The organism is Burkholderia sp. KL41, from assembly GCF_057005415.2.
Genome location: NZ_CM174447.1, coordinates 3539937 through 3655279 on the forward strand (window position 1 = coordinate 3539937; position 115343 = coordinate 3655279).

The 115343-nt window shown below is 64.2% G+C and carries 97 protein-coding genes and 7 pseudogenes (2 of these 104 cut by a window edge); 44 read left to right on the forward strand and 60 right to left on the reverse strand.

What is annotated here, in order from left to right; translation table 11 throughout:
• The 5 genes from PQB87_RS33405 to PQB87_RS33425 form a co-directional block, all read right to left on the reverse strand.
• A protein-coding gene (locus PQB87_RS33405; RefSeq protein WP_181522965.1) for a DUF2806 domain-containing protein crosses the window boundary here: on the reverse strand, positions 1-363 show its start. Its footprint begins 666 nt before the window's first position; only the first 363 of its 1029 coding nucleotides appear in the window; the start codon lies at positions 361-363; the stop codon falls past the left edge of the window.
• A 317-nt stretch (positions 364-680) separates the two neighbouring features.
• Positions 681-1724 carry a Swt1 family HEPN domain-containing protein gene (locus PQB87_RS33410; RefSeq protein ID WP_228395682.1) on the reverse strand — a complete coding sequence of 348 codons (1044 nt, stop codon included), beginning with the start codon at positions 1722-1724 and terminating at the stop codon, positions 681-683.
• 643 nt (positions 1725-2367) lie between these two features.
• The gene (locus PQB87_RS33415) at positions 2368-3129 is read right to left on the reverse strand and encodes a hypothetical protein (RefSeq protein WP_111938622.1); all 762 of its coding nucleotides are present in this window, start codon (positions 3127-3129) and stop codon (positions 2368-2370) included.
• Between the two features lie 64 nt (positions 3130-3193).
• Positions 3194-3730, reverse strand: coding sequence for a hypothetical protein (locus PQB87_RS33420; RefSeq protein WP_111938623.1), 537 nt, complete (start codon positions 3728-3730; stop codon positions 3194-3196).
• Between the two features lie 26 nt (positions 3731-3756).
• Complete coding sequence (locus PQB87_RS33425) at positions 3757-4197, reverse strand: hypothetical protein (RefSeq protein WP_181522966.1); 441 nt, start codon at positions 4195-4197, stop codon at positions 3757-3759.
• A 489-nt stretch (positions 4198-4686) separates the two neighbouring features.
• On the opposite strand from PQB87_RS33425, the gene PQB87_RS33430 reads away from it, so the two are divergent.
• Complete coding sequence (locus tag PQB87_RS33430; protein WP_146756241.1) at positions 4687-5031, forward strand: hypothetical protein; 345 nt, start codon at positions 4687-4689, stop codon at positions 5029-5031.
• 250 nt (positions 5032-5281) lie between these two features.
• Here the strand turns inward: PQB87_RS33430 and PQB87_RS33435 are convergent, their stop codons facing one another.
• Entirely contained in the window at positions 5282-6154 is an 873-nt protein-coding gene (locus PQB87_RS33435) for a DUF5677 domain-containing protein (RefSeq protein ID WP_146756242.1), read from the reverse strand.
• A 223-nt stretch (positions 6155-6377) separates the two neighbouring features.
• Positions 6378-6866: a hypothetical protein gene (locus tag PQB87_RS33440; RefSeq protein WP_146756243.1), complete on the reverse strand. Its 489-nt coding sequence runs from the start codon at positions 6864-6866 to the stop codon at positions 6378-6380.
• An 837-nt stretch (positions 6867-7703) separates the two neighbouring features.
• Between PQB87_RS33440 and tssI (PQB87_RS33445) the strand changes: the two genes are divergently transcribed.
• The 5 genes from tssI (PQB87_RS33445) (at position 7704) to PQB87_RS33465 (ending at position 20922) form a co-directional block, all read left to right on the forward strand.
• A complete protein-coding gene (gene tssI / locus PQB87_RS33445; RefSeq protein ID WP_489243373.1) occupies positions 7704-13664 on the forward strand; it encodes a type VI secretion system tip protein TssI/VgrG in 5961 nt (1986 codons plus the stop codon).
• A gap of 7 nt (positions 13665-13671) precedes the next feature.
• On the forward strand, positions 13672-14076 hold the full coding sequence (locus PQB87_RS33450) for a hypothetical protein (RefSeq protein ID WP_134255930.1): 405 nt from the start codon (positions 13672-13674) through the stop codon (positions 14074-14076).
• Between the two features lie 114 nt (positions 14077-14190).
• Complete coding sequence (gene tssI, locus PQB87_RS33455; protein WP_111938627.1) at positions 14191-20181, forward strand: type VI secretion system tip protein TssI/VgrG; 5991 nt, start codon at positions 14191-14193, stop codon at positions 20179-20181.
• Positions 20182-20225: 44 nt separating this feature from the next.
• Complete coding sequence (locus PQB87_RS33460) at positions 20226-20651, forward strand: hypothetical protein (RefSeq protein ID WP_111938628.1); 426 nt, start codon at positions 20226-20228, stop codon at positions 20649-20651.
• Between the two features lie 7 nt (positions 20652-20658).
• On the forward strand, positions 20659-20922 hold the full coding sequence (locus PQB87_RS33465) for a PAAR domain-containing protein (protein WP_081076319.1): 264 nt from the start codon (positions 20659-20661) through the stop codon (positions 20920-20922).
• Between the two features lie 124 nt (positions 20923-21046).
• Here the strand turns inward: PQB87_RS33465 and PQB87_RS33470 are convergent.
• Positions 21047-21430 (reverse strand): annotated as a pseudogene (locus PQB87_RS33470) (integrase core domain-containing protein); the annotation flags it as partial.
• Here PQB87_RS33470 and PQB87_RS33475 point away from each other — a divergent pair.
• Positions 21427-21699: pseudogene (locus PQB87_RS33475) on the forward strand (alkaline phosphatase family protein); the annotation flags it as partial. The pseudogenes PQB87_RS33470 and PQB87_RS33475 sit on opposite strands and share 4 nt — an antisense overlap.
• Positions 21700-21743: 44 nt before the next feature.
• Here PQB87_RS33475 and tnpC read toward each other — a convergent pair.
• The 3 genes from tnpC to PQB87_RS33490 all read right to left on the reverse strand — a co-directional run bounded on the left by tnpC (position 21744) and on the right by PQB87_RS33490 (position 24060).
• Complete coding sequence (tnpC, locus tag PQB87_RS33480) at positions 21744-23276, reverse strand: IS66 family transposase (RefSeq protein WP_034195837.1); 1533 nt, start codon at positions 23274-23276, stop codon at positions 21744-21746.
• A 65-nt stretch (positions 23277-23341) separates the two neighbouring features.
• Positions 23342-23686 (reverse strand): IS66 family insertion sequence element accessory protein TnpB, encoded by a 345-nt coding sequence (gene tnpB / locus PQB87_RS33485; protein WP_133372528.1) that lies wholly within the window; start codon positions 23684-23686, stop codon positions 23342-23344.
• On the reverse strand, positions 23674-24060 hold the full coding sequence (locus PQB87_RS33490) for a transposase (protein ID WP_226129905.1): 387 nt from the start codon (positions 24058-24060) through the stop codon (positions 23674-23676). Before PQB87_RS33490 ends, tnpB begins: the two co-directional genes overlap by 13 nt.
• A 90-nt stretch (positions 24061-24150) precedes the next feature.
• Here PQB87_RS33490 and PQB87_RS33495 point away from each other — a divergent pair.
• Together PQB87_RS33495 and PQB87_RS33500 are read left to right on the forward strand one after the other, a co-directional pair.
• Positions 24151-24510 (forward strand): annotated as a pseudogene (locus PQB87_RS33495) (alkaline phosphatase family protein); the annotation flags it as partial.
• Positions 24511-24631: 121 nt separating this feature from the next.
• Complete coding sequence (locus PQB87_RS33500) at positions 24632-25273, forward strand: DNA topoisomerase (protein ID WP_060083164.1); 642 nt, start codon at positions 24632-24634, stop codon at positions 25271-25273.
• Positions 25274-25577: 304 nt separating this feature from the next.
• Here PQB87_RS33500 and PQB87_RS33505 read toward each other — a convergent pair whose 3' ends face one another.
• Together PQB87_RS33505 and PQB87_RS33510 are read right to left on the reverse strand one after the other, a co-directional pair.
• Positions 25578-27419 carry a DEAD/DEAH box helicase gene (locus PQB87_RS33505; RefSeq protein WP_181522974.1) on the reverse strand — a complete coding sequence of 614 codons (1842 nt, stop codon included), beginning with the start codon at positions 27417-27419 and terminating at the stop codon, positions 25578-25580.
• A 415-nt stretch (positions 27420-27834) separates the two neighbouring features.
• Positions 27835-28035: pseudogene (locus tag PQB87_RS33510) on the reverse strand (IS66 family transposase); the annotation flags it as partial.
• A gap of 491 nt (positions 28036-28526) precedes the next feature.
• On the opposite strand from PQB87_RS33510, the gene PQB87_RS33515 reads away from it, so the two are divergent.
• Positions 28527-29144 carry a LysE family translocator gene (locus PQB87_RS33515; RefSeq protein WP_048021269.1) on the forward strand — a complete coding sequence of 206 codons (618 nt, stop codon included), beginning with the start codon at positions 28527-28529 and terminating at the stop codon, positions 29142-29144.
• Positions 29145-29251: 107 nt separating this feature from the next.
• The gene (locus tag PQB87_RS33520; RefSeq protein WP_027790093.1) at positions 29252-29500 is read left to right on the forward strand and encodes a hypothetical protein; all 249 of its coding nucleotides are present in this window, start codon (positions 29252-29254) and stop codon (positions 29498-29500) included.
• Positions 29501-29559: 59 nt separating this feature from the next.
• Here the strand turns inward: PQB87_RS33520 and PQB87_RS33525 are convergent, their stop codons facing one another.
• The 7 genes from PQB87_RS33525 to pobA all read right to left on the reverse strand — a co-directional run bounded on the left by PQB87_RS33525 (position 29560) and on the right by pobA (position 36631).
• Positions 29560-30918 (reverse strand): MFS transporter, encoded by a 1359-nt coding sequence (locus PQB87_RS33525; protein ID WP_059684818.1) that lies wholly within the window; start codon positions 30916-30918, stop codon positions 29560-29562.
• Positions 30919-31217: 299 nt separating this feature from the next.
• Complete coding sequence (gene pcaC / locus PQB87_RS33530; RefSeq protein ID WP_021157590.1) at positions 31218-31604, reverse strand: 4-carboxymuconolactone decarboxylase; 387 nt, start codon at positions 31602-31604, stop codon at positions 31218-31220.
• 10 nt (positions 31605-31614) lie between these two features.
• A complete protein-coding gene (pcaD, locus tag PQB87_RS33535) occupies positions 31615-32400 on the reverse strand; it encodes a 3-oxoadipate enol-lactonase (RefSeq protein ID WP_111938630.1) in 786 nt (261 codons plus the stop codon).
• 14 nt (positions 32401-32414) lie between these two features.
• Positions 32415-33773: a 3-carboxy-cis,cis-muconate cycloisomerase gene (locus PQB87_RS33540; RefSeq protein ID WP_111938631.1), complete on the reverse strand. Its 1359-nt coding sequence runs from the start codon at positions 33771-33773 to the stop codon at positions 32415-32417.
• Positions 33774-33861: 88 nt separating this feature from the next.
• A complete protein-coding gene (locus PQB87_RS33545) occupies positions 33862-34518 on the reverse strand; it encodes a CoA transferase subunit B (RefSeq protein ID WP_489243374.1) in 657 nt (218 codons plus the stop codon).
• Positions 34519-34531: 13 nt separating this feature from the next.
• A complete protein-coding gene (locus PQB87_RS33550; RefSeq protein ID WP_021157587.1) occupies positions 34532-35248 on the reverse strand; it encodes a 3-oxoacid CoA-transferase subunit A in 717 nt (238 codons plus the stop codon).
• A 150-nt stretch (positions 35249-35398) separates the two neighbouring features.
• A complete protein-coding gene (pobA, locus tag PQB87_RS33555; protein WP_489243375.1) occupies positions 35399-36631 on the reverse strand; it encodes a 4-hydroxybenzoate 3-monooxygenase in 1233 nt (410 codons plus the stop codon).
• A 116-nt stretch (positions 36632-36747) separates the two neighbouring features.
• Between pobA and PQB87_RS33560 the strand changes: the two genes are divergently transcribed.
• The 3 genes from PQB87_RS33560 to PQB87_RS33570 all read left to right on the forward strand — a co-directional run bounded on the left by PQB87_RS33560 (position 36748) and on the right by PQB87_RS33570 (position 39199).
• Entirely contained in the window at positions 36748-37674 is a 927-nt protein-coding gene (locus tag PQB87_RS33560) for a LysR family transcriptional regulator (RefSeq protein WP_059489708.1), read from the forward strand.
• 89 nt (positions 37675-37763) lie between these two features.
• Positions 37764-38396 (forward strand): GTP cyclohydrolase I FolE, encoded by a 633-nt coding sequence (gene folE / locus PQB87_RS33565; protein WP_021157584.1) that lies wholly within the window; start codon positions 37764-37766, stop codon positions 38394-38396.
• The gene (locus PQB87_RS33570; protein ID WP_048021261.1) at positions 38396-39199 is read left to right on the forward strand and encodes an SDR family oxidoreductase; all 804 of its coding nucleotides are present in this window, start codon (positions 38396-38398) and stop codon (positions 39197-39199) included. The genes folE and PQB87_RS33570 overlap by 1 nt, the downstream gene beginning before the upstream one ends.
• Positions 39200-39241: 42 nt before the next feature.
• On the opposite strand, the gene epsC is transcribed toward PQB87_RS33570, so the two are convergent.
• Positions 39242-40162 carry a serine O-acetyltransferase EpsC gene (gene epsC, locus PQB87_RS33575; RefSeq protein ID WP_021157582.1) on the reverse strand — a complete coding sequence of 307 codons (921 nt, stop codon included), beginning with the start codon at positions 40160-40162 and terminating at the stop codon, positions 39242-39244.
• Positions 40163-40299: 137 nt separating this feature from the next.
• Positions 40300-40533 (reverse strand): hypothetical protein, encoded by a 234-nt coding sequence (locus PQB87_RS33580; protein WP_011356723.1) that lies wholly within the window; start codon positions 40531-40533, stop codon positions 40300-40302.
• Between the two features lie 278 nt (positions 40534-40811).
• Here PQB87_RS33580 and PQB87_RS33585 point away from each other — a divergent pair, with 278 nt between their 5' ends.
• From PQB87_RS33585 to fnr, 3 genes are all read left to right on the forward strand, one after another.
• Positions 40812-41222, forward strand: coding sequence for a DUF3005 domain-containing protein (locus PQB87_RS33585; RefSeq protein WP_059684808.1), 411 nt, complete (start codon positions 40812-40814; stop codon positions 41220-41222).
• A 583-nt stretch (positions 41223-41805) separates the two neighbouring features.
• Positions 41806-42273 carry a universal stress protein gene (locus PQB87_RS33590; RefSeq protein WP_059684805.1) on the forward strand — a complete coding sequence of 156 codons (468 nt, stop codon included), beginning with the start codon at positions 41806-41808 and terminating at the stop codon, positions 42271-42273.
• Between the two features lie 103 nt (positions 42274-42376).
• Positions 42377-43123, forward strand: a complete 747-nt coding sequence (gene fnr, locus PQB87_RS33595; RefSeq protein ID WP_059523493.1) for a fumarate/nitrate reduction transcriptional regulator Fnr — start codon at positions 42377-42379, stop codon at positions 43121-43123.
• Between the two features lie 56 nt (positions 43124-43179).
• Here fnr and PQB87_RS33600 read toward each other — a convergent pair whose 3' ends face one another.
• Positions 43180-44073 carry a LysR family transcriptional regulator ArgP gene (locus PQB87_RS33600; protein ID WP_039344521.1) on the reverse strand — a complete coding sequence of 298 codons (894 nt, stop codon included), beginning with the start codon at positions 44071-44073 and terminating at the stop codon, positions 43180-43182.
• A 110-nt stretch (positions 44074-44183) separates the two neighbouring features.
• Here PQB87_RS33600 and PQB87_RS33605 point away from each other — a divergent pair, with 110 nt between their 5' ends.
• Entirely contained in the window at positions 44184-44804 is a 621-nt protein-coding gene (locus PQB87_RS33605; protein ID WP_021157577.1) for a LysE/ArgO family amino acid transporter, read from the forward strand.
• Positions 44805-44867: 63 nt separating this feature from the next.
• Here the strand turns inward: PQB87_RS33605 and PQB87_RS33610 are convergent, their stop codons facing one another.
• The 4 genes from PQB87_RS33610 to PQB87_RS33625 form a co-directional block, all read right to left on the reverse strand.
• Positions 44868-46592, reverse strand: a complete 1725-nt coding sequence (locus PQB87_RS33610; protein WP_153490305.1) for a T6SS phospholipase effector Tle1-like catalytic domain-containing protein — start codon at positions 46590-46592, stop codon at positions 44868-44870.
• 36 nt (positions 46593-46628) lie between these two features.
• Complete coding sequence (locus tag PQB87_RS33615) at positions 46629-47315, reverse strand: DUF3304 domain-containing protein (protein ID WP_489243376.1); 687 nt, start codon at positions 47313-47315, stop codon at positions 46629-46631.
• Between the two features lie 79 nt (positions 47316-47394).
• Positions 47395-48198: a DUF4123 domain-containing protein gene (locus PQB87_RS33620; protein ID WP_267131056.1), complete on the reverse strand. Its 804-nt coding sequence runs from the start codon at positions 48196-48198 to the stop codon at positions 47395-47397.
• A 112-nt stretch (positions 48199-48310) separates the two neighbouring features.
• Positions 48311-50761 (reverse strand): type VI secretion system Vgr family protein, encoded by a 2451-nt coding sequence (locus PQB87_RS33625; RefSeq protein WP_228395683.1) that lies wholly within the window; start codon positions 50759-50761, stop codon positions 48311-48313.
• Positions 50762-51170: 409 nt separating this feature from the next.
• Here PQB87_RS33625 and PQB87_RS33630 point away from each other — a divergent pair, with 409 nt between their 5' ends.
• From PQB87_RS33630 to PQB87_RS33645, 4 genes are all read left to right on the forward strand, one after another.
• The gene (locus tag PQB87_RS33630; RefSeq protein WP_060068211.1) at positions 51171-52118 is read left to right on the forward strand and encodes an aldo/keto reductase; all 948 of its coding nucleotides are present in this window, start codon (positions 51171-51173) and stop codon (positions 52116-52118) included.
• A 220-nt stretch (positions 52119-52338) separates the two neighbouring features.
• Complete coding sequence (locus PQB87_RS33635; protein ID WP_489243377.1) at positions 52339-53127, forward strand: hypothetical protein; 789 nt, start codon at positions 52339-52341, stop codon at positions 53125-53127.
• Positions 53128-53330: 203 nt separating this feature from the next.
• Positions 53331-54311 (forward strand): helix-turn-helix domain-containing protein, encoded by a 981-nt coding sequence (locus PQB87_RS33640; RefSeq protein WP_059684795.1) that lies wholly within the window; start codon positions 53331-53333, stop codon positions 54309-54311.
• A 145-nt stretch (positions 54312-54456) separates the two neighbouring features.
• Positions 54457-56022 (forward strand): GMC family oxidoreductase, encoded by a 1566-nt coding sequence (locus PQB87_RS33645; RefSeq protein ID WP_489243378.1) that lies wholly within the window; start codon positions 54457-54459, stop codon positions 56020-56022.
• Positions 56023-56110: 88 nt separating this feature from the next.
• Here the strand turns inward: PQB87_RS33645 and PQB87_RS33650 are convergent, their stop codons facing one another.
• The gene (locus PQB87_RS33650; protein ID WP_021157569.1) at positions 56111-57091 is read right to left on the reverse strand and encodes a helix-turn-helix domain-containing protein; all 981 of its coding nucleotides are present in this window, start codon (positions 57089-57091) and stop codon (positions 56111-56113) included.
• Between the two features lie 184 nt (positions 57092-57275).
• Here PQB87_RS33650 and PQB87_RS33655 point away from each other — a divergent pair, with 184 nt between their 5' ends.
• The 6 genes from PQB87_RS33655 to PQB87_RS33680 all read left to right on the forward strand — a co-directional run bounded on the left by PQB87_RS33655 (position 57276) and on the right by PQB87_RS33680 (position 63145).
• The gene (locus tag PQB87_RS33655; protein ID WP_021157568.1) at positions 57276-57809 is read left to right on the forward strand and encodes a 2,4'-dihydroxyacetophenone dioxygenase family protein; all 534 of its coding nucleotides are present in this window, start codon (positions 57276-57278) and stop codon (positions 57807-57809) included.
• An 18-nt stretch (positions 57810-57827) separates the two neighbouring features.
• Positions 57828-59132, forward strand: a complete 1305-nt coding sequence (locus PQB87_RS33660; protein ID WP_027790114.1) for an MFS transporter — start codon at positions 57828-57830, stop codon at positions 59130-59132.
• A gap of 1 nt (position 59133) precedes the next feature.
• Positions 59134-60255 (forward strand): 2,3-butanediol dehydrogenase, encoded by a 1122-nt coding sequence (locus tag PQB87_RS33665; RefSeq protein WP_489243379.1) that lies wholly within the window; start codon positions 59134-59136, stop codon positions 60253-60255.
• Positions 60233-60955, forward strand: a complete 723-nt coding sequence (locus PQB87_RS33670) for an SDR family NAD(P)-dependent oxidoreductase (RefSeq protein WP_489243380.1) — start codon at positions 60233-60235, stop codon at positions 60953-60955. The genes PQB87_RS33665 and PQB87_RS33670 overlap by 23 nt, the downstream gene beginning before the upstream one ends.
• A gap of 186 nt (positions 60956-61141) precedes the next feature.
• On the forward strand, positions 61142-62233 hold the full coding sequence (locus tag PQB87_RS33675) for a porin (RefSeq protein ID WP_489243381.1): 1092 nt from the start codon (positions 61142-61144) through the stop codon (positions 62231-62233).
• A gap of 372 nt (positions 62234-62605) precedes the next feature.
• Positions 62606-63145 (forward strand): cytochrome b, encoded by a 540-nt coding sequence (locus PQB87_RS33680; protein ID WP_175831962.1) that lies wholly within the window; start codon positions 62606-62608, stop codon positions 63143-63145.
• Positions 63146-63194: 49 nt separating this feature from the next.
• Here PQB87_RS33680 and ansP read toward each other — a convergent pair whose 3' ends face one another.
• The 4 genes and pseudogenes from ansP to PQB87_RS33700 all read right to left on the reverse strand — a co-directional run bounded on the left by ansP (position 63195) and on the right by PQB87_RS33700 (position 69414).
• Positions 63195-64685, reverse strand: a complete 1491-nt coding sequence (ansP, locus tag PQB87_RS33685; protein ID WP_027790119.1) for an L-asparagine permease — start codon at positions 64683-64685, stop codon at positions 63195-63197.
• Between the two features lie 346 nt (positions 64686-65031).
• Positions 65032-65703, reverse strand: a pseudogene (locus tag PQB87_RS33690) (YcaO-like family protein).
• Positions 65630-68416, reverse strand: a pseudogene (locus tag PQB87_RS33695) (TOMM system kinase/cyclase fusion protein); the annotation flags it as partial. The pseudogenes PQB87_RS33690 and PQB87_RS33695, both read right to left, overlap by 74 nt.
• Positions 68413-69414 (reverse strand): FHA domain-containing protein, encoded by a 1002-nt coding sequence (locus PQB87_RS33700; protein ID WP_489243382.1) that lies wholly within the window; start codon positions 69412-69414, stop codon positions 68413-68415. The pseudogene PQB87_RS33695 and the gene PQB87_RS33700, both read right to left, overlap by 4 nt.
• Positions 69415-70493: 1079 nt before the next feature.
• Here PQB87_RS33700 and PQB87_RS33705 point away from each other — a divergent pair.
• Positions 70494-72005, forward strand: coding sequence for a DNA-3-methyladenine glycosylase 2 family protein (locus tag PQB87_RS33705; protein ID WP_301861932.1), 1512 nt, complete (start codon positions 70494-70496; stop codon positions 72003-72005).
• Between the two features lie 68 nt (positions 72006-72073).
• Positions 72074-72724 carry an alpha-ketoglutarate-dependent dioxygenase AlkB gene (locus PQB87_RS33710; protein WP_489243383.1) on the forward strand — a complete coding sequence of 217 codons (651 nt, stop codon included), beginning with the start codon at positions 72074-72076 and terminating at the stop codon, positions 72722-72724.
• Between the two features lie 381 nt (positions 72725-73105).
• Here PQB87_RS33710 and PQB87_RS33715 read toward each other — a convergent pair whose 3' ends face one another.
• The gene (locus tag PQB87_RS33715) at positions 73106-73504 is read right to left on the reverse strand and encodes a nuclear transport factor 2 family protein (RefSeq protein WP_174413315.1); all 399 of its coding nucleotides are present in this window, start codon (positions 73502-73504) and stop codon (positions 73106-73108) included.
• An 82-nt stretch (positions 73505-73586) separates the two neighbouring features.
• On the opposite strand from PQB87_RS33715, the gene PQB87_RS33720 reads away from it, so the two are divergent.
• A complete protein-coding gene (locus tag PQB87_RS33720; RefSeq protein WP_489243384.1) occupies positions 73587-74528 on the forward strand; it encodes a LysR substrate-binding domain-containing protein in 942 nt (313 codons plus the stop codon).
• Positions 74529-74682: 154 nt separating this feature from the next.
• Here PQB87_RS33720 and PQB87_RS33725 read toward each other — a convergent pair whose 3' ends face one another.
• From PQB87_RS33725 to PQB87_RS33780, 12 genes are all read right to left on the reverse strand, one after another.
• Positions 74683-75120 (reverse strand): Lrp/AsnC family transcriptional regulator, encoded by a 438-nt coding sequence (locus tag PQB87_RS33725; protein WP_111938646.1) that lies wholly within the window; start codon positions 75118-75120, stop codon positions 74683-74685.
• Complete coding sequence (locus PQB87_RS33730; protein WP_059684766.1) at positions 75117-76046, reverse strand: homocysteine S-methyltransferase family protein; 930 nt, start codon at positions 76044-76046, stop codon at positions 75117-75119. The genes PQB87_RS33725 and PQB87_RS33730 overlap by 4 nt, the downstream gene beginning before the upstream one ends.
• A 104-nt stretch (positions 76047-76150) precedes the next feature.
• Positions 76151-77320 carry a trans-sulfuration enzyme family protein gene (locus PQB87_RS33735; RefSeq protein WP_059684764.1) on the reverse strand — a complete coding sequence of 390 codons (1170 nt, stop codon included), beginning with the start codon at positions 77318-77320 and terminating at the stop codon, positions 76151-76153.
• A gap of 44 nt (positions 77321-77364) precedes the next feature.
• Positions 77365-78060, reverse strand: coding sequence for an ABC transporter permease (locus PQB87_RS33740; RefSeq protein ID WP_489243385.1), 696 nt, complete (start codon positions 78058-78060; stop codon positions 77365-77367).
• A gap of 12 nt (positions 78061-78072) precedes the next feature.
• Positions 78073-78750 carry an ABC transporter permease gene (locus PQB87_RS33745; RefSeq protein ID WP_059684760.1) on the reverse strand — a complete coding sequence of 226 codons (678 nt, stop codon included), beginning with the start codon at positions 78748-78750 and terminating at the stop codon, positions 78073-78075.
• A gap of 71 nt (positions 78751-78821) precedes the next feature.
• Entirely contained in the window at positions 78822-79601 is a 780-nt protein-coding gene (locus tag PQB87_RS33750; protein WP_174413320.1) for an ABC transporter substrate-binding protein, read from the reverse strand.
• A 31-nt stretch (positions 79602-79632) separates the two neighbouring features.
• The gene (locus PQB87_RS33755; protein ID WP_489243386.1) at positions 79633-80430 is read right to left on the reverse strand and encodes an ABC transporter ATP-binding protein; all 798 of its coding nucleotides are present in this window, start codon (positions 80428-80430) and stop codon (positions 79633-79635) included.
• Between the two features lie 83 nt (positions 80431-80513).
• Positions 80514-81944 (reverse strand): aldehyde dehydrogenase family protein, encoded by a 1431-nt coding sequence (locus tag PQB87_RS33760; RefSeq protein ID WP_301861922.1) that lies wholly within the window; start codon positions 81942-81944, stop codon positions 80514-80516.
• Positions 81941-83020 carry a homoserine dehydrogenase gene (locus tag PQB87_RS33765; RefSeq protein ID WP_222153588.1) on the reverse strand — a complete coding sequence of 360 codons (1080 nt, stop codon included), beginning with the start codon at positions 83018-83020 and terminating at the stop codon, positions 81941-81943. Before PQB87_RS33765 ends, PQB87_RS33760 begins: the two co-directional genes overlap by 4 nt.
• Before the next feature lie 151 nt (positions 83021-83171).
• Positions 83172-83669: an Lrp/AsnC family transcriptional regulator gene (locus tag PQB87_RS33770; RefSeq protein WP_059684755.1), complete on the reverse strand. Its 498-nt coding sequence runs from the start codon at positions 83667-83669 to the stop codon at positions 83172-83174.
• A 31-nt stretch (positions 83670-83700) separates the two neighbouring features.
• Positions 83701-84381 carry a hypothetical protein gene (locus tag PQB87_RS33775; protein WP_489243387.1) on the reverse strand — a complete coding sequence of 227 codons (681 nt, stop codon included), beginning with the start codon at positions 84379-84381 and terminating at the stop codon, positions 83701-83703.
• Between the two features lie 227 nt (positions 84382-84608).
• Entirely contained in the window at positions 84609-85529 is a 921-nt protein-coding gene (locus PQB87_RS33780; protein WP_059684751.1) for a LysR family transcriptional regulator, read from the reverse strand.
• A gap of 132 nt (positions 85530-85661) precedes the next feature.
• Between PQB87_RS33780 and PQB87_RS33785 the strand changes: the two genes are divergently transcribed.
• The 11 genes and pseudogenes from PQB87_RS33785 to dctA all read left to right on the forward strand — a co-directional run bounded on the left by PQB87_RS33785 (position 85662) and on the right by dctA (position 95602).
• Positions 85662-86612, forward strand: coding sequence for a ketopantoate reductase family protein (locus PQB87_RS33785; protein WP_027790148.1), 951 nt, complete (start codon positions 85662-85664; stop codon positions 86610-86612).
• Positions 86609-87001: a VOC family protein gene (locus tag PQB87_RS33790; protein WP_059553860.1), complete on the forward strand. Its 393-nt coding sequence runs from the start codon at positions 86609-86611 to the stop codon at positions 86999-87001. Before PQB87_RS33785 ends, PQB87_RS33790 begins: the two co-directional genes overlap by 4 nt.
• Before the next feature lie 2 nt (positions 87002-87003).
• Entirely contained in the window at positions 87004-87462 is a 459-nt protein-coding gene (locus PQB87_RS33795; protein WP_021157528.1) for a MaoC family dehydratase, read from the forward strand.
• Positions 87462-88682, forward strand: a complete 1221-nt coding sequence (locus PQB87_RS33800) for a CaiB/BaiF CoA transferase family protein (RefSeq protein WP_021157527.1) — start codon at positions 87462-87464, stop codon at positions 88680-88682. Before PQB87_RS33795 ends, PQB87_RS33800 begins: the two co-directional genes overlap by 1 nt.
• Positions 88682-89515, forward strand: a complete 834-nt coding sequence (aroE, locus tag PQB87_RS33805) for a shikimate dehydrogenase (protein ID WP_489243388.1) — start codon at positions 88682-88684, stop codon at positions 89513-89515. Before PQB87_RS33800 ends, aroE begins: the two co-directional genes overlap by 1 nt.
• 19 nt (positions 89516-89534) lie before the next feature.
• On the forward strand, positions 89535-89978 hold the full coding sequence (gene aroQ, locus PQB87_RS33810; protein ID WP_027790151.1) for a type II 3-dehydroquinate dehydratase: 444 nt from the start codon (positions 89535-89537) through the stop codon (positions 89976-89978).
• A 206-nt stretch (positions 89979-90184) separates the two neighbouring features.
• Positions 90185-91612 carry an MFS transporter gene (locus PQB87_RS33815; RefSeq protein WP_489243389.1) on the forward strand — a complete coding sequence of 476 codons (1428 nt, stop codon included), beginning with the start codon at positions 90185-90187 and terminating at the stop codon, positions 91610-91612.
• A 144-nt stretch (positions 91613-91756) separates the two neighbouring features.
• The gene (locus PQB87_RS33820; protein WP_111999580.1) at positions 91757-92959 is read left to right on the forward strand and encodes an MFS transporter; all 1203 of its coding nucleotides are present in this window, start codon (positions 91757-91759) and stop codon (positions 92957-92959) included.
• Positions 92960-93011: 52 nt separating this feature from the next.
• Positions 93012-93299, forward strand: a pseudogene (locus PQB87_RS33825) (helix-turn-helix domain-containing protein); the annotation flags it as partial.
• A 17-nt stretch (positions 93300-93316) separates the two neighbouring features.
• A complete protein-coding gene (locus PQB87_RS33830) occupies positions 93317-94240 on the forward strand; it encodes a LysR family transcriptional regulator (RefSeq protein ID WP_027790154.1) in 924 nt (307 codons plus the stop codon).
• 33 nt (positions 94241-94273) lie between these two features.
• Positions 94274-95602: a C4-dicarboxylate transporter DctA gene (gene dctA, locus PQB87_RS33835; RefSeq protein WP_059684742.1), complete on the forward strand. Its 1329-nt coding sequence runs from the start codon at positions 94274-94276 to the stop codon at positions 95600-95602.
• A gap of 24 nt (positions 95603-95626) precedes the next feature.
• Here dctA and PQB87_RS33840 read toward each other — a convergent pair whose 3' ends face one another.
• The 3 genes from PQB87_RS33840 to PQB87_RS33850 all read right to left on the reverse strand — a co-directional run bounded on the left by PQB87_RS33840 (position 95627) and on the right by PQB87_RS33850 (position 98630).
• A complete protein-coding gene (locus PQB87_RS33840) occupies positions 95627-96409 on the reverse strand; it encodes a substrate-binding domain-containing protein (RefSeq protein ID WP_489244329.1) in 783 nt (260 codons plus the stop codon).
• A 54-nt stretch (positions 96410-96463) separates the two neighbouring features.
• Complete coding sequence (locus PQB87_RS33845) at positions 96464-97759, reverse strand: MFS transporter (protein ID WP_027790157.1); 1296 nt, start codon at positions 97757-97759, stop codon at positions 96464-96466.
• A 337-nt stretch (positions 97760-98096) separates the two neighbouring features.
• Entirely contained in the window at positions 98097-98630 is a 534-nt protein-coding gene (locus PQB87_RS33850; RefSeq protein ID WP_059684739.1) for a winged helix-turn-helix transcriptional regulator, read from the reverse strand.
• A gap of 230 nt (positions 98631-98860) precedes the next feature.
• Here PQB87_RS33850 and PQB87_RS33855 point away from each other — a divergent pair, with 230 nt between their 5' ends.
• Positions 98861-99955 carry an NmrA family NAD(P)-binding protein gene (locus PQB87_RS33855; protein ID WP_489243390.1) on the forward strand — a complete coding sequence of 365 codons (1095 nt, stop codon included), beginning with the start codon at positions 98861-98863 and terminating at the stop codon, positions 99953-99955.
• A gap of 69 nt (positions 99956-100024) precedes the next feature.
• Positions 100025-100543 carry a hypothetical protein gene (locus PQB87_RS33860; protein WP_489243391.1) on the forward strand — a complete coding sequence of 173 codons (519 nt, stop codon included), beginning with the start codon at positions 100025-100027 and terminating at the stop codon, positions 100541-100543.
• A gap of 178 nt (positions 100544-100721) precedes the next feature.
• On the opposite strand, the gene PQB87_RS33865 is transcribed toward PQB87_RS33860, so the two are convergent.
• The 12 genes from PQB87_RS33865 to PQB87_RS33920 form a co-directional block, all read right to left on the reverse strand.
• On the reverse strand, positions 100722-102011 hold the full coding sequence (locus PQB87_RS33865) for an acyl-CoA dehydrogenase family protein (protein ID WP_113044799.1): 1290 nt from the start codon (positions 102009-102011) through the stop codon (positions 100722-100724).
• A 173-nt stretch (positions 102012-102184) separates the two neighbouring features.
• Positions 102185-102859 (reverse strand): TetR/AcrR family transcriptional regulator, encoded by a 675-nt coding sequence (locus PQB87_RS33870; RefSeq protein ID WP_489243392.1) that lies wholly within the window; start codon positions 102857-102859, stop codon positions 102185-102187.
• 164 nt (positions 102860-103023) lie between these two features.
• A complete protein-coding gene (locus PQB87_RS33875) occupies positions 103024-104508 on the reverse strand; it encodes an NAD(P)/FAD-dependent oxidoreductase (RefSeq protein WP_489243393.1) in 1485 nt (494 codons plus the stop codon).
• 11 nt (positions 104509-104519) lie between these two features.
• Positions 104520-105761 carry a thiolase family protein gene (locus tag PQB87_RS33880; protein WP_113044802.1) on the reverse strand — a complete coding sequence of 414 codons (1242 nt, stop codon included), beginning with the start codon at positions 105759-105761 and terminating at the stop codon, positions 104520-104522.
• A 25-nt stretch (positions 105762-105786) separates the two neighbouring features.
• Entirely contained in the window at positions 105787-107340 is a 1554-nt protein-coding gene (locus PQB87_RS33885; RefSeq protein ID WP_489243394.1) for a class I adenylate-forming enzyme family protein, read from the reverse strand.
• A 42-nt stretch (positions 107341-107382) separates the two neighbouring features.
• Positions 107383-108513 carry a saccharopine dehydrogenase family protein gene (locus PQB87_RS33890; protein WP_489243395.1) on the reverse strand — a complete coding sequence of 377 codons (1131 nt, stop codon included), beginning with the start codon at positions 108511-108513 and terminating at the stop codon, positions 107383-107385.
• A 173-nt stretch (positions 108514-108686) separates the two neighbouring features.
• A complete protein-coding gene (locus PQB87_RS33895; protein WP_489243396.1) occupies positions 108687-109358 on the reverse strand; it encodes a c-type cytochrome in 672 nt (223 codons plus the stop codon).
• Positions 109359-110840: a flavin monoamine oxidase family protein gene (locus PQB87_RS33900; RefSeq protein WP_174413331.1), complete on the reverse strand. Its 1482-nt coding sequence runs from the start codon at positions 110838-110840 to the stop codon at positions 109359-109361.
• A gap of 36 nt (positions 110841-110876) precedes the next feature.
• A complete protein-coding gene (locus PQB87_RS33905; RefSeq protein ID WP_113044806.1) occupies positions 110877-111845 on the reverse strand; it encodes a WD40/YVTN/BNR-like repeat-containing protein in 969 nt (322 codons plus the stop codon).
• A gap of 31 nt (positions 111846-111876) precedes the next feature.
• Complete coding sequence (locus PQB87_RS33910) at positions 111877-112161, reverse strand: hypothetical protein (protein ID WP_027790170.1); 285 nt, start codon at positions 112159-112161, stop codon at positions 111877-111879.
• A gap of 31 nt (positions 112162-112192) precedes the next feature.
• Positions 112193-114553, reverse strand: a complete 2361-nt coding sequence (locus PQB87_RS33915) for an efflux RND transporter permease subunit (RefSeq protein WP_489243397.1) — start codon at positions 114551-114553, stop codon at positions 112193-112195.
• Between the two features lie 56 nt (positions 114554-114609).
• On the reverse strand, positions 114610-115343 hold the 3' end of the coding sequence (locus tag PQB87_RS33920; RefSeq protein ID WP_489243398.1) for a DUF1302 domain-containing protein. The gene runs 1111 nt beyond the window's last position; the window shows 734 of its 1845 coding nt (coding positions 1112-1845); the start codon falls outside the window, past its right edge; its stop codon occupies positions 114610-114612.

The window sequence follows — 115343 nt, forward strand, 5'->3', positions numbered from 1 at the left end:
TTTCAGGATCGTTTTCGCGACGTTGATCTCTTCCTGCAGCAGGTTTATCACCTGGCGTTGATAGGCATTGTCGAGCATAGCCGGCAAAGAGAGTACGGGCTCCACCCGTCCATCGACCAACTCTGAATTGGCCGGCAACAATCGCACCGTGCCTTGATTCTGGACGACCGTCTTTCGGCCGGCACGAATATCTTCGACATCATGTTCGGCCTGAGCGATGATCAGTAGCTCGCGCTCGCGCCCCTCAACTCGCGCGCGGTCTTCCCGTCGAATTTGCCAAGGCCTGAGCAGGGCACTTATGCCCTTGTCGAGGGTTTCGAGGAGCCGGGTCAACAGTTTCTCACCAGGCACTGGGTGGTCCATCGTCCTCTCCAGGAAAGTTATCAACTCAGGATGGGGGCCGGCTGCCGATGTCGCTCGACACATCATGCGGCCGATCGCGCCACAGCAACAGCATTTGTCCGTCTGGCGCTTCGGATGCGTCCGAATGGTTTGCCTTTACCACCGGCCACGATGGGTCTGCGGCACGGACATCCCTGCCAGCCTCCGCTCCGAGCTCATCCCGCCGATGTATACGTCCCCACTCAGGGCTCAGTACATCGGATGAGAACAACACGCCCGGGGCGATCTGAATAAGCTGAGCCATTGACTTGTATTCCTTTCGAAAATACGGCAGTCCGTCACGCAGAAAATATGCTCGCCCCCGCCATGCTGGGGCCCAAAGTCGCCCAAGGTGTACCGGCATGCACCCGCGGATCCACATTCGCAAAGCGGCGCGCCCAGGCATCAGGATCTTCGTCGCACGGTGTAAAACGTTGGTTCTCGAGCGCGGCCACAAAGCAGTGGCCGATCACGTCGCTAACGTGTTGCGGATCTTCGACTGCGGAAAACGAGAGCTCAAGGCTTGATGAGGAGGCCGCGCACGCCAACATGACGAGCTCCTTGTCATCTTCGATGTCCTGCCAGAATTGCGCGAGATCAAAGAATCGACCGCCCCTGAAATACCAACAGGCATGCCAAACATAACCTGGTCGCGGGCCAATCTGCTGTTCACCTGGAGCCATAGGCTTTGCCCACGGACGGCGCGAAACCAGGAGCCTGAAGGAAGTTTGGTATTGTCCGGCTCCATGCGCAATCAACGACGCATCGGCATGGCTTCCGTGAATCCAGTCCTGAACCAGGACATCCGACCATTGCGGACTGGCCGGGGAACGGTCATTAAACGACGACATGGCCCGAAAGGCCCCACCCTCAAGATCTTTGAGCGTCTGCTCGAGGCGATTGAGATCGTCCTCATGGGGCCGGCGACAATGACCAATGCGATTTCGAATCTCCCGGAGCTCCTCGATTCGACCTGCCCAGATCTTTTGGGCAGGCAGAGACGAACCAAACAGCGACCATTGATCGTGAGTCAGCTGCAGAAGGGGCGCGGCATCCAGATACGCAAGTTGGTCCTGCGCATCGGGCGTTTGCATGTAGTGGTACGCTGCGCCGCGTTGCTGGCGATCGGCAGAGGTTGACGGCAATCCGTCCGCCCATGCACCGCCCTTTTCGCTGCGCAGTTCCACATAGACCAGCGAGCGCAACCACGTTTCCAGCTGCCACCAGCGGCTATACAGCGCCGACGCCGCGGTGGGCACTCCACCGGTGTTCCACCCCGCCGACAATGCGCGTTGAACCTGTGCGGGCAAAGTTTGCCAAGCTGAACCGTCTGAAGGGCCCATGTTTTCCCCGATGGTGTGATCGATTCCTGCTAAACAGTACCTTACCAGCGCCCGACCTCCACTGCGACTTCCGCCCAGGCGCCGCTCCGAAAACGACATAGCCAGACTCGAGGAACAAAGAGCAACTAAATAGTTCTTCGCAAGCCGATTGGTATTTCGCTACGATCGTTTGTATCTAACGCCAGGAGGTGCAGATGAACACGTATCAGGTTGTCATTGACGAAATCAGAAAATCGCACGGGAAGACCGTAAAGCCGTGCTGGATCGCTGACACGAAGGAAAGAAATGGCATCGTTCTTCGGACGAACCGCACGTCCCCTAGAAAGGTCGCTTGCCCGCCGAAGTGGCGTCCGGTCATTGAGGCTGTGCTGCGAAAGCTCGGGCTTATCGTGTGATGCACGAGCATGTCTGGCAACGACTAACGCCGTGTTCCAAAACGCTCCGCCACAATTGAATTTCCCTCCTCTCAAAACTTGGATCGCTTGCCCGCGACTGTCTCCCCCCGCTCATTCCTGACGCGCAACGATGCTGCTCGATGGTGAGCGCGATCGCGACTGGATCGAGCATTTCGAATTTCGAGCGTGCGGTCATATTGTCAGCCAACCCTGATAAGTGACTACGCAGTCACGGGTAGAGGCAAGAATCATGCGTCGTACTCACCTTTCTCGCTAACCGGCTCGCTCGCATGAGAATTTCTGGTCTTCCGATTAATCATCTCCGAGATCGCGTTGGGATCTGGCATCCACTTCAGAACGAGGTTGAACGCAGGAAGGAAAAGTCCTTCAACGAGGTAGCGATGATTCTCTCGGACATTGGGTACGTACGCGTGCGTATCGCGATTCCGTATCGAACTACGCAGCACGTCATACGCTGCGTAAATGATGTCGGCTTCCGATTCTAGCGCGTGGCGCTCGGCCGAGTTCTTCGGAAGACTTCCATACTTCCTAGTCCACATCGCTTTCCACGGTGCATTCATCGCGTCACCGAGGCTTCCGTAGTCTGCTCGTGCCCATGACTTGAACACCGCTGCATCTTGCTTCCTCACCAACTTCGCCCGGGCCGCCAAGGTCGAAAGTTGCTGGGGACTTGGTTGCAGCGTCATCGCGGCGGTATTCAATTCACGAGACCCATCGAGATCGTGCGCCAGAAGAAGACCTTTGATGAGATATTCAGCCCCGTTACTGAAGGTGTTCCAGAACACCACGCGGCCGAAGTGCGGGTCAAAGCGCTGCCACGCCTGCTCGAATTTTTCGTCCGGTATGCCAGTGACAGGATCGATGCCCGGCATCCTGAAGCAGTTCTTCTTACCATCCCAAAACAGTAGTCGCGAGGCCTTGATGAGACCCACTCCGGCAATGAAGTTATATTCGCCGTCTTCCACGCGCGAACGGTTAAATTTAGTCATGATCTCGCTCTGTCGATGTCAAGTTGTAGTGCTCGTGCCAAGCGTGCGGCGACTTAGCGTGCTCCTAGAGCGTTGACGGGATCTTAAAGAGGCGCTGGAGCATTTCGTCGAGACCCACGAGCCTCTCGAACGCGCCTTTTGGGAGCACACGCTGATTCGCCCTTGCGGCCTTGATGCCTTGTGCATTGGCACGCGTATGACGCGCAATCGCGTGATCGGTGATGGCCGGTAAGGGACGACCCGGCTCCGCGCCGAACCAACGATACTCCTTGATTTCGAGATCTTCCGTGACCCCGAGCCAAACCACGCACCCACTTGGCGCGCGGGCCAACTGTTGGTTGATGGCCACCTGCGCTCGTGTGCCGTCGACCAACGACACTTTGAACTGGACGTGTCGCATAACGCTGTCGCAGCACATGACGAGGTCGTACCCGCTCGCGTCGAACTCCGCACGCAGGATCTCGACGTTCACGACGCCGAGCTGCCAGAGGCGCCGCATGGTCTCGCCGACGAAGACGTGTTCGACGATCCGCTCGCGCAACACAGAATGTGCGGCGTGCCTCGCCCTGGCATCGGCAACACCAGTCACTTTAGTCCCCATGTTTGGCCCCGCTGGATTGTTAGCTATTAGGTCGGTGGTACTTCTTGGTATGCGGCGTGACGCTCGATCAGCGTCGCGTGATACCACGCGCCAAATGCTGCTGAACGCGGAACCTCCAGTCCGAGTTGGTGAGCGTTCTCGCAAGCTCGTTCGAGCATCCAGCGAGCCGTCTCTTCGAGATCCGCGGTGAATTCGGGTTCGTCTACGTCACCGAAGTGCTTGAGCGCATTTCGGACACGATTTAGCTCGTCAGCGGCCGCTTTGCGATCCCGTGGTGCGTAACCATTGAGGCGCCGATCGCGGGCGACCAGCCGGCCGCGCCTGCCCACCTCTTTGCCCAAAACCTCCTCGGCCGCACCGGCGAGGGTGATCGCCGCGGCAAAGGCGCGGTACTCGAGAAACAGCCTAAGCGCCGCATCGAGTTGTGCGAGTGCAAGATCGATGCGGTGGTACGTTTGAGCAGGCACGACTCCACCTCAGTCTTGATTAGGGCGTGTTCGGCAGGTGCGTAGACGAGCGATGTCCTTCTCAGGCGCCGCGAAAAACTCGCCCTGCTCAATCACGTTGCGCTCCATTTCATCCGGCGTTCCTCCTGGGACAGGCATCGGCTCTTCGGCGGATACCGGCAACCCAATGACCCCGAGGACATCGCCGATAATCTAGCCCCTGCCATAGGTTGTCTCCGCTAGCAGCTCACGGCCGCCATCACCGTCATCGCAGTCCTTCAAGATCACCGGACGGCGTTCAATCTCGCCTACGAAAATGGTCTGCCACATCGCGCTCAATTTGTCGCAGTAAACTGGCAACCGGCCGGGCATCGGGCGCCGTGTACAGGTTCGCTCGACGTTATCACCGGACGGCGGAACACGTCGCGATCATGGACTATCATACATAAGGTTCGCATCCTCGCGAGGAGGCAAAGATGTTGAGCAAGAGCGAACAGGCCCTGGTGGCTCATGAATTTCCTGAGCATCTGGCCAGGATGCGGGGCTGCCTCCAACAAGCTGGCCGCCATGCGTCCGACAGTGATATTGCGCTCGCGTAGAGGCTATCCGGATAGCCTCTACGCGAGCTGGCTGTCGCCGCCGAGCAACGACGCCATCCTGGCGCAGATCCTACTGTCGCAATTGCCACCAACAAGTGCCACCGAGGACGGGCTGCTTCGTCTCACACTGAAGGAAGCAAACGAGGAGAATGGTGGAGCCATACTCGCGTTGCCACTCGCATGGCTGGACCGACTGGGCTGGGTAATCGGTGATACCTTGCTGGTCCATGAGGAGCTACCGGGACAAATAACTTGAGCAATGAGATGCTCCCTCCACCGGATGACGGCGTCGATACCGGAAACAAGGGTACATCCGTTTGGATCGCCTACGCCTCAGTTGCGAAATCTTGCATCGTCAACCTCAGTGCGGAGATAGCGAAGCGTGCTTTCCAGCTTCGGACAGCCGGCGGTTGTCGGGCAACACCTCTCTTTGGCTAGCCGCTTCGGGGCGGACTCCGACGTGCGAAATCTGCGATCAGACGCCCCTGTTCACCTGAAAGACGGACCTACGCGGCGTTAGGTATTCCCGCGGCTGGGCCAATCTTCACGATTTCTTGCACGATGCGTGTTTGATGCGCATCAAGGGACGGGATCGTGCCACCGAAGGCCTGAGCGCATGCCATGGCTGCATCGAGGAAAAACAGGCTGGAGAACATCGTCATCATTCGGGAGTAGGCCCATGCCTCTCTCCCCATGCGTACTTGTACGTCTTGCGGCATCTGCTGAGAAATGAGGTAGATGATTGTATCCTCGCCTGTTAGATGACATGCACCACTGAGGCGGTGGTAGCACTCAAAGTAGGCCTCCTCGCGACCCAAAGCCTGAAATCGCTGGAGCAATTGCTTCGGCCAAGGTGAGTTAGATCGCTCCGCGGCCAACCCGCAGTGGTTTTCGGCACCTTCAAGGTACGTGGTTAGCTCTCCAAGCAAGCTCTGACGGATGTCGATGCGATCAAGCACTTTACGAGGAGCTCGATCTGCGATTAGTTGCCTCCAGTCGGTGAGCTTCTTGTTGTGCTCAGATACCCACGAATGAAGAAAGTTGAGCAGCATTCCTGGATTCCCTCTCGCAGCAAGGTAGGTCACATTGATGGCGCCTTCAATGACGGTCCGTCCCAGAACTTCTGAGCTAGCAGGTGACCCCGTTACACTGGCGACTAGCATTGCCTGTGCGTGCTCGTATGTACGGGAGAGCAGATTGAGCAGTGTCTGCGCACGAAAACCCACCGCGGGCGTATCCCAGTCAATGCCGCAAACCACCTCGTACGCCTCCCCCTGAGCGTCGTATATTGCTTCAATCAACGGTGCGGCTTCACTGAGATTGAGAGTCTTGTCGATTTTGAAGGCTTTGCGAAATGTGGTGATGTGATTGGTCATCATGCTAGACATCCTGCTAAGTCAGGGCGATACAGTCCGGCGAAGAGAGTAGCGCAACCCAAAGTCCAGCACGGACTCTCCGACAACAAGCATGTCCGGTACCTTGCTGCTCCTTTGCGAGTGATGCCGTGCTACAGGAGCTCACGCATCTCTCTTCAGACAAAATTATTTCAATGAATCAAGCCCCAGAGCCTCGTGTCACTACCGTGACCTGAGGATCGCCAAGCTACGTCAACGTGTCGTCAAGCACCCGAAGGTACCGCACAGTCGATTTTTCGTAGTCCTCTAGGAGCCGAGATTCAAAGTTCTCTTGTCTGCTATGCTCTTGAATGGAGCTCATGATGCTATCGTCGGTCTTGTGCGTAATTCCGTCATCGATAACATCTTGCGTGACAGCTGCCATGCGTGTCGTGCACTCTGTGACATACGCCAGCTTGGCAATGTCGAGATCACCTTTTCCACCAGAAGGCATACATGGATTAGGAGATGAAAGGTTGCTCACCGGATGAAGATCAATCTCATCGACGTGAATCAGGTCGTCAGCCATATGCTTCCCGAAATATCGGATCAGCTTGAAGTGTTCAACGATCAGTTGTTCACGCCAGCGCCGGTGGAATGCCATATAGTCTGCCCAAGACGACGCCGAAAACTCCTTCCAGCCCTTGTTGTGTGAGGCAATGGTCATTTTGGCTAGTTCATTGTAGCCATCGTTCAACAATCGACTTGTCTCCTGCGCGGTAGCCTGTGCACCATCGATAAAACGCACGCGCTCAGCATGCGCTTCCTGACGACTCAGTTACCAACCTATCCCCCCAACGTCAGGGTAGAGGTGATAAGTGCAGCCGCGACCGGGCCTGCAAAATTCTGCCAATACGAAGCATCGTTACTCATTTCAAATGGTCCTAGACGAGGTGGAAGATATACCCCTTGAAGTTTGCCATGCAAGTTAATACGATTATTTTGCCCTGATACTCAGGGTTCCACCACAACGAGCGATGACCATGGCAACGGGAAAGAAAGCCGCATCTGACGCGGGCAAGATCTTGCGTGATCCGAAGTCGACAAAGAAGGAAAAGGAGGTCGCAGCATCTGACCTAGCACAGCGCAAGGGTCCCGCATCGAACAAGTCCAAACCAAAGAAATAAGCCGCCACGGCACGCCGTGTTGATTGAGGTCCATCCGCACGCTGCGCTGTTTTTCTCTCTCGCAGATTCCCAACCTACACGGCAATCGTAGGTGGCATCCTCCGATCTCCGCTAGCTACCAACCAGCTCTTCAGGATTCGCAATCCGATTCATATGCGCCATGAGATTCGCATATCGGAGAAGCTTATTCGATAGTTAGCAACCTACAGCCCGACCAACGCGTACGGCATAAAGGTAGTCGTCAAATCCTTCTGGACACCATCGATAATTCGCAGGCAGTTTTCAGTTATACAAAAGTAATATATTTGTATGTTTATTTTAATAAATCAAACCTCAACATGATCTCCCTTTTTCGCGAGCCTTGCGGTACGATCTGCGCAAACGATTAACCATATCCAGGGCCGCAGATGTCTTCGTTCTCCTTCGCCGAGATTGCGAAGCAGTTTCTCGCACTTCAAAATAACCGACTGTTCACGATTTCAACGCCTCTCTCCGGCCGCTCAGATCTCGTATTGACCGAGTTCGACTGCAACGAGGGGCTTGGACAGCTGTTTGAAATCAAACTAAAGCTCGCGTCTCAAGACCCAAACATCGAGCTCAAAAAGTTGATCGGCAAACCGATCACGGTCACGCTGCAACTGACCGATGCAATGGCCAGCTCGGAAGAACGTTACTTTCACGGCTATGTCACGGATTTCGAGCATACGGGTACGGACGGCGCTCTCGCGACTTATGAGGCTATCGCTCGCCCCTGGATTGCCTTCATGGATCGTCGGAAGGACATTCGCATCTTCCAGGAAAGGACCGTCGAGGAAATTCTTGACGACGTGCTACAGCGGTATCGGAAATTTGGCGACGTCGAGTTTCGGTTGCGCCAAGCGAGTTTCAAGCGGAGCTACTGCACGCAATACAAGGAAACGGATCTGGCGTTCGTGTTACGCCTCATGCAGGAGGAAGGGCTGTTCTTCTACTTCGAGCACAAGAAGGACGGCCATAAGCTCGTCATCACCGACACATCGACAAACGCCTCGCCGATTTCCGGGCGCAGCCCGATGCTACGCTACTCTACCGACGAGATATTCTCGGACGAACAAGTCGTCACGTCGTTCGTCGCACATCGGCAACTGACGTCAGGCAGCACCACGCTGAAAACCAACGACTACAAGGCGCCAGGCGCGCAGCGCCTCGTCGATGGCATCACCGGCATCAATCAGGGTGACGTCGACAATTATGAAATCTACGACTATCTCGGGGCACACGGGTTTCCGGACAGTAACCGTGGCGAGCAGCTCGCGCGCTTTCGTTCAGAGGCGCTGGCCGCCCACAGCAAGTACTTTTCCGGTGTCAGCGACTGCCGACGCATTGAGCCCGCTCGATATGTCCAGATCGAGGCGCACTACGACCATGAACGAGCACAGCCCGAGGAGCGCCAGTTTCTGGTGACATGGGTCCGACATCGCGGCACAAACAACTATCAAGCACAACCCGGTGTCGCGACCTACACGAACGAATTTCGCTGCATTCGCAAGAAGATTCCGTATCGGCCGCTTTTGACGATCCGCCGTCCGACCATCGTCGGCATTCAGACCGCAATAGTCGTCGGCCCCCCGGGCATGGAAATTTATACAGACGAGCTCGGCCGTGTGAAGGTGCAGTTTCCCTGGGACCGTCTCGGCAATAATGATGAAGGCAGTTCGTGTTGGGTGCGGGTTGCCCAGCCATGGGCGAGCGGCGGCTTCGGAATGATCCAGTTGCCGAGAATCGGTGACGAGGTGGTCGTGGTCTTCGGCGATGGCAATCCTGATCGTCCCCTGATTCTCTCCTCCGTCTACAACGCGCGGAACATGCCGCCCTGGAGCTTGCCAGCGAATGCGACGCAAAGCGGGATTCTGACGCGCTCGAGTACGGGCGGTGACACCAATACGGCGAACGCGCTACGATTTGAAGACAAAAAGGGGCAAGAAGAGGTCTGGCTGCACGCGGAGAAGGATCAGCGCATCGAGGTAGAGAACGACGAGTCGCATTCAGTCGGTGTCAATCGACATAAAACAGTGGGGCACGACGAGAAAGCGGAGATCGGCCGGAACTGGACGCTATCGACGGGCGGCATCAAGTTCGAGACGGTCGGCCTCGCGTCGGTGCAAAGCGTCGGGCTTGGCAAGATGCTCAACGTCGGGCTCGCCTACAACGTGAACGTCGGTGGCTTGCTCCTGCGCAACGTCGCCCTGCAGCTGGCAAGTACGGTCGGGATGAGCCGCACGGATCGCGTGGTACAAGACTGGACCGCGCACGTGGGTCATACCTATGCGGTCACGGTACGCGGCAAGGCGGTGGGAGATGCTGTAAAAAAGGACCAGGAGACGCCCCTGGCCATCACGCCCGACTTCAGCCCGCAGATCCCCGAGCCTGTCGAGAGCGCAGACAGCAACCAGATTCGGATTACGGACAAGGGACAGGCGAGCCTGTCAGGCGCGTCGATCACCCAGTTGATCGGCCCGGGCGGTACCGTTACGATCGACGCATCCGGCATCCACCTCAAGGGCAAGGGCATCTACCTCGAAGGACCGGTCACGCAAAGCGGCGGCAGCGCGACAGGACTGGCGCCCGTGACTGAGGCGGACTGCGCCGAGTGTGCAAAGAAGACGCAATCAGCGCACCCGGTCGACGTAGTGACTGGCCAGAAGCTCTTGAACCTAACGGACTTCACCCTGCCCGGGCGCATACCTATTCAATGGAGCCGCCGATACCGCAGCGCAGATCAACGTACCGGCAGCCTTGGCGTCGCGTGGAAACTGCAATATGCGACCGAAGTTCAACGACAAACGATCGCTGCCGTATCGAAGCTTGTCTATATCGACTTCGACGGGCGACAACTGCATTTTCCGATGCTCGAACCGGGCGACGCACATTTCCATTCGATCGAGAAGTACACGCTTGCGCGGCTCGATGACGGCGAAAACGGACCACGTTATGCAGTTCGCTTTCCGAATGGGATTGTCGAGACCTACGAGCGCCACCCGGTTGATCCATCGCGCTGGCAGCTCCACTTGTACGAGACGCGAGATGGCCAGGCACTCACGCTTTCCTACTCGCCGACCGGTAGCCTGCGTGAAATCCGAAACAACGTCCATACAGTCGCGTGCCGGCACGATGAATTCGGCCGTATCATAGAAGTGCATTGGCTCGATGAGCACGGTGATTCAAAGCGCAAACTCGCCACGTATAGCTACGACGACCGCGGCGATATGATCCAGGCGGTCGATCATGGCAACATGATCTGGCGGTACTCATACCATGAGCACCTGCTCTCGAGCTACGAAACACCGACCGGCGCAACGTTCGTGTCCGAATGGGACGGCGTTACCCCGCAGTCGCGTTGCATACGTACCTACGCCTTCACGCGCGACGACAACGGCAAGCCGCTGATCACACGCGACACGCGATTCGACTATCAAGCTCGGCTGCAGATGACACGCGTGACCAACATGCTCGGAAATACCACGATATACCGGTACAACGGATTGTGGGCGGTGGACCATGTCACGCATCCTGACGGCAGCACCGAGACCACCGAGTTCGACGAAACCGGAAATGTCGTAGGCCGCACCGATGCTCTTGGCCGCACACCCAAATCGGTGTGTGATGCGCAAGGCAATCCGGTTGCCATTCGAGATGCCGCCGGTCACCTGACACGCATCGAGTACAACGAACACAACCTGCCGACGCGAATCACTGATCCCGCCGGTCAGATCTGGCAGCGCGAATACGACGCGAACGGAAATCTGATCAAGGAAGTCGATCCGCTCGGCAACGTGAGCGAAACGGCCTACGAAAACGGCTTGCCGAGCATGCATACAGACGCGCTCGGCAACGTTACGCATCTGCAGTTCAATAATGCAGGCCAGCTGATTGCCCACACCGATTGTTCCGGTTACATCACCCGGTATGCGTATGATGAGTTCGGCCAATTGACTAGTCAAACGACAGCGGTAGGGCAAACAGAAAATCTCCATAACAACGCTGCCGGCAAGCCTACTGCGGTCCAACCAGCTGGGCTTGGCATTTGGAAAACCGAATACAACCAGGCTGGGCGGCCAATCGCGCACATCGATCCGCTCGGCCGAACGACACACGTCACATGGGATGCATACGGCGAACCTGTCGGTGTCCTCGATCCGATGGGTAGCGAGACGAAGTTTGAATACGATGAGCTTGGTCGACTGACCAGTCTAATCAACGCGAAAGACGAACGCTGCACGTTCACCTACGATGCGTCAGGGCGCATCGTTGAGCAGATTGGTTTCGACGGACGTCGCCAGCAGGTCATGTATAACTCCGCAGGCGAGCCGGTTGAGCAAATCGATCACGGTCAGGAAGGCCAACTGCGCATATCAATGCTGTACGACAGTCTCGGCCGCCTGATCGAGCGGCGGCTCGGAGACGGTACGCGTACTACATTGGTTTACGACGAAAGAGGTTTGCTTACGCAGCTGCGTCATCAACCGGCAAACGGCTCTGAGTCACAAGTCACCTACGAGTATGACGCGGCGAGAAGACGAACCGGGGAAGTGCAAGCGCACCACGGTCGGGTCTGGCGGCTCCAGCATCAACTCGACGCTGCCGGCAACCGCAGCGAGACTCTGCTACCCGGCATGGGCATGCTCACCTGGCAGCGCTATGGCACTGGGCATATCCACGGACTGCTGCTGAACGGCGAGCCACTGGCGAACTTCGAGCGCGACGCGCTGCATCGCACGGTCACGACCACCCAAGGCCCGATCGCACAGCTGTTCGATTACACCGACGCCGGCTATCTGAAATCACAACGTCTACAGGACCTCGATGAACGTGGTCAGCCGCGCACGGATCCGCGGCCGTGGCGTACGTGGAAATACGACCCCTCTGGTCAACTGACGCAGCAGGCCGATGCATGGCGCGGTATGCGCCATTATCGATATGATCAGCTTGCTCGATTAACAGGCGTCACTCGCACGCCTGGCGAGGCGAAACTTCGAGTTTCGAGCGAAACGTTCCACTACGATTCGACCGGAAATCTGTTTGCACGTGTCGCTGATGAAATCGAAGGCGACAATCCGACAGTTGAACACTTCACGCACGGAAATCGGTTGTCTCAGTTCGTAGACACCAACGGCGATAAGCGTTCGCAGCTCGCATTCGCATACGATGGGCACGGAAATCGGGTCAGCCAATCGATACAGCAAATCCGCGAGAGCGTTACGCCTGCACCACCACTCAAACTACTTGATCGAGTGTTGTCGAGACAGAGTGAAACTCAATCCATCCGTACCGCCGAAACGACAGCAGCGATGACAACACGCTACCGATACGATGGTGCACATCAGCTCGCAAGCATCGAGCACGCGGACGGCAGTCAAACCGAATACCACTACGACGCAATCGGACGGCGCATTGCAAAGATCCACAAGCCGGCGCGCGAAACGCCGCGTACAACGCTTTTTGTTTGGGACGGCGACTGGATGCTACAGGAGATCCGCGCGGGTGCGTCACCACGCGAGGATGTTGCCATCACTTACATCGCACACCCTGACCATTCCGGTCCATTAGCGAAACTGGAGGGTGGCAAGCGCTATCATTTCCTCAGTGATCATCTGGGCACACCGCAAGAACTGGTAGATGACGATCGGAAAGTTGTGTGGGCGGTGGATCTGAATGCCTACGGCGGTGCACCTACACATATCGTAGATGAAATCGACAATCCGATCCGGTTGCCCGGGCAGTATCACGATCTGGAATCGGGGCTGTACTACAACCGTCACCGATACTTTGATCCGCAGATTGGACGGTACGTTAACCAAGATCCGATCGGAATTTACGGCGGGGTCAATTTCTACGCATATGCTGCGGGAAATCCGCTGAGCTATACAGACCCGCGCGGCCTCGACAACCCGGGCATGGGGCCCTATAGCGTGCGTCCGAATCAATATGGTGCTTATCCAGATAAGAACGGAATTTATCCTCTCGCCCCAACAGGCAGCAAATGCGTCCAGAATTTCTTGCGCGCCAACTACGGATCGACCGGAGCGTGGGTAGCGAATGCAGGCAACATCCAACAGTACATCCCAAGCATGAATGAAGGATACGTTGAATCGCTTAAGACTGCGGGTGAAGTTGGTGCAGAAAAGCTAACCCTTACGAAAGGACCCGGCCTTGTTGGAAGGGCCATAAGTGGCATTTTCCCAGCGACTGCTGGCGTCTTAGGTACAGTCTCGTCATTTCTTTCCGGAGCAGCTGAGTTGGCCGGCGCGGTCTTCACTCCGTTTGGCACGGCTGCAATGGATCAGGCTCAGCACGCTTGCACGTGTCCCAATTCAGCATTCAAGAAATGAGAAACCAATGCCATTGATTACCATGCAACGAAGCCGATATTTCCCGGATGCCATGGGTTTGCTTGTCCTCATGATCCTTGTGGCGATCCTGTCGACTTTTGTATCGGCCTCCGAAATTTCCCGCCCCTTGTGGGTTCCCATCTATGCCGCTTGGGCTGCGAGCGCGATTTTTGTCTGGCGTAAGGTTGAACCGGAAACGAAACCTTGGCTCATGATCGGATTGTGTTCGATAGGTGGCGCTCTTCTATGGTACGTCGTGAGCCGAACTGCCAGTCACTGGATATTTGGGGCCACGGAATCCGAGCTTTCCAAAGTCTTCGACCTACTGGTTGCACTGATACTTTCCCCCGGTCTGACGTTTGTTGCGATTGCTGGTTGGGTTCGTGCGGTTATACGGCGGAAACAAGGTTGATCTCGCTCAATGTGCAACTTGTTCACCCGGCCCGCCCAAGGAGCCTATTTGACGGGTGGTCGGATCGGTATGAGATCAATTCACACTTGAACCAATAAGACAGGGCGCCATCGCATGCCACCGCTCTCCATTGCTGAGATCGCGAAGCAATTCTTTGCGTTACAGAACAACCGGTTGTTCACGATCAAGACGCCGCTGTCGGGCCGGTCCGAACTCGTGCTCACGGAATTCACGTGCGAGGAAGGCTTGGGTAAACTGTTCGAGACCTGGCTCACACTGGCCTCGCAGGATCCGAACATCGAACTCAAGAAGCTGATCGGTAAGCCCGTCACGATCACCCTGCAGCTTACCGACGCACTCGCCAGCAGCGACGAGCGATACTTTCACGGCTATATCACGGACTTCGAGCACATCGGCACGGATGGCGGCCTCGCCCGATACAAGGCAATCGCCCGTCCTTGGATCACGTTCATGGACCGTCGGCAGGACATACGGATCTTCCAGGAACAGACGGTCACCGACATCCTCGGTGCAGTACTGCAGCCCTATCGGAAATTCGGCGACGTGGAGTTTCGCCTGCAGAAACCGACTGTCAATCGCAGTTACTGCATTCAGTACAAGGAAACAGACCTGACGTTTGTACTGCGGCTGATGCAGGAGGAAGGACTGTTCTTCTACTTCGAGCACGCGAAGGATGCCCACAAGCTGATCATCAGCGACACATCCGTCGATGCGAAGCCGATTGCCGGACGCAGCGCGAGCTTGCGCTACTCGACAGACGAAATTCTCGACGACGAACAGGTGATCACCGCATTCGCGGCACGTCGACAATTGACCTCCGGAAGTACGACGCTCAAGACCGTCGACTACAAAGCCCCAGCAGCGCAACGGCAGGTTCAAGACGACACCGGTATCAATCAGGGTGACGTAGAAAATTACGAAGTCTACGACTACCTTGGCGCACATGGCTTCCCTGACAGTAGCAGAGGCGAGCAACTCGCCCGCTTTCGGAGCGAGGCACTCGCTGCGCATAGCAAGATTTTTGTCGGCAAAAGCTACTGCCGTCGCCTCACACTCGGCCATTACATCCAGGTCGAAGACCACTACGATCACGAACGAGTCCAGCCCGAAGACCGGCAGTTTCTTCTAACCTGGATTCGACACCACGGCACAAACAACTATCAGGCTAAACCTGGAGTTGCGACTTACACGAACGAATTTCGGTGCATCCGTAAGAAGATCGCATTTCGGCCGTTGCAAACGATCCCGCACCCGGTCATTCATGGCATCCAGACTGCTGTCGTGGTCGGCCCTAAGGGGGACGAAATCTACACGGACGAACTCGGCCGAGTAAAAGTCCAGTTCCATTGGGACAGACTGGGTAAGAAAAACCAGGCAAGTTCTTGTTGGATTCGCGTTGCCCAACCATGGGCAAGCGGCGGTTTCGGGATGATTCAGTTGCCCAGAATCGGCGACGAAGTGGTCATTGTATTCGGTGACGGAAATCCCGATCGGCCTCTGATCATCTCGTCCGTCTATAACGCGCAAAACATGCCGCCGTGGCAACTTCCGGCAAACGCGACACAAAGCGGGATTTTGACCAGATCTACCACGGGTGGAAGCTCCGACACCGCGAACGCACTGCGCTTCGAGGATAAAAAGGGGCAAGAAGAAGTCTGGTTACATGCCGAGAAAGATCAGCGCATCGAAGTCGAAAACGACGAATCGCACACGGTTGGTAACGATCGCGGCAAATCGATCGGCAACGACGAGAACGCGACGATAGGTCGAAACTGGACACTTTCTACGGGTGGCGTCAAATTCGAGACGGTCGGCCTCGCGTCCGTGCAAAGTGTCGGACTCGGGAAAATGCTCAACGTCGGGCTCGCCTATAACGTCAACGTTGGTGGCCTGTACCTGCGCAATGTCGCGCTGCAGATGGCCAGCACCGTCGGACTGAGCCGAGTCGATCGAGTGGTGCAGGATTGGACTGCGCACGTCGGGCACACATACACAGTGACTGTGCGCGGTAAAGCAGTCGGAGATGCAGTAAAACAAGATCAGGCAAACCCGCTCGATATCTCGCCCGACTTCAACCCCGAGATTCCAGGCCCGGTTCAAAGCTCAGACAGCAATCAGATAACGATTACCGACAAGGGACAGGCAAGCCTTTCCGGATCGTCGACTGCACAGCTAATTGGCCCTGGTGGAACGGTCACGATCGATGCAGCGGGTATCCATCTAAAAGGCAAAGGCATATATCTCGAGGGTCCAGTTACGCAAAGCGGCGGCAACGCAAGGAGCCTCGCAGCCGTCACCGAAGCGGACTGTGCGGAGTGCGCAAAAAAAACGACCAGTGCGCACCCGGTTGATGTAGCAACTGGCCAGAAGCTGCTCACACACGACGATTTTGTGCTGCCAGGACGAGTACCGATCCGATGGAACCGGCGTTACCGTAGTGCGGACCAGAGGACAGGAAGTCTAGGCATCGCATGGAAGTTGAGCTATGCAACGGAAGTGCGTCGCGTGACTATCGCCGACACGCTGAAGCTTGTTTACATTGACTTCGATGGTCGGCAACTGCAGTTCCCTCTGCTTGAAGTCGATCAGGATCATTTTCATCCGATCGAGAAATTCACTCTCTCGAGACTGCCCGATCACGACGATCGAGAAGTCTACAGCGTGCGATTCCCGAACGGAACCATCGACTCATACGAAGCACATCCGCAAGAGCACGATCGGTGGCTGCTACGACAGCGTGAGACACGCGATAAACAATTTCTCGCCTTTACATACACGCAGACCGGCAGCCTGAGCGAGATTCGCAACAACTGCCATACCGTAGTAGCCCGCCACGACGAACGTGGACGGATCGTTGAAGTTCACTTGGCCGACGAGCACGGTAATTCCGAGCGGAAGCTGGCCACATATCAGTACGACGAACACGGCGATCTAATCAAGGCGGTTGACCGCGGCAACGAAGTCTGGCGATATCAATATCACCATCATCTGCTGACAAGATACGACACACCAGCCGGAGCTACGTTTATCGCCGAGTGGGATGGCGATACTCCACAAGCGCGCTGCATACGCACTTACGCATACGCACCGGACCGGGATGGAAACAAGGTCGTCTCTCACGATACGCGTTTCGACTACCAACCTGTCACCCGCATGACACGTCTTACGGACGCACTCGGAAATGTCACGACCTATCGACATAACGGCCTCTGGGCCGTCGATCAAGTCGTACACCCCGACGGGAACATCGAGGCCACCGAATTCGACGAGACCGGCAATATTGCGGCCAGAACTGATGCGTTGGGACGACGTACGGAAACGATCAGCGATGCCACCGGAAATCCGATCGCGATCCGTGACGCTGCTGGCAATTTGACTCGAATCGAATATAACGAGCAAAACCTGCCGATCCGCATCACCGACCCGGCTGGCCAGATTTGGCAGCGCGAATACAGTGCTGACGGCCTCCTGATCAAGGAAATTGATCCGTTAGGAAACACGTCCAGCACGGAATATCAAAACGGCCTGCCTGTGACGCGTACAGACGCGCTCGGAAACATAACCCGGACGCAGTGGAACAACGCAGGTCAACTGATCGCAAGCACCGACTGCTCGGGGCACACGACTCTCTATGGCTACGATGAACTGGGCCGACAAACGAGTCAGACGAACGCGCTCGGACAAACCAGCAAGTTCTACGGCAACGCCGCAGGCAAACCAACGTCCGTGCAACCCGCCGGACTGGGCACCTGGAAAACTGAATACGATGCCGCCGGCAATGCGAAAGCTTACATCGATCCATTGGGCCAAACAACGCGCGTATCGTGGAATGCCTTTGGGCAGCAGACCGGGGTCGTTGATCCGGTCGGAGGCACCTACGTTTTCGAATACGACACTCTCGGTCGAGTGATCTCGCTAACGAATGCCAAGGGCGAACGCGCACTGCTCCGTTACGATGCGCGTAACCGCGTCAGCGAGCAGATTGGGTTTGACGGTCGTCGCCAGCAATACCAATACAACAGCGGCGGTGAGTTGGCTGAGCAAATCGATCATGGGCGCGATGGTCAATTGCGCACGACACTACTCTACGACGCCCTCGGACAAGTCATCCAGCGTCGATTGAGCGATGGGACGCGCTCCAGCTTTGTCTACGACTCCCGGGGCTTGCTAACGCAGGTTCACCACAAACCTGCGATTGGCGAACCATCGCAGATCACATACGAGTACGACGCAGCCGGGCGTCGTACTGCTGAGGTTCAATCCCACCACGGTCGCGTATGGCGATTGCAGCACCGCCTGGATCCGTCCGGGAATCGAAGCGAAACCCTATTGCCAAGCATCGGAACGCTTACGTGGCAACGATACGGAAGCGGTCACATTCACGGGATGCTGCTCAACGGTGAGCCGCTCGCGAGTTTCGAACGGGATGCGTTGCATCGAACGACCCAGGTAATTCAAGGACCTGTTGCGCAACTGTTCCAGTTCAACGAAGCAGGACTCACCGTCGCGCAGCATCTTCTGGATCTCGACGAGCACGGTCGATCGCATACGGAACCGCGTCCTTGGCGCTCATGGCAATACGATGCAGCAGGGCAGCTCACTCACGTCTCCGACGCATGGCGCGGGGAACGACACTATCACTATGATCCACTCACACGACTAACCGGCGTCACATGCCAATCGGGCGACACCCAGCGGGCAGCAATAAGTGAATCGTATCGTTACGATCCGGCAGGGAACCTGCTCGAGCAGACGCGTGCGGATGGTACACAGGTTGCAGTAGAGGACTCCGCAAGCTCTCCCGCAGCAATCGGTGATCGCCTTGCCAGGTTCATCGCTACCAATGGGATCTCTCGATCGCAGCTCGACTTTTCCTATGATGGACACGGGAATCGTGTTGAACGGACGACACGAGACGTGCGGGAAAAGGTGGAAGCTCCGCCCACGCCCAGATTGCTTGGCAAACTGCTGTCTCGCAGCGATGATCCTGTTCCAGTCGCGGCAGCAAACTCCGCGGCAACACGTTACCGTTACGACAGCGCTCACCAACTCATCAGCATCGAGCATGCTGATGGCGGTAAAACCGAGTATCGCTACGATGCGCTCGGTCGCCGTATAGCAAAGATAGATACGCCTGCGGGACAGACATCGAGCACGACACTGTTCGCTTGGGATGGCGATTGGATGCTGCAGGAGATTCACGCGGGATCAGTTTCGCGCGACGACACGCTCGTTACATATGTTGCACATCCTGATCACGGGGGGCCGCTGGCACGCATTGCGCAAGGCAAGCGGTATTACTATATGAACGACCATCTCGGCACACCGCAAGAACTGTACGACGACACCCGCAAGGTTGTATGGGCAGTTGACTTTGACGCATATGGTCGGGCTCGTGAGCACATTGCAAGTGAGGTCGACAATCCAATACGCTTTCCAGGCCAATTCCGCGACAAGGAATCTGGGCTGTACTACAACCGGTATCGGTACTACGATCCGGAAATTGGACGGTACATCACACCAGATCCCATTGGCCTTCGAGGCGGCGGCAATGTCTACGCGTACGTAAACGGAAAGCCGACGCAGCGAATTGATCCGCTGGGCCTCAACGGCACACTAGGCGTGACCTGGGGCGGAATCGGTCAGGCAGCAGCAGCTGAAGAAGTGTTGGGCGGTGGTCCAGAGGATCCGATAGCAGATATCGTGGCCGGTGTGACGATCATCGGCGGCGCTGCAATCATTGGGGGCGGTGCGCTCTACAATGCCATAACTGGCAGCAGCTCGCAGAGCCAAGCGAAAGCAAAACCGGCTACAGATGCAGCGCCTTGTCCGAACGATCCATGCAAGCAGTTGAACGACGAGGTGAACCGCGCAAAAGATGTCGTCGGCAAACTCGGCGGGTGTACACCGGCTATGAGAGGTTACGACTTGACGGTCCGTTACAACGCTTGGCTTGGTCTTGCGAAGGCGAGGTCACAACGCGAGCAACGGTGTTGGAACGGTGGAGACCAAGGCCACCAACAAGCAATGGCAGATGCATGGGCGATGGTAGGAAAATGCAAACAGCTGATGACGGGCGTTTAGTGATGGAACGTATTAGACAAGCTTTTTCCGAAAGGAAGAGGCCGATGTCGGTCGTTCCAACAGTCTCACCGGACACGAACGACTACTACGACGCATTACACTTCTCAAACCTGCTCTGGGACGAGACGACTGCTTACGACTGGACAAAGTACTCGGATGCTATCTACAGATTTACTCCCGAAGCGTTCTGCTACTTTTTGCCCGGTATCATGCGCGTCTCGATCGAAGACAATCAGGTCACGTTGACGGTCATCGAGAGTTTGATGGGGTCGCTGGACAGGTCGCCGGTTGTGGAATACTGGGATGACTATTTTCTGCAGCGCTGGCCCAAGCTGACAGACATCGAGTGTGATGCGGTGATCGAATGGCTTCTGTGGCTCAACGAACATCCGCTATCGCCATTCTCGGAAGATACGATCCTTCGAGCGTGCGAAACTTTGGAACTGGTAAAGAAGCATCGGACGGAGTAGCAGTCACATGAAGGCTATTGTTCGCAAGGGCGATTTGACGGACCACGGCGGTGTTGTTCTAGAGGGCTTCTCTGGTGCCGACTTTAGTGGCAGACCTGCCGCCGGACTCGGCCATATGGTGTCCTGCCCAAAGTGCGGCGGTATATATCCCATCGTCCAAGGCTCAAATCAGTATTCGATCGAAATGAGGCCTGTCGCGCTGGACGATATGAAGACGGCGTGCGGCGCCGCATTAATTGCCAGTCAACAGCAATTTTTGGCGAGTGAGTGATAAGGGTACCTATCAACAGTCGATTGATGATGTGTATTAGCCGGAACTCGATCTGACAGGTAGTCGGGCCGTTAGAGAAGAAGCGGTCAATGAGGAATGAGTTTCTCCTGGCGAGTTCCAGTGAATCGAGGACGGTGCGCATCGGCGTCTTGCCGTAACACCATCGCCCCTGATGCTCGCGTTCATTGTTGTACTGATCGAGCCGCGCATCAAGATCGGTCTGCAAGGCATCAACCGATTTGTAGATCTTCTTGCGGAAGGCGACACGATAGAACTCGTTGAGCATGGTCTTGTGCAGTCGCCCGACGATCCCGTTGGCCTGCGGCGACTTGGCCTTCGTGCGAGTGTGATCGATGTCTTCCACGGCCAGATACAGCTCGTATTCGTGATGCTCGGGGTTGCCGCAGTATTCAGTGCCGCGATCCGTCAGCACGCGCAGCAGCGGAATGCCGAAGCTGTCGAAGAATGGGACGACACGATCGTTCAGCAGGTCGGCCGCCGGCACCGGAGCCGGCAAATCATCAGTACGACTCCGATGATTTCTTCACTGCCGTGAAGGCAGGGAATTTCCCGTCGGTCAGCTTCTTGAAGGCACCAGCGGCACAGGACGGTCATGCAGGCTATTCCGCCCCGCTCGACGAGCAGGCGTTCGTGACGAAGGTCGTCAACTTCCTGTAGCAGCAGCCCGACTGGCCAAACACCGCGATGATCGTCACCTATGACGACTCGGACGGCTGGTGCGACCACGCCTATGCGAGCCCGATCCGCGCGTCGTTCGTAAGCCCCCGGTAAAGGCACCGAGGCTCGTGAGGTACCGCTGATCAAGCCGCGGCGAGCGACCAGCGATGCGGAAGCAGCGACGCGATGTCGTCGGCACGATGCGTGGGCAGTCGGGTGAGCACGTCTTTCAGGTAGGCGTACGGATCATGGCCGTTAAGCTGCGCCGACCGGATCAGGCTCATGATCGCGGCTGCACGTTGCCCCGCGCGCAGTGAGCCGGCGAACAGCCAGTTCGAGCGGCCAGTCGCCCATGGTCGAATCTGGTTCTCCAGCCAGTTATTGTCGATGGGCACGTGCCCGTCATCGAGATAGCGCGTGAGCGCTTCCCAACGCTTCAGGCTGTAGTCGAGCGCCTTCGCGATCGCCGATCCTTCGGCAACGAGCTTGCGCTGGGTCACCATCCAGGCGTGCAACGCATCGGCAACGGGCCTGGATCGCTGCTGGCGGATGGCCTGTCTTCGATCAGGCTTCAGTTCGGCGACGTCACGCTCGACGTCGTAGAGTGCGCCGAAGTATTTCAGCGCCTGCTCGGCGATCTGGCTCTGGTGGTTGACGTGCAGCTCGTAGAATTTCCGGCGCGCGTGAGCGACACATCCGATTTCCGTGATGCCCAGTTCGAATCCAGCCTTGTAGCCGCCATAGTCATCGCACATGAGCTTGCCACGCCACACACCCATGAACTTTCGGGCATGTTCGCCGGCACGGCTGCCGGCGAAGTCGTAGACCACGGCCTTCAGATCGGCGAATGGCGTCGTGCTGTACGCCCACAGGTAAGCCCGATGCGTCTTGCCCTTGCCGGGCGACAGCATCTGCACCGGCGTCTCGTCGGCGTGCAGCACGTCGCGCTGCAGGAGCGCTTCGCGAAGCGCATCGACCAGCGGTTGCAGCCGTACGCCGCAGATGCCGACCCACGCGCCGAGCGTCGATTGCGGGATCGCCAGGCCCGCGCGAGCAAAGATGCGTTCCTGCCGATACAGCGGCAGGTGGTCGCCATATTTGGCAACCAGCACCTGCGCCAACAGCCCGGTGGTCGGGATACCCTTGTCGATGACGTGAGGCGGGACCGGTGCCTGGATCAGGGTCCCGCAGTGCCGACAGGCCCACTTGCCGCGGATATGCCGCTCGACTGTGAACACGCCTGGCGCATAGTCCAGCTTCTCGCTGATGTCTTCGCCCACGCGCTCCCGCTGGCAACCGCACTGGCACGTGGTGTCTTCCGGCTCGTGATGGATGTCCGTACGCGGCAGTTTCGATGGCAAGGGCACACGCTTCGGCTGTTGCCCAGGCCCAGCGGCACGCGTGGCCGGTTGAAGCTGTTCGAGCTCGGCTTCCAGTGCCGCCAGGTCTGCATCGATCGCCTCGTCGAGCAGGCTCATCTGTTCGGTATCAAGCTGCTCGCTGCGTTTGCCGAACTGCAGGCGCTTGAGCACGGAGAGTTCGTGCGTCAGTTGATCGATACGCGTTTGACGGTAGTGCAGTTCACGCTGCGTCTCGCCGACCTGGGTCATCAACTGAGCGGCCAGTGTGCGCAGTTGCTCCGGGCTAAGGGCATCGAGGTCGGCGGGCAGGTTCATACGGCCCAGTCTGCCAGAGCCGGCACCGCCACGGAAGCGAAACTGTTTACGGCACCGACGACGCGTTACACCACGCAGATGACGTGATCGTGCGTCAGGGTCTGCCACGGCAGCCCCGTCACGAGCGCCCGCAACTGTTCGGGATTCAACGCGACGGCGATTGCTTCGTGGCCGTTCGTCCAGACGAACCGGCCCTTGTTCAGACGACGCGCAGCCAGCCAGATTCCGAAGCCGTCATAGACGAGTACCTTCATGCGCGTCGAATGCTTGTTGGCGAACAGGTAAGCATGGTGAGGGCGCGCTGCGCCGAACACCTTCACCACACGCGCCAGAATCGTATCGGCGCCGGCACGCATATCCAGCGGTTCGGTCGCCAGCCATATCGCGTCGATGCGGATCACCGCAGCCATCCCTGCAACCAGAGCGCACAATCACTGGCCGACGATAACGGCCAACGCACGGTCACCGTCGCCGCACCCCGACGTACCTCGATCTGGATCTCCGTCGCCCCAGATGCAGCCCCGCACGTCTCAAGCTGTAACGGCACAAACTCTGCCGATGGCGCGCTCATCGACTTGCGGGCAGCTTCGGCCGCATCCCGTTCTTCCTGGGCGGCCACCCAGCTTCGCAGCATGTTGGCATTCAGGCGGTAGTGCAGCGCTACCGCCGCGATCGACACGTTTGGCTGCATCGCCGCACGGATCACCTGTGCCTTGAACTCCTTGCTGTGCCGCCGACGTCGCGTCGGTTGCACAACCTCCTGCATCACCTCGGTCTCATCCATCGTGTACATCTGTCCATTAAAAATTTAGATGGACACGATCCTCGCCTTCGCGCCTAACGCGATCAAGATGACTTCCCCGGGTGCTTACCGTCGTTCGACGCCGTCGGCCAACTGAACGGCAACGGCAAGTGCGGCGCGGGCAAGGCCAGCGCTGGCGTGAACGGCAGTCCGGTGAACGGGCGCTGTGGCCCGGGCGTGCGGATTCCGTTCGTCGTGATCTCGCCGTACGCGAAGCAGAACTATGTCGACCACACGATGCTCGACCAATCGTCCGTCGTGCGCTTCATCGAGGACAACTGGTTCGGCGGCCAACGCATCGGCGGCGGTTCGTTCGACGCGACCGCAGGCGACTTGCGCGGGTTGTTCGACTTCACGTCGAAGCCGAACACGACGCCGCTATACCTAGATCCAATGCTCGGCACCGCGCTGAGCTCGGTGCCGATGAACTAATCGCCAGCGTCTCTAGGCCGGCGCACGATGCACCGGCTGTCCCGTTTTCACGTCTCGCGCACGTCCACACTTGCCCCTTGCACGACAACGAGGCACTCCACGTTTTCTTGCCCTCCCGCACATGACGCCGACGCTGCCCCAGCTTCACGAAGACCAAGCCGTCGGCGTCAACGATGCGAAAGCCAATCAGGGCCGCACGTCGTCGCCGCCACGCTTCACTCAAGGTTCGCTACTCGACGCCATGCGGCACGTTCACCGACTGGTCGATGATCCGGAGGAAAAGAAGAAGCTCCGCGTGCTGGACGGCATCGGACGCAGTGCGACGCGCGCAGCGATCATCGAAACGCTGCTCAAGCGCGGCTCCATCGTGCAGAACGGCAAGACTATCACGGCCTCGGCGCTGGGGCAGATCCTGGTCGACGCGCAACCCCAGACGCTTACCGACGACGGACTAACGCCGTGTTGGGAAAAGCTGCTCGACGGCATCGCCGAGGGCCGCGTGCCACTGCCGGTCTTCGAGGCGAAGATGGTGGAAACGCTGCGCAAGCTGGTCGACACGGCCAAGGCCGCCAAGCTGCCGCTTCCTCCACCCGGGTGCGAAGCGAAACCGCGGGCATCGGACAAGCCGGTGCCGAAGAGCGCGAAGCCGTGCCCGAAGTGCGGCAAGGGGCACATGGTTCAGAAAACCTCCAAGGCCAGCGGCAAAACGTTCATGACATGCACGGCCTGGCCGGCGTGCGATCACCAGGAGTGGAAAAAGTGATCACACAACCCGGTGGCAACAGCGGTCTCTAGATCTTCCCTGATTTCGTGGGAATGCTCGGCAGTTCCTGAGGCGGATTAGAGCCGCAAACTACTTGCATCGAGATACAAACTTGCTGCCATGCCCGACGCCGTTCGGGATCTCGCTCTCGGTGAAAAGGACAATCCTGCTCTCGACCACAACTGACGAGCGGGCAGTTCCACAACGGGCAAGTGGTCGTCGCCGTGGCATTGGGGGGAAGCTTCGCCATATGGTTACATCCGTTGTTGGTTACTATTCATCCAGAACTTTCTCGCCCGCAGCATTAGCCGCGCGCGTGTCGCGCCGAGGCCGAAGCTGTATCGGGAAACAGCCGCTGCATGAACAAGGAATCCCCACTGCCCGTTACCACGAGTTGGTTGGTCGACCGCGTGGCAGCGATGTAGAACAAACGGGCTTCCTGTTCCAGGTCGTCCTCCGCCGCCGACAATAGCCCCACGCCCGGGATAGCGACGAACGGGTATTCCAGACCTTTGCTGGCGTGCATGGTGAGGACGGTTACCATGTCGGCTGTTGGCGAGTACGCCTTCTTGTTTTGCTGCTGCCACTGGTAGGGAATCTTCGCTCTTTCCAGCGCGTCGACGCAGACTTGGCCAACCGACTTGGTTCGATGCACAACTGCCATGTCCTGCCACGCGACACCTTGCTGATACGCCTGAGCCAGACGTCGAGCGATTTCGGAGGCCTCGTCCCGAAGCGACGGCAACTTGATCAGCAACGGTCGAGGCCCTTCCCGTCCGCAACTGACCGGACGGATCAACGGTACCCCATCGTCGTCGGTCACCTTCGGGTCGAGGATGTCTTTCGCGATCAGCGCGGCCAGTTCGAGGATCTGCCGCGTATTGCGGTAGTTGATCTTCAGGATCGTCGTTCGCCCCTGGGCCTGAACGCCAACGCTCTTAAAACTAAATCCGCGATGGCTCGATCGGTTGAAGATCGACTGCGCATCGTCGTACAGCACCAGCAAATGGTTGCTGTCCGGCGACACCATTTGCACCACGAGTTTGAACCAGGCCGGTTCGAAGTCGTGCCCCTCGTCGATCAGAATCGCGCCGTACTGCGCCGCCGGAATGTGGCCGCGATCGACGCATTCGATGACACGTTGAACCAGTGCTGGAAAGAAATCGGCGCCCTGTTCCGCTGGCAGGGACTGGTGATACGTGATCAACTGGTTTCGGCACCAGCCATGAAAACTACGGGCGTCGACCTTTCCGTTCAACCCCTTCGCATCCATCCAGCTCTTCAGCCGCTTGGACAGCGGTTCGCTGAAGCAGAGGATCAGGATAGGCTTTTCCGAGCGGCTCGCCAAATACTCGGCCCGGTATCCAAGGATCATCGTCTTGCCTGAGCCCGCGACACCGTGAATCACACGGTGACCGTCCCCCAGACTGCGCGCAAGCTGTTCCTGCTGAAGATCCATCACCGCCATGATGTCCGGGAGTTCTGGTTTCTGCTCGAATAACGTCTGCTGCTGGGGTGTTATTCGAATTTCGGGGAATAGGATCCACCGAATGCGATCGATTTGCGGTACCGTCAGCTTTTCGCGGAACTGATACTTGAACATCTGCCACAGTCGCTGCTGAAATTGTTCCGTGTCGACCGCTTCGGTCATTTCATCGGAGCAGATCACGCGGCTCGGATCGATCGCATGATCGAGCCCACCGTCCATGAACTGCTTGCGAGTCATGTTCGGCAGCACCACGCCATACGTCCAAGGGAAACGCAGTTTCCCTTGATGGGAATGTCCCGTCGGATGTACGAGCTGCGGATCCCGCTGAAGCGCGTCGATGATTTCCAGCGTGTAACCCCTGGCTTGTTCAAGTGGGTTGGCGACCGCTTTCGGGCCGTGTTCCCCCAAGATCTGCCACTCGCTGGGATCGACCTTCAAAATCGTGGACGGTTTCCAGTCCTTTACCTCAAGGACCAGCAACCCGCGCTGCGGATGCAAAATCACAAAATCCGGGTAGGACTGCATCGACCCGACACGCACGTCGTACCAGATCAGGTAATCGCTCTCCAGTTTCTGTTCAAGTCGCTCAGCAAGTCGTCGTTCCCCAGCTTGCATTTTCCCCACGCACGAGGAAAACGACGGGACGATTGTGGCCATACTCGGAATAATCGATTTATTGGAATACTGCCAATCTACCACGCTCTGATCTACTGCGATGGCCGAATATAACCCGCCTACCATTCCGGCATTTTCTTCGAAGGCACATTGGCACAGGCCTGCGCCTGCACCAATGATGTGATCGATATCGGCGGCAAGCAACGACTATGTCCGCCACCCAGTACCGGACGCAATGCACGTTCCGGAAGTCTATTGATTCGACAATGGCACCGCCGACCTTGATCGGCGACTCCAATACTCAGAATACTGCGCGGAAGAGCCAATGGAGCCCTGCAGCCAGAACAATCGATGCGGGCAGTGTCAGTACCCATGCCAAAAGCAGGCTGCGTACCGTATTCCATTGCCGGCCCAAGCCATTGGCCGCCATGGTGCTGGACGCCGCCGCCGTTGCGCAACGCGCCTGCTCTGGAATCACTTCGAGTTGTTTGCTCGCCTCGACGCCGATCGCCACGAGGGCATGGCCGTCGTGCGCGCAGAATCGTTCAGACTTGGGTAGCTCGTGCCGCACGACCTCGCGTGGCAGGTTTAGATCGAGCGGTTTGCGCCCACGCTTGCCGCGCGTGTGAGCCGCGACCGATGTGCCTGAAACGTCCTCGCGCGTGGCCAATATGTGGCTCATGCCATCGCAGGCATGTCACTTACGACGAACGCAGCTGGAAGGAGACCTGGCCGAGCTACGTCCTGCGTAGCTTAGCGTTAGCCGTTCGCGCTCCCCGCCCCTCTCTCTGCCGATAAGCGCTCGAAGTGAAGTGGCGGTTGCGTGTCCTCAGTGCGGCAACAACGACGCGATGATGTCGATCTAACATTGCGTCAAAATCCCACACTGCCAAATATTGACCCGCCGATTCCCGCAGAGCGAGTCAGATCTCATCCCCAACGCGTGGGACGCCGCCTTTTATTCAAAGACAACCTATTGAGACTGCGGACATCTTTTTTGAGAAACAACAACAACAAGCCGTGGCGCTACCGAGCACGCTCACAAGGCCCCCGTACCGGCAATCGTCAACCAAACTGTACCGGTACTGTACAGAAAACCGTCGCTAAACTGACCTCCATCCCAGTCCAGAACAGAATGGAGAATCCGCGATGGAATTCCTCACCCTGAGCGCGCTGCCCGCCGGCATGCTGTTTGCGCTCGTCACGTCGATCACGCCTGGCCCGAACAACACGATGCTGCTCGCATCCGGCGTCAATTTCGGTTTCCGCCGCACCGTGCCGCACCTGTTCGGCATCAGCACCGGCGTCGCGATCCTGATGCTCTGTGTCGGCTTCGGCCTCGGCGAAGCATTCAAGCGCCTGCCGCTGCTCTATACGATCCTCGAAGTCGCGAGCGTCGCGTACCTGCTGTACCTCGCGTGGCGCATCGGCACGTCGGGCGAAGTGAAGGCACACGGCGGCAAGCCGCGGCCGATGACGTTCATCGAAGCCGCCGCTTTCCAGTGGATCAATCCGAAGGCATGGATGATGGTGCTGACCGCCGCGACGACGGTCCGCCTGTCCGGCGACTACGGGATGAACGCCGCGTGGATGGCCGTCGTATTCATTCTGATCGGCTTTCCGTGCATCAGCCTGTGGGCCGCGTTCGGGCTCGGCCTGCGCCGCTTCCTGTCGAATCCCCGCGCGCTGCGCCTCTTCAACGTGACGATGGCCGTACTGCTGATCCTGTCGCTGTACCCCCTGATCGCGCACCTGCTGCCGCAGTGAGCGCTCACGGCGCGCCCGTTGAGATTCGTGCCATGCAGGCGTACCCTTTTGGTACGGGCGCGCGCAACCGCTTCGCCGGTTGCGCCGCTGCTGCCGGGAGAGTGCCGATGAAGCCACTGCTGAGGGCGGGTGAACACATCGAGGGGATGCACTGGATCGCCGAGTATCGCCCGCTCACGCACGAGATTCGTGTGTTGCGCGAAGACATCGAGATCGGCATCTATTGCGCGCCACCGACGATGTTCGGCGAAGAGGAAGACATGGGCGCCGCGAACCTCTCCGATCATCGCAGCCGGGAGGCTGCGCTGCGCGCGTATCTGCGCAACTTCGTGAAGGAACACGACGCGGAAGAATAACCGGCGGCCCGACGGCCGCCGTTCGGCGGGCCGGCGCATCGCACCGGCCCGCGCGTCGCTCAATGCCCGAGCGATTCGATCTTGCCTGCCGGCTGCGTCACGCCATGCGGCCGCGCCATCTGCTTGATCAGCAGCGCGACACACGCGAGCAAGCCCGCGACGGCGATCGTCGCGAACACGCCCGCAAACGAGACATGCCGGCGCGTCAGCTCGGCGACAAGGAACGATCCCGCAATCCCGCCGAAGCGGCCGACGCCGAGCATCCACGCAACACCCGTGCCGCGCCCCTCGGTCGGATAGAACGCGGCGGCGAGCGCCGGCATCGACGATTGCGCGGTGTTCATCAGCACGCCGGCCACGAACACGACCAGCACGAGCAGCCCGACGTTGCCGGCCGCCTGCCCGATCGCATACACGCTGACGGCCGTCAGCGCGTAGCACACGGCGATCACGCGGTTCGCGTTGAAGCGGTCCATCAGCACGCCACAGAGCACGGCACCCACACCGCCGAGCGGGAACAGCGCGGAGATCAGCGTCGCGCTCTTCGGCGTCAGCCCGGCATCCTTCAGCAGGATCGGCATCCAGTTGATCGACGCGTAGAAGATCACGAGCCCCATGAAGTACGCGAGCCACAGCATCACCGAGCCGACGATGTACGAGCGCGACAGCACGACGCCGAGGCCCTTGCTGCCGGTCTGCGGCGCGGCTTCGGTCATCGCGAACGAACCGGCCTTCAGCGCTTCGCGCGAGATGCGCGCCAGCGTTGCGCGGATCTTGTCGACATGCTGGCCGCTCGCGACCATGAAGCGCACCGATTCCGGCATCTTCAGCAGCAACAGCACGCCGAGCAGCAGCGGCGTCACGCCGCCGAGGATCAGCACGCTGCGCCAGCCGAAATGCGGAATCATCCACGCGGCCAGGAAACCGCCGAACGCGGCGCCGAGCGGGAAGCCGCAGAACATCAGGTTGATCACGGTCGCGCGGCGCTTGTCCGGGCAGAACTCGCCCATCATCGTGACCGCGTTCGGCATCGCCGCGCCCAGCCCGACGCCGGTGATGAAACGCAGGATCGTCAGGTGTCCGATGGTCGTCGAGAATGCGGACATCAGGCATGCGACGCCGAACAGGAATACCGAGCCGAGCAGCAGCGAACGGCGGCCGAGCCGGTCGGACAGCGGGCCCGACACGAGCGCGCCGCACGCGAGGCCGAACAGCGCGGCGCTGAGTACCGGTGCGAGATCGGGCTTGGTGAGGTTCCATTCGCCGAGCAGCGACGGCGCGATGAAGCCGATCGCGGCCGTATCGAAGCCGTCGAGCAGCACGATCACGAAACACATGAGGAACACGAGCCATTGAAAGCCACCGAACGGCTGCTCGTTGATGAAGGTCTGGACATCGACCACGGGTGCGCGATTCATCGCTAGTCTCCTGTGTCGATCCAAGCTGGCGCCTTGGCGCCTACGTGGATCCCATGCGTCGTGGTCGACCGGCGTTGGCGTGTCAGCGCTTACTCCGGTCCCATGCAACGCTAATAATGTATGAGCAATACGGCATGGCAGCCGCGCCCTTCCTTTGTTCGTCCACCAATCATCCGGTGTGCCGTGCGCCGATGCTCTGCCGGCGCGTTCATCGATTCCGTCGTCGAAGGCCCGCTCGCGACAGCGGGCCACGCGATCGGTTGCGGCCGCCCTCAGCCGGCCGCGCCTGACCGACCGTCTTACGCGGCCGCGTCCTGTTCCTTGAAGATCTTGTCCGCGAGATGGAACGCGGAATTCGCGGCCGGCACGCCGCAATAGATCGCGGTCTGCAGCAGCACTTCCTTGATCTCGTCGCGGGTCACGCCGTTGTTGCGCGCGGCGCGCAGATGGAGCGCAAGCTCCTCGCCGCGATTGAGCGCCACCATCATCGCGATGGTCAGCAGGCTGCGCGTATGGCGCGGCAGGCCGTCGCGCGTCCAGATCTCGCCCCATGCATAACGCGTGATCAGGTTCTGGAATTCGTCGGTCACCTCGGTACGGTTCTCGATCGAACGATCGACGTGTGCGTCGCCGAGCACCGCGCGACGCACCGTCATCCCTGCTTCGTAACGTTCCTGGTCGTTCATCGCCGGTGCCTCACGCGGTCAGGAAATCGAGCAGCGCGCGGTTGAAGCCGTCGGTGCACTCGATGTTCGAAATATGCGCGGCGTCGAATTCGACGTGCTGCGCACCCGGAATCGCGGCGGCGAGCGCGCGGCCCTGGTCGGGCGGCGTCGACATGTCCTTCGCGCCGGTCACGACGAGCACCGGCAGCGCGATGCCTTTCACCTCTTCGCGCAGGTCGGCGGCATTCAGCGCGTCGCAGTTCGCCGCATAACCGTCCTTGTCGGTATGCACGAAGGTGTCGCGGATCGCATCGAACAGGCGCGGCTCACGCTCGACGAATGCGTCGGTGAACCAGCGCGGCAGCACGGCGTCGGCGAGCGCGGCCATCCCTTCGGCGCGTGCCTTTTGCGCGCGCGGCGCCCACACTTCCGGCGAACCGATCTTTGCCGCGGTGTTCGACAGCACCGCGCGCACGATGCGCGACGGGAAGCGCGCGGCCAGCGCCGCGCCCGTCAGCCCGCCCATCGAGATCCCGCAGAAATGCGCGCGATCGATGCCGACGTGGTCGAGCAGGCCGATCACGTCGCCGGCGAGCTGCTCGATCGTGTACGAACCGGCCGGTGCATCGGAATGGCCGTGGCCGCGCGTGTCGTAGCGCAGGATGTTGAAGTGCTGCGTGAGCGGACGGATCTGCGGTGCCCACATCTGCAGGTCGGCGCCGAGCGAATTCGAGAAGACGAGCCACGGCGCGTCGGCGCGCGCGGCACGGTCGATCCGGTAATGCAGTTTCACGCCGTTGACAGTGGCGAAAGGCATCGAGGTTCTCCTGGTTATTGCGTGCCCGCGTGCAGCGCGAGCACGGCGTCGACGCAGGCCTGCGCCTCGCCGACGTAATGAGCGGGATCAAGCAGCCGCGCGAGCGCGTCGCGCGACAGGTGCGCCGACACGGTCGCATCGGCGGCGAGCACATCGAACAGCGTCGAGCCCGTGCGCACGGCTTCCTTCGACGCATGCTCGACGACGTGATGCGCGTCGAGCCGGCCGATCTTGTCGCCGAGCGCGAGCATCACCGCTTCGCCGAGAATCAGCCCGCGCGTCAGGTCGAGGTTCGCGGCAAGGCGCTCGGTGTTCACGTCGAGGCCCGCGACGATCTGGGCGATCTGCGCAAGCGCGCCGCCGGTCAGGCGCGCGAGATCGGGCAGCGCGTCCCATTCGGCCTGCCAGCCGCCGAGCGCACGTTCATGTTCCTGAACCATGCCCGCAAACACCGTCGCGACGAGGTTCGGTGCGCGCACCGCGGCGGTGAGCACCGCCGCGCAACCGACCGGGTTGCGCTTGTGCGGCATCGTCGACGAGCCGCCCTTGCCGGCGGCGGCCGGTTCGCCAAGCTCGCCGACTTCGGTCTGCATCTGCAGCGACACGTCGCGCGCGATCTTGCCGAGCGTACCCGTCAGCATCCCGAAGCAGGACGCGGCTTCCGCGATGCGGTCGCGCTGCGTGTGCCACGGCACGGCCGGTGCGGCGAGCTTCAGGTCCGCCGCCAGCGCGGCCGTGACGCCGGCCGCGTGCTCGCGCAGGCTCGCGAGCGTGCCGGCCGCGCCGCCGAACTGCAGCACGAGCGCGCGTTCGCGCAATTCGGCGAAACGCGCGCGATGGCGCAGCAGCGCGTCGAGCCATTGCGCGAATTTCAGGCCAAGCGTGATCGGCAGCGCCTGCTGCAGCCACGTGCGGCCGATCATCGGCGTCGCGCGATGCGTGCGCGCGAGCGCCGCGAGCGACGCGCACGCTTCGTCGAGCATCGGCTCGAGCACGTCGAGCGTGTCGCGCAGCTGCAGCACGGTGGCGGTATCGATGATGTCCTGGCTCGTCGCGCCCCAGTGCACGAACTTCGCGGCCTCGGGGTCGTCGGCCTTCACCTGCGCGGTGAGCTGCTTGACGAGCGGAATCGCGAGATTGCCGCCGAGCGCCGCGCCGTGCACGAGCGCGTCGGCGTCGAGCCGGCTTGCGTCGCACGCGCGCTCGATCGGCGCGACCGCGGCGGCGGGAATCACCTGCTGCGCGGCGAGCGCGCGCGTGAGCGCGGCCTCGACGTCGAGCATCCGCTGGATCGTCGCGCGGGGCGACCAGATCCGGTTGAGCGGCTCGGTGCCGCAGATGAGGGAGGTCAGGCGGGCGCTGTCTTCGAGCATGGCATCAGATTGGGGAAACGGCGTGCGCCTATTGTCCACCCAAGCGTGCCGGCATGCGCGCAAGCGCACGCGCCGGCACGCCTGCGGTTCAGGCAGCCGCCTTTTGCGTCGCGTCGATCAGCGGCACGCCGGTCAGCTTCTGCAGTTCGTCGAACGACAGGTCGGTGAAGATCTCGCTCACGGCCAGCCCGTCGGCCGTCACGTCGAGCACGGCGAGATCCGTATAGATACGGCTCACGCATTGCACGCCGGTGACCGGATACGAGCACTGCGCGACGATCTTGCTCTCGCCCTGCTTCGTCAGGTGCTCCATCATCACGAACACCTGCTTCGCGCCGATCGCGAGGTCCATCGCGCCGCCGACCGCCGGAATCGCATCGGGTGCGCCCGTATGCCAGTTCGCGAGGTCGCCGTTCGCCGATACCTGGAACGCGCCGAGCACGCAGTAATCGAGGTGGCCGCCGCGCATCATCGCGAACGAATCCGAATGGTGGAAATACGCGCCGCCGGTGAGCAGCGTCACGTGCTGCTTGCCGGCGTTGATCAGTTCGTCGTCTTCCTCGCCGGGCGCGGGCGCGGGGCCCATGCCGAGCAGGCCGTTCTCGCTGTGCAGGAAGATCTCCTTGGTCGGGTCGAGGTGGTTCGCCACCAGCGTCGGCACGCCGATGCCGAGGTTCACGTACGCGCCTTCGGGGATGTCCTGGGCGACGCGCTTGGCCATTTCATCGCGGGTCAGTCGTTTCATCTGAATATCTCCCTCAAGCGGCTTGCGATGCAGCATGTTCGGCAGCCAGCTCGGCCGCATGCGCGGCCTGCGGCACCTCGACGACGCGCTGGACGAAAATGCCCGGCGTCACGATGTGTTCCGGGTTCAGCGCGCCGAGCGGCACGACTTCCGACACCTGCACGATCGCGACCTTCGCGGCGCTGGCCATGATCGGCCCGAAGTTGCGCGCGGTCTTGCGATATACGAGATTGCCCCAGCGATCGCCCTTGTACGCCTTCACGAGCGCGAAATCGGCGTGGATCGGCGTCTCGAACACATACGGCTTGCCGTCGATCACGCGCGTTTCCTTGCCTTCCGCGAGCTTGGTGCCGTAACCCGTCGGCGTGAAGAAGCCGCCGATGCCGGCGCCCGCCGCGCGGATACGCTCCGCGAGGTTGCCCTGCGGCACGAGTTCCAGCTCGATCTCGCCGGCGCGGTACAACCCGTCGAACACCTGCGAATCGCTCTGGCGCGGGAACGAGCAGATGATCTTGCGCACCTGCTTCGCCTTCAGCAGCGCCGCGAGGCCCGTCTCGCCGTTGCCCGCGTTGTTGTTGACGATCGTCAGGTCGCGCGCGCCCTGCTCGATCAGCGCGTCGATCAGCTCGGACGGCATGCCGGCCGTGCCGAAGCCGCCGATCATGATTGTCGCGCCGTCGTGGATGTCGGCCACTGCCGACTGAAGCGATTCGAAAATCTTGTTGACCATGTCTCTTCCTGATACGAACCCGCGGCTCGATGCGCGGCCTGTCGAGGGGACACGCGCGTGCCGCGTGCCGCGTGTCGCGCCGGGGCCGATCTCGATCCCGGTATTTGTTCGCTAATCGAACCTAGATTCGATTAGCGAACGATGGGCCGATCATAGAGTCGCGCACAGCGCGTTGTCAAGGCGGGTTCCCTCGGGGGCCGTCGCGTCGTCGAACGGCAGCCCGACGTAGTTTTCGGCGAGCGACTGCGCGGCGGCCCGCGAGCGCGTCACGTATTTCAGCTCGGCAAACTTCAGGCGATTGACGAACGGCGAATCCTCCGGCGACGAGTGCAGCATGTTCGTCATGAAGTACGAGAAGTGCTCGGCCCGCCACACGCGTTCGAGGCAGGTCGCCGAATACGTGTCGAGCAGCGTCGCGTCGCCGTTGCGGTAGCGCGCGCCGAGCGCGCGGGACAGCGCGCGAACGTCCGCCACCGCGAGGTTCATCCCCTTCGCGCCGGTCGGCGGCACGATGTGCGCGGCGTCGCCGGCGAGGAAGATGCGCCCGTGCTGCATCGTCTCCGACACGAAGCTGCGCATCGGCGTCACGCTTTTCTGCGTGATCCGGCCCTCGGTCGGCGTCCAGCCCGTGTCGTTCGAGAAGCGCGTGTGCAGTTCGTCCCAGATCCGCGCATCGGACCATTCGGTGAGGTCCTCGTCGGGCTTGCACTGCAGGTACAGGCGCGTGACCGTCGGCGAGCGCATCGAGAAGAGGGCGAAACCGTTGTCGTGATGCGCGTAGACGAGCTCGTCGAGCGACGGCGCCGCGTCGGCGAGGATGCCGAGCCATGCGAACGGATACACGCGTTCAAACGTGTTCAGCCGCTCGGCCGGGATCGTCTGGCGCGCGATGCCGTGGAAGCCGTCGCAGCCGGCGATGTAGTCGCAGTCGATGCGGTCTTCGCGGCCGTCGGCATGCTTGAACGTGACGAACGGGTGTTCGCCTTCGACGTCGTGCAGCGCGACGTCGCTGACTTCGAAATGCATCTGGTGGCCATGTTCGACGCCCGCCGCGATCAGGTCGCGCACGACTTCATGCTGGCTGTAGACGGTGATCGCGCGCCCGCCGGTCAATTCGGACAGGTCGATGCGATGGCGCTGCCCGGAGAACAGCAGCTCGATGCCGTGATGCTCGAGCCCCTCGCGGCGCATCCGGTCGCCGAGGCCGGCGTCGTTCAGCGTATCGACCGTGCCCTGCTCCAGCACGCCGGCGCGGATGCGGTTCTCGCAGTATTCGCGCGAACGCGCTTCGACGAGGATGGAATCGACGCCTTGCAGGCGCAGCAGATGGGAAAGCAAAAGGCCGGACGGGCCGGCGCCGATGATGGCGACCTGGGTGCGCATTGTTCGTCTCCTGAACATTAATTCGAATCGTCGAACACATTTGAGCGCTTTCCCGACTATGCGGCAACGCGATTCAGGAGATATGTTGTATACGTTTTCAAGATACTGGCCTGGCGATGGAAGCGCTCGATCTGAACCTCATTCCCTACCTCGTCGCGCTCGACGACACGCGCAACGTGAGCCGTGCCGGCGACCTGCTCGGCGTAAGCCAGCCGCGCGTGAGCACGGCGCTCGGCCGGCTGCGCGAGTACTTCGGCGATCCGCTGTTCGTGCGCACGTCGCGCGGGATGGAACCGACGCCGCGCGCGCTCGCGCTGCTGCCGGCCGCCCGCGACGCGCTCGCGCAGATCGAGCGCGGCCTCGTCGCGCCGCACGACTTCGACCCGGCCGCGAGCACGCATACGTTCTCGATCGCGCTGTCGGACGTGGGCGAGATCGTGTTCCTGCCGAAGCTGCTGCAGGCGTTCGCGATGCGTGCACCGCACGCGAACCTGCGCTCGGTCTCGCTCGCGCACGACGAAGTCGGTCGCGGCCTCGAAGCCGGGTCGATCGATCTCGCGGTCGGCTACTTCCCCGATCTCGACGGCAACAACTTCTTCCAGCAGCGGTTGTTCACGCACCGGTTCGTCTGCCTGATGCGGCGCGGCCACCCGTTCGAACAGGCGCCGCCGTTCACGGTCGAACAGTTCCTCACCTGCGGGCACGCGGTGGTGCGTGCCGAAGGGCGCAGCCAGGAGGTCCTCGAGAAATATCTCGCGAAGCAGCGCATGCAGCGCCGCGCGGTGCTCGAGACGCCGCATTTCATGAGCCTGCCGTTCATCCTGAGCCGCACCGACCTGATCGCGACGGTGCCGCATGCGATCGGCTATGCGTATGCAGCCGAGCACGCGTTCATCGTGCCCGTCGAGCCGCCGCTCGCCCTGCCGCGCTTCGACCTGAAGCAGCACTGGCATCGCAAGTACCACAACGATCCGCGCACCGCGTGGCTGCGCGGCGTGGTCGCGTCGCTGTTCAACGACGAGCAGGACGAGTGGCCGAAGTGAGCGACAGGCCGCGCACGCGACCTGCGAAAGCATGAAACAATGCCCGGATTCCGCGCCGCCCCGGCGGCGGCATTCGATGGAGCAGATAGATGGCTAAAAAGAAGTCCGCGCGGCCCGAGCCGGCCGCATCCCGTCCGAGCCGTGAAGAAGCGGAAGACGCCGTTCGCGTGCTGTTGCGCTGGGCCGGCGACGATCCCGCACGCGAAGGCCTGATCGACACGCCCGCGCGCGTCGTGCGCGCCTACGAGCAGTTCTTCGCCGGTTACGCGCTGGAGCCGCGCGACATCCTCGCGCGCACGTTCAGCGAAGTCGACGGCTACGACGAAATGATCGTGCTGAAGGACATCCGCTTCGAGAGCTACTGCGAGCACCACATGGTGCCGATCATCGGCCGCGCGCACGTCGCGTATCTGCCGAACCATCGCGTGGTCGGCATCTCGAAACTCGCGCGCCTCGTCGACGCGTTCGCGAAGCGCCTGCAGATCCAGGAAAAGATGACCGTGCAGATCGCCGACACGCTGTTCGACGTGCTGCAGCCGAAGGGCGTCGGCGTGATCCTCGAAGCCGCGCACCAGTGCATCTCGACGCGCGGCGTGCACAAGCCGGGCGTCGAGATGGTGACGTCGCGCATGCTCGGCACGTTCCGCACCGATCCGTCGACGCGGCGCGAATTCCTGTCGATCGTCGCGAATCCTTCTTCAGTCAACCTGACGAATACGTAATGGAGTCGACGAAGCAAACGGCGCACGCGCCCGTCGTGCTCGTGACCGGCGCCGCGCGCCGGGCCGGGCGCGCGTTCGCCGAGTATTTCGCCGCGCACGGCTATCGCACCGCGGTGCACTACGACCGTTCGGCCGATGCGGCGCAGGCCGCGGCCCGCGCGATCGCCGAACGCGGGCACGATTCGGTTGCGTTGCAGGCCGACCTGTCGGATGCCGAACAGATCACCGCGCTGATCGACCAGGTGTATGCGCGCTTCGGGCGCCTCGACGTGCTCGTCAACAACGCGTCGGTATTCTGGCAGGACCATTTCCCGAGCTTCGACCTCGCGGCGTTCGACCAGGCGTGGGCCGTCAACTGCCGCGCGCCGATCCTGCTCACGCGCGCGTTCTACGAACGGGCCCGCGCGGCCGGCACGCAGGGTGTCGTCGTGAACGTGGTCGACCAGAAGATCAAGGAAAACTTTCACCGCGACCATTTCAGCTATACGGTCGCGAAGGCCGCGCTCGGCAACCTCACGCAGATGCTCGCGCTGTCGTCCGCGCCGGTGCTGCGCGTGAACGCGGTGTTCCCCGGGCTGATGCTGCCGAGCGACGACCAGACGCCGGCCGACTTCGAACACGCGAGCCGCGCATCGACGCCGCTCGCGCGCATCGCGGGCCCCGACGACGTCGCGAGCGCGATCCTGATGCTGACGGGCAACGCGTACAACGGCGTGGATTTCGTCGTCGATGCGGGGCAGAACCTGATCCGCGTCGACCAGGACGTGCTGTACAAGCACCGCGCGCCCGACAGCAAGCACTGACCGACGCGCGCGGCGGCGGGCGCCCGGCGCCCGCGCGCCGCGTTACGGCTTCTCGGTGCTCCCGCCTTCGCGAACCTTGCCCTGCGCGACGCTCGTGCCGGGCGGCACGCTGTGCGTGAGCCACACATTGCCGCCGATCACCGAACCGCGCCCGATCGTCACGCGGCCGAGAATCGTCGCGCCCGCGTAGATCACCACGTCGTCCTCGACGATCGGGTGCCGTGCGTTGCCCTTGACCAGCGCACCGTCGCCATCGGCCGGGAAGCTTTTCGCGCCGAGCGTGACGGCCTGGTACACGCGCACGCGCTCGCCGATGATCGCCGTCTCGCCGATCACGACACCCGTGCCGTGGTCGATGAAGAAGCTCGGGCCGATCTGCGCACCCGGGTGGATGTCGATGCCGGTGGCCGAGTGGGCGATTTCATTGATGAATCGCGCAAGCAGCGGTACGCCAAGCTGGTGCAGCGCGTGTGCGAGCCGGTGGTGCATCATCGCCAGCACGCCGGGGTAGCACAGCAGGATCTCGGTGATGTGCTGCGCGGCCGGATCGCCCGCATAGGCGGCCTGGATATCGCTGACGAGCAGCGCGCGGACCGCCGGCAACTGCCGGCCGAATTCGCGCGCGATCTCGAACGCGCGTTCGTCGAGCTCGGCGAACGGCGTATCGGCATGCTCGGGCAGGAACGGCAGCGCGCGGCGAATCTGTTCGGACAGGATGCGCAGCGTGCTTTCGAGCGTGTGGCCGACGTAAAAATCGACGCTTTCGTCGGTCAGGTCCGGGGCGCCGTAGTGCGTCGGAAACATCGACGCGCGCAGGCCGGTCACAATCTTGCAGATCGCATCGCGTGACGGCAGTTCGCGGATGCCGCGCGGATGGCGCGTGCGATGGAGTTCCTCGCGCGACTCACGCAAGCCGGCGACGATTTCTTCCAGGCCCCACTGACGGGCGGGTGATGTCGACATATATCAATGCAGGCGGCCGCGCTCGGTCGCACGGCCGCTAATAAAGTGACGGGTTCCGCAAGATTACCGCGTTTTGTGCCCGCCAGCGGCACGCCGGGGATCGGCCGGACGGCCGAGGGCACCGAATCGCGGCGACGTCAGATCGTGATGCTGCTGGCGTCGATCCATCGCACGGCCCAGTCGCGCGCGTGCGCGATGGCGTCGCCTTCGTCGTTGAACTGGAGCTCGATCGGGAAAAAGCGGTTCGCGACGAGCTCCCCGTCGCTCGATCGGGAGATCACGACGTAGGGCTTGAACGAACCGTCGCTGGCACGCGCGGGCGCGCAGTTCAACAGATAACCGCGGTGCGTGAAGGCAGTAGTCGCTTGCATGAATCCGCCACCTCTAGTCCCTTGCTTTGTTGTTCACTGCCCGTCTTTAAGGGTGCTGCGGCGCCCCGGCGCGGGCAGAGGCGGCGCGACTCAATCCCCTGTCGCCGCTTCGCAGGAAAAGAATCATACTCTGTAGAAAACGCGTCTTCTAGCTGAAATAAATCACGACAAATCAGTGCGCGTCGCGCGACCGCGGCGATCGCCCGCGCGCCTTTTCCCGTCATGCCCGGAACGGGATTTGCTTCGATCCGGAACGCTTCGCCGCGAGGAGAGCCGCGATGGAATCATCCGGTCAAACCGAGCGCTTGCGCCCACGCAGCATCGAGCTCGACAACGACGACACGCACGACAGCACGGTCGACACCGACGGCAAGAACCGCGAGGCGTCGCGTCTCGCCGGCGGCGGGCCGATCTCGCCCGACCAGATCACGCGCAGCAACGCGTCGCTCGTCAATGCGATGCCGGAAGCCGGCGACGGCTTCGCCGGGTTCGACAGCCGCCCCGGCGGCAACCATCCGGCGTTCGCGCTGCGTGCCGGATACATGGTGATCGAGAAAGGCTTCGACGCGCCGCCGGCGATGAGCGATGCGCCGTTCGGCCCCGTCCACCGGATGTACGGCAGCACGTACTGGCCCGGCCACCAGCGGCGGCCGGAGCGCGTATTCGAGCTGACCGCCGTCCCGAGATAGCCGGCGCGGCGTTTGAATCGATCGTTCGTTTGCCAACCGGTATCGGCCGACAGCCGATGGCCGAGGATCGGCGCACGCGACAGTGCGCCGACCGTGGGCCGGCAACCGCGCGATGCAGGAGCGAACGATTCCGCGCGACGGCGCCGGCGGTCTCATGCACGCCGTGAATCGCACCGATGCAGATGCGTTGATCGAGGTCATGTCGAAACGGCGCGATTGCGATTGAATGGCGATGCGGGCGATGCATCCGCGTGACCGTCGCGCGGTGTCGCTTCGATCGGCGCGCGCGGCAATGCACGTGCATGCGCATGTGCCGCGCGCGACAACGCTGCCCGCGCATGCGTTTCCACCGACGATGCGGACGACGGCGGCGGCCACGCCGCACGACACGTCCCGCACGTCACTGCATGCACCCTGTGCATGGCGTGCGCCGCAAAATCGGAGGCGGCACCGCCGCGCGGCACGACCGGCACCTCGCTGCAAAGTCCCGGCCATTGGTTTACCCTGCCTCGCAGCATCTCGCATCGCCCAGCCCGATCGGCCATCCGGCCGACTTCGTTTCAACCCGCCACTCGGAGACACTATGTACAAGCGTATTCTGGTTGCCGTCGACGGCAGCGACACGTCCCGCCATGCGTTCGATGCGGCGCTGGCGCTCGCGAAATCGCACGGCGCCGAGCTGCAACCGTTCTACGTCGTCGAGAACGCCGCGATCTACTACAACGTACCCGGCTACGATCCGTCCGTGCTGCGCGACCAGCTCGTCGCGCAGGGCGACGCGCTCGCGAAGGATTTCACGGCGCTGATGCAGGCAGCGGGCGTGAAGGGCGAGACGCGGCGGAGCGAAGCGACGTCGCTCAACGACGTATCGTCGCTGATCCTGGACGGCGCGAAAGCGTTCGGCGCCGATCTGCTGGTGCTCGGCACGCACGGCCGCCGCGGGTTCCGCCGTCTCGTGCTCGGCAGCATCGCCGAGCAATGCGTGCGCCACGCGACGCTGCCCGTGCTGCTGATCCCGGCGGCCGCCAACGTCGACGAGCCGGCCGCGTGAACGGCGTTCGGCATACGCGGCCGGTCGCGACGTTTTGTCACCCGACAGCGGCAAGTTGCGGTGGGACAATGATTCCGTCGATTCAACGCCGGAGTAAACGATCATGCTGACGCCCGTCGCCACACGTCCCGCCGCCACGCCTCATGCCGGTAGCTGGGCGCCTCGCCAGGCCGCCCACTGCTCGACGTGCGCGATGCGGCACCTGTGCATGCCGCAGGGGCTGGCGCCCGAAGCGCTCAGTCGCCTCGAATCGGTCATCTGCGCGGCGCGCCCCGTCAAGCGCGGCGAAGCGCTGTTCCGCGAAGGCGACGCATTCGACAACCTGTACGCGGTGCGCTCGGGTTCGCTGAAAACCGTCGCGACGCGCCACGATGGCCGCGAGCAGGTCACCGGCCTGCATCTCGCCGGCGAAGCGCTCGGCCTCGACGGCATCTGCGACGACACGCATCCGCGCACCGCGGTCGCGCTGGAAGACAGCTCCGTCTGCGTGATTCCGTACAGCGCGCTCAAGGCATTGTGCTCGGAAGCCGGTTCGATGCAGTTGCGCATGCACAAGCTGATGAGCGAACAGATCGTGCGCGAAACGTCGCAAACGATGCTGCTCGGCTCGCTGAATGCCGAAGAGCGCGTCGCCGCGTTCCTGCTCGACGTATCGTCGCGTTACCTGAAGCGCGGCTACTCGCCGTCGGAATTCAACCTGCGGATGACGCGCGAAGACATCGGCAGCTACCTCGGCATGACGCTCGAAACGGTCAGCCGCACGCTGTCGAAATTCCAGAAGCGCGGCCTGATCGAAATGCAGGGCCGCCACGTCCAGATCGTCGATTTCGACGGCCTGCACCACGTCTGACGTGATGCCGCACGGCGCGCATCTCGCGCGCCGCGCCGCCCGCGTCACGCGATCGGTCAATCGAGGAACAGCGCGGCGCGCGCCTTCAGCGCCGCGCTGAAATCGTCGAGCCAGCCGATCGACAAACGCCAGCTCTGCCAGTAAAGGTCGATATCGATCGTTCGCCCGCGCGACATGTCGACCAGTTCACCCGCCGCCAGCTGGCGATCGACCATCCGGTCCGGACACATCCCCCATCCCAATCCCGTCTCGCATGCGCGCAGATAGCCCGCGACGTGCGGTATCCAGTGCTGCGGCGGATCGAGATCCGCGCGCGTCACGCGCCGGATGAAACGCGCCTGCAGCCCGTCCTTCGGATTGAACATCACACACGGCGCGCGACGCAGCGCATCGCGGGTAATGCCCGCGCCGAAGTAGCGTTCGTAAAACGCCGGCGAGCATACCGCGCGATAGCGGATCCGCCCGAGCCGCTCCGACCGGCACCCCTGGATCGGTTCGGCCTGCGCGGTCACGGCGCCCTGCACGCTGCCGTCGCGAATACGCGAAGCCGTGTAATCCTGATCGTCGATCACGAGATCGAGCAACGTTTCGCGCTCCGTGCAGAACGGCCCGACCGCGTCGATGAACCACGTCGCGACGCTGTCGTCGTTGACGGCCACGCGCAACGTCGGCCACGCGCTCGCGATCTGGCCCGGCAGTGCCGGCATCCGTCCGCCCAGCTCGGCCTCGAGCAGTTGCACACGCTCGGTGTGACGGCACAGCAGCGCACCCGACGTCGTCGCGACGCACGGCTGCCCGCGCTTGACGAGCACGCTGCCGACCCGCTCCTCCAGCAATTTCACGCGCTGCGACACGGCCGACGGCGTGACATTCAGCTCCTTGGCCGCACGCTCGAACGAACCGTGCCGGATCACCGCCGCGAGGGCATCGAGCAACGCGTAGTCGAGCATTAGATTTCCTTAATCTGCATTAGGTGATTTAGCTTCTCTTATTTTCATGCTGACCGCAGACTAGCGCTACCCGATTCATCCGTCTACTGCTTCTCCTGCTGTCATCCATCATGAACTGGCTCGCTTTTTCCCACGGCGCCGCACTCTGCGGGTCGCTCATCGTCACCATCGGCGCGCAGAACGCATTCGTGCTGCGGCAGGGCATCATGCGCTCGCATGTCGGCAAGATCGTGCTGCTGTGCGCACTGTCCGACATGATCCTGATCGGCGCAGGCGTCGGCGGCGCATCGGCGCTCGTCGAACGCTATCCGACCTTCGTCCATGCGGTGCTGTATGTGGGCCTCGCCTATCTCGCGTGGTTCGGCATCAACGCGCTGCGCCGCGCGTTCAAGCCGGGCCACGAAACGCTCGACGTGCGCGGCGATGCGGTCGCCCCGCCGCCGCAGAGCGGGCTTGCGATCGTGCTGATGACGCTCGCGTTCACGTGGCTCAACCCGCACGTGTATCTCGACACGTTCCTGCTGATCGGCACGGCCGGCGCGCGTGAACCGGAAGGCGCGCGGCTCGCGTTCGCGATCGGCGCGATGTCGGTCAGCGTCGTGTGGTTCCTCGGGCTCGGCTACGGGGCACGATTGCTGGCGCCGTGGTTCCGCAAGGCCGTTGCGTGGCGCGTGCTGGACGGCGCGATCGGCAGCATGGTGCTGTTTCTCGCGGCCGTGCAGTTGCGGTAGGGAAAGGAGGGTCGCGGCAGATGCGGTCTGCCGCGACGTGAGGTCAGCCGGTCGCGATCGGCGTCAGGCCGTCGATGTCGTGTCGGGCAGCGTGCCGCCGATGGGCGGGTTGCCGGCCAGTTGGGGTTCGTCGGCGGCCATCGGATCCTGCTGCTTGGCCGGATCGGCCTTGGCGAGTTGCGTGGCGGCCTGCTCGGCCTTGTCGCCCTCGTAGCGCCAGTACAGGAACTTCTTGCCGCGCTTGCCCATGAAGTACTGGCGGTTGACCGTCCAGCGGCTCAATTCCGCAGCGCCGACGTAGCCGTCTTCCATCTGCTTCTTGAAACCTGCAATCGAATCGTGCACATAGTGGTCGAAGAACTTGTCGAACGTCGCGCGCGTCGCTGGATCGAGGCTACCCAGCCAGTTGCCGGCAACCCGGACGGCCGCGTCGATGGCTTTTTCCTGTTCCGAAACAGAGACAGTCAGGTATCCGCCGTTTGCATGACGCAAGCGATCCGTATCTTCATTCCACTCGCGATCGGTAATGGCCATATGATCGTCCACGCCACCGGGTGGCTTCAGACGGCCGTCCTTCAGGCGTCGGCTTCTGCTGGCGCGCCACTGATAATAGCGGTTCATGTGCCAGATGACCTGCGCCTCGAGCCTGTCGCTGTTCGGCGCCGCGCCCGCACTTTTGCTGCCCCCCTGGCCCATGTAGACATTCCATGCGGCCTCCAGCTCCCTGGAAATCTCGAACTGTTGCCCAGCGTCCGCAAGCAGTTCCTTTGGTGAACGAAACGGGACGCCGGCCTTCCATGCTTCGATATAGAGATTGTTCAGCGCGACGTTGGCCAACTCGTTGGTTCGACCTTCCTGGTAGTTGTGCTCGTAACCACCGCCCACGTCCGAGTGCATGCCAGGGTAGTACACCTCGCGGCAGTTCGCGGGAATCTTCTGGTCTTCCCGCACCGAGTCACCGGGGAATTTTTCCCGCACCTCCTGCGATGCCACATAGTGAACACATTGCCGCACGTAGCCCGGAATGCGAATATCGTTCGCCCATTCCGCGTGACCGCCTTTGTCGATGTAGTAGAGGTAACCGCCGGCGAGCGGTCCGAAAAAAATGGTAGCGATGGCCGGTCCCGCAGCCTCGACGCGGCTGCCGCCGAAGCCCGTTGACGAAACCGTATCAAGAATTCCAAGGAAATAAACGACCACTTCGGGGCGATGCCCCTTCATGTTCTTCTTGTTCCACCAAAGCCTCCCGCCGATATTCTCGGCGAGTTGCTCGGTCAGCATGCGAACGAAGGCACGCGCTTCCGTCGCGCCCCGCGAGAAACCGAATACGGCCAGGTTGATCTGGCTCACAGCGGGCATGTGGCCGGTGACATGCTTGTCGAGTTCGTTGAGCATCCATCGGATGCGCAACTCGCCTTTTCTCGCGGCAGCCATGCCGAGTGCGTTGTCGAGACCCTTTCCGGTATCTCCTACTTTGTCGCACGGCGTGCCGACACCTTCGACATAGCGTGCAACAGTCCGGGGGAACGCGTTGTCTTCAGCATGCGCAAACCGCCAGAGCTTCGCGATATTGCTGTACTTGGTCAGCTTGACATCCTTCAGACCACGGCCGTCCAGGTCGAAGTTGTTGCCCGTTCCGTCGAAGAATGCCGTGAACCACACGGGCTTCGGACACTCCTTGCATTGCTCGATCCGCAGCGGATCGAGAATTTCTCGCTGGGCACTGCGGATGGCGTCCTCGGCGGGGGTGAGATCCGAGATGCGTCTGACAATGGGGGGATTGCTCACGGCAGTTTCGCTCCTGTTTCGGCAATGTGCCCAGCGTCAGTTCCATTGGGCCGGCTTCTTGCGGCCATAGAACGGATTGGGAATTTCCTTCAGGCAGGCACGACCGGTCAGCTTGCGCTGCTCGTCGCGCATTGAAAGCGCCACCTTCGGATCCGGGCCATCGACCTGGAAATTCATGTCGCCTTCCACATGGCCATCGGGGAAGAAGTGCAACACAATGCCGCCGCTCTTGCCCTTGACGGGCGAACGCGTGATCGTGATCTCGCCTTCACACCATGCCATCCCGGGCCGGGTTTCGCGATGCGTGTATTCGTCGTAATCCGGAGACGACGCTTCCAATGCGCGCTTGTCGACCACCCGCTCCCACCACACCTTGAACTTGCGGGGCGTGGTCCATCGAAGATCCCACGCGAGGCTCGGTCTCTGCCCGCCGCCGCCCGTCCAGCGTGTCGCGTTCCGCGGCGTGGCACTTGCTCCGTCCGCGCTTGCCGCATCGTCGAGGCTGTTCTTGTCCGGCGGCAGGAGATAAACGCCGTAGATATCGTAGTCCGTATAGTTGAACGACCCCGCCGTAATAACGTCGTAGTTCGGGTCACTCCACTTGTTCGCTTCGCCGGGTGCCAGGCTTTCCTTTTCGGCATCGCCCGAGGCCTTGCTGCATGCGGCCGTGGAAAAAACCATCACGGCCAGCAAGGTGATCCAGCAGCGGTTCATGTTGAACATCCTTCTTCCCAATCGATTTCATTCAGGGGTCGGTCACGTCCAACCAACCCGACAAAGGCAACGCGCCGCGCCTGCGCCGCTAACCCGCCGCTTCCCGCATCTCCCGCCAGCCTTCCACCGGCACGAGCCCCAGCGCCTCCGGAAAGTCCTGCCCTTGCGCCACCGCATCGAAAACGGCGACCATCGCCGGATGCTCGTCGAAGCGCGGGCCGTACCGCAACGCCAGTTCGCAGTAGATCAGCAGCGACACCGCGCTTTCCGCGCCATGCGCCTGGCACCGCGCCAGCTGATCGCGCACGAAACCGTAGTGCTGCGCGGCCGGCAACGACGCCAGCAACGCGGGCTTCTCGGCGCGCAGCCGCTCGATCATGGTGTACGGATAACAGGCAGCCAGCAGGTCGTCCTCCTGTACCTGGGACAACTGCAGCGGAAACTCGGCAACCTGCTTGACGTTGGCAGGCGCTGTGATTTCCGTCGCCTGGATCGTCAGTTCCGTATCCAGATGAAGCCAGCGCCGCACGCCTTGCGCCAGATACGCACGATGCGCCGCAGGCAGCATGTCGAGCCAGAACGGCAGCACGCGTGGATCGAAGAAACGCATCAGCATCGCGCTCTCCATCTGCTCGAGCTGAACATCCACCATCGGCACGAGATGCGCAGCCAGTTGCGCGAGCGTCAGTGGTGAAACAAGCACGCTCGCCGCCGACCATGGAATGTCACGCGGATCAGCCTCGTCCGCTGCGTCGGCGCTGCCGTCGGCAGGCTGCCATTCGAACAGAAGCGGCCCGACGATCCTCGCATCGTCATCGGCGTTGTCGAGCAGCGATGCGGCGACAAACGCCGGCCACGACGCCCTTTCTTCATCCGGCAACGTCGCCAGCAACGCACCGTCGATCAGGACGTAAGCGCGCAGCCCGTCCTGCGACGACAATGCGGCCTGAAGCACGTCGACAGCCTGCGCGGCGTTCAGCTCGTTCGTCATTCGTTACCCTGCCTCACGCCTTGGCCGCGAACGGCGACGCCATCGACGCCGCGTTGACCATGCACGGCGCGCACGCCGTGCCCGGGAACGCGCGCGCGGGCACCGGCAGGCTGTCCGGCCCCGTGAACGTATGCGACGCGGCATGCGCGGTCCACTCGCCCTTCGTCCCGTGGACAATGCCGCTACCATTCCAGCGCGTGTAGCTGGTTCCGCCATTGATCAGGACTTCTTCCTTTGCGGTAATGGTGATGCGGTTCGCATCGACCTTGACGTCCAGCTTGGCCAGCACGTTGATGCTGTCCTTCAGCGCCTGGATGTCGATGTCGGCGGCGGCGGCCACGAGCCGAATGCCCTTCTCGAACGCGGCGACGCGCACGGCCTCCTGCGCGCTGACCAGCATGCTCTTGCCCGCGCCGATGCTCGTATGGGCTCCGCTCGTCAACGCGACGTGCTGGTCGCTCGCGATGTGGGTCGATCCTGTCGTCGTGGCAAGGATGCCCGCCGGGCTGGCGAGCGCGAGAAACGGCTGCGCGAACTCCGGAAACTCGCCTTGCTGAGGGTTGCCGCCGGTGCCTCTCAGGCCGTCGTTCTGCGTGCGGAGCGCCTGATGGACGGCATCCTGGTCGCCGGACTCCTGCGCCTTCACGTCATGCGCGGAACCCGACAACGATTCGTGCAGGTCGTGCGCCTTGTCGAGGCGCGCGACGGTTTCGCCGATATCGGTCGCGTGCGCACGCGCGTCGTAGCGCGCCTCGCTGGTGACGAGCAGGCCCTTGGCCGCCCGCACCGCGCCGTGCGCGTCGGTCCGCAACTCGAAACCGCGGGCGCGCTGGTCGGTGCGCCCCTGTGTCGCGTCGATGCGGACGTTGTGCCCGAGCGTCAGTTCGCTCGCGTCGGTATCGCTGCGCAGCTTCAGTTGGAGCTGCTGCGGCGTGTCGTCGAGCAGCACGTGATTCGAGCGTCCGCCCGCCGCGTTGCCGCTGTCGCCCGACAGTTCGCGGCTGCGCAGGCCGGTCAGCACGTGCTGGTCGGGTAGCGCCCACGGCGGCATCCGTTCCGCGTTGTACGTGGTGCCCGACACGACGGGCCGGTCGGGATTGCCGTCGAGGCACATCACGAGCACCTCGCTGCCCACGCGCGGATGCGCGATCATGCCCTTCTCGCCGCCCGCCCAGCCGGCGGCCACGCGAATCCGCGCGCTGGTCTGCGCCGCACGGTCCCAGTGATAGACGATGCAGACGCGACCGTATTCGTCGACGTCGACGCTGCCGGCCCCCTTCGCGCCCGCGACGGTCGCGGTTTGCGGCGCCAGCACGCGCACGGGCTCGCTGTTGAAGCCACGGCCCGGGCGCCAGGGCGTATGCCGATGGCCCGCGACGAAGCGGTTGCGATACTCGGGCTTGCCGTCCGCCTGCAGGTAGTTGTTCGCTGCTTCGTGACGGGCTTCGAGAATCAGGTACTCGTGATCCTGCGGGCTGCCCGACGCCGCGCTGAAGTGATCGGCCAGCTGGAACCAGCGTCCGGGCAGGATGCCGTGATGGTTGCCGGCCGCGTCGAAACGCGTCGCGGTCGCCTCGATCTCCTCCATCCGCACGCGTGCGAGCGCATCGCCGGCGCGCGTCTGTTTCGCGAAACCGTAGTGCCCCACGTATTCGTGATGCTCGACCTGCGGCGCGACGCCCGGCGGATGCAGCGTCGGAATCTGCGCATTGGCCGCATGCGGCGCCTTGAAATCGAACGCGGTCGCGCTGTAACTGCCGGCGGACAGCAACCGCACCGCGGACCATTGCGAAATGGCGTCGGCGGCCATCGGACCGTCGTGCGTCTGGAAACGGATCACGGGCGAGCGACCGTCGACGGCCGGGCACTGCACCGTGCTGTCGTCGCCGACGATCAGCTTCAGGCCTTTCTCGTCGTGCTCCCACCAGTACAGGCACCCGACGGCTTCCAGATGGCGGACGATGTAGTTCCAGTCGCTTTCGCCGAGCCCGCCGCCCTGGACGTTCATCGTGCGCGCGGGATCGTCGCCGCGCACGCGCCACTCCCACGACGGCGCGAGCCCCTGGTAATCGGCGAGCAGCGTGCCGATCTGCTGCTGAAGCGATTGGCCGAGGAACAGGCGGTTGTTCACGCGGGTCCGCAGGAAATGGCTCCACGGGCTCAGCACCGCGCGATATTCCGCAACCGAATCGTCGTTGCGGACCAGCGAAAACTCGGTGCAGTAACCGGTGAAATGACGCAGGCCGCCGTCGGGGCGCACCATCGACACCGCGAGCAGCTTGCCCAGCATGTCGTCCAGCGTGACGCCCGCCTCGCCGGACAGCAGCGTCAGTTCGAACGTGAAGTCGATCCCGAGCCCCTCGTGCGCGACGAGCCGCTCGGCGACCAGCCGCGCCGGACGATGCCGGCCGTACGAGTCGGTGACCGAGGGTGCGTCGTCGTGGGGGAAAGACAGCGTGAGCAAGCGCTTGTCTTGCAGGAAAAACGGAGGGCGAATAAATGCTGCAAGGTCAGCCATGACCGCCTCAGAATGATCTTTCGTTCGAATGGCAGCGGCGCGCTGCCTCCCTATTTTTGGGATGAAAGGATATCGTAGAGCGCGACCAGCGACAACGCTGACACGACCCGGCAATTTCTTCGCCTCTCGCAAGAAATCGGTAACAAATACAGTATCTTGCGGTGTGCCGGGCGACGCTCGAACGGACGGCGCATCCATGATGATGCCGCTTGATCCGGCATCCCGACACACGGCCTCCGAACACGTCGGTTTGCGTGCTGCAGGAGGAACCTCGTGCTGCGCTTCGCCGTCTCAACGCGACCGGCTTCATCTCCCGCAGTCCAATCCCCTAATCCCGCAGCACCCGGAGAGAAACATGGCACACCGCCCCCTCGGCACATCGAACATCCAGGTTTCGCCGCTCGCGTTCGGCGGCAACGTCTTCGGCTGGACCGTCGACGAGAACACGTCGTTTGCGCTGCTCGACGCGCTCGCCGACACCGGCATCAACTTCATCGACACGGCCGATGTCTACTCGGCCTGGGCCCCCGGCAACAGCGGCGGCGAGTCGGAAACGATCATCGGCAAGTGGCTCAAGCGTTCCGGCAAGCGCGAACAGGTCGTGATCTCGACCAAGGTCGGCCTGCTGGCCGCGCGCGCGGGGCTGACGAAAGACAACATCCTGAAAGCCGCCGACGATTCGCTGCGCCGCCTGCAGACCGACTACATCGACCTGTATTTCTCGCACAGCGATCTCGCCGATACGGCCCCGCTCGAGGAAACGCTCGGCGCCTATCAAACGCTGATCGAAGCGGGCAAGGTGCGCATCATCGGCGCGTCGAACTACAGCGGCGCACGCCTGCGCGAAGCCGCCGCGATCAGCGCGCGCGACGGGCTGCCCGCGTACCAGGTCATCCAGCCCGAATACAACCTGCTCGACCGCGCCGACTACGAACGCGATCTCGAACCGGTCGTGCGCGACCTGAAGCTCGGTGTCGTCAATTACTACGCGCTCGCGAGCGGCTTCCTGTCGGGCAAGTACCGCAGCGAGGCCGACCTGAAGAAGAGCGTGCGCGGCGACCGCGTCGCCGGCTACCTGAATGAACGCGGGCTGCGCATCCTCGCGGCACTCGATGCGGTAGCCGCGAAACACGGCACGCAGCCGGCCGCGATCGCGCTCGCCTGGCAGATCGCGCGGCCGACAATCACCGCGCCGATCGCGAGCGCGACGTCGCTCGCGCAGCTGGAATCGCTCGGCGACGCGATCCGCGTCACGCTCGATCAGGACGACATCCGCCGGATCGACGAGGCCAGCGCGGCCTGAAGTCGTCGGCAGCGGGCCGGCCGACCGGATCGCGCGGCCCGCGCGGTTCCGCGACCGGCCCGTGTCGCGTGCGCGCCCTTGTCACCGCATGCGCGGAGGCGGGGCATTCGGGTGGGGCGGATGGATACAATGGCGGCGCACGGGCGGCCCGTCGCACGGCTCGACACGGCCGGACCGATATCCGTGACGCCCGGACCCACACGTCGCACAAAAAACGCCCATGCCCCGGAACACCCGTCGCGCCCGCTACGCCTCCCCGTTCGCCGCCATGCTCGCCGTGCCGTTCGCCTGCGCGCCGGCCGCGTCTTATGCAGGCTGGTACGAAGTCGTCAACTACACCGGCACGATCGGCACCGCGCCGGTCCACGTATCGCTGCAGACCTACGACGCAATCAACCGCAACGACGCGGGCCGCTGGCGCGTCGACGGCAGCTACTACTACGACGCGCATCGCAAGCCGATCCCGTTGCAGGGCCGCCGTGAGCCCGATGGCCGCATGACGCTGTGCGAAGCATCGCCGCCGGCATCGAACGCCGACTCGCCGGTCGTGCCGGCCGCGTCGCCGTCGCGGCCGAAGCCCTGCCCGATCGCGCTGAACGTCACCGGGAAAACGGCAACCGGCACGTGGGACGACGGCCGCAAGACGCTGCCGATCACGCTGAACGAAGTCGGTCGGCTGAACGACACCGACGACCAACATCCGCAGCTGGACGGCAACGTCGATATCCCGATGTGGTATCGCACGAAGACGCACATGCTGGTCGGCGTCTACGCGCTGTCCGACAAGTGCGGCGTGGCGATGCAGTCGCTGCGGGCCGTGAACATCGCGACGGGCCGCATCGACCGCACGATCGCGCTCGACTGCGACGCCGGAATGGTGATGACGTCGATCTACGCGAACGTCACCGACGCGCGGCGGGCCGGCTACGTCAGTGTCGAGTACCGCGGCGGCAAGATGGGCTACGAGCAGGACGTGTCGCTCGGGCTGCCGTCGTCTTCGACGAAGTAACCCGGCACGACTTAACCCGAAATCGCACACGTGTCTTGACTCACACGGCCGCCTCCCTTGACTCGGCCGGACATCGATCGCGCCTGCGCCCGCCATGCCCCGCCGCAAGCGCGTCACGCGCGTGCCCCGGGTCTTTCACGGATTGACCACGCGCTCCGACGTGCCCGAGACTGCGCCGCTCAGGCGGTCATCGGGAGAACGTCATGCCGGACACCAGCACGGAGATCGCCACGATCTCGACGCGCGCCGTGCGCGGCCACGAACGCGTCGACTTCTGGGTCGACCATGTCGCTCGCACGCTCGTGCGGATCGAATGCAGCGGCAAGTCGTCCGAAGGCATCGACGCGACGCTGCGCAAGCGCGATCTCGGGCTGTTCGGCGCCTGCGACATCGTCGCGAACCGGCACGCGGTCGTGCGCACGCCGCACAACATCCACGCGGACCAGCGCGATGCCGTGTTCATCTGCCTGATGCACGCAGGGCAAGGCTACACGTTTCAGGACGTCGACTGCATGCAGCACGGGCCCGGCGACCTCGTGCTCTACGACACGTCGATGCCGTACGGGCACGGTTTTCCCGCCGACATGGCGATGACCGTGCTCGACGTGCCGCGCGACGTGTTCGAGGCGCGCGTCGGCCCGTGGCGCTACCGCAGCCTCGTCAAGATCGACCGTGACGACGGCGTCGCATCGTGGGCCGTGCGGCAGGTGTATGCGCTGCTCGCCGCGCCGCAGGAGCCGACGCCCGGTGCGCGCGAACGGCGCGCCGCCGCGATCCTCGATCTCGTGCAGTCGATGCTGCGGCTGCGCGACGGCGACGCGTCGCCGACCAAGTCGACCGTCCACACGCTGTCGCGCGCAAAAGCGTTCATCGACAGCCATCTCGCCGACGACGATCTCGACAGCCAGTCGGTGAGCCGCGCGATCAACCTGTCGCCGCGCCAGCTCGCGCGCGTCTTCGAGATCGAAGGAACGCCGCTCACGCGCTACATCCTTGCGCGGCGGCTCGAACGCTGCCGCGCCGACTTGCGCGACCGGTCGCTGAAGCACCTGACGGTCAGCGAAATCGCGTTCCGCTGGGGCTTCAACAACAGCGCGCACTTCAGCCGCAGCTATCGCGCGCGCTTCGGCGAGACGCCGAGCGAGTCGCGCGCGTCGGCAACGGCGCCGGCCGACGCGCGGTAGCCCGCCGCCGTCCACCCGCCGCCGTGTCCCGGCGAGGCAAACACCCCGTCCGTCCCGGTCAAACGGGGCCGCATGGCGGTCGCTAAGCTGGCTTCCTGCGCGGCGGCACTCGTTTCGCCGCCCGACAGCAAGGAGAAGAAGCGGGATGGAGACGTACGACCATATCGTCGTCGGCGGCGGCTCGGCCGGCTGCACGGTCGCGCACCGGCTGGTGAAGGCCGGCAGGCGCGTGCTGCTGCTCGAGGACGGCCCGAAGGACGACAGCCTGTTCATCCGGATACCGGCGACGTTCATCCGCGTACTCGGCACGCGCCGCACGGTCACGTTCGAGAGCGAGCCGCAAGCCGGTGCGGCGGGCCGCAGGACCTACGTGCCGCAGGGCCGCACGCTCGGGGGCGGCAGTTCGGTCAACGCGATGCTGTACGTGCGCGGCACGCGCGACGACTACGACGACTGGGCCGCGCTCGGCTGCACGGGCTGGGGCTGGGACGACGTGCTGCCCGTGTTCAGGCGCGCCGAATCGCACCTGCGGCTCTCCGAGCCGTTTCACGGCACCGACGGGCCGCTGAAGGTCGGCGACGCGCGCTTCAGGCATCCGCTGAGCCTCGCGTTCGTGAAAGCCGCGCAGGAAACCGGCATCGCCTACAACGACGATTTCAACGGCGCCGCGCAACATGGCGTCGGGTTCTACCACACGACGATCTTCGACGGCCGGCGCGGCAGTACCGCGGCCACCTATCTCGCCGACGCGCTGCGGCATCCGAACCTGCGCGTGCTGACCGGCTGCCGCGTGACGCGCATCCTGTTCGACGGCCGGCGTGCGACCGGCGTCGAATGGCGGACGGCAAGCGGCGCGACGGGTTCGGCCGCCGCGCGCGCCGACATCGTGCTCGCAGCCGGTGCGCTGAGCACGCCGAAGCTGCTGATGCTGTCGGGCATCGGGCCCGGCACGCACCTGCACGCGCACGGCATCGACGTGCGGCACGACAGCCGCGACGTCGGCGCGAATTACCAGGATCATCTCGAAGTCTCGATCTACGGCCGCAGCCACGCACCCGTGAGCCTGCTGGGCGAGGATCGCGGGCTGAAGGCGTTGCGGCACGGGCTGCAGTGGATGCTGTGCCGCACGGGCCTGCTGACGTCGAACGTCGTCGAATCCGGCGCGTTCGTCGACACGACCGGCAGCGGCCGCCCGGACATCCAGTTCCACGTGCTGCCGACGCTCGTCGGCGACGTCGATCGCGAGCCGCTGCCCGGCCACGGCCTGTCGATCAACCCGTGCCTGCTCAGGCCGCGCTCGCGCGGCTCGGTGCAACTGCGCGGCAACGATCCGGCCGCGCCGATCCTGTTCGACAGCGGCGCGCTGTCCGACCCGGCCGATGTCGACGGTCTCGTGCGCGGCGTCGCGCTCGCGCGGCGGATCATCCGCGCGCCGTCGCTCGCGCGCATCGTGCGCGAAGCCGAGACGCTGACCGAGACGGCACTCGCCGACTACGTGCGGCGCCGCGCGAAAACCGTCTATCACCCGGCCGGCACCTGCCGCATGGGCAACGACGAACACGCGGTCGTGACGCCGCGCCTCTCGGTGCAGGGCGTCGACGGCTTGCGGATCTGCGATGCGTCGGTGATGCCGCGGATCGTGTCCGGCAACACGAACGCGCCGACGATCATGATCGCGGAGCGCTGCGCCGAATTCATGCTGGCGGAATGACGCGGCGCACCTGCGCCGTCTTTCGCTGCACCCAAAAAAACGGCGCGTGGGACACGCGCCGCCGCTCCATCCGCATCGACCGCCGGTATCAGCGGCCGGCCGCGTGCGCCGCATCGCGCAACGCCATCGGCGACGCGCCGTAGCGCTCGCGAATCGCCCGGCTGAAGTGCGCCTGGCTCGAGAAACCCCAGCGAAACGCGATCTCGCCGATGCTCGTCTTGCGCAGCCGCGCATCGGTCAGCTCGCGATGCGCGTGCGCCAGCCGCTCCGACCAGATGTGCTGCGTGATCGACTCGCCTTCGGCCGCAAAGAGCCGGCTCAGGTGGCGCAGCGACAGCCCGACCGCGTCGGCAACCGCCTGCGGCCCGAGCTCCGGGTCGCCCAGGTGCGTCGCGACGTACTGCTTCGCGGTCAGCAGGTACGACAGCGACGCGCGCGATGCGCCCGCGCCGTTCACTTCGGCGTCGACGAGTTCCGCGATCAGCGTGCGCGTGTGCTCGGCGAATCGCGCGGCATCGCGCTCGACCGGGTCCTTCATGAACCGCTCGACGCTCGCGCGCAACGTCGCGCCGAGCATCGCGCCCGCGCCCGGCTTCGGCGCGATCCGCAGCGGCAGCGCCGCCAGTTCCGCATCGAGCCGGTCGTCGAGCGTCGTGACCGGGATATCGATCAGCAACTGCCGCATCGGTGTCAGGAATCCGAACAGATAAGGCACACGCGTGTCGTAGACGACGACATCGCCGGCTTCCGCGAGCAGGCACCGGTCGTGCTGGATGAAATACGCACGCCCGCTCAGGATCTGGCACGCGAACAACGACTCCTTCGGCAACTGGCGCACCAGCGCGGGGCTGCGTTCGATCACGTGATCCTGGCCGCTGATGTCGGCGATGCCGAGGCCCGGCAGCGCGATGTCGGTCTTCTCGACCTCGAGCCCGGCCGGCGACAGCGACGAGCAGCGCAGGCCGACCAGCGTCTCTGCATTGAACGCGTCCCAGTACGCCATCCGGTCGCGCACCGGCACGTCGGCCGTCGAGCCTCGCGTGCGTGAAAAAACGGTCGAATTCGTCACGTCGCCTCCTGCTGGCGCCCGTCGTGCGGAGCGCCATGCATTGCGAAATTGGGGGATGGATCGTTTAAACGTCGTGCGGTGCGATGTCCGGCCCGATCAAGCAATTCGTCCAGCCCAGTCAAGAGCGGCGCGCACCTGCTGGCTAAAGTCGAGCCCACGACATCCAAACACAAGGAGACGAACCGTGGTCGACCAAGCCGTAGCCGAATTCTGGCAAAACATCCCGCCGATTGCCAATCCGTTCAAGCCCGATGCGCTTCCGGAAGCCTACATCGCGAACGCGGCCACCGACGACGAGCGTTATTACGTTCCGTTCACCGAAACGGTTTCGTCGCGGCCGCTGTGGATCTCGCCGTCGCAGAACAAATGGTGCGACATCCTGATGGCGAAGGAAGCCGGGCTCGTGAACCGGCACTATCACCCGCACGAGGTGTTCGCTTACACGCTGTCGGGCAAGTGGGGTTACCTGGAGCACGAATGGACCGCGACGCGCGGCGATTTCGTATACGAGACGCCGGGCGAGGGCCACACGCTCGTCGCATTCGATCACCCCGAGCCGATGCGCGCGTTCTTCATCGTCAAGGGGCCGCTGATCTGGCTCGACGACGAAGGCCAACCCGACGGCTATTTCGACGTGCACTCGTACATCGCGATGTGCAAGGCGCACTACGAGAAGGTCGGCCTCGGCGCGCAAGCGATCGAGAAGCTGTTCCGCTGACGCGCGGCGAGGCTCACCATGACATCCCCTTCCTCCTCCAGGCCCGCCTGGACGTACGAGAACAGGCTGCTGCTGATCCTGTTCATGACGTTCGGCTTCGTGTTCTTCGACCGCCTCGCGCTGTCGTTCCTGTTCCCGTTCATGTCCGCCGAGCTGCACCTGACGAATGCGCAGCTCGGCATGGTGTCGTCCGCGCTCGCGCTCACGTGGGCGCTGTCGGGCGCCGCGACCGGCGCGTGGTCCGACGCGCGCGGCACCCGCAAGCCACTGCTGATCGCCGCCGTGATCGGCTTTTCCGTGTGCTCGGCGCTGTCGGGGCTCGTCGGCGGTTTCGCGAGCCTGATCGCGTTCCGCGCGCTGATGGGCATCGCCGAAGGCCCGGTGCTGCCGCTCTCGCAGTCGCTGATGGTCGAGAGTTCGACGCCGAGCCGCCGCGGGCTGAACATGGGCCTGCTGCAAGGCTCCGCCGCCGGCCTGCTCGGCGCGATGATCGGCCCGCCGGTCGTGATCGGCATCGCGACCGCGCACGGCTGGCGCCACGCGTTCTTCGTATCGTGCATTCCCGGCTTCCTGATCGCGTTCTGCATCTGGCGCTGGGTGCGCGAGGTGCCGCCCGGCGGCGCACGGCATGCGCAGGCCGACACCGTCGGCGCACCGGCCGCGGGCGGCGCGGCGATCAGCCGCTGGGCGCTGCTGAAGGAACGCAACATCCTGCTTTGCGTGCTGATCAGCTGCTTCTTCCTCACGTGGTTCATCGTGATCATCTCGTTCGCGCCGGTGTTCCTCGTCGACAGCCGCCACCTGTCCCCTGCCGACATGGGCGTCGTGATGACCTGCCTCGGCGCCGCGTGGGTGTTCTGGGGTTTCGCGGTGCCCGCGATCTCCGACCGGATCGGCCGCAAGCCGACGATGATCGTGTTCGCGCTGGTCGCCGCCGCGTGCCCCGTCGCGATGATTCACGCGAATTCGCTGTGGGCGCTCTGCGCGCTCGTGCTCGCGACCTACACGGGCCTCGGCTGTTTCACGCTGTTCATGGCGACGATCCCGGCGGAAACGGTGCCGCCGCGCGCGATCGCCAGCGCGCTCGGGCTGATCATGGGCGCCGGCGAGCTGATCGGCGGCTTCGTCGCGCCGACCGTCGCCGGCTTCGCCGCGGACAAGTACGGCCTGCAGTTCGCGATGTGGACGTCGGCCACCGGCGCGATCCTCGCGTGCGTGCTGTCGTTCGGCCTCGTCGAAACCGCGCCCGCCGTGCTGCGCAAGCGCGCGCTCGCCGGCACGGCCGCGAACCGTCTCGATACACAGAACCTCGGAGGACGCTGACATGCGTGCACTTCAATGGCATGGCCCGCGCGACGTCCGTCTCGTGGAAATCGATACGCCGCGCCCCGGGCCGGGCGAGGTGCGCATCGCGGTCGCGTATTGCGGCATCTGCGGCAGCGACCTGCACGAATACGCGGACGGCCCGCACGCGATTCCGGTCGACGCGCCGCATCCGCTGTCGCGCCGTACCGCGCCGCTGACGCTCGGCCACGAATTCTGCGGCACCGTCGTCGAAGTCGGCGAAGGCGTGACGACGCTGAATCCGGGCGATTGTGTCGCCGTCGAGCCCGAATATCGCTGCCACCAGTGCGCGTACTGCCGCTCGGGGTCGTACAACCTGTGCGTGTCGATGGGCTTTGCCGGGCTGATGGGCGACGGCGGGATGGCCGACTTCGCGGTCGTGCCCGCCTACATGCTGCACCGGCTGCCCGACGGCGTGAGTCTCGAGCAGGCCGCCGTGATGGAACCCGCGGCCGTCGCGCTGCACGCGCTGCGCCGCGCCGAGCTCCGGCTCGGCGACACGTGCGCGGTATTCGGGCTCGGGCCGATCGGCCTGCTGCTGATCCAGCTCGCGAAGCTGCAGGGTGCGACGACCCTCGTCGCGGTCGACGTGTCGACCGAGCGCCTCGCGGCCGCCGCGCGCTTCGGCGCGACGCACACGTTCAATGCGCGCACGCTCGACGCGTCCGTGCTGCGCGACGCGATCCACGAGGCATCGGGCGGGCTCGGCGTCGACGCGAGCTTCGAGGCGGCCGGCTTGCCGGCCACGTTCGAAGCGGCGATGCAGGCGCTGCGCAAGGGCGGCCGCGTCGTGATGGTCGGCCTGATGCCGCAGGCGGGCTTCGACGCGTTCCGCGCGGTCAACGACGAACTGACCTTCACGGCGAGCGTCGGCTACCGGCATGCGTACGAGGACCTGCTGCGCATCGTCGCGTCGGGTGCGCTCGATCTCACGTCGATCGTCACGCGTACCGTGTCGCTGGAGGACGCCGTCGCCGACGGCTTCGACGCGCTGCTCGCCGATCGTACGCAGATCAAGATCCTGGTTTCCCCCGCGCAGCGGCATGCGCGCTCCACCCACGCCGTCGAGAGTGTCGAACATGAGTCGCCAGTGGTTATTTGAGGGAAGGACCGTCGCGGTAACCGGCGGCACATCGGGCATCGGCGCAAGCACGGCGTGGCGTTTCGCTGAAGCCGGCGCATCGGTCGTTGCGCTCGGGCTCGACGCTACCGGCCCGCATGCGCCGGTGCATCCGCACGTCCGGTGCATGGAACTGGACGTGACCGACAGCGACGCACTGACGCGCACGATCGCCGCATTGCCGCGGCTCGACGTGCTCGTCAACGGCGTCGGCATCAGCCGGCACGCGGACGAATACCGGATGGACCAGTTCGAACTCGTGCTGAACGTGAACCTGACGTCGGTGATGCGCGCCTCCGACGCCGCGTTGCCGGCGTTGTCCGTACAAGGCGGCAGTATCGTCAACGTCGCATCGATGTACACGTACTTCGGCAGCAAGGACCGCCCCGCGTACAGCGCGAGCAAGGGCGGCATCGCGCAGCTCACGCGCTCGCTCGCGCAGGCGTGGGCCGATCGCGGCATCCGCGTGAACGCGGTCGCGCCCGGCTGGATCGACACACCGCTCAGCAGCGGCCTGATGGCCGACGCGCAGGCGTCACGACGCATCCTCGAACGCACGCCGCTCGGGCGCTGGGGCACGGCCAACGAAGTCGCGGACGTGATCCTGTTCCTGTGCTCGCCCGCTGCATCGTTCGTGACAGGTGCGGTCGTGCCGGTCGACGGCGGGTATTCGACGGTCTAGCGCGCGCGTTCGACAGGCATCGACAGGCATCGGCGGCCACGCGGTTCCAGCCGATGCCTGCCGCACACCGGTTCGCTCCGGTTGCCACCGAACCGGGAATCGCCCGGTTCTGGTTTGTTCATATCAATCAGTAGTCCAATCAAAAATATCCGACCTGACCGGAAACATGTGAGGAGCACATTGGAGATGACGAAAAAGACCCTTCTGGCGCTCGCGACATGCGCCCTTCCCGCCGTGTCGTTCGCGCAGAGCAGCGTGACGATGTTCGGGCTGATGGATGCCGGCATCAGCTACGTCAGCAACGAAGGCGGCCACGGCAACGCGAAGTTCGACGACAACATCTTCTTTCCGAACCTGCTCGGTTTCGAAGGCAAGGAGGATCTCGGCGCGGGCACGCGCGCGATCTTCCGGCTCGTGAACCAGTATTCGCTCGGCAACGGCTCGATCATCGGCGGCGGGCTGTTCGCTCGGCAGGCCTACGTCGGGCTGGAGAACGACCGTTACGGCAAGCTCACGCTCGGCAACCAGTACGAGTTCATGGTCGATGCGCTCGCCGCCGCCGGCAACGAGATCGCGCAGGATCTCGTCGGCCTGTACGGCTTTCGCAACGGGCCGTTCGACAAGCTCGCCTTGCCGAACAACCCCACCGGCGCGTTCGACTGGGATCGCGTCGCGGGCAGCAATCGCGTCGCGAATTCCGTCAAGTACACGAGCCCGTCGCTGTCGGGCCTGACCTTCGGCGCGCTGTACGGCTTCGGGAACGTCGCGGGGTCGGTCGGTGCGAACAACACGGTCAGCGTCGGCGCGAGCTACGACAACGGCCCGTTCGGCGCGGGCGCGGCCTATACGAACCAGAAATACGGCGCGTCGGCGGGGCTCCCGCCGACCAGCGTGCGCAACTGGGGCGCAGGGGTGCACTACACACTCGGCACGGTCACGGGGAAAGCGCTCGTGACGACCGTACGGAACTCGGCGAACGGCGCGGGCGCGTGGTCGGCGGAAGCCGGCGCGTCGTGGCACCCGTCGCCTGCGTGGGTGGTCGGCGCGAGCTACACCTACATGAAAGGCAACGACACGCTCGACAATGCGCACGCGCACCAGTTCCTGGCGGCCGTCCAGTACTGGCTGTCGAAGCGCACGATGGTGTACGTGGCGGGCGTGCATCAGCGCGCGAACCACGGCAGCAACGCGCAGATCAACGGCGTGATGGACGCGAACGGTGCGTCGAGCGGCGCACTGCAGTCGATCGCGCGGGTCGGATTCAGTACGCGGTTCTGACACGCACGGCGGCCGGCCACGCGACCCGCGTGGCCGGCCCGAAGCTTTCGTTGCCGCACACGCTCGACTGCAACGACTTCGGTACGACGAGGGTCGGCTTCACGTAGAAACCTTCGCGCGCATCGCAGCCGCGCCCCCGGGCCTGTCGCCCGACCGGCTGGCAAGCGCATCGAACGTATCGAGGCGCACTCGCCGCAACCGACCATACGCCGCAAAACTGGGTGCGGGAATACGAGCTACAAGCGAGACACGGCGGTCGACACATGCAACGGGAATAAATCCGAGCCGGCTCCGGTATATCGGAGGTCGCCACGCCGTTCGCGCTCCGGACGTGCGGGCGGGCGAACCCCACCCGAAACAGCGAGACCGCTCATGTCACAGCCCAACCACACCGCTTACGCACGCTTCGCGATCGCCCTGCACTGGTCGATCGCGATCCTGATCCTGTCGAACCTGTCGATCGGGCTCTACATGGATACGTTCCCGCACAACTCGCCGCAGTTCAACGGCATCCTGTTCTATCACGCATCGATCGGCAGCCTGATCTTCATGCTGACCGTACCGCGCCTCGTGTGGCGCGCGACACACACGCCGCCGCCGCTGCCTGACAGCGTTCCTGCGTGGCAGGCGCGGATCGCCGGCGCACTGCACGGCGTGCTGTACCTGCTGCTGTTTCTCGTGCCGCTGACCGGCTACGTGCACCGCCTCGCCGGCGCGCATCCGGTCAGTTTCTTCGGCATCGCGGACCTACCGATGCTTGTCGGCCGCGACGAACCGTTGCGACTCCTGACCGACGCGCTGCATCGTGCACTGGTGCTGACGCTCGGCTTGCTGCTGGCCGTGCACGTCGCGGCCGCACTGAAACACAAGTTCGTCGATCGCGACGGTGTTGCCGGGCGGATGGGTATCTGAGCGGGCGCGCCGCAATCGAGCCGGCGCCCGCCCGTTGTCGCGCATCCCGTCAGTCGCCGTCCTTCTCGAGCACGTTCTGCGTGAGCGCGACCGATGGAATCGTCGGCTTGAGCGACGCGCGGTGCGCGCGGCCGCTCAGCCACTTCCAGCCGGCCACGAGCAGCAGCGCGACGAGCGGGATCGACGCGATCGTCCACGTGCCGTTCGGATAGTCGAATGCCATCAGGACCAGCACGCCGAGCAGGAACAGCAGCGTCAGCCATGACGTCACGGGCGCGCCGGGCATCCTGAACGACACGTCGTCCACCTCGCCGCGCGCGACCGCCGCGCGGAACTTCATCTGGCACACGACGATGAATGCCCACGTACTGATGATGCCGAGCGACGCGATGTTCAGCACGATCTCGAACACGCTCGACGGCACCAGGTAGTTGAGCAGCACGCCGACCACGTAGATCGCGACCGTCACGAGAATGCCCGCGTACGGCACGGATTGCCCGCTCATCCTCCCGAGGAACGCCGGGGCCGAGCCGCCCATTGCGAGCGAACGCAGCACGCGCCCGGTCGAATACAGTCCCGAGTTGAGACTCGACAGTGCCGCGGTCAACACCACCAGGTTCATCACCGAACCGATGCCCGGCACGCCGAGCGCGCCGAAAAACGTGACGAACGGGCTCTGGCCCGCCTTGTACGCGCTCCACGGCAGCAGGCAGACCAGCAGGACGACCGACGCGACGTAGAAGATCGCGATGCGCCAGATCACGTTGTTGATCGCGCGCGGCAGCACCTTGCGCGCGTCCTTGCATTCGCCGGCGGCGGTGCCGACCAGTTCGACGCCCGCGAACGCGAACACCACGCCCTGCACCAGCACCAGCGCCGGCATCAGCCCGTGCGGGAAGAACCCGCCGTTGTCGGTGATCAGGTGCATGCCCGTGTCATGGCCTGCGACGTGCCCGCCGGTGCCGAGGATCACGCTGCCGATCACGAGAAACAGCACGATCGCGGCGACCTTGATCAACGCAAACCAGAATTCCATCTCGGCGAACCACTTCACGCCGATCAGGTTCATGGTCGCGACGATGCACAGTGCGGCGAGCGCGAAGATCCACTGCGGCACGCCCGAAAACGGCGCCCAGTAATGCATGTAGAGCGCGACCGCGGTGATGTCGACGATGCCGGTCATCGCCCAGTTCAGGAAATACATCCATCCGGCGACGAACGACGCTTTTTCGCCCAGGAATTCGCGCGCATACGACACGAAGCTGCCGCTGCTCGGGCGATGCATCACGAGCTCGCCGAGCGCGCGCAGGATCAGGAAGGAAAACACGCCGCACACCAGATAGACGATCGCGAGCGACGGCCCGGCAGCCTGCAGGCGCGCGCCCGCGCCGAGGAACAGGCCGGTACCGATTGCGCCGCCGATCGCGATCATCTGTACCTGTCGATTGCCGAGGGTCTTGTGATAGCCGGCCTCGTGGGATTCGAGCCAGTTCCGTTTGCTGGTGTCGCCGGTCGGCGCGGGTTCGGGAATCGATGCCATGACTGCATCCTCATGTGCTTGCGTGATCTCGTTCGGACCGTACCGCGATCCGGGCCCGTCGGCGCCTGCGGCCTCGATGCGCGCCATCACGCCGCGCATCGAGGCCGCTGCGCGCCGGACATGGCGCGCGGCACCGTCAACCGCGAACGTATGCAGCCGTAATTCCGTTCACAAACGCTATGCAAATTTCGACTGTCCCGGCATCGAATCGCGCATGCGACATGGATGGAAAGCATTTTGAAATACGTCAGGATTTCGAAAGACGAAAGCGGGAGCACGAGATGAAACTACGCGTCGACCGACGTCGCGCTCGGAACCCGCCGCCAGTGGCGGACGACCGGTCAAGTCACGGAAACAGCCGTGCCGGATTCAACTCCGCTTCGCTGCGTGGCCGGGCGCACCACCCAAGAACCACCGGCACCGGGTAAAGCCGTCGTGCACCAAAACGCGGCCAGAAATGACGCAGCCCCGGCGCGATGACTTGCACCACGGACAAGCCGATATCGGGCCACGTCTTGTCGACGACGAGCCCGTCGACGCCGGCCGCCACGCTGCGCCCGACGCAATGCGCGAGCGCCGCGGGCAACGACGCGGCATCGACCGGTTGCCACGTCGATCGCGTCGTGCAGCGCACGCCGTTCGCCGGATACGGAAATCAGGTTGCGAGAAGTTTGTGGCGATCCCTCGGGTACGGCGCATCCACCTCGATATCGAGCAACTGATCGACTTCGCTCAGCGCGCGCTGCGCCGCGATTCGGCCATCCGGACGGGAACCGAAGCCGATCGAAAAGTGCCCGTCCTGCGGATTTTCCGCCGGCGCGGCCACCGTCGGCACCCCGGGATCGGTGGTGATGTCGAGCGCCCACAAACGCCACCCGAACATCCGCGCACGCGACGTGCTCCGCGACGCCAGACGCATGCGCACCGGCGCCGCGCCCGGCTTACGCAACCAGCGCGCGGCCGACGCGTGCCTGGTTGCCGCGCCGCAGGTCGGGCGGCATCGACGCATACGCCGCATCGCGAATCAACGCATGGCGGAACGAATAGACCACGCGATCGCGCCGATGTTGCGCGTACAGGATCCGTTCCTCGAGCAGCAACTGCAGGTGCGCGTCGAGCGTCGCGCGATCATGCGGCGAAGCCGCGACGAGCAGTTGCGCATCCACCTCGAGCCCGATCGTCGCGGCGAGCTGCGCGGTGTCGCGCGCGTCGTCGATCCGGTCGAACGCTCGACCGAGCATCCCGCCGAGACTGAGCGGAAGCGGACGGGGTTCCGTCGTCAGCAGCCCGGCGAGCGTGTCGTCCGCGCCGCCCATCGTCAGCTCGCGCGCGACGGCCTCGATGAACAGCGGAATGCCCGCCGTGCGCCGGGCGAGCGGGTCGAGCCAGAGCGGATCGAGCTCGCCCGGGCCCAGGCATGCCGACATCAGGCGCTGCGCGTCGTCGCGCGGCAGGCGGCGCAACACCAGGCGTTCGGTCGCGCCGCGCCAGCGCGCGAGCTTGTCGGGGCGCGACGTGAGCACGATGCCGAGCGCCGCCGCACGCGGCGAGCGCCGCAGGTACGCCAGAAAATCCTCGGTCGAGCGGTCGATCCACTGGACATCCTCGACGACGAACAACACCGGCGCGCCATTGCCGAGCGACACGATCAGCTGCTCGAGGACGTCGAACAATGCGTGTTGTTCGCGCGCACTCGACCATGGGACCATCCTCCCTTCGCAGGGCACCCCCAGCCAGGTCGCGAGTGCGACACGGGCCGCCGCGTGATCGCATTCGAGCGGCGCGATCATGGTGTCGATTGCAGCAAGCGCGAGACCCGCCGGGTCGTCGGCGTCGATATGCCAATGCGCGGCGATGAATCGCAGGACCGGAAACAGTGCGTGATTCTCCCGCTCGGGCAGGCACCCGCAATACGCGCACGCAGAACCCTCGCCCCGGACGGCCTCGCACAACTCGTGTACGAGGCGTGATTTGCCGAGCCCCGCGTCACCGACGACCAGCCGCGGCACACCGTGCGGCACAGGCTCGCCGCGCATCACGCGACGATGTCGTGCGAGTGTTTCATGCCATGCGCGCAAGAGCACGTCGAGTTCGCGCGCGCGGCCGACCATCGGTGCCCGCATGCCGGCGTCGAGCGAATCGAACGGCGTATCGGCGCGCCGCTCGCCGAGCAATTCGTGAACCGGCTGCGGCACGAGGCCCGCCCGCGCGAGCCGCAACGGGGTCGGCCGATAGTCCGCATGCCGTTCGAGCGCCAGCCGCGCATCGTCGCTGATCAGAATCTGTCCGGGCCCGGCAAGCCGCAGCAACCGCGCAGCCGCGGCAGGCGTCGATACGCCCGACATATGCGACGCATGGGCGAGAACCTGCCCGACGTGAATCGCGGCAGCCACTTCGACGCGCCAGCTTGCGCCACCGGCGTCGCCGCCGGCCGCCGCGGGCACCGGCAGCCGTGCGCGCCCGGCCACCCGCACCATGTCGAGTGCCGCGCGCGCCGCGCGACGCGCCGGCCGATCGATGTCGCCTTGCAGGCCGAAGTGGAACAGCAGCGTGTCGCCGAGCCGTGCGTCGACCTGCGCGCCGTAACCGACGGCGATATCCGCACACTTCGTCTGCCATTGCGCCTCATAGCCGTCGAGCAAGGCGTCGTGATCGACTCCGGCGTGGCGTCGCCGGCCCTCTCCGGTGATCGTCACACAACAGCACAGCGTGGTGATCTGACGGTACCCGCCCGCCGTTGCGATCGGCTCGCCGTACGGAGCGAACGGGCGCGGATGCGTCGGCCCGCTTGCGCGGCCGGCATCGAACTGGCCGACGAGCGCCGCGAAGTTGAGCGCGCGAAACGGTTCCGCGAGTTCGTCGGCCGACGCGGCGCGCTGCTCCGGCTTCTTGCTCAGCGCGCGCCGCAATACCGCGCCGAGCGGATGCGATGCGATCGGCGGAGGGAACGCGACATTCACCGGGCTGAGCTGCTGATAGAGAATGTCGGCCACGCTCGCACCGCGCATGACGACCTCGCCCGTCAGGCATTCGATCACGACCAGGCCCCACGCATACAGGTCGCTTCCGGGCGTCGGCGGCTCGTTGCGCAATTGCTCGGGCGCGCAATAGGACGCCGAGCCAAGCACCTCGGTCGCCAGCGTCAGGGTCTGGCGCCCGATGTCCTCCGCGCCGGGCAGCAACGCACCGATGCCGAAATCGAGGAGCTTCGCGTGCGGCCCGTCATCGGCCATCGCGATCACGATGTTCTGCGGCTTCAGGTCCCGATGCACGATGCCCCGGCGATGCGCGGCCGCGAGCGCGTCGAGCACCTCCGCCATCAGCCGGCCCGTGTCGACGGCCGACAGCGGCCCCTGTGCCGCGAGCCGGTCACGCAAGGTCCGGCCCTGCACCAGCTCGAATACGGCGAACAGCCGGCCGTCGGGCGCCTCCCCCTTGTCCAGCAATGCCACGATGTTCGGGTGCCGCAGCGCCTCGCACAGGCTCGTCTCGCGCTGGAAGCGCGCACGCTGGCGCGCGCGCTCCGTCGCGGTCCGCGCGGCGTGATCCCGCATCAGCTTGATCGCGACGGCTTGTCCCGTTTCGCAGCAGGTCGCGCGAAACACCACGCCATTGCCGCCTTCGCCGAGCAACGAACCGAGCCGGTAACGCCGCTTGCCGGCCAGTTCCGCAAACGGCGCGAAGGGCGCGCGGGACACGGCCGGCGCCGAGACCGGTTCTCTCGAGTTCATGAGCAATGGACTACCGGGGCAGGCGCCGGACGATGCACGCCGATACGCGGCTGAGCGGGCGGCACCGACTCGCATTCGAGATGCGCACCGCGCATGACGCGGAACGGGAAATCGCCGAACCTGACGCTGCCGCGCCGGCGCTCGACGAGCTGGCTCGCGCCCAGCCCCGGCAGGGCCGCGAACTGGCTCCGGGCGCGGTGAATCTGCACGTTGACATGGGACGTATCGATGCCGAGCATGCGCGCCAGCCGGTCGAGTTCGATCCAGCCTTGCGTGGCGGCGTCGTAGCCGGCCTGCATGTCGGCCGAACGCGCGCGGGCAAGCGTGACGAGACTGTAGTGATGCGCGCGCTCGCCGAGGTCGACCACGCCGCCGCGAACATGCAGCAGCATGCGCACATGCTCTTCGTCCCGGCTGACGAGGAATTCGAGCAGTTGTGCCGGCACGGCCGGATCGGCGGGCGCGGCGAGCCTCATCGTCGAACCATTGCGCGCGAGTGCCAGGCGCCACGTGGCGTCGCCGGTCGATACTTCGTCGCCGTCGTGGAGCGCGCGCGGCGGCAACGTGTCGTCGCACAGCCATTCGCCGGCCGGCGACCGGACGATCGTGACCGGCTGCGCGGCGCGTGCGGCCAGGATCTGGCGCGGCGCGAGCACGATCGGATGCGCAGCGCCTCGTATCGGCCACAGCGTATCGGCCGGATCGTCGAGCGCATCGACGCGCCACGGCGCGATGCCGGCCCTGCCGAACCGGATCACGTCACCCGGCTGCAGTACCGCGTGATCGCCGTGGCGTAACGGCACGCCGGACAGCGACGTGCCGTTGCTGCTGTGATCGTGGAGTTCCCACAGCCCGCCCACCCAGCGGATATGGGCGTGAACACGGGACACCGACGCATCCCGGATGACCGTATCGCAACGCGCGGCATCCCGGCCGAACACGTGATACGCGCGGAGCAGGCACGCTTCCCCGGAAGAATCGTTCTTGAGTATCGCCATGGCTGCCCCGTATCGAATCCGCCCGGGTCGCTCGAGTGACGCATCGACGCCCAGGCAAACGATTGCTTCAATGAACGCGAACGATGTCGCCCGTTCGCCGCCTCGTTATCCGTTTCTTCGTCAGCTTCCTTTCGGATCGTTGCTCATCCGGCACGCGTTGTTTCGACTGATTGAATGGCCGGCTGTATTGTTGTCTTGAAATCGAGCAACCTGATGAAAATCCTGCCAAATAAAATCATGCATCGCAATCGAAACACTCAACTCTCTCCTTGATATTGCAATGCTTTACATTTTCGACCGATTTTTATATCTCATATAAAGGGTCGTAAATGCGAATTACCGCCAGAGCCCCGCCAGGCATACGTGTAGCGGAATCAGACACATTGAATGACGAGGCGAACTCAAATACCTTTGCCGGCGCGGATGTTTTGTTTGATTAAAACGAAATAAATTAAATAGTTTCGGCGATTTAAATAATTACATCCGATGTTTTTGCGGATTGCATTAAAAGAGTTGCTGCGGGGTCAAGGCGTCGCATCCGATGTTTCGGCGGGTGTCGGCGAGCAAGCCGGTACCGGCACGCCGCCGCGTCACGATCGATTGCCGGCAACGGCTGGAAGCAGGCAAGACGTCGACGATCCGATCGCCGTGATCGCCCCGCCAGGAGGTCGATGGAACGCATCGGCAACAACCACCACTGCAAGCGGCAGGCTCGCAAAAAATGGGGCCGCTATGGCCCATGCAGCTCACGGCTTGATCACCTGGCCTGCGCGTAGCGACCCTTTGCCGGGGAGAGGTCGCGCGGCAACTCCGAATCTTGCGAGGGAACGAGAATGCGCCGTCGTGAGGGCCGGTCCGTTTTATGAGCGCACGGCACTGCCTCACGCACGATCCAGCTTTCCGATCAGCTTGAAATCTAGCGCATACCGCGTTCCGTGAGGTTGGCGGGGCCGAACCGCGCAATCATTCTCCGCCGTCCCGGATGCTCGAGATGCCCGGTGTTCGGCGGCGCAAACCCGACAGACCACATGTCCGAAAATGGCGCACGTCGCGGGCGCCCGGGATATACGATGTCACCCATGCCTACCCCCATCGACACCCCCGACAGCGACGCCTGCTACCTGGCGCTGAAGGCGCACGACGCGCGCTTCGACGGCTCCTTTTTTGCGGCCGTCACCAGCACCGGCATCTACTGTCGTCCGGTGTGTCGCGTGAAGACGCCACGTCGCGAGAACCTCCGCTTCTACCGTCACGCGGCAGAGGCGGAAGCGGCCGGTTTCAGGCCCTGCTTGCGTTGCCGCCCCGAATTGGCCCCGCGCGCGGCATCCTGGAGCACGGAGGACGCTTCGCGCATCCTGGCCCTGCAGGCCGCAAGGTTGATGGATGAACCCGACGCGTGGCGGCACATGACCTCCGCGCGCCCGACCTTCGGGCAGTCGAGCGGCGGCTTGATGCCGCGCATTGCGCAACGGCTGGGTGTGACCGACCGCCATCTGCGCCGCATTTTCGACGCACACTTCGGCGTGTCGCCGCTTCAGTACCTTCAAACACGCCGGCTGTTGGCAGCCAAGCAGCTGATTGCCGACACCCGATTGCCGATGAGCCAGGTCGCGGCGTCCAGCGGCTTTTCCAGCGTCCGACGGTTCAACGATGCCTTCTCGCGCCACTACGGCCTGAATCCCAGCGCCTTGCGCCGGGCCAGATCCACGTCCGATGGACAAGGCGTGACCGTACGACTCGGCTGGCGACCGCCCTATGACGTACAGGCAATGGTGGGCTTCTTGCGCCTGCGCGCGTTGCCCGGCGTGGAGCAGGTCGCGGGCCTGGAATACACGCGAACGCTGCGGCTTGTGCAAGGTGCGCAGGCGCGTAGCGGCTGGTTGCGCGCTCGCTTCGACGAAGATCGCGCGCAGGCCATGCTGACGATCAGCGATTCATTGGCCGCCGCCCTGCCGGCGCTGATCAACCGTGTGCGCGCCGCGTTCGATCTGGACGCCGACCCGATCGCCATTCACGCGGCTCTGCACGCCGCGTTCCCGTCGGGCGAAGGCTTGCGCGTGCCGGGCACACTGGACGGCTTCGAGCTGGCGGTGCGCGCCGTGCTGGGCCAGCAGGTCACCGTGGCCGCTGCACGCACACTGGGCGCGCGACTGGTTGCGGCCTTCGGCGATCCGATCGAAACGCCCGTCGCGGGTCTGGATCGTCTCTTTCCCACGCCTGCTGCCCTGGCGGCCGCCACCGGCGATGAGCTCGGCCGCCTGGGCATCACGCGGCAACGCCAGACCGCACTGCATGCGCTGGCGCATGCAGTGCTGGACGGGCGCATCGCTTTGCATCCCGGCGTAGACGTCGCTGCGACTTGCGCCGAATTGTGTGCACTGCCCGGCATCGGCGACTGGACGGCGCAGTACATCGCCATGCGCGCGCTGCGCTGGCCCGACGCCTTTCCCGCCGGCGACGTCGCGTTGCAAAAAGCCCTGGGTGTGGGTAGCGCCCGTGCCGCGGCACAAGCCGCCGAGAAATGGCGGCCCTGGCGCGGCTATTCGGTGTTGCGTGCGTGGCATGCGATGAATCACGGTGCTTCTGCCTGACAACGACTCATATCGACATCTTTCCCGGCCGCGTGACTCGTCACCACCGGAAGCGACCAACCTGCACGATGAATTCAATCACACGGATCCCGAGCACGGTACCTGCTCAGAGCGATTTGTTCGGAAGCGGCGACGCCGAATTCTCGATAGACGAGTCCTTTCGATCGGCAAGGCGTTTCGATCTCGACGCTCATTCCTGGGTCGACATCGTGCCCGGATGGATTTCGGGGGCTTCGCTGCTCTATGAGCAGTTGCGCAACAGCGTTCCGTGGCTCGAGCACGATCGGCGCATGTTCAACCAGGTGTTTCGCGAGCCGCGCATGACGGCGGTGTACAAGCATGTCGCCGACGTGCCCGACGCGCGCCTGCTGCAGGCCGTCCGCGCGCTGTCGCGTCACTACGGCGTGGAATACGACGGCCTGTGGATGAACCTCTATCGCAACGGGCAAGACAGTACAGGCTGGCATCGCGACCACGGGTCGTGCCGGATGCTCGACTGCATCGTCCCCGTCCTGACGCTCGGCACGATACGCCGGTTCCTGATCAAGCCGATCAAGGGCGGCCGCTCCATGACCTTCAAACCGTCTTCCGGAGACTTGGTGGTGATGGGAGGGCGCGCGCAGCAAGACTGGGTGCACTGCGTGCCCAAGGAACCGGAAATCGAGGGCACGCGGATCAGCGTCAACTTCATGAGCTCGGCGCAGGGCGTGAGGGATTAGCACACGAAGCTGCCGAGATCTGGCGACGCTGTGAACAGCTCGTATCGAAGGGACATGCAGAGAACGTACCGCTACATCACATCGCTCAAGACAGGCACCATCGGTTAAGGCAAAGCACACCCGTTGCGAGTCTCCCAAATTGTGGCGACCCTCATGCTGTAGTCGGCCTATGTCCGGCGACAAAAAACGGCGCAACGGGTATTGAATAACCAACGCTGAGATCAGCGGTATCGGCCGCTTGTAGTGATTCGCGATCGCTTTGATTCCAGTATTCGCAGACCGTATGTGGCGGCCTGAGAGACCGCGTACACGGAAGTTTGACGTCATGCGGAGCAGCCCTCCGCAAACACCAGCCTTCGGTATTGAGCAACATCGATTCCGCTACGCGTACTTGTCGCCGACCGTACTACGAATCGGATGGGTGTCGTAGACGATGATCATCCGTTCGATGAGCCCCGCGGTGTCGAACTCGAACACGTCGACGCACTCGAAGCGCGCCGCCGATCCGTCTTTCAGGCCCCAGTCGTAGATGAAGTAACCTGTCGCACGTCGAGCCCCACTCGCGCTGACGCAGATATCGATCGGTGTAATCTTGCTTTCTCCCGACGCGGCAGCGACCTTCGAAAAAAAGGGCTCCGGGTGCATCCAGCCGAGAAATGGCGAGAAAATCTGCGCGTCCGGCGTAAATAGCGCGCAGATGGCACCGACATCGCCTCGCTCCAGTTCCCGAAGGTACGCGCGAACCTGTTCCGTATATAGTGATCCCGACGTTGAGTCCAAAATTATCCTCCGATCATTCGTTGACAACCCCGTTCATTCGCAAGAACAGGGCATCCGGTAGACGCACGATAGCGACGCACCGATGACCGAACAATCGAAAAATGTGCAATCCGGGTATGCAGCGCACGCATATCCGCTGGCCGACCTGACGCGGCCCCTCCCACCGTTGGCAGCGATTCAGTCATTCGTCGCCGCGGCGCAGCTTGGCAGCGTCAGCAAGGCTGCGGCTCATCTATGCCGTACGCAAGGCGCGGTGAGCCGCCAGATACAGCAGCTGGAAACGCATTATCGATGCGCGCTCTTTGTGCGCCATGTATCGGGGCTGACGTTGACGGCGGAAGGGAATGGACTGCTGACGGTCGCAGTCAACGTGCTCACGCAATTGGTTCAGCACGCAGACATCCATGCACGGACGACCTCGGTTCTCACCTTGAAGTTGCCGTCCACGTTCGCCATTCGCTGGTTGCTCCCGCGGCTGCCGGACATTCATCGCGCCATGAGCGGGACGGAGCTTCGTATTTCGACATCCGCGGACGATACGCCCGATTTCACTACGTCCGACGTCGATGCCGTCATTGTGCGCGGCACGGGACAGTGGACCGGTATGGAAGCGCTACCGCTGTTTTCCGAGACGCTCACGCCGATGTGCGCGCCCGCATTGGCGACATCACTGCGATCCGTTGCCGACCTTGCGCATGTCGATTTGCTCCATCCCGGGCCCAGCCACGCGGAGTGGAGATGCTGGCTCGATCATGTTGGGGCGCTCCAGATCAATGCGGAACGTGGACTTGTATTCGATACCCTCGAATTGACGCTCGCGGCATCGACGGAAGGACACGGAATTGCCATCGGCGACCCACGAATGGCACGAGACCGGCTCCGTGCCGGATCGCTGGTGACGCCGTTTGAGGACGTGGTTCAGGACGGCCTTTCCTACTTCCTCGTATATCCGTCCCAACGTGCGGCACAACCGAAAATTCGAGCCCTCGCTGACATCTTGCTGCGGCTTGCGCGAGAAGACTGACTGACAGGCGAGAGTCCGATACCCGGGCAGGGCCGACAGTCGGATGTTGCAGCCGAAGTAGAGGCGAATGATTGGATTGGGTCGTGATCGGCAAGCTACAGCAGGAACCGCACCATCCAACCCCACCTGCTCTTTTCCCGTCGCGCCGGTTTGGTCAACGCTTGTGGACAACCGAATCGAGCACGAAGCTGGTCGTCATGTTCTGCACACCGTCCATCGCACTGATCGTCGCCCAGATGTCGCTGATGCGCTCGTGTGTGGCGGCCTCTATCTGTACGAGCAAATCGACCTCGCCGCTGAGCACCGCGCAATCGCGCACCTCGGCGATCCGCTCGAGTGCGGCAAGCACGTCCGCACCGCGCATCCGGTCCTTGCGGTAAACCAGCATCACGGCGCGCACCGGCACGACCTCGTCGGGCAATGCGAGCCGCACCGTATAGCCTGCAATGACGTTCAGCGCTTCGAGCCGGTCGATCCGGTTCCGGACCGCCTGCCTGGACAGACCGATCCTGTCGGCCAGCACCGCGAGCGGAATCCGCGCATCGGCACACAACGCGTCGATTATCTTCTGGTCCAGGCCGTCGATCTTCATTCGCCGAACCCGGTATGCCGGGCACCGCGTGCATCGACCGCGTCGCGCAATGCCGCGATGTGGCCGGGGCCGATTCCGCAGCATCCGCCGACGATCTGCGCGCCCAGCGCGAGCCACTGCTCCGCCCATCTTGCATAGCCGGGCGGATCGATGTCGCCGCGCAAACCGTGGAGTTCCTCGTTCGCACGCGCATCGGCGCGCTGAGGCGGAAACGCGTTCGCATAGGCGCCGATCACGAGCGACGTTCCCGTTCGCGCGAGCCCGCGCTGCACCGTCTCGATCGCCGCACCCATCGCCTCCGGCTGGCTGCAATTGAACAGCAGCGCGGTCGCGCGCGCGGATACGGCGGCGTCGATCGCTTCGTCGAGCGTCTGCCCCGATCGCAATACCGGCGTGGCGCCTGCTTCGACGTCGTCGCGCAGCGTGAACGAGACCCAGAGCGGCTTCGGATTCTCACCCAGCGCTCGCCGGACCGCGCCGATCTCGTCGGTCAGGCTCTGCGTCTCGGCCAGCCACAGGTCGACGTAGGGATCGAGCCCATCGACGAGCGTCGCCAAGATGGCATCGGCGCGCGCTGCATCGAACAGGTCGGGGCGGTAGGAACCGCCAGTCGGCGGAAGCGATCCTGCGACGCGCACGGGCCGCCCTGCGCGGTCCGCCGCTTGCCGAGCGAGTTGCCCGGCAAGGGCCGCGAGCGCGACTCCGTCGCGACGGAACCGCTCGTCGCCGATATGGAACGGCACGACCGCATAGCTGTTTGCGGTGATCACGTCGGCACCCGCCGCGACGAATGCGTCGTGCGCAAGGCCGACGTAATGCGGCGCTTCCATCAGCGCGAGTGCCGACCACTCCGGCTGCCTGAACGGCGCCCCCATCCGCGCCAGTTCGCGCCCCATGCCGCCGTCGAGTACTGTGATGTCATGCATAGTCCGTGCTCCGTCGTTGCAATCCGCGCATCTCGTGCCCGAATCGATTCAAAGGTCGGCGCGACGCACACGAGACGTCGATCGAGCGTGCGCGCTGGTCCGTGTCAGATCTGCTCCAATGCTTGCGCGATATCGCTTTTCAGGTCGTCGATGTGCTCGATGCCGACCGAATAGCGGATGAAATTGAGCGGAATGTCGGCAGCGCGCATTTGCTCCGCCGACATCGTGCCCGCCCACATGGATGCCGTATGGATCGCGAGCGAATCGACGCCGCCGAGATTGCCTGCGTTCAGGGGCAAGCGCAGCGCCTCGACAAAGCGCTGCGCTTCGCCGTAGCCTCCCCGCACGCCGAACGCCACCACACCGCCGAAGCCGCGCATCTGCCGGCATGCGAGTGCGTGCTGCGGATGGCTGCGCAGGCCCGGATAAAACACGCGTTCGATCTTCGCGTGCGCTTCGAGGAATTCGGCGAGCGCCTGGGCGTTCGCGTTGATCCGCTCGACGCGCATCGGCAGCGTGCGCAGCCCGCGCAGCAGCAGCCACGCATCCATCGGGGACAGCACCGAGCCGAGCGTGATGTGCGTATGCCAGATCTGCTCGGCGAGCACGCGGCTCGTACAGATCACGCCGCCGGTCAGGTCGTGATGGCCGCCCAGATACTTGGTCGCGCTGTGCACGACGATGTCGACACCGAGCCGGTGCGGCTGCTGGTTGACCGGCGACGCGAACGTGTTGTCCGCGAGCGTCAGGATGCCGCGCGCCCTTGCGATTTCAGTCACCGCGGCGATGTCGGTCACGAGCAGCAGCGGATTGACCGGCGACTCGAGCACGATCAGCCGCGTGTTCGGCCGAATCGCACGATCGAATGCGCCCACGTCGGTCTGGTCGACGAACGTCACCTCGACGCCGAACCGGCGCAGCATGTCGTCGAGCATTTTCGTGGTGCTCATGTAATGACGCGTCTGGCCGACGACGTGATCGCCGGCCTTCACGACACTGAGGATCGCGGTCGCGATCGCGCCCATTCCGGATGCGGTGACGAGCGCGGTCTCGGTGCCCTCGAGCTCCGCCATGACCGCCTTCACGCGCTCGTGAACCGGATTGCCGTAGCGGGTGTAGTTGCGCGGATGCTGCGGCACGCTCGACATCTCCGCGAATTCCTCGCTGCCGGCTGCCTTGAACACCGCCGAATAGTGGATCGCCGGCGCGACCGACTTCTCGTCGGTCACGTCGCGGTCCGCAGCCAGCGCCAGCGTTTCAAGCTTGTATCCCATGTCGTCCTCGGATCGTTCGTTGTGTCGCGTTCATACGGCGCCGGTCAAGCACGCGCGCTGCCCAGATGGCGATTCAGCAAACTTTCGATGCGTTTGAGCACGGTCGAAAGCACGGCCGTGATGCCGACGTACACGATGCCGGCCAGCATCAGCGCGTCGGTCGTATAGGTTTCGATCGAGATGCGGCGTGCGACACCGGTCAGGTCGAGCACGGTGATCGTGCTGGCAAGCGCGGTCGACTTCAGTTGCAGCACGATCTCGTTGCCGAGCGTCGGCGCGACGATGCCGATCGCGCGCGGCACGATCACGAACCAGGTGAGCATGAAGCGGCTCATCCCGAACGCCAGCGCGGCTTCCTTCTCGCCCGCCGGGACGCCGGCGATCCCGCCCCGGATGTCTTCCGCCATGTACGCCGCGAGATTGAGCGTCAGCGCGCACAACGCACACGAGAACGATCCGCCGACCAGCAGCCACAGAGGCGACGCACGCACGATCGAGAACTGCGCGAGCCCGTAATACAGCACGAAAATCTGCACCAGCAGCGGCGTGCCGCGAAACACCGACATGAACAGACGGCTCGGTGTCGACAGCCACCGGCACGCCGACGTGCGCGCGACCGCCAGCGGCACCGCGAGCGCGAACGCAAGCGTGCAGGACAGCACCAGCAGCTCGAGCGTGATCCATATGCCGCGCGCGATGTCCGGGCCGGACTGCACGATGAGGGAAAGAAAGTCGTTCATCACGTGGCCCCGTCAGGTGCGTTTTGCGTAACCGCGGCCCGCGATGCGCTCGAGCCACGCGAACACGGGGTTGGATGCGGCGAGAAAGCCGAAATAGACGATGCCGACCGTCACGTAGAAGACGAATGGCTGCTTGGTGAACTGCGCGGCGATGTTGGCCTTGCGCAGCATGTCCTCGAGCCCGACGATCGACACCAGAGACGTGTCCTTCAGCAGGTTCTGCCACATGTTGTTCAGGCTCGGCAGGCAGATGCGCCACGCCTGTGGCAGGCGCACGTGCCACAGTGTCTGCAGGCGTGTCATCCCGTACGCGCGCGCGGCCTCGATCTGTCCGGCCGGCACCGCGATGAACGCGCCTCGGAACATCTCCGACGAGTAGGCGCCGAACACCACGGCGAGCGCGATCACGCCGGCGGAAAACGGGCTGATGACGATGGCGCCATCGAATTGCGCGTTGAGCAGATGCGACAGCCCGAAGTAGCAGATCAGCAGGATCAGGAACTCGGGAATGCCGCGCAGGAAATTGGTCAGCGCATAGGTCGCATGTCTGAGCCACCCCAGGCTCGACAGCTTTGCCGATGCGCCGGCGATGCCGAGCAGCATGCCGACGCACAGCGCGGCGACCGCGAGCTCCAGCGTGACGAGCGCGCCCGCCGCGATCTGCGCGCCGTAGTTCACCAAGATGTCCATCGTTATATCGCTCCTTGTGAGCCCGATTCGCGCAGGCCGCCGTCCGGCGACCGCGCGGTCCCGATACGCGGTTATTGCGGCGCGATGCTGAACGGGAAATAGCGCTTGTTGGCTGCGGCGAACGTGCCATCGGCCTGCACCTGCGCGATGCCCTTGTCGAATAGCGCCTTCAGCGGCGCGTCGCCCTTGCGTACCGCGATCGCCGTACCGTCGCCGAAGATCTCCGCATCGGCAATCGGCTTGCCGACGAAGTCGAAGCCTTCCTTCCTGCCGGCCTTCGTCAGCCAGTCGTACGCGACCGTGTTGTCGGCGAACACCGCATCGACGCGCCCGGCCTCGAGATCGAGCCACGCCTCGTCGAGCGTCTGGTAGACCTTCACGTTGATCCCCGACTTGCCCGCCGGCAGGCGGCGGCGCAGATAGGATTCGTGCGTCGAGGCCGTCTGAACGCCGATCGTCTTGCCGCGCAACGTGGCGGCGTTGTCCGTGATCCCCGAGCCCTGCTTCGCGACGAGTTGCACAGGTGCCGTCGTGAAAATGCGCGTGAAGTCCACCGACTGCTCGCGCTCCGGCGTCTTCGACATCTGCGCGAGCACCGCATCGATCTGTTTCGCCTTGAGCGCCGGAATCAGCGCGTCGAAATCCATCGTCACCCACTGGCACTTGACCTTCATCGTGTCGCACATCTTCTTGCCGATGTCGATCTCCATGCCTTGCAGCTTGCCGGATGCATCCTTGTATTCGAACGGCGCGTAATCGGCGAGCGTACCGATCCGCACGACCTGCTCGGCATGCGCGACCGATCCGAGCAATGCCGCGCCCACGCACAGCGACTGAAGCAGCTTCTTCATGGTTTCCTCTCCCGTTGACAATGAATCCGCATCAGATGATGCTGGACAGAAACTTCTGGAAACGCGGCGATTTCTGGCTCGCGAACACCTCATCGGGACTGCCGTCTTCCTCGATTCTTCCCTGGTGGACGAACACGACGCGGTTCGCGACTTCGCGTGCAAACCCCATCTCGTGCGTGACGACGAGCATCGTGCGCCCCTCGTCGGCCAGCGAGCGCATCACTTTCAATACTTCGCCGACGAGCTCGGGATCGAGCGCGGACGTCGGCTCGTCGAACAGCATCACGTCGGGGTCGGTCGCGAGTGCACGTGCAATCGCGACGCGCTGCTGCTGGCCGCCCGACAGCTGGTTCGGATAGTGTTCGCACTTGCCGGCGAGCCCGACCCGTTCGAGCATCGCGATCGCCTTGTCGCGTGCGTCGCGCTTCGGCACGCCGAGCACGCGCGCCGGCACGAACATCACGTTCTGCAGCACGGTCATGTGCGCCCAGAGATTGAACTGCTGGAACACCATCGCGAGCTTGCGGCGCACGCGCATCACCTGCCGCGCATCGGCCGCGACGAGCGCGCCGTCGCGGCCCGCCGGTTTCAGCGCGAGCGTTTCGCCGTTCACGCAGATCCGGCCGCGGTCGGGCATTTCCAGCAGGTTGATGCATCTGAGGAACGTACTCTTGCCTGACCCGCTGCTGCCGAGGATCGATACGACCTCGTGATTCCTCGCGGTCAGCGAGATGCCCTTCAGCACCTCGACACCGCCGAACGACTTGTGAATATCCTCGACCACCAGCGCGTCCGCCGCCGGTTTGCATGCAGGAATTGCTGCTGGCATCCTCGACTCCTTCTTCGATACGTTGCTCACCACACCGCTCCGGTTCGCGCCGCGCCGGCCCACCAGGCGCCGGCGCTTGCGCATCAGCTCGACAGCCGCCGGTTGCGTCTGAAGCACACCACCTTGGGCTGCGTCATTTCCGTCATCGCAAACCGAACGCCTTCGCGGCCCAGCGACCCATGCTTGAATCCGCCGAACGGCATGCCGTCGAAGCGGTAATCGGACGAATCGTTGATCATCACGCCGCCCGCCTGCAGTCGCTCGGCCGCGCCGAGCGCCACCTCCAGCCGGCTGGTGAACACACCTGCATGCAGGCAGCTCTCCGACGCGTTGGCCGCATCGAGCGCCTGCTGCAGGTCGGTGAATTTCTCGATCGTCACGACCGGCGCGAACACCTCGTCGGCCCATACACGCGCGTCGTGCGGCACATCCGCGAGCACCGTCGGTTCATACAGCGCCCCGCGTCGGCGATGACCGCTCAGCACCGTCGCACCGCACGAGACCGCTTCGTCGACCCAGCGTTCGACGCGGATCGCCTGTTCCTCGCCGATCATCGGCCCCATGTCGGTCGCATCGTCCAGTGGATCGCCGACGACCATCCTGCCGGTCAGCTCGACGAAATACCGGACGAACGGCTCGTATGCCGCCTCGGCGACGAAGATCCGCTGTGTGCCGATGCAGTTCTGTCCCGCCGCCCAGAACGCACCCGACACGCAGGATTCGGCGGCATCCTTCAGGTCGCAGTCGGCCATGACGATCACCGGCGCATTTCCGCCCAGGTCCATCGCGACCTTCTTGAGTCCCGCATCGCGCGTGATGGCTTCGCCGGTCTGCGGGCCGCCGGTAAAGGTCACCATCCGGATCCGCCGGTCGCGCACCAGAGCCGACGCGATATCCGCGCCGCCGTGCACGATCTGCAGCGCGTCGCGCGACGCCCCGGCTTCCCACAGAACCTCGACGAGCGCCTGCGCGGACAGCGGCGCGAGCAACGAGGGCTTCAGGATGACCGCATTGCCGGTCGCGAGCGCCGGCCCGAGCTTGTGTGCAACGAGGTTCAGCGGGTCGTTGAAGGGCGTGATCGCGAGAATCACGCCCAGCGGCTCCAGCGTGTAGTAGCCGCTGCGATCCTCGGAGCCGGGATACCCGTCGAACGGGATCGTCTCGCCGACCAGTCGCTTCGCTTCCTCGCCCGACAGGCGCAGCGTGTTCACGCAGCGCGCGACTTCCTTGCGGGCCTGCCGCAGCGGCTTGCCCGCTTCGAGTGCGATCGTGCGTGCAAATGTCTCCTCTTGTGCTTCCACGCTCGCGGCCGCGCGGAACAGGATGTCGGCCCGCCGGCTGCGTGGCAGGGTTGCGGCCGAGCGCGCGCCGTCGAGCGCGCGCTCGACGAGGACCGGCGCCGCATCCGCAGGCGACAGGCGAACCTGGCCGACGATCGAGCCGTCATAGGGCGACCGAACATCGGCCACGCCGGCTCCCGTGCAGTCGGTCATCACCGCATCGCGCGCGCTCATGCCGCCACCTCGTGCGAGGCTGCGCCGATCCTGTCCGCGAGTTCGATCAGGTCGGAGAGAATCGCGAACGCCGTTTCCTCACGGCCGGCGCCCGGCCCGCTGATCGTCACGCCGCCGAGCACGTCGGTGTCGAACGTGATTGCATTCGTCACGCCGCTCGCGGCAAGCAGCGGATGGCCGGCCGGGAGCTTGCGCGGTTCGACGCTCGCGGTCACGGTGCCGTCCGGATGACGGACGGCAGATCCGATCAACCGCCACGACATGCGCTCCGCCGCCGCCGCGCGCACGTCGTGCTCGGTCAATTCCACGATGCCGCGGCACGTCACGTCGCCACGCTTGAGGCCGGCATTCCACAGCGCGTTCGCCAGAATGACGACTTTCAGCTGTACGTCCGAACCGTTGACGTCGGCCGCCGGATTCGCCTCCGCATAGCCGCGCTGCTGCGCATCCCGGATCGCCGCATCGAAGCTCGCGCCGGCCTCGACCTCACCGAGGACGTAATTCGACGTGCCGTTCAGGATGCCGGCGAAACCGTTGATGTCGCAGCCGCGCAGCGAGGTCGCGAGCTGCCGCAGCACCGGTGTGCCGCTCATCACCGTGCCCTCGTACATCACACAGGCACCCGATTGCGCGGCAATCCGCGCCAGTGCCGGCTGCGCGAGCGCGATCGGCCCCTTGTTGGTCGTGATCACGTGCTTGCCGCATTCGAGCGCGGTACGGCAATGCGACAGCGCGGGCTCGCCGGTGTTCGGATCCGTGAAAGTCGCCTCGATGACGACATCCACGTGGTCCGACGCGATGGCCTTCAGCACCGCACCGAGGCCGACGTCCGGCGACACCAGCGTGCCGGGATCGCGGCGCAGCGCTTCCGCATCGACGCCCCGCCGCGCGGTTTCGTCGAGGACGTCCAGCGCGATACCGCGAGGATTCGTCGCGATCCCGAGCCGCAGGTCGGCGACCATCGTCACCGATACGTCGAGTCCCGCCGCCCCCAGCATCGCACGCTTCTTTTTGAGCAGTTCGACCAGTCCCTGATTGACTCCGCCGAAACCGACCAGTGCCAGTTTGAGTTCCATCTCGATCATCTCCTGTTCATTGACGACACGACACAGGTTAGTTATGCGAATTGATTTTCAAATTAGGCATTTCGCCCGATTCAGGTCGTCATCCATTGCGGTTTGTCATGCGGGACCGGCGGATCGCCCGTTCCCGCGCGAAACAGGTACGTCAGGCAGCCGGCGGTTCGTCGTCGCCGTCCTTGTCGACCGGCACGAACAGCCCGACCTTGACCGCACTCAGCACGACATTCGTGTTGATCCGGCGGATCATCGGGTTGCTCTGCATGATCCGCGCGGACAGCCGGTCGTACGCCTCGACGTCGCGTGCGGTGATGATCGCGATCAGGTCGACGGAGCCGGTCACGTAGTAGATCTGCTGGATTTCGTCATGCGCCTTCGACCACTCGCGGAACCTGGCGACCGTCTCGTAGTTTTCGCGTTCGATCTCGATTGCCGCAATGAACGTCATCGGCCTGCCGACCGCCGCGCGATCGACCACCGCGATTTCCGCTGAAATGATCTTTTCGGTACGCATGCGCTTCAGCCGCTTCTGCACGGCCGAGGTGGACAGACCGATCCGTTCGGCAATGGCGTCCGCCGTCGCGGTGCAATCGCGCTGGACGATATTCAGGATCTTGCGGTCGAAGGAGTCGAGTGCGTCGGTCATGGCGTGGCCTGCCGGAGAACGGGTACTTGCGTCAAAGATAAAAAGGGCGGGCCGATCTGAGCCCGACCAGATGCCGGACACGGTCGAACGCGGTAACCAGCGTTTCGCGCCACTGCGCGACTGGCCCGCGGATGCATACGGGTTCGAAATGGATCGTGTCCACACCTGCGGGAATACGGAACGGGCGCTCGATGCCATCGTCCGATTCGGTCACGAGTGCGGTGCCGTCGACTTCGGTCAGGCTCATCAACAGATGGGCGGGCGCAGTCGCGCCAAGCAGGTTGCGCAGAGGCGACTCGTTCGCGGACAACTGTTCGAGCAACGGCAGCTCGTACGCGCCGGGCCACCAGGTGTCGTGCTCGTCGAGCCACGGACCGACGCCCGGCATGCCGACCATCTCGAGGATCCGGTTCGCACCGAGATGCGCATAGGCTCGACACCGGCCCGCCTCGTCGGTCGAAGCGCGCGCCAGCCAGCCGCCGGCGCTCGGGACAGGGTCCGTCAACGCGACGTTCGCAGGCTTCAGTCGGCCGAGCATTTCAGCCGCGCTTACAGCGGATCGGCGCCCTTCGCAGGATCTCCGTGCGTGATCCGCGACGATACGGCACACCCATTTGGGACCACCCTGCAAGGCGGCAGGGACGTCGCCGGACCGGACTTGAGCGGTTCGCCTGCGGGCGTGTTCAACGATGACGATTGGCGTGTCCGGCATACAACTCTCTCGTGCTTGCGGGGCCGCGTCGCAGCAATGCTGGCGCGCGTCATGGATTGGCCGACGATGTTGGGGCTGGAGAAATCATATCGCCTCGATGCGACTGAAAAAATCTCAACCGCGGCAAACATCGACGCAAAACGTCGAAAAACTCTGCTTTCAGGACGTTTCGCATCCAACCAACCGCCGGCCAGTCCGGCATCCATCGCGAACGCCGAACCCGCAGGTCAATCCGATGCACCGAACAGACGAATCACGACACCACGCAGCCATCGATTGCCCGCCTCATGGTGATATCGCGCATGCCAATGCTGCCGTACCGCAAACCCGTCGACCGGGATCGGGCACGCATGAACCGCCAGATCGCTCGCCTGAGCCAGTGTCTGGCCGATATGACGGGGTAGCGTCGTAATCAGGTCGGTCGTCTGGACGATCGCCCCCAGGCCCAGAAAACCCGGCAGCTCCAGCACGACGTCGCGCTCGATGCGCGCCTGCCGCAGCGCCTGCTCGAGGAGTTGCGCGCCCGTTCCCGCCGTAATGGCGACATGTCCTTCGGAACGATACTGCTTCGCCCCGAGGCGACCGCGAATCCTCGGGTGATGCCGGTTGGCCAGGCATACCCAGTCCTGGTCGTACAGCTTCTGCTGATAAATGCCGCCGCCGAGCCACGGCACATAGCCGATTGCGAGGTCTGCTTCGCCGGATTCGAGCGCGCGCTCCGTATTGCCGTCGATCCGTGCGGCTTCCAGCCGGACACCGGGCGCCTGCGCCCGGACATGGGCCAGCAGCCGCGGAAGCAGCGTGATGTGGCTCGCGTCGGTCATGCAGATGCGAAACCGTCGCTGGGCCGTCGCCGGATCGAACGCGATCTCCCACGCGGTGAAGCGCCGCAGGGATTCGAGAATTTCCCGGCATGGGCCGATCAGCGCGTCGGCTTGCGGTGTCGGCGCCATGCCGCCGGGCGTCCGGATGAAAAGCGGATCGTGCAGGTGTTCCCGCAAGTGCCCGAGCCAGATGCTGACCGTCGGCTGGCTCTGGCCCAGTTGCTCGGCTACGCGCGTGACGCTGCGCACGTCGTACAGGAGATCGAAAAGCTGAAGCAGCTTCAGGTCGGGCAGGTCGGCGGGCATCGTGGCGTTATTGTCCATCGCAATGACGCCATTGTATCCATTGCATTGGCGGCATGAGCGGCGACGCCTATCGTGATGCCATACGTCAGCTTTGCATGGGACCAGAGTAAGGCGCCAAAGCGCCAACTCTGATCGACAAAGGAGAATCCATTGAAAATAGCAATTCTGGGTGCCGGCGCACTGGGCTGCGCGATCGGCGCCACCCTCACCCAAGGCGGCCATGAGACCTGGCTGATCGACCGCTCGCCCGCACACGTCGATGCGATGAGCCGTGACGGCCTGCGCGTCGACGATGCCGGCGGCACCCGCCACGTGCGCGTCCACGCGACGACCCGGGCTGCCGATGTCGGCGTGGCCGACCTGGTGGTGGTGCTGGTCAAGTCGTTCCACACCGATGCGGCCATCCGCGGCGCCCAATCGCTGGTGGGGCCGGATACCGCCGTGCTGTCGCTGCAGAACGGCCTCGGACACGAGGACATCCTGATCGACGTCGTCGGCCGCGAGCGCGTCCTCGCGGGCAAGACCTACGTCGGCGGCGTGCTGCGCGGCGCGGGTCATATCGAATCCGGCGTGATCGGCAAATACACCTACATCGGCGAACTCGACGGCCGCATCACACCGCGTGTCGAGGCGATCGCCGCGGCGTTCAATGCCGCCGGCCTCGCCACGACGATCAGCGACAACATCGTCGGCACGATGTGGGACAAGCTGCTGGTGAACGTCGCGACGGGTGCGCTGACGGGCCTGACCGGCCTCACCTACGGGCAGCTTTACGACGAGCCGCTGCTGAAGGCGACGTCGCTCGCGGCCGTGGCCGAGGCGATCGCGGCGGCGCAGGCTGCGGGCGTGAAGCTGTCGATGACCGATCCCGAACAGGCATGGACGTTGGCCGCCGAGGGGCTGCCCGCGACCTTCAAGACGTCGATGCTGCAAAGCCTCGAGAAGGGCTCGATCACCGAGATCGACTTCATCAACGGTTCGGTCGTGCGCTGGGGCCAGCGCTACGGCGTGCCGACCCCGGTGAATGCAACGCTCGTCGCCTGCATCAAGGGGCTGGAACGCGCGATGGCCGACCGCCAACGGCAGGAGGCGGCCGCATGAATGCCAAGAAAGCCTATCTCGAACACGTTGCGATCTGGGTGAAGGACATCCGCTGGCACATCCGTTTCTTCGAGGACGTGCTCGGCATGACCCTGCGCGAAGTGGACGGCACGCTCGACGCACCGCGGCAGTACTGGACGCTCGGCGGCCTGCAGTTCATTCACGCGCCGGAATACGAAGGCCCGGAAGGCCGCCTCGCGCATCTCGGCGTGATGTGCGAAGACCTGGAAGCCGCGCTGGCCGCAGCCCAACGATTCGGCGTGACGGAGATGCCGCAGGGGCGCAACTGGCTTCGCCTGCCCGACGGGCTCGCCGTCGAACTGATCCAGGCCCGGCCGGCTTCCTGCGTCGCACAGGCGCTGGCAATCAACCCGCGCGCGGAGGCATGACCATGACGATCGTCGAAAAATACTGGGACGACGCCCGCGAGGGTGACACGTGCACGAGCCCGAACTACATCGTGACCAAGGAGCGCATTCTCGCGTACGCCGACCTCACCGGCGACCATACGCCCGTCCACGTGGACGAGGAATACGCGAACGCGAGCCATTTCGGGTGCCTCGTCGCGCACGGGCTGTTCGGCCTGTCCATCGCCGACGGCCTGAAGACGCAAAGCGACTATCGCTTTCTGCCGGGCATGTCGCTCGGCTGGACCTGGGATTTCCTGCTGCCGATCAAGGTCGGCGACGTGCTGCACGTGAAGTTCCGCGTCGGCTCGATGCGGGCCAGCAAGAGCCGCCCGGACTGGGGCATCGTCGTGCTGCCGTCCGAGCTGATCAATCAGGACGGTCAGGTCGTTCAACGCGGCGAGCATCGCCTGATGGTGCCGCGCCGCCCGGAGGCACTGTAATGCAGGCTCGCCCACTGGAAGGCATTCGCGTCGTCGACTACAGCCACTTTCTTGCCGGGCCGTATGTCGGGCGCTGTCTCGCGGCGCTCGGCGCCGAAGTCATCAAGGTCGAACGGCCCGGGTCCGGTGACGCCGGACGGCAGCACGCGACCGTGCTCGACGACCAGCAAAGCGGCTACTTCCTGCAGCTCAACATGGGCAAGCGCGGCGTGAGCGTCAACATGAAGGACGCGCGCGGCAAGGCGTTCATGCAGCGGCTGTGCGACTCGGCCGACGTGTTCATCGAGAACTATCGGCCGGGCGCGCTGGACAAGCTCGGGCTCGGTTATGCCGAACTGTCGGCGCGCAATCCGGGCCTCGTCTACTGCTCGATTTCCGCCTACGGGCATACCGGCCCCGACGCGCATCGCGCGGGCTTCGGGCTGATCGCGGAAGCCAAGAGCGGGATCATGCAGATGGTCGGCACGCCGGGCGAGCGGCCGCCGCTGCTGCGCATCTCGCTCGGCGACATGTACACCGGCATCCATGCGGTCGCGGCCATCAATGCCGCGCTGCTGGGGCGCGTGAAGAGCGGCCGCGGGCAACACGTCGACATGGCGCTGTACGACACGCTGGTATCGATGCACGAATACGCGGTGCAGTGCTACACGCTGCAGGGTGTGCTGCCCGAGCAGACCGGGCACGACATGCCGACCTCGACGCTCTACGGCGTGTTCCGCGCCGCGGACGGCGATCTCGTGATCGCCGCGCAAGTCGACGACGCGTGGAAGCGCTTCGCCGAGCTGATCGCGACGCACGGCGGCCCGGCGGGCTTCGGCGCCGACACGCGGTTTCACGACAGCACCGGCCGCAACGCGCACCGCGCGGAAATTCTGTCGGTGGTCGAGCCGTGGGTGGCCGCGCGTTCCGTCGCGTCGGTACTGGACCTGCTGGACGGCATCGACGTTCCGTGCGCGAAGGTGCAGCGCATCGACGAGGTGCTGAACGATCCGCAGATCCAGGCCAGAGGCATGGTCGTCGAGCAACAGCATCCGCGCTACGGGACGCTGCGCCTGCCCAACCTGCCGTTCCGGTTTTCCGATTGCGATACGACGATTCGCGACGTCGCGCCCGATCTCGGGCAGCACAACGCGGAGATCGCGCGCTCCCTCGGGTTCGATTCGGCCGAAATCGACGCGATGCAGGCCGACGGCGTCCTCTACTCAAAAGCGAGCCAATGATGACCGACCAATACGCGGTGATCGGCAATCCGATCGGACACACGAAATCCCCGTTGATTCACGGCCTCTTCGCGCAGGAGACGCAGCAGGACCTCAGCTATACGGCGATCGAGGGGCCGATCGCACCGGCAGGTGCCTTCGCTGACGCGGTTCGCGCGTTTTTCGACGGCGGCGGCAAGGGCATCAACGTCACCGCGCCGTTCAAGCTCGACGCGTTCGCGATGTCGGACGAACGCAGCGAGCGCGCGCAGCTCGCGGGCGCGGTCAACGCGCTCAAGTTCGACGGCGGCCGCATCCTGGCGGACAACTTCGACGGCATCGGGCTGGTGCGCGATATCGAAACGAACCTCAATCTGCCGATGGCCGGCAAGCGTGTCCTGGTGCTCGGTGCCGGCGGCGCGGCACGCGGCGCGCTGCTGCCGTTCCTCGAAGCCGGCCCGGCGGAACTCGTCATCGCGAATCGCGACGTCGACAAGGCGCGCGCACTGGCCGCGCAGGTTGCCGGACGCGGCCCGCTCGTTGCCAGCGGCTACGCGGACCTCGCGCGCATGGGGCGTTTCGACCTCGTCGTCAATGCCACGTCGGCCAGCCTGACCGGCGACCTGCCGCCGGTTCCGCCGAGCGTGTTCAGTCCGGCCGGCACGGCCTACGAACTGGCATACGGCAAGCGTCTGACGCCGTTTCTCCGGCTCGCGAAAAACGCAGGCGTACACGGAATCGCGGATGGCGTCGGCATGCTGGTCGAGCAGGCGGCCGAAGCGTTCGCGTGGTGGCGCGGCGTACGCCCCCAAACCAGCGCGGTGATCGATCGCCTGGCCGTGCCCTTTGATTGAACACGCAACGGAGATTCGCATGAAGAAGATCCTGATGCTGCACGGCATCAATCACAACATGTTCGGCAAGCGCGATCCGGCGCAGTACGGGACGATCACGCTCGCGCAGATCGATGCGCGGCTGCAAGGGCTGGCGACGGAACTGGGTGTGCAGGTGGAATCGTTCCAGACGAACCACGAAGGCGCGATGTGCGAGCGCATTCATCGCGCTTTCGAGGAACGCCAGGACGCGGTGCTGATCAACGCAGGCGCATGGACGCATTACAGCTACGGCATTCGCGATGCGCTTGCGATCCTCACGTGCCCGATCGTCGAACTGCACATGTCCAACATTCATGCACGCGAGCCGTTCCGGCATCACTCCGTCCTGGCCGAGATCGTCAGCGGGCAGATTTGCGGTTTCGGTGTCCAAAGTTATCTGCTCGCGCTGAGGGCCGCGGTTTCGGCGCTCGGCGACGAATAAGCCGATTCCCGCATCGGCTGCCGATGCGGGACCGACGCGCATGCGCAGCCGTCGCCAGGGCGCGGCGTTGCGCACCGCGCGTGCTCGCCGCGCGCCGTATCGACGGGCTGCGGTCAGGTCGCACGACGGAGTCGACACATCGGGCAGTGACGACTCCCCGCATCACCCGCCTTGCCCGGCACAAATATCAATATCCGGAGACGACGATGACCACGACCTTGCGAGACGAGCCCAGGGGCAGGCACCAATCGAGAAAAGCCGCCATCAGCGGCTGGATCGGATCGGTGCTCGAATACTACGATTTCTTCATCTACGCCACGGCATCGGCGCTGATCTTCCCGCAGATATTCTTTCCGCACGGGAGCCCCACGACGGCCATCATCGCGTCGCTGGCCACTTACGGCGTCGGCTACGTGTCCCGCCCGATCGGCGCGTTCGTGCTGGGTCATCTCGGCGACACGCGCGGACGGAAAACCGTCCTGCTGTTCTGCATGTTCCTGATGGGCATCTCGACCGTCGGCGTCGGCCTCCTGCCGACCTATCAGCAGGCCGGGCTGATCGCGCCCGCCTTGCTGGTGACGCTGCGCCTGCTGCAGGGTTTCGCCGTGGCCGGCGAGATCACCGGCGCGAGCTCGATGATCCTGGAACACGCGCCGTTCGGCCGACGCGGCTACTTCGTCAGCTTCACGCTGCAGGGCGTGCAGGCCGGGCAAGTGCTGGCCGCCGCCGTGTTCCTGCCGCTCGCCTACTACATGCCGTCCGCGCAATTCGATAGCTGGGGCTGGCGCATTCCGTTCCTGCTGAGTGCGCTGGTCATCGTCGCGGGCCTGATCATTCGTCGCGAGGTCGACGAGTCGCCGGCCTTCGACGAAGCGGTACGCAACCGGTCGCAAGCCGGCTCGCCGGTGGCCGACGCTTTCAGGCACCACTTTCCCGACATGCTGCGCGTGGCCTGCATGTCGATGATGAACGTGATTCCGGTCGTCGCCACGATCTTCGGCGCGGCCTATGCGGTCCAGCCGGCGTATGGAATCGGATTCCAGAAGGATGTCTATCTCTGGATCACGGTGGTCGGCAATATCGTTGCGATGATCGTGATTCCCTTCGTCGGCAACCTGTCCGACCGCGTCGGCCGCCGGCCGCCGATCATCGTCGGCTCGCTGGCCGCCGGGCTGCTCGCGTTCGCGTACCTGTATGCGATCAGCATCCGGAACGTGCCGCTCGCATTCGTGATGTCGATGCTGATGTGGGGCGTGGTGTACCAGGGCTACAACGCGGTATTTCCCGCCTTCTACCCGGAACTCTTTCCGACCCGCACGCGCGTCTCGGCGATGGCCATCGCGCAGAACCTCGGTACCGCGGCCACGGCGATGCTGCCCGCGCTGTTCACCGCGGTCGCGCCGCCCGGCGCCCGTCACGTCTGGCTGATCGTCGGTGCGATCGCGTTCGGCATCACCGTGATCGCGTCGCTCGCGGCCTGGAGCGCACGCGAGACCAGTCGTGTCCATTTGAACGACCTGGGCCGAGCGAACGCGCAACCGGTCGGCAAGCCAGAATACGACCTGCTGCGCGCCGAGGCGCTGTCGCACGATCGCATCGCGCGCGAACCCGTGCCCGGATCCGTCGGCAGCTAGCCGGCGTTCGGCGGGGCGTCGGGTTCGGCGCCCCTTCCGCCCAGCCATTTCAGCTCGCCGCGGCCGCCCTCGCCGGACGAGCAACCTTGCGTAACCGCTGCCCTTACTCGAAGCTCGATGCCCGATACCGTGTCGAAAACCGCCATGCCGGACTCCACGCGACCCGCTCGCCTGAACTTCGCGCTCATGTTGCCGCTTCTGCTGGCGGCCCAGCCGGTGGCGACCGACAGTTACCTGCCGGCGCTGCCCGAAATCGCCGCCACGCTGGGCTCCGCCAGTGTCAGCCTCACGGTTTTCGCGCTGATATTCGGTGTCGGGCAATTGCCGATGGGCAGCCTTTCCGACCGGTTCGGCCGCCGCCCCGTCCTGCTGACCGGCCTTGCGCTCTATGCGCTGTCCGCACTGGCCGCTGCGCTGGCCTCGACCGCGGCGATGCTGGTGGCCGCTCGCGCGATGCAGGGGCTGGCCATGGCCGCGATACTGGTATGCGCCCGTGCGACAGTGCGCGACCGGTATTCGGCGGGCGACGGCCCGTACGTGATGGCACGCGGTTTCATGGGGATGGGAATGATGGCGTTCCTCGCCCCGATCCTCGGTGCGTATGTCGCACAGCAAGCCGGATGGCGATGGGTGCTCGCGGGGATGAGCGTGTATGCGTTCGGGCTGCTCGTCATGTGCTGGTACGGCTTCGAGGAAAGCTTCGCGCGAAGCGCGCCGAGCCGGGACTCGACCCGGGAGGTCCGCGAGATATTCGGCAATGCCCCGTTCAGGGTATGGACACTGCTGGCCGCGTCGACGTACACCGGCATGTTCTGCTTCCTGCTGCTGTCTCCGGCCATCTACATCGGGCAGTTCGGCATCTCGCCCCAGCGTTATGGCTGGATACCGGCGAGCGGTACGCTCGTCTATGTCCTGAGCACGTTCGGCTGCCGCGTGCTGCTGCGCCGTCAGAGCATGTTGCGAACGGTGCGGCAGGGCGCAACGCTGAGCCTCTGCGGCGCGGTGATCCAGGCATTGGGGTGCGCGCTGCTTCCCGGCAGCATCTGGCCGCTGCTCGTCGGGCATGGCGTGTATTGCCTCGGCCACGGAATCCATCAGCCGTGCGGGCAGGCGGGGGCGGTCAGCGGCCTGCCTCAACTTGCAGGCCGCGCCGTATCCTGGTCCGGCTTCATCATGATGTTCTTCGCGTTCAGCGTAGGACAAACGGCAGCGGGATTCGCCGATCCGCGTTATCAAGCTGGCGCGTGGCCGATGGTTGTGCCGATGCTCGTCGTCGGCGTGACGCTGGTAACGATTGCGTATGCGTGGCTGCCAAAAGTCATCCACGCGACCTTGGTCGCCCGGTAATCTCCTCGATTTCAACGATTCGACGATTTGCCGCCGCGCAAGGATCACACGCCTCAAAGAGACCGGGCTCTCACCGGCCCGTTACATGCCGGCTGCGCGGGTCGGGCATGCGAAGGCACGGCCGGAGCGGGCCGACCGGCCGCTCGAACGGATAGCCGAACGATCGGGATCCGGAAGCGTGGACGCGTTGCAGCGTGCGTTTGCAACATGCATCGGCGGATCACCGCGAGACTATCGTGCGCGGTTCGGGCAACCACGGCGGGCAAACCCGAAGACATCGGTTTCAGGCAACGCAACGCGCCTGGCGCCGGCGGAATCATGCACAATGCACCGCATCTGAGTGGCGGAGATTTGCCTGTGGGGATCAACTTCGATTTAACCGACTTGCAGGCATTTCGCGCCGTCGTGGAAACGGGCAGCTTCCGAAAGGCCGCCGACGCAGTCAACATCTCCCAGCCGGCCTTGAGCCGCCGTATCGACAAGCTCGAGGAAGCGCTCGGCGTGCGACTGTTCGAGCGCACCACGCGCAGCGTCTCGCTCACCACGGTCGGTCGCGTGTTCGCACAGAGTGCCGAACAACTGCTCGACGATCTCGATGCCGCCCTGCTCGGCATTCGCGACGTTTCATCGAGCCGCCTGGGCCATGTGACGATCGCATGCGTGCCGTCGGTCGCCTACTACTTTCTTCCCGCCATCGTCGCGCGCTATCATCAGCGCTTTCCGCGCATCCGGGTGAAGCTGCTCGATGCGAGCGCCAACGAGGTGCTCGGGGCCGTCATCAGCGGCGAGGCGGATTTCGGCGTGAGCTTCATCGGCAGCCAGGAGGCTGAGATCGAGTTCAAGGTGCTGCTCCAGGAACGCTTCGTTGCCGCCTGTCGCCGCGACCACCCGCTCGCGCGCAAGAAGCGCGTGACCTGGAACGAGCTTTACGAGCACGATTATGTGTCGGTCGACAAGACTTCCGGCAACCGTCTGCTGCTCGACCAGGCGCTGACCGCCGTCGCGCCGCGCGCGCCGAGCGTCTGCGAGACACGCCACGTGACGACCCTGCTCGGATTGATCGAAGCGGGGCTCGGCGTCGCCGCGGTCCCCTCGATGGCGATGCCTGGGCATGACCACCCGATTCTCACGAGCGTGCCGCTGGTCGAACCGGTCGTCAAACGGCGCGTGGGAATCGTGAAGCGGCGCGGACGACCGCTCACACCGGCCGCCGAGGCGTTTCATCGGATGGTCATCGAGGCGAAGCGTGGCGGGACCGCAAGCAGTGGCGCATCGGCGTAACGACGACAGAGAGACACGAAGGAAGACCGGACAGTGAGGTTGGCCAGGCCGCTTGGATCGCTTTACGTGCAGGTTCTGCTCGCGATGATGCTCGGCATGGGCATCGGTCACGCATGGCCCGCGGCGGGCGCGATGCTCAAGCCCCTCAGCGATGCGTTCGTCGGCCTGGTCAAGATGACCATCGCCCCGATCGTCTTTTGCACGATCGTCTCGGGCATCACGTCGCTGGCGAACGGGAAGGCGATCGGCCGCACGATCGTGCGGGCACTGGCGCTCTTCTATCTATTGACCGCCGCTGCGCTCGCGCTCGGACTCGTCACCGCATATGTGCTGCAGCCCGGCGCCGGCATGCACGTCGACGTCAGCCACCTGGATGCAGGCATCCTCGCTCCGTATGCGAAGCATGCGGAGCCGCGGGGGCTTGTGGAGTTCGGGCTGAGCGTGATTCCGGACACGATGCTCGGCGCGTTCGCCAAAGGCGAAGTGTTACCGGTGCTGCTGCTGTCGCTGTTGTTCGGCTTCTCGCTGAATGCGCACCCGCGGGCCGGCCGGCCCGTTCTTGCGCTGATCGACGGTGTCGCCCAGGTCGTCTTTCGTGTGCTCGCGATGATCATGCGGCTCGCGCCGCTCGGCGCATTCGGCGCGATGGCGTTCACGGTGGGCCGTTTCGGCATCGGTTCGGTCGGCTCGCTCGCGAAGCTGATGGCGTCCTTCTACGTGGCCTGCGTGCTGTTCGTCGCGCTGGTGCTCGCACCGCTCGCGCGACTGCACGGTTTCGCGCTGTGGCGGCTCTTGCGCTACATGCGCGAAGAATTGCTCATCGTCCTCGCGACGTCGTCCACGGAGCCGGTTCTGCCGCGTCTGATCGTCAAGCTGGAGGCACTCGGCTGCGACAAGGGCATCGTGGGGCTCGTGCTGCCGGCGGGCTATTCCTTCAATCTGGACGGTACCGCGATCTATCTGACGCTCGCGGCATTGTTCATCGCCCAGGCGTGCGACGTGCCGCTCTCCGCGTCGCAGATCGCGGTGATGCTCGCCATCATGCTGCTCACATCAAAGGGGGCGGCCGGTGTTTCCGGTAGCGGGCTGGTCGCGCTGGTCGCCACACTCGCCGTCATGCCCGACCTGCCCGTCGCCGGCGTCGCACTGCTGGTCGGCATCGATCGCTTCATGTCCGAGGCACGCGCGCTAACCAGCGTGATCAGCAATGCGTGCGCGGTGATCTTCGTTTCGCTGTGGGAAGGTGCGTGCGATCGCATACAGCTTGCGCAGAGGCTCGCGATGGCCGGCCCGGCATCCCCGAACGGGGTCGATGAAGGCAGTACCGCAGGGGATGCCGGCGGCAACGGGAAGACTTTGTGACACAAGCCTTCCCGCGGGTCGGACTCAATGCGCGGGGACGGCATCCAGTCCGGTTGTTTTCACGTCGGCCTGCACGTCGGGCGACGCAAGATAATCGAGCAGCGCCTTCGCTTCCTTCGGATGCTGCGCGCCGATGGGGATGCCGGCAGCGAAGCGCGTGACGGACTGCAGCGATTCGGGAATCTTGCCGACGAAGGTCGCACCGTGGACGGGCAGCAGCTCGCTGACCTGCTGGAAGCCGATTTCGTAGTCGCCGTTCGCGACGACAGAAGCCACCGGAATCCGCGGGATCATCTTCGCCTTGGACTTCACCTGCTCCTCGATGCCGAGCTTCTTGAACAACTCGCGTTCGATATACACGCCGCTCGCGCTGTCCGAGTAGGCGATCGACTTCGCGTGCAGCAGCACCTGCTTGAGACCTTCGGTGGTGCTGATGTCGGGCTTTGCCGCGCCGTCGCGCACGACCATGCCGATGCGCGAATCGGCCAGCTCGACGCGGGATCCCGGGATGACCTTGCCTTGCTTGATCAGTTCGTCCAGCGCGTAGCCGACCATGATGACGGCGTCGGCGGGCTCGCCGCGCGCGAGCCGGTTCGGAATCGCTTCGGGCGACTGGCCCATCGACGGGCCGAGCGCGGTGTCGAGCGTATTGCCGGTCGTGGACGCGAACCGCGGGCCGAGCAGTTTATAGGCGGCGGTGAAGCCACCCGAGCTCATCACGTGGAGCTCGGCCGCCTGCACGTTGGCCGCAAACGCCGCGGTGGCGACGAGCGCGGTCGCGCAAAATTTCAGGAGCTGATTTCTCATGGTCGTGGTCATGCGAATTCGTGTGTGTGGGTGAGGTTTCGGATGGGCTGAACATCAATGCGCCGGCGTGAGCGTCGCCGTGCGGTGACGGTAGAGCGCGAACGTCGCAAGCAGCGCGCACACCGCGGCGAAGCTCATCCAGTAGCCGGGTGCGGCCTTGTCGCCCGTCATGTGAATGAGCCCGGTCGAGATGGCTGGCGTGAAGCCGCCGAACACGGCCGTCGCGAGGCTGTAGGCGAGCGAGAAGCCCGCGACGCGCACCTGCACCGGCATCACTTCGGTGAGCGCGACGACCATCGCACCGTTATAGATCCCGTACATGAACGAGAGCCAGAGCAGGACGAGCAGCATGTTGGCGAACGACGGCGCGTGAGCGAGGAACGACAGCGCCGGATAGGCGGTCAGGACGGTGAGCATCGTCATGCCGACCAGCAGCGGCCGACGGCCGAACCGATCGGACAGCGCACCGCCGATCGGCAGCCACACGAAGTTCGACACGCCGACGCAGAGCGTCACGAGCAGGCTGTCGGCGGTGCTCAGATGCAGCACCGTCTTGCCGAAGGTCGGCGCATAGACGGTGATCAGATAGAAGCTCGTGGTGGTCATCGCGACCAGCATCATGCCGGCGACCACGACGCCCCAGTTCTGAACCAGCGTGCCGAACACTTCCTTCATGCCCGGGCGATGCTTGCGCGCCTTGAATTCCTGGGTTTCCTCCAGGTTGCGGCGCAGCATGAAGATGAACGGCACGATCATGCAGCCGACGAAGAACGGCACGCGCCATCCCCAGGTGGCGATCTGCGATGCGCTCAGCCACTGATTGAGCGCAAAGCCGAGGCCCGCCGCGATGACGATCGCAACCTGCTGGCTGGCCGATTGCCAGCTGGTGAAGAAGCCCTTGCGGCCGGGCGTTGCCAGCTCGGCGAGATAGACCGATACACCGCCCAGCTCGGCGCCTGCGGAGAAGCCCTGCAGCAGCCGCCCGATCAGTACGAGCACGGGCGCCAGGAGCCCGATCGACGCGTAGCCCGGCACGAACGCGATCAGGATGGTGCCGCTCGCCATGATGGACAGCGTGACGATCAGGCCCTTGCGGCGGCCTACCTCGTCGATGTACGCGCCCAGCACGATTGCGCCCAGCGGCCGCATCAGGAAGCCGGCGCCGAACACGGCGAAGGTCATCATCAACGAAGCGAACTCGCTTTGCGCAGGGAAGAAGACGTTGGCGATCTGCGTGGCGTAGAAGCCGAACAGGAAGAAGTCGAACTGCTCGAGAAAATTGCCGGCCGTGACGCGAAAGATCGCAGCGGCCTTCGAACGTTCGGCCGGAAGGCTGGACGAGGGGTGCATCGAGGTGTCTCCTGAAAATCCGGAAATATGCGGGGCGGGTCGATTGTGGTTTTCCGGAATGTTCTCCCGGCGTCGATCAAACGATAAGTGCGATTTTTGGAAGAATTGATGCACCGAGGTTATCAATCGACAGGGCGTCGCCTGTTTCGATCAGCGCCTGCACGCCGGGCGACGTCGGTGCGCATCACGAGTTGTCGAGCTGATCAAGCGAAACACTCGGCGAGGGCCGAGGATGCGCTGCTCGCCAGGATCGCCCACGATCGCCGGCGCAGCATGCTGCCTGACGAGGTGTCCGGGAAGGACCTGATGGAGTTCTACGGAGAAACCCGGGCGACCATCAAGCAGGCGCTCGTCCGCCCGGCGGATCTGCTTTTCGGCGACGCCGGTTACCGTGCGACAGGCGCCAGCGGACCAGCTCGTCTGCGCCGGGACCTTCCTGGATCTCCAAATCCGCCGCGTTGGTCTGCTCCCCCGTCTCCTGGTCGATAAAGCTCCACCGCACCTCGGCGCCTGTCTTTCGATTCACGAACTTCATCGGAGGCGCCGAAGCGCCGGAAACGTCCAGACTGTCCCCAATCTGGGCAAGTACCGGCATCACCGGGGCGATCTGCCAGCCCTTGTGAGTCAGGAGATATTCAAATCGCTCCGGATTCACCTGATAGCGCCTACGCTCAACGAGGCCGTTGGCCTCCAGATGCTTGAGCCGGTCGCTGAGCGTCGCGTTGGTGATGCCGGACGACTGGCGAAACTCGTCGTACCGGCTGAGCCCGCAGACAAGGTCGCGCAGTATCAGCAAGCCCCATCGGTCGCCGATCGCCGCCATGACGCCGGCAATCGGGCACACCATTCCGTCAAAACCCTTCGAGCGCATGGCCGTTTCCCTGATTAGCCCCGGCGATCGTCGCCGAGGGTGAATCTCATTATAAGAGTCGCGCGAACGTCGACGGGACGCTTCCGCCCAAGAGCCCGTCGCCTTCCCAGTTCAAGTGCCGAAAAGTTCTTGTCTTGTGGGACACTCACTCTTATTATAAGAGTGAGTGTCCCACTTGTTGACCGGCGTCGTCGGTGGGTGTCCGTAGCATCGAACTCAAGGAAACCATCATGCCTCCCCATGCCACTTCCAGAATCTTCGTCATCGGTGGTACAGGCGCGCAGGGCCTGCCCGTCATCAGCGCGCTCGTCGCGGACGGCAAGTATTCCGTTCGCGCGTTGAGCCGAGATCCCGATTCCCGGCGCGCCAAGGCGCTGCTCGCACTCGGCAACGTGTCGATCCTGAAAGGCACGTTTGCCGACGAAGCCGTTCTGCGGGCAGGCTTTCGCGGCTGCGACGGTGCGTACGTCAATCTGGACGGGTTCAACACCGGCGAGAAAACGGAGATCTACTGGGCGATGCGTTGCTACGAAATCGCGCTGGAAGAAGGCATCGAGTTCTTCGTGTATGGCAACCTCGACTACGCGCTCAAACAGGCCGGCTACGATTCGCGCTTTCGTGCTGGCCACTACGACGGCAAAGGCCGCGTAGGCGAATGGATCCTGTTCCAGAACCAGACGAACCGGGACCGCATGGGCGCGGCCGTGTTCACCACCGGGCCATACATGGAGATGGCCATTTCGGCGAAGACGCCGATGATGCCCTTCGTCGAGGACGGAGTCGTCACCTGGCGCGTGCCGCTCGGCAACGGCGCGGTGCCGCATGTCGCACTGGAGGATTGCGGCTACTACGCGCGCTGGCTGTTCGACCACCCGGAGCGCGCGAACGGCATGGATCTCCAGGTCGCCATTGAGCACGTCGAGTACGGGAAGCTGGCCGAGGCGTTCGAACGGGTAACGGGGCATCCGGCGCGCTACATCGACACGGATCTGGACACTTACTGGAACGGCCCGCTCAAGATGGCGGCGAACTCGCCCGCCGGATACAACGCGGACCCGAATGACAAGAGCACGATGAGTTTCCGCGACAACTTCACCGGATTCTGGAACATCTGGAAGCACGGCGTCATCCGCCGCGACTACGCGCTACTCGACGAAATCCATCCGAACCGCATCCGGACCGTCGAGCAATGGCTTCGACGCGAAGACGAGCGTGGCCGGCAGCAAGGCAAAGGAAGTCTCTGGGAGCGGGTGCAGCCGGAAACCCTGCTCAAGTCGGTGCCGCTTCTGAAGCTGTCCGAAGACGGCAGAAAAGGCACGCTTTAATCTACGGCGTCACGTCCAGTCGATACCGGTAATTCGATCAATGCTTAGTTTACCTAACTGGATTCTGAAATGAATCAGATCGTCGAGATCCGGAAGAACGGCGGGACGGGCTTGCTGGGTGTGCTGATCGTCTGGGGACTGGCCGTTGCCGCGGCAGCCGAAGCGGGGGTTTATCGAGCGATCTACCCGCTGGGGCTCGCCTGCCTCATTGCCCTCGGTATCGTGGCGCCGGTTGCCGTTTATTCGATGTTCCGGGGCTTTCGCACATACGTCGCGACCATCGGGCTAAGAACGCTGACGGCGTTTCATATCTGGAGGATTGCGGCCGCGCTGGTCTTCTTCCGGTACCCTTATGCTTCAGCCGGTCTAGGGCCGGCGACAAGAAACAGGGTGCTGGGCATACTGGCTTGGACGTTGTTCCGCAGTAAGTTTCCTGCCCCAACTCTTCAAACGCCCGCCCGCAGAGCGGGCGTTTTCCTTTTCGTTCTCGTTGACAGTAGAGCCGCTCGAGACTGTGCGCTTCGGACACACTCGAACATCATGAACAAGAGTAGTCACGCGCTCCTAGGTGGATTAGTCGGCGCCTGAATTGCGCAACTCCCAGCGATGATTGACAAAGCCGCATCGCCGGGATCTGTTTCGTTCGTATAGATCCTGGCGGTTTGAATCGAAGATCGTAGACGATGACGCTGCATGCGGCGCATGCCTGCAATGGGCAACGCGTGCCCCTGCCGATCCGGCGCACGCCCTGGCCTATCGGACGGCCTTACTCACGCGCCCATCCATTCTGATAAAGCTGTCCGGCCAGCACGCCGAGGCGCGACGCGAGTACGTAGTTCTCGCCGTCCTCGATCAGCGCCGAACGCACGTCGCGGAACAGCTTCTCGATCGGGAATTCGCGCGTGGTGCCGTTGCCGCCGAACAGCTGGAACGCCTCGTGCGTGATCTTCATCGCTTCCTCGGTCACGCTGACCTTCGCCTGCGCGGTCGCATAGGGATGACTCTGCGGCGACATCCGCGAGAACGCGAGGCTGCGGCGCGCGATCGCGCGCGCCATCTCGAGCCGACGCAGCATCTCGCCGATGCGCAGGTGCGTCATCTGGTGATCCATCAGCAGCGCGCCGCCCTGCTTGCGCTCGTGGCAATACGCGAGCGCCAGTTCGAACGCGGCCCGCGCCGCGCCGACGAACACTTGGCACATGTGCGTGCCCGCATACGACCACGTCGACGCAAGGTTGCCGAGATAGTCGTCCTTCAGCGCGACTGCGAAGCGCTTCGGTACCTTCACGTTGTCGAAATAGATCTCGCCCTGCGGCAGCGAGCGCTGGCCGATCTTGTCAAGCGGCTTGCCGCGCGACACGCCGGGCAGATCGAGCGGCAGGATCATCGCGATGCCGTTCGTGAACGCGCTGCGCTCGCCTTCGCCGTAGAAGCCGTCGCCGTAGTCGGCCGCCATGTACGCGAGCGCGACCTGCGCGACCGAGCCGTTCGAGATCCACGCCGAGCTTTGCCCGTTGATCACGATCTCGTCGACGCCGACCTTCGCGGTCACGTTGCCGACCGGCTGGCGGCCGTTTCCGGCGAGTTCCTGCCGATACAGGATCGCCGCGTCCGAGCCGCGATCGGGCTGCGTGTTCATCCAGCAGCCGACCTTGCCCGCGCACATCTCGACCAGCTCGACGTTGCCAACCGTGTGCGCCATCATCAGCGGCATCGTGGCCGCGCCGATCGACACGGCGAGGCCCGAATCGCCCCAGCCGAGCTCCTCGCCGATCAGCGACTCGATGCGCACGGCAGTCTCCGGCGGAAACTGCGCGATCAGTTGCGGATCGAGGCCGAGCTTCGCGCTCTCGACGATCGCGGCCCAGTACGGCGAGCCCGGCGCGATCACGTCCTCCGCCGTCATCCGGTCGAGCTCGCGGCCGATCGGCCGCAGCACGTCGCGCGCAAAACGATGAACCGTGTGCTGGATTGCGCTTTCCTCTTCGCTCAGCGGCGTCTCGAAGCCGGTCAAGCCGACCACGGGCAGCGCTGCGGACTTGTTCAGACGAATCATCTCCGTTCTCCTCCTGGACTCGAATCATGTCGGCCCGGCAGCGGACGCGCCCGGCCCCCCCACATCTAGTAATACATACCAAACATAGGTCATCATGACAAACAAAGGAAGCAAAAAAAAGACAGGGTATTCCCCTGTCTCCGTTCGCATGGCCGCGGCGGCGGATCGCGCCGTTATTTGCCCGCGGGCGCCGTCAGTGTGCCGTAGGCGATCGCGCGCGACGTCGCGATGAAATACGCATCGAGCGCCTGTGTCTGCCGGCCGGTGCCGTACTGCATCGCGAGGCCGTCGGCCAGCGCGATCAGCATCGTCGCCGCATGCCGGCCATCGGCCGCGCTGAATGCCGGATTGACGGCGCGCAGCAGTTGCGCGAGGTCGCGCGTGAGCGTCGCGTACCACTCGTCGTAGAGCTTGAAACACTCGGCATCGGTGGCCGCAAACGACAGCAAATGCCGGAACAGTGCGTTGTACTTGGCATCCTTCGCATCGGAAACCGAGCGCTGCATGATCTCTTCGAACACGTCGCGCGGCGACGCATCGCTGCTGATCGCGCGCTTCATGTCGTCGAGATACGCCTGGATGACCGGCTCGATGACGGCCCGCAACACGGCGATGCGCGTCGGGAAGTAGTACTGCAGATTGCTGACGCTGATCCCTGCCGCCGCCGCAACCGCGCGCTGCGAGAACTCCAGCGGCCCGCCTTCCAGCAACAGCTTGCGTGCGACGCGAATGATCGTGTTGCGCGTGCGCAGGCCCTGCGCCCGCAAGCCGTCGGTGTTGCCGGCTGCGGCGGTGGGAGTCGAAGTGCGCCGCTTTCTCGTACTGCGCGGCTCGTTGGACACTGTCATCGTGTTCGTCGTGAAGAGGGCGTTTCGGCTTCGTCGAATGGATGCTCCGTGCCTTACGGAGCGCCAACGACTATACCCGATGCGCGCTGCATTTTCCATCGAGCCGCCCTGCGTCAGGCGGCCCGGCCGGATCCACGTGTGCGTGTCGCGACGATCGCATGCCGCTACACCGGCCGCACCTTGCGGTTCACGCGTTCGTCGAGCAGGTTCGCGACGCCGAGCATCGCGGTCATCGCACACCACCGCAGCGGCTCGGGCGGCACCGACGGCGTCTTGTGCGTCAACGTGTCGAGCAGCGGCGATCGCCCATCGTGAATGCGCTCGGCCAGCACGCGCCCGATCAGCGATTGCGTGCCGACGCCATGCCCCGAACAACCGGCCGTGTAGAACACGTTGCCGTGCGCGCCGGCCACACCGACCACCGGCAACGCATCGCCCGCGAACGAGATGTAGCCGCTCCAGCATGCGCGCACCGGCACGTTGCCGAGTTGCGGAAAGCGCGTGTGCAGCGCCTTCAGCAGCGCGCGATACGCGTCGTCGTCCGGCACGTTCGGCGTCTGCGAGCCATACACGTAATGCAGCCGCTTGGTCGTCAACAGCAGCGTGTTGCGCGCGGTCAGGCGATGGCTCTCCATCGTCAGGTGCGACGTGACGATGCCCTCGCGATTCGGCCAGCCGAGCGCCGCGAGCTGCGCGTCGGACAGCGGCTCGGTTTCGAGCGCCGACACGCGCAGCGGCATCACCTTGTCGCCGAGCAGGCCGAGCTGCGGCGTGTACGCATTGGTCGCGAGCACCAGCACCGGTGCACTCGCGCTGCCGCGTGTGGTGCGCACGCGCACCGTCTCGCCCGCGTCGAAATCGAGCAGCGCGGTGTTCTCGTACAGCTTCACGCCGGCCGCGAGCGCCGCGCGCCGCAAGCCCGTCACGTACTTGCCGGGATCGAGCGTGCCGCCGCCCGGCACGTACGCGCCGAACAGGAAGGCCGGCGGAATGCCGCGTTCGCGCATCGCCGCGCCGTCGAGAAACTGCGCGGGCGAACCGAGTTCGATGCCGGTGGCCATGCTCTCGCGCAGGCGCTTCTCCTGCGACGGATGCACGCCCGCGCGAATGATGCCCGACGCACGGTAGTCGCAGTCGATCGCGTATTCGACGAGCTTGCGTTCGACGTATGTGACGCCCTCGTCGTAGAAACCGACGATCCGCTTGGCCTGTTCGTGGCCGACCCGCTTGAGAAACAGCTCGTATTCGAGTCCCTGGCCGCCGGCGAGATAGCCGGCGTTGCGCCCGCTCGCGCCGAAGCCCGCGAATTCGCGTTCGAGCACGACGACCCTCGCGCCGCGCGCCGCGAGTTCCAGCGCGGTGGACAGACCGGCGAAGCCTGCGCCGACGACGATCACGTCCGCCTGCATGTCGCCTTCAAGCTCAGGTTGCGCGCGCTCGGGCGCGTCGATCCAGCCGCCGACGGGACGATACTTCCGCAACGCGGCGTCGGCGCGCATTTCCTCGCCCCAGCGCGCGAGCGGCCCGGCCGCGTCGGCGCCCGCCGCCTGCATCGACGCCGCCGCGCCGACCCCGCCCGACGCCTGTCGCGTCGTCTGCCCTGCCTGCGCTCCCTGCCCGAGCGCGATTGCGCCGTGTGCGTCGCCCATGTCCGCCTCCGTCAGTCCTTGCTGAGAATGTGAATCGCCAACGCGGCCTCTTCGACGCCCTGCAAGCCGCCGCCGTTTTCCTGGATCGCATGACGCGCGCCGTCCACCTGCCGCGCACCCGCTTCGCCGCGCAACTGCGTGACCAGCTCGTACAACTGCCCGATGCCGGTCGCGCCGAGCGGATGGCCCTTCGATTCGAGGCCGCCCGACGTGTTGATCGGGATGCGCCCGCCGAGCGTGAACTCGCCGCGCTCGGCGGCCGGACCGCCTTCGCCGAGCGGCACGAAGCCGAGGTTCTCGGCCTGGATGATTTCGCCCATCGCCGACGCGTCGTGCACTTCGGCCACGTCCATGTCCTCCGGCCCCACGCCGGCCTGCTCGTATGCCTGCAACGCGGCGAGTCGGCCGATGTGCTTGTGCGGCTCGTCGATGCGACGCCGCGTGAAGCTGCGGATCACGCTCGCGGCGATCCGGATGCAGCGGCTGCGATCGGCGCCGATGCGCTCCAGCCCTTCCTCCGTGCATAGAATCGCGGCCGCCGCGCCGTCCGACAGCGGCGCGCACATCGGCAGCGTGATCGGGTACGTGATCGGCGCGGCCGCCAGCACCTCGTCGATCGTGAACGGCTGGCGGAACTGCGAATACGGGTTGTGCACCGAGTGCCCGTGGTTCTTCGCGGACACGGCCGCGATCTGCCGCTGCGTCGTGCCGTACGTGTGCATGTGGTGCCGGCACATCGCCGCGTAGATCTTCATGAAGCGGCTGTACGGGCGCTCGGACTCCGAGCCTGGCGGCGGCTCGATCCCTTCGCCGAGCCGAGCGAGCGTCGCGAAATTCTCGTCGACACGCGACACGTCCCAGCCGGCCTCGAACAGCGCGAACGATTTCGCCTTGTCCGCGACGTTCATCTTTTCCGCGCCGAGCGCGAGCGCGACGTCGCATGCGCCCGACTGCAACTGCCGCACCGCGAGGTGCACGGCCGTACTGCCGGACGCGCACGCGTTCTCGACGTTGAACACCGGAATGCCTTCGAGGCCGATCTTGCTGAACACGACCTGGCCGGGGATCGACAGTTGCCCCTGCAGCGGGCCGTTGGTGATGCCCGCGTAGAACGCGGCGCGGATCGCGTCGGCGTGGCAGCCGGCGTCCCGCAATGCGCGCTGCAGCGCCTCTCTCGCCAGATCGTCGAGGCTGCGGTCGAGATGCCGGCCGAACACGGTCATCGCGATACCGGCGATGTAGATGTTGCTCATCGTATGGAATCCGTATGGAGCAGGTTCAGATCCTGCGTTGCTGGCCTTGCCAGTACTGTTCGCGCAGGTCCTTCTTCAGCACCTTTCCGGCCGTGCTGCGTGGCAGCGCGGCGACGAAGTCCACGCTCTTGGGCGCCTTCACCGAGCCGAGCTTCTCCTTGCACAGCGCGACGAGTTCCTCCGCGCTCACCTGCTGCCCGGCGTTGAGCTCGACCACGGCCTTCACGGCCTCGCCCCATTTGTCGTCGGGCACGCCGATCACCGCGCAATCCTGCACGGCCGGATGCGCCCAGATCACCTGCTCGATCTCGCTCGGATAGACGTTGAAGCCGCCGCTGATGATCATGTCCTTCTTGCGGTCGGTGATGTGCAGATAGCCGTCGCGATCGAGATGGCCGATGTCGCCGGTGTGCAGCCAGCCGTCGACGATCGTCTCGGCCGTCTTGTCCGGCGCGCGGTAGTAGCCCTTCATCACGAGGTCGCCGCGTACGCAGATCTCGCCCGTTTCGCCCTGCTTCATCAGCTCGCCGCGCTCGCCGACGATCTCCACGCGCACCAGCGGGTTCGGGCGGCCGACCGATGCGAGCCGCGTGTCGGACGCGAGCTTGCCGTCGACGAAATGCTCGGCCGGCGTCAGGTACGAGATCGACGCGGGCGCTTCAGTCTGCCCGTAGCCGCCCGTCATCACCGGACCGAATACCTCGATCGCGCGCTTGAGCTTTTCGACCGACATCGGCGCGGCACCATACAGGAAGTAGCGCAGCGACGAGAAATCGACCTGCTCGATGCCGGGGATGTCGAGCAGCCGGTAGATCACGGTCGGCGGCAGGAAGAACTCGGTCACGCGGTGCTTGACGATCGCACCGAGCAGCAGCGCCGGGTCCGGCTTCGGCAGCACGACCACCGTGCCGCCGCGCGCGGTGCACGGCAGCGACATCATGCCGGCCGTGTGCGTCATCGGTGCCGCGGCGAGATTCACCGGGCGCGCATCGTCGTACGTCATCGCGATCATGAATTGCGCGAAGTACGTTTGCAGCGAACGATGCGTGTTCATCACGCCCTTCGGCGCGCCCGTCGTGCCGCCCGTGGCCGACAGCGCGACGACGTCGTCCATCGCGTAATCGACGGCCGGCGGGGTCGCCGGCTGGTGCTCGCTCCACGAAGCCAGCGACGGTGCCCACGGCAGGTCGGCGTCGAGGCACACCCACAGCCGGATCTTCGGCAGGCTCGGCCGCAGCGCATCGATCGCGGCCGCGAACGCCTGATGGAAGAACAGCACTTCGCAGTCGAACGCATCGAGCACGTACTGGTTCTCGGCCACCGCGTTGCGGCCGTTCACCGGGATATACGCGAGCCCGGCGCGCCACATCCCGAGCGCGCAGCTCCAGCCGATCACGTCGTTGTCGGCCCACACCGCCGCCTTCGCCTCCTTCGCGAAGCCGGCGGCGAGCAAGCCGTTGGCGATGCGGCACGACAACTCGCCGATCTCCTGGAACGTGTAGTTGCGATCGTCTTGGATGTACGCGATGCCGTCGGGATTGAGCCGCCAGCCGCGGTCGTAGAAATCGATAATGGCCATGTCACAAGTTCCGTTGGGTCTGGTCCGGTGCGTCGGCGGCCGTCACAGTTGCGTGACCGTCGCGCGCGCGAGCCCGCGCTGTTCGAGGAAGCCGAGCAGGTAGCGATGGCCGAATGCCTTCGAGCCGGACGCGAAGCCGGTGCGCGCGGTATCGCCGTCGAGCAGCTTGAGCACGCCGGCCGCGTGAATCGCGCCCGTCGAGATGTACGGCGTGACGCCGTGCACGGTCGCGCGCACCGCCGCGAGCTGGCCGCGGCCGATCGCGACATCGACGCTGCGCTGGATCGTCGTGCGCTCGCGCGGCGGCATCGTCGGCGTGGTCGACGCGACGACCTGCTTCAGCACTTCGTCCTGTTGCTCGCGCGGCAGGTGCTTGTATTCGGCTTCCCACTTCTGTCCGAACTGGTGCACCAGCTTCATCACGTTGTTGTCGTAGAAGCCCACGCACGAGATGCAGCTGCGCACGCGCGCATCGTGCTCGAAAAAGACGGGCAGCGACGTGCCGCCCCACGGCAGGCAGAACACCGGCTGCATCAGCTCCGGCGTCGCGACGGTGAACGACGCGTCCGCGGCGTGCGGCACGAGCGCCTTCTCCCACAGGTAGCAGGACTCGTGGCGCGCGCCGTCGAAGATCGTCGCGGTCGAGCCGATGCTCACGCCGGCCGCACCGCGCGGGCCGCGCGTCAGCGTGGCCGTCTCCAGCGCATCGATGCCCGGCGTTTCGAGCGCGAGCTCGGCGGCGATCTCGGCGAACGTGTACATGTACGCGTTCGACGACGACACCAGCAGGCCGGCCTGGCGATACTGCTCACCGAATTCGTCGCGCACCGCACGGATATACGACTGTTCGCCGGTCGTATCGAGGTGGTGACAGCCGGCCTTCAGCGCGGCCTCGACGCCGACGAGCCCGAAGCTCGAGAACGGCCCGACCGTGTTGCACACCACCTTCGCCCCGCGGAAAGCCTTCACGAGCGCATCGACGTCGTGCTCCGCCTCGATGATTTCGTATTGCGCGGATTCGAGCCGCACGACGCGCTGCGCCATCATTTCCTTCGCGCGGCCCGCATTGCGCGCGACCGCCGTGAACGGGATGTTCTGGTCGATCAGCCAGTCCATGATCAACATGCCGGTGTAACCGCTTGCGCCATAAACGACGACGGGGTGCTTAGCCATGGTTGTCTCCTGAAACGTGAATTGTCGAGAACCGGTTCGGTTCGAGGTCGGGTACTGCTGCTTCGTATCCAGCGCGTTCTTTTGTAGAACACATTACCAATCTTAGGTCACTATGACAAAGTAAAGCGTAAAGAAAAAGGCAGGGTATTCCCGGGCCTGGCGCGTTTCGCACATCACTTCGCCGCTCCGTCCGGCGACAGGCCGGCCAGATAGCGCGCAACCGCACGCGTGTCGTCGCCCGACAACGTCGCGGCCAGCGCGTTCATCGCGCCGGTCGGATCGTGCCGCTCGCCCGAGCGGAACGCCGCCAGTTGCGTTTCCAGGTAAAGCTGCCCTTGGCCGGCGAGGCGCGGCGCCGGATCCTTGCCGGTCAGCGCCGCGCCGTGACACGCGCGGCAGCTTCGCGCCTCCACGAGCGCCATGCCCCGCTTGTCGAGCGCCGCGTCGGCCGGCACGGCCTCGTTGCGCGCCGGCGCCTGCCGCGCGAAATAGGTCGCCAGCGCGGCGATCTTCGCGTCGTCGAGTTCGCGCGAAAGCGGCCCCATATACGCGTTGCGGCGCTGGTCCGTGGCGAACGCGCGCAGTTGCGCGGCGATATACGTGGCCGGCTGGCCGGACAGCGACGGATACCACGCGTTCTGCGACTGCCCGTGCACGCCGTGGCAGAAGAAACACGTCTCCTGCGGCCGCGGCCACGCGCCGCCGTTGACCTTGTCGGCTTCGCCGATCGCGGCCATCGACTTCTGGTAACGCATGCCGTCGACGAGGTCGGGTCCGTACAGCGTGCCGGCTGCCGCCACGCCCGCGATCACGAGCGCCGCGCCGATCATCCAGGTTCGTTTCATTCAGGCCTCCCGTCCGCGGCCGGCCAGTTTGCCGAGCGCCTGCAACGCCGCGCGGTGTCCGGAGCGCACCGCGCCGTCCATCGCGCCGGCCCACAGGTCGGCCGTCTCGGTGCCCGACCAGATCAGCCGGCCGGCTTCCGGGCGCAGGAACTTGCCCCATTTTGTCCAGAACCCGGGCGGCAACGGGTGGATGCACTGCAGCGTCCACGGATCGACGCGGCCCCAGTCGTAGTCGTGGAACTGCGTCGGATGCAGCGCCTTGTCGCCGAGCGCGCGCGCAAAAATGGCCGACAGCGTCCGCTCGGCGGCCTTCGGCTCGGCCGGCAGCGCGCCCGGCGCGACGAACGCGGCGAGCACGCCGACCGAGCCGTCCGGCGGCGAGTTGTCGTACGCCATGAACACCGGGCCGCCGACCTCGAAGATCTGTCCGTTGTAGCCGTCGTCGCGCCAGAACGGCCGGTCGTACACGTGCACCGTCTTGCGCATCGGCGCATTCGCCGGCCAGTTCCGCTGCAACTGCGCGCGGCCGTCCGGCAGCGGCGGATCGAACACGATCTGCTGGCACAGCGCCGGATTGAGCGCGACGATCACCCGCCGCGCGCGCAGCACGCCGCGATCGGTCTGCACGTCGACCACGTCGCGATCCCAGCCCGAGATCTTGCGCACCGGGCAGGACAGTTGCACCTTCGACGCGCCGAGTTCGCTTGCCATCCGCATGCTCAACACCTGCGAGCCGCCGACGAAACGCGTTTCCTGTGCGCCGCCCTTGGTCGATTCGAGCTTCGCGTAGTCGCAATCGGCGCTGTTGATCATCGACAGGTAGTGCAGCAGCCCGAGCTGGGCCGGCGCGCCGCCGAGCGACAGCTTCGCCGCGAGGCCGAGAAAGTAGCCGTCTTCATAAGTCACGCCCTGCTTGCGCAGCCAGTCGCCGTAGGTCAGCTTGTCGAGTTCCGCCGCGTGCTGCGCGGTCCACGGCTCGCGCGACGGCACGCCGCGGGCGAGTGCGCCGAGCTTCGCGCCGAGCGCGTCGTCGCCGCCCGAGCCGCCGTGGAAATCCTGGGCGACGCGCGCGTCGCCGGCCAGCACGACGGTCTTGCCCGCGTAATAGGTCGGGAACGTATCGACGCCGAGTTCGCGGGCGAGGTCGGCGATCGCCGTCTGCCCCGGGCCGATCCACTGGCCGCCGGCTTCGGACACCACGCCGTGCCCGAGATCGTGGTTGTAGGTCCGCCCGCCGACGCGATCGCGCGCCTCGACCACGACGAACGATTCGCATCCGGCGCGCTGCAGGTCGCGCGCGGCGGTCAGCCCCGCGAGCCCGGCGCCGATGATGACGACGTCGAACACGCCGCGATCGGCGGCTGCCGGCGCCGCGCCTTCGGCGAACGACACCTCGCCGGCGGCGAGCGACGCGGCGCTCGCGGCCGCGACGCGCAATATCCGTCGTCGGGCCTGCATGTCCGGCTTGTCCTTGCTTTTCATCTTGCGTACTCCATCCTTCCTTTTTTCGGATTCAACTCACGGCGCGGCCAGCACGCCGTCCTGCGAAAACAGCACCGGCTTGCCGCGCGCGTCGATCAGCGCGGCGGTGAGCGTCGCGCGATCCGCGCGCTGCGCGACGTCGAACGGGCCGCCCGCGACGCGCTGCGTGAACGTCAGTCCGTCGAGCCCGACGCCGACCAGCCCGCCGCCGGTCGCGACGAGATCGGTGATCGAGCTGTGCGCGCCGGTATTCAGCGCGGTCCATGTCGTGCCGCCGTCGTGGCTCTCGAACAGGCTGCCGAGCAGCCCGCCGACCACGATCCGGCCGTCCGGCATCGCGACGCCCGACCACAACGTGCCCTTGCCGCCCGTTGGCAGATAGACCCAGTTCGCGCCACCGTCGGCCGACTTGAGCACCATCCCCTGTTCGGACACGACGTAGAGCGCCTGTGCGGCATCGGCAAACGCGTGATAGAGATTGCGGTCGGCCTTGCCGCCGCCCGGCGGCTTCGGCAGCGTCGTGCGCGCCCACGTCTTGCCGCCGTCGTGCGTCTGCAGCATCAGCGACCACAGGCCGACGGCAATCCCGTCCCGCGCGTTCGTGAACAGCACCGAGAACAGCGGCTGGTCGACCGACGTATCGAGCCGCTGCGTGACCCACGTGTCGCCGCCGTCGTCGGTCGCGAGAATCGCGCCCCACTGGCCGACGGCCCAGCCGTGCTTCGCATCCGCGAACGACACGGCCGACAGCGTCGCCGCAACCGGCACGCGTCGCGCCTGCCGCCAGGTCTTGCCGTCGTCGTCGGACAGCAGCACGATGCCGTGCTCACCGACCGCGACGATCCGCGATCCGGCGCGCGCCGCATCCATCAGCATCCGGTGCGTCGGCGCGGCCCACGCATGCGCGGGCTTCGTGGCCCAGGCCGCCACCGTTCCGTCCTGAGGTTGCGCGAAGGCCGCCGCGGCGGCGCACAGCGCGGTACAGGCAATGAGCGTCTTGATCATGGATGAACCTCCGTAGGGGTGTGCGCGGGCATCAGTGGCTGAACAGCACCGACCAGCCGGCATGCGCGACGCCGAGCGCGATGACGGGCGGCTTGTCGGCAACCTGCGCGGCCGCCGCCTGACGTCCGGCGTCGCCGTCGTTCGACGACGGGGCCACGGCCGGTTCGCCGCCCGTGGCGTGGCGCACGCTGACGCGTTGCGCGTTGGTTGCGAACGCGCGGGCCGGCGCGGGCTGTTGCGCAACCGTTTCATGGAAGCGTGCGAAGCCTGTCGCCACGAGGCAAAGTGCGCCGCACACAGCAAAGGTCTTGACCATGACTGGATCTCCGTCGGGATGTGCGTCAACTTCAGTGGCTGAACAGGCCCGGCGCGCGGGCCGGCTTGCGGCGCGGGAACCAGCGTTCGAGCAGCGACGCGAGCGCGGGCAGCGCGGTCATCGCCATCACCAGGTTCACGATGAACATGAACGCGAGCAGCTTGCCCATGTCGGCCTGGAACTTGAGCGCCGAGAAGCTCCACGTCGCGACGCCGATCGCCAGCGTGATCGCGGTGAAGATCGTGGCCACGCCCACTTCGAGCATCGCGTGCTGCACGGCCTTCACGATGTCCTGCCCGCCCGCGAGATGCACCTGCAGCCGGTTGTAGATGTAGAACGCGTAATCGACGCCGATGCCGACTGCCAGCACCATCACCGGCAACGTCGCGACGGTCAGCCCGATCTGCAGCTCCTTCATGAACCAGTAGCCGATGAACGTCGCGACCGACAGCGGCACGCAACAGGCGAGCATCGCGCGCCAGTCGCGATAGGCCAGGAACACGAGGACCAGGATCGCCGCATACACGTAGAGCATCATCGGCAGCTCGCTCTTCTCGACTTCGTCGTTCGTCGCGGCGAGCACACCCGCGTTGCCTGCGGCGAGCCGCACCGTGATGCCCGGGAACGGATGCGACGCGCGGTACTGCTTCACGTCGTCGAGGATGCGGTTGATCGTCGTCGCCTTGTGATCGGTCAGGAACAGGTGCACGGCCGTCATCCTGCAGTCGCGGCTCATGAAGCCCTTCAAGCGCGACACGTCGACCGACACCGCGCCGTAGTTCTCGGCGGCGATCGGCACGACGTTCATCTTCGGGAAGTCCTCGTTGTAGCCCTGGTTGTACGCGCGCAGCATCGCCGAGTACGACTGCACCGATACGACGCCAGGCTCGGTCTTCATCGCGGCCGAGAAGTCGTCCTCATACAGGCCGACCGCCGGGTTGTCGCACGCCTTGCCGGTCGATTCGATCGCCACCGTCAGCCAGTCGAGGCCCATGTCGTAGTTGCCGGCGATCGACGTCGCGTCGCGGTTGAAGCGCGCGTCCGCGCGCAGCTCCGGCGCACCCGGCTGCAGCGTGCCGATCACGCGATCGCGGCTTTGCCACGCGGCGAGCGCGAAGATCGCCACCGTCAGCGCGACGGTGACGCCCGCGTACTTCGGCTCCGCCACGCGGGCGAGCACGCGCAGCGGTTTCGCACGCTGCTGCGCGCGCTTCAGCGAGTTGTCCGCATAGGTTTTCGTGAAGTTGAAGCACGATGCCGCGACGGGCAGCAGGATCAGGTTCGTGACGATCTTGTAGGCCACGCCGAGCGACGCGGTGATCGCCAGCTCGCGCACCATCGGAATCGGAATCAGCAACAGCGTGATGAACGACACGAACGCGGTGATCAGCGCGAGCACGCCGGGGATCAGCAGGCCGCTGAAGCTGTGGCGCGCCGCATCGAACGAACTCTGCCCGTGCGCGATCTCGCGGACGATGAAGTTCACCTGCTGCACGCCATGCGACACGCCGATCGCGAACACGAGGAACGGCACGAGCACCGCGAGCGGATCGAGGCCGAAGCCGAGCAGCTTCAGGGTGCCGAACTGCCATACGAGCGACGTCAGCGAGCACGCGACCAGCAGCACCGTGAAGCGCACCGAATGGCAATACCAGTACACCGCGAGCGTCGTCAGCAGCAGCGCGACCGCGCAGAAGCCGAGCACGGCCGTCGCGCCGTCGGCGATATCGCCGATCTGTTTCGCGAAGCCGATGATCTGGATCTCGTAGCCGGCATCCTCGAACGGCTTGCGGATCTTGTCTTCGAGCAGGTGATTGAACGCCACGTAGTCGAGCACCTTGCCGGCGCTGTCGCGCTCGTTCAGCTCGGCCGTGATCATCGCGCTGTCCTCGCCGTGAGACACGAGCGTGCCGACGTAGCCGCCGAGCGTCGTCGCGCGGCGCACGCGCGCGACGATGTCGGGCGTCAACTGGTCGGGCGTGACCGTGCCGGGAATGATCGGCTCGGCGCGAAACCCTTCGTCGGTCACTTCGTTGACGAACGCGTTCGGCGTCCACAACGAGCGCACGCCGATCCGGTCGACGTTCGGCAGGTACGTGACGGCCTGCGTGACGTCGTACAGCCGCGTCAGCCCCTGCTTCGACCAGATCGACCCGTGCCTCGCACGCACGACCACCGTGATCCGGTTCGCGCCGAGCAGGTCGTTCCGGTATTGCTGGAACGTGCGGATGTACTCGTGCCCGATCGGCATCTGCTTTTCGAAGCCGGCATCCATGCGCAGTTGCACGGCGAACACGGCCATCGCGACGGTGAACAACGCGATCGCCGCGAGTACGATCGCGCGGTGACCGAAGAAAAGCCTTTCCAGGCGACTGACCAGACGATTGAGCACGACGTTACCCCTTCATGTATTGCGGTGGCCCACCTGCCACCTGCCACCCGCCGCCGTCAGAAATTCCGCGTGACGAACAAGCCGACGAAATTGCGGTCCGCATAAGGCTGGCCCACCGTGTTGTGACCGCCCCAGAACGAAGTGAAGTTGATGCCGGCCTGCCAGTTCGGCGGGTTCTGGTTGAACAGCACGTAGACGTTCAGCGACTTCGCACCCTGCATGTAATTCGCGGTGAAGGTCGGTGTGTAGCCGTACAGGCCGGTGCTGAACGTCAGGCCCGGCGTGACCTGCCAGCCGGGAATCAGCGTGCCGTCATAGGTCCAGTTGAAGTCGATCGTCGCGCCCACCGAGCTCGACGTACCCTGGCCCATCCCGATCGGATAGCCGGCAGCCGACCCGTTGTTCAGCCACGGCAGGTAGCCGGTCTGCGGCACCTGCGTGACGGTCTGGCCGCCGACCGTGCGCGTGACGCCGCTCGGGCTCAGCCCCGGGTAGTAGATCCACGTCAGTTCCCACGTCAGCGCGGCCGAATCGGCGCCGAGCAGTTTCAGGAACGGATACTCGCTGCGCGTGAGCGCGAGCAGCCCGTTGATGTCGTACTGGAACTTCTTCTTGTCGACCCATTGCGGGCAGTCCAGGCCGGCCACGCCGTTCGTGTTCAGGTCGAGCGGGCCGCCCGCGCCGTAGCAGCTCGACAGCGCGACCGCATCGCGCGGCCGGTACGACAGTTCGGTGCCGATCGCCCACGGGCCGACGCCGAAGTTCGCGCTGACGCCGAACAACTGGCGCC

What these genes read in the sequence shown, in the direction of transcription:
- PQB87_RS33410 (WP_228395682.1), bottom strand. Translation starts at nt 1,724, where the DNA reads ATGGGCCCTTCAGACGGTTCAGCTTGGCAAACTTTGCCCGCACAGGTT.
- PQB87_RS33415 (WP_111938622.1), bottom strand. Translation starts at nt 3,129, where the DNA reads ATGACTAAATTTAACCGTTCGCGCGTGGAAGACGGCGAATATAACTTC.
- PQB87_RS33420 (WP_111938623.1), bottom strand. Translation starts at nt 3,730, where the DNA reads ATGGGGACTAAAGTGACTGGTGTTGCCGATGCCAGGGCGAGGCACGCC.
- PQB87_RS33430 (WP_146756241.1), top strand. Translation starts at nt 4,687, where the DNA reads ATGAATTTCCTGAGCATCTGGCCAGGATGCGGGGCTGCCTCCAACAAG.
- PQB87_RS33435 (WP_146756242.1), bottom strand. Translation starts at nt 6,154, where the DNA reads ATGATGACCAATCACATCACCACATTTCGCAAAGCCTTCAAAATCGAC.
- tssI (WP_489243373.1), top strand. Translation starts at nt 7,704, where the DNA reads ATGTCTTCGTTCTCCTTCGCCGAGATTGCGAAGCAGTTTCTCGCACTT.
- PQB87_RS33450 (WP_134255930.1), top strand. Translation starts at nt 13,672, where the DNA reads ATGCCATTGATTACCATGCAACGAAGCCGATATTTCCCGGATGCCATG.
- tssI (WP_111938627.1), top strand. Translation starts at nt 14,191, where the DNA reads ATGCCACCGCTCTCCATTGCTGAGATCGCGAAGCAATTCTTTGCGTTA.
- PQB87_RS33460 (WP_111938628.1), top strand. Translation starts at nt 20,226, where the DNA reads ATGTCGGTCGTTCCAACAGTCTCACCGGACACGAACGACTACTACGAC.
- PQB87_RS33465 (WP_081076319.1), top strand. Translation starts at nt 20,659, where the DNA reads ATGAAGGCTATTGTTCGCAAGGGCGATTTGACGGACCACGGCGGTGTT.
- tnpC (WP_034195837.1), bottom strand. Translation starts at nt 23,276, where the DNA reads ATGAACCTGCCCGCCGACCTCGATGCCCTTAGCCCGGAGCAACTGCGC.
- tnpB (WP_133372528.1), bottom strand. Translation starts at nt 23,686, where the DNA reads ATGGCTGCGGTGATCCGCATCGACGCGATATGGCTGGCGACCGAACCG.
- PQB87_RS33490 (WP_226129905.1), bottom strand. Translation starts at nt 24,060, where the DNA reads ATGGATGAGACCGAGGTGATGCAGGAGGTTGTGCAACCGACGCGACGT.
- PQB87_RS33500 (WP_060083164.1), top strand. Translation starts at nt 24,632, where the DNA reads ATGACGCCGACGCTGCCCCAGCTTCACGAAGACCAAGCCGTCGGCGTC.
- PQB87_RS33505 (WP_181522974.1), bottom strand. Translation starts at nt 27,419, where the DNA reads ATGGCCACAATCGTCCCGTCGTTTTCCTCGTGCGTGGGGAAAATGCAA.
- PQB87_RS33515 (WP_048021269.1), top strand. Translation starts at nt 28,527, where the DNA reads ATGGAATTCCTCACCCTGAGCGCGCTGCCCGCCGGCATGCTGTTTGCG.
- PQB87_RS33520 (WP_027790093.1), top strand. Translation starts at nt 29,252, where the DNA reads ATGAAGCCACTGCTGAGGGCGGGTGAACACATCGAGGGGATGCACTGG.
- PQB87_RS33525 (WP_059684818.1), bottom strand. Translation starts at nt 30,918, where the DNA reads ATGAATCGCGCACCCGTGGTCGATGTCCAGACCTTCATCAACGAGCAG.
- pcaC (WP_021157590.1), bottom strand. Translation starts at nt 31,604, where the DNA reads ATGAACGACCAGGAACGTTACGAAGCAGGGATGACGGTGCGTCGCGCG.
- pcaD (WP_111938630.1), bottom strand. Translation starts at nt 32,400, where the DNA reads ATGCCTTTCGCCACTGTCAACGGCGTGAAACTGCATTACCGGATCGAC.
- PQB87_RS33540 (WP_111938631.1), bottom strand. Translation starts at nt 33,773, where the DNA reads ATGCTCGAAGACAGCGCCCGCCTGACCTCCCTCATCTGCGGCACCGAG.
- PQB87_RS33545 (WP_489243374.1), bottom strand. Translation starts at nt 34,518, where the DNA reads ATGAAACGACTGACCCGCGATGAAATGGCCAAGCGCGTCGCCCAGGAC.
- PQB87_RS33550 (WP_021157587.1), bottom strand. Translation starts at nt 35,248, where the DNA reads ATGGTCAACAAGATTTTCGAATCGCTTCAGTCGGCAGTGGCCGACATC.
- pobA (WP_489243375.1), bottom strand. Translation starts at nt 36,631, where the DNA reads ATGCGCACCCAGGTCGCCATCATCGGCGCCGGCCCGTCCGGCCTTTTG.
- PQB87_RS33560 (WP_059489708.1), top strand. Translation starts at nt 36,748, where the DNA reads ATGGAAGCGCTCGATCTGAACCTCATTCCCTACCTCGTCGCGCTCGAC.
- folE (WP_021157584.1), top strand. Translation starts at nt 37,764, where the DNA reads ATGGCTAAAAAGAAGTCCGCGCGGCCCGAGCCGGCCGCATCCCGTCCG.
- PQB87_RS33570 (WP_048021261.1), top strand. Translation starts at nt 38,396, where the DNA reads ATGGAGTCGACGAAGCAAACGGCGCACGCGCCCGTCGTGCTCGTGACC.
- epsC (WP_021157582.1), bottom strand. Translation starts at nt 40,162, where the DNA reads ATGTCGACATCACCCGCCCGTCAGTGGGGCCTGGAAGAAATCGTCGCC.
- PQB87_RS33580 (WP_011356723.1), bottom strand. Translation starts at nt 40,533, where the DNA reads ATGCAAGCGACTACTGCCTTCACGCACCGCGGTTATCTGTTGAACTGC.
- PQB87_RS33585 (WP_059684808.1), top strand. Translation starts at nt 40,812, where the DNA reads ATGGAATCATCCGGTCAAACCGAGCGCTTGCGCCCACGCAGCATCGAG.
- PQB87_RS33590 (WP_059684805.1), top strand. Translation starts at nt 41,806, where the DNA reads ATGTACAAGCGTATTCTGGTTGCCGTCGACGGCAGCGACACGTCCCGC.
- fnr (WP_059523493.1), top strand. Translation starts at nt 42,377, where the DNA reads ATGCTGACGCCCGTCGCCACACGTCCCGCCGCCACGCCTCATGCCGGT.
- PQB87_RS33600 (WP_039344521.1), bottom strand. Translation starts at nt 44,073, where the DNA reads ATGCTCGACTACGCGTTGCTCGATGCCCTCGCGGCGGTGATCCGGCAC.
- PQB87_RS33605 (WP_021157577.1), top strand. Translation starts at nt 44,184, where the DNA reads ATGAACTGGCTCGCTTTTTCCCACGGCGCCGCACTCTGCGGGTCGCTC.
- PQB87_RS33615 (WP_489243376.1), bottom strand. Translation starts at nt 47,315, where the DNA reads ATGTTCAACATGAACCGCTGCTGGATCACCTTGCTGGCCGTGATGGTT.
- PQB87_RS33630 (WP_060068211.1), top strand. Translation starts at nt 51,171, where the DNA reads ATGGCACACCGCCCCCTCGGCACATCGAACATCCAGGTTTCGCCGCTC.
- PQB87_RS33635 (WP_489243377.1), top strand. Translation starts at nt 52,339, where the DNA reads ATGCCCCGGAACACCCGTCGCGCCCGCTACGCCTCCCCGTTCGCCGCC.
- PQB87_RS33640 (WP_059684795.1), top strand. Translation starts at nt 53,331, where the DNA reads ATGCCGGACACCAGCACGGAGATCGCCACGATCTCGACGCGCGCCGTG.
- PQB87_RS33645 (WP_489243378.1), top strand. Translation starts at nt 54,457, where the DNA reads ATGGAGACGTACGACCATATCGTCGTCGGCGGCGGCTCGGCCGGCTGC.
- PQB87_RS33660 (WP_027790114.1), top strand. Translation starts at nt 57,828, where the DNA reads ATGACATCCCCTTCCTCCTCCAGGCCCGCCTGGACGTACGAGAACAGG.
- PQB87_RS33665 (WP_489243379.1), top strand. Translation starts at nt 59,134, where the DNA reads ATGCGTGCACTTCAATGGCATGGCCCGCGCGACGTCCGTCTCGTGGAA.
- PQB87_RS33670 (WP_489243380.1), top strand. Translation starts at nt 60,233, where the DNA reads ATGAGTCGCCAGTGGTTATTTGAGGGAAGGACCGTCGCGGTAACCGGC.
- PQB87_RS33675 (WP_489243381.1), top strand. Translation starts at nt 61,142, where the DNA reads ATGACGAAAAAGACCCTTCTGGCGCTCGCGACATGCGCCCTTCCCGCC.
- PQB87_RS33680 (WP_175831962.1), top strand. Translation starts at nt 62,606, where the DNA reads ATGTCACAGCCCAACCACACCGCTTACGCACGCTTCGCGATCGCCCTG.
- ansP (WP_027790119.1), bottom strand. Translation starts at nt 64,685, where the DNA reads ATGGCATCGATTCCCGAACCCGCGCCGACCGGCGACACCAGCAAACGG.
- PQB87_RS33700 (WP_489243382.1), bottom strand. Translation starts at nt 69,414, where the DNA reads ATGGCGATACTCAAGAACGATTCTTCCGGGGAAGCGTGCCTGCTCCGC.
- PQB87_RS33705 (WP_301861932.1), top strand. Translation starts at nt 70,494, where the DNA reads ATGCCTACCCCCATCGACACCCCCGACAGCGACGCCTGCTACCTGGCG.
- PQB87_RS33710 (WP_489243383.1), top strand. Translation starts at nt 72,074, where the DNA reads ATGAATTCAATCACACGGATCCCGAGCACGGTACCTGCTCAGAGCGAT.
- PQB87_RS33720 (WP_489243384.1), top strand. Translation starts at nt 73,587, where the DNA reads ATGACCGAACAATCGAAAAATGTGCAATCCGGGTATGCAGCGCACGCA.
- PQB87_RS33725 (WP_111938646.1), bottom strand. Translation starts at nt 75,120, where the DNA reads ATGAAGATCGACGGCCTGGACCAGAAGATAATCGACGCGTTGTGTGCC.
- PQB87_RS33730 (WP_059684766.1), bottom strand. Translation starts at nt 76,046, where the DNA reads ATGCATGACATCACAGTACTCGACGGCGGCATGGGGCGCGAACTGGCG.
- PQB87_RS33735 (WP_059684764.1), bottom strand. Translation starts at nt 77,320, where the DNA reads ATGGGATACAAGCTTGAAACGCTGGCGCTGGCTGCGGACCGCGACGTG.
- PQB87_RS33740 (WP_489243385.1), bottom strand. Translation starts at nt 78,060, where the DNA reads ATGAACGACTTTCTTTCCCTCATCGTGCAGTCCGGCCCGGACATCGCG.
- PQB87_RS33745 (WP_059684760.1), bottom strand. Translation starts at nt 78,750, where the DNA reads ATGGACATCTTGGTGAACTACGGCGCGCAGATCGCGGCGGGCGCGCTC.
- PQB87_RS33750 (WP_174413320.1), bottom strand. Translation starts at nt 79,601, where the DNA reads ATGAAGAAGCTGCTTCAGTCGCTGTGCGTGGGCGCGGCATTGCTCGGA.
- PQB87_RS33755 (WP_489243386.1), bottom strand. Translation starts at nt 80,430, where the DNA reads ATGCCAGCAGCAATTCCTGCATGCAAACCGGCGGCGGACGCGCTGGTG.
- PQB87_RS33760 (WP_301861922.1), bottom strand. Translation starts at nt 81,944, where the DNA reads ATGAGCGCGCGCGATGCGGTGATGACCGACTGCACGGGAGCCGGCGTG.
- PQB87_RS33765 (WP_222153588.1), bottom strand. Translation starts at nt 83,020, where the DNA reads ATGGAACTCAAACTGGCACTGGTCGGTTTCGGCGGAGTCAATCAGGGA.
- PQB87_RS33770 (WP_059684755.1), bottom strand. Translation starts at nt 83,669, where the DNA reads ATGACCGACGCACTCGACTCCTTCGACCGCAAGATCCTGAATATCGTC.
- PQB87_RS33775 (WP_489243387.1), bottom strand. Translation starts at nt 84,381, where the DNA reads ATGCCGGACACGCCAATCGTCATCGTTGAACACGCCCGCAGGCGAACC.
- PQB87_RS33780 (WP_059684751.1), bottom strand. Translation starts at nt 85,529, where the DNA reads ATGGACAATAACGCCACGATGCCCGCCGACCTGCCCGACCTGAAGCTG.
- PQB87_RS33790 (WP_059553860.1), top strand. Translation starts at nt 86,609, where the DNA reads ATGAATGCCAAGAAAGCCTATCTCGAACACGTTGCGATCTGGGTGAAG.
- PQB87_RS33795 (WP_021157528.1), top strand. Translation starts at nt 87,004, where the DNA reads ATGACGATCGTCGAAAAATACTGGGACGACGCCCGCGAGGGTGACACG.
- PQB87_RS33800 (WP_021157527.1), top strand. Translation starts at nt 87,462, where the DNA reads ATGCAGGCTCGCCCACTGGAAGGCATTCGCGTCGTCGACTACAGCCAC.
- aroE (WP_489243388.1), top strand. Translation starts at nt 88,682, where the DNA reads ATGACCGACCAATACGCGGTGATCGGCAATCCGATCGGACACACGAAA.
- aroQ (WP_027790151.1), top strand. Translation starts at nt 89,535, where the DNA reads ATGAAGAAGATCCTGATGCTGCACGGCATCAATCACAACATGTTCGGC.
- PQB87_RS33815 (WP_489243389.1), top strand. Translation starts at nt 90,185, where the DNA reads ATGACCACGACCTTGCGAGACGAGCCCAGGGGCAGGCACCAATCGAGA.
- PQB87_RS33820 (WP_111999580.1), top strand. Translation starts at nt 91,757, where the DNA reads ATGCCGGACTCCACGCGACCCGCTCGCCTGAACTTCGCGCTCATGTTG.
- PQB87_RS33840 (WP_489244329.1), bottom strand. Translation starts at nt 96,409, where the DNA reads ATGAGAAATCAGCTCCTGAAATTTTGCGCGACCGCGCTCGTCGCCACC.
- PQB87_RS33845 (WP_027790157.1), bottom strand. Translation starts at nt 97,759, where the DNA reads ATGCACCCCTCGTCCAGCCTTCCGGCCGAACGTTCGAAGGCCGCTGCG.
- PQB87_RS33850 (WP_059684739.1), bottom strand. Translation starts at nt 98,630, where the DNA reads ATGCGCTCGAAGGGTTTTGACGGAATGGTGTGCCCGATTGCCGGCGTC.
- PQB87_RS33855 (WP_489243390.1), top strand. Translation starts at nt 98,861, where the DNA reads ATGCCTCCCCATGCCACTTCCAGAATCTTCGTCATCGGTGGTACAGGC.
- PQB87_RS33860 (WP_489243391.1), top strand. Translation starts at nt 100,025, where the DNA reads ATGAATCAGATCGTCGAGATCCGGAAGAACGGCGGGACGGGCTTGCTG.
- PQB87_RS33865 (WP_113044799.1), bottom strand. Translation starts at nt 102,011, where the DNA reads ATGATTCGTCTGAACAAGTCCGCAGCGCTGCCCGTGGTCGGCTTGACC.
- PQB87_RS33870 (WP_489243392.1), bottom strand. Translation starts at nt 102,859, where the DNA reads ATGACAGTGTCCAACGAGCCGCGCAGTACGAGAAAGCGGCGCACTTCG.
- PQB87_RS33875 (WP_489243393.1), bottom strand. Translation starts at nt 104,508, where the DNA reads ATGGGCGACGCACACGGCGCAATCGCGCTCGGGCAGGGAGCGCAGGCA.
- PQB87_RS33880 (WP_113044802.1), bottom strand. Translation starts at nt 105,761, where the DNA reads ATGAGCAACATCTACATCGCCGGTATCGCGATGACCGTGTTCGGCCGG.
- PQB87_RS33885 (WP_489243394.1), bottom strand. Translation starts at nt 107,340, where the DNA reads ATGGCCATTATCGATTTCTACGACCGCGGCTGGCGGCTCAATCCCGAC.
- PQB87_RS33890 (WP_489243395.1), bottom strand. Translation starts at nt 108,513, where the DNA reads ATGGCTAAGCACCCCGTCGTCGTTTATGGCGCAAGCGGTTACACCGGC.
- PQB87_RS33895 (WP_489243396.1), bottom strand. Translation starts at nt 109,358, where the DNA reads ATGAAACGAACCTGGATGATCGGCGCGGCGCTCGTGATCGCGGGCGTG.
- PQB87_RS33900 (WP_174413331.1), bottom strand. Translation starts at nt 110,840, where the DNA reads ATGAAAAGCAAGGACAAGCCGGACATGCAGGCCCGACGACGGATATTG.
- PQB87_RS33905 (WP_113044806.1), bottom strand. Translation starts at nt 111,845, where the DNA reads ATGATCAAGACGCTCATTGCCTGTACCGCGCTGTGCGCCGCCGCGGCG.
- PQB87_RS33910 (WP_027790170.1), bottom strand. Translation starts at nt 112,161, where the DNA reads ATGGTCAAGACCTTTGCTGTGTGCGGCGCACTTTGCCTCGTGGCGACA.